We start from the raw sequence: 115,343 nt of genomic DNA, 5'->3' as shown, positions 1-115,343 counted from the left end.
TGCCATACCTGCACCACCACCTACGAATACCATTTCAGCGTCGGTGTCTTTAGCGAAGAACTCACCAAATGGACCAGAAATAGTTACCTTGTCGCCTGCTTTAAGTGACCAAATGTACGATGACATTTTACCACATGGTAGGCTTAGGTTTCTTGGCGGCGGCGTAGCAATACGCACGTTAAGCATGATAATGCCTTCTTCTTCTGGGTAGTTAGCCATTGAGTATGCACGAATTGTTTCGTCGTCTACTTTTGACTCCAGGTCGAAGAAACCAAAGTGATTCCAGTCGCCACGATACTCTTCAGGAATATCGAAATCTGCGTATTTAACATGGTGAGCAGGCGCTTCGATTTGGATGTAACCACCCGCACGGAAAGGCACTGATTCGCCATCTGGAATTTGTAGCTTAAGCTCTTTAATGAACGTTGCTTTGTTATCGTTAGAGATAACTTCACAATCCCATTTTTTAACACCGAAAATTGACTCTTCAAGTTCAATTTCCATGTCGTTTTTAACATTTACCTGACACGCTAAACGACAGCCTTCACGGGCTTCACCTTTAGAAATGTGATCAAGTTCTGTTGGTAAGATATCGCCACCACCTTCTTTAATGTGTACACGACACTGACCACAAGAGCCACCGCCACCACATGCAGATGATACGAAAATACCTGATTCAGATAGCGCGCCTAAAAGCTTGCTACCTGCTGATGTTTTAATGGCTTTGTCTGGATCGCCATTAATACCGATGATGATGTCACCGCTTGCAACTAACTTAGATTTAGCACCAATGATAACTAAAACTAGTAGTACAACGATAGCGATGAAAACACCAACGCCTAAGAAAATCTCATAACTCATGATTTATCCTCGCTACCTTTACAGTGAAATACCAGAGAATGACATAAAGCCAAGACCCATTAAGCCAACAGTGATGAAGGTAATACCTAAACCACGTAGGCCATCTGGCACGTCTGAATATTTCATTTTCTCACGGATACCTGCAAGTAATGTAATTGCAAGCGCCCAACCAACACCAGCGCCAACACCATAAACAACAGACTCGCCGAAGTTATAGTTACGCTCAACCATGAATGATACCGCACCAAAAATCGCACAGTTAACTGTGATTAGTGGTAAGAAGATACCTAATGCGTTGTAAAGTGCAGGGAAAAACTTATCTAATGCCATTTCCAAAATTTGCACAAGTGCTGCAATAACACCAATGAACGTTAAGAAACGTAAAAAGCTAAGGTCTGCTTCAGGGTAACCAAGCCACTCTAATGCACCCGGTGCAAGTACGGCATGGTAAACCAAGTTATTTACTGGTACAGAAATACCCAGTACCACAATAACGGCTACACCTAGGCCAATTGATGTAGTTACTTTTTTAGATACTGCTAAGAAAGTACACATACCTAGGAAGAAAGCTAAAGCTAAGTTTTCAATAAAAACCGCTTTTACAAATAAACTAATATAATGTTCCACTGCTTGCCCCTTACGCTTTAGCTTCTACTTGGTCTTTCTTATAAGTACGAAGTACCCATATGAATAAACCAATGATGAAGAATGCACTCGGTGGTAAAATCAATAGACCCATAGGTTGATACCAACCACCATCTTGTACTAATGGGATAATATCAACACCGAATAGTGTTCCCTTACCAAATAGCTCACGAATGAAACCAACAGTAAGTAATACCACTGAGTAGCCTAAGCCATTACCAATACCATCTAAAAATGACATAAGTGGCGGCGACTTCATTGCGTACGCTTCAGCACGACCCATTACAATACAGTTAGTAATGATTAGGCCAACGAATACAGAAAGCTCTTTCGCCGTAGCGTAAGAGAATGCTTGTAATACTTGATCTACAACAATTACTAGTGAAGCAATGATCGTCATCTGTACGATAATACGTACTGATGAAGGTATGTGGTTACGAATGCTTGAAATGAACAAGCTAGAAAACGCCGTTACTAATGTCAAAGCAATTGACATGATTAAGGCATTTTTTAAGCTAGACGTTACCGCCAGAGCAGAACAAATACCAAGTACTTGTAATGCGATTGGGTTGTTAGCTAAAACCGGACCAAATAGGACCGACTTCATTTCTTTAGTATCAGCCATTATTTCAACGCTCCTTCACGTACCTTCGCAAGGAAAGGACCAAAGCCGTTTTCACCAGTCCAAAAGTCAACTGTGTGATCAACACCATTAGAAGTTAGTGTAGCACCTGATAAACCATCAATTTGATGTTCGTTGCTAGCACCGCTTTTCATAATGTTAATAGGTAACTCTTTACCTTGCCATTTAGCTGTCCATTGTGGGTTTTGAATTTCGCCACCCAGGCCTGGTGTTTCGCTATGCTTGTAAAAGTTGATGTTTTTAACTGTTTCGCCATCGCTTTCAAGCGCTAAGAAACCATACATTACACCCCAAAGGCCGTACCCTTGGATAGGTAAAATGATTGCATCTGTAGAGCCATCTTCTTTTTTAGAGATGTAAACAGGTGAGTTTTTAGTCATACGCTGAATACCAGCGATGTCCTTAATCCCTTCTGCTTTAAGTGCAAAACTTCTTTGTTGGTCGAATTTCGATTTTTCGAAATCAAATGAGTTTGGATCAGCATCTTCAACAAATTCGCCAGTGTCCATATCAACAACACGTGCTTCGATTTTGCCATCGAATGTGTCAGATACAGAGTTTGCGATTTCAATATCAGCTGCTGCTAAGATATTACGTTGAATATCTTGAGTTTTATTAGCTTGCTGTAAAGGACGAAGCTGTACAGAAGCAAACGATACAATAATTGCACACACTAAACATAGTGCTACAACAACCGTTAACGTTTTGCCGATTGATTCGTTATTACTAGACATTACGTGCCAACCTCCGCTTGATATTAGCTTGCACTACAAAGTGATCGAACAGTGGAGCAAATAAGTTAGCAAATAAGATTGCTAGCATCATGCCTTCTGGGAAAGCAGGGTTTACTACACGGATCATAACTACCATAAAGCCAATAAGCGCGCCGTATGCGAACTTACCTTTATCGGTAAATGCAGCTGATACAGGGTCAGTAGCCATAAAGAACATACCAAACGCAAAACCACCCAGTACTAAATGCCAATGCCAAGGCATTGCAAATACAGGATTGCTCTCAGAGCCAACCGCATTTAATAAGAATGCAGTTGCCACCATACCTAGGAATACACCTAGTACAATGCGCCAAGAAGCGATGCGAACGTAAATTAAGAATAAGCCACCAATAAGCACAGCAAGCGTAGATGTCTCACCTACAGAACCTTGAATGAAACCGTAAAACGCATTCCACCATAGCTCCATGTTGCTGTAATCAAGAGTGCCTACAAACGCTTGACCTAGCATAGTTGCACCAGAGAACGAGTCTACTGCAGTCCATACTGTGTCACCTGAAATTTGTGCCGGGTATGCGAAGAATAAAAACGCACGGCCCGCTAATGCAGGGTTTAAGAAGTTACGGCCTGTACCACCAAAGATTTCTTTAGCAATAACAACACCAAACGTAATACCTAACGCCACTTGCCATAAAGGAATAGTCGCAGGCAAAATAAGTGCAAATAATACAGAGGTTACGAAGAAACCTTCGTTAACTTCATGCTTACGCACAGAAGCAAATAGTACTTCCCAAAAACCACCTACTGCAAAAGTAACGGCGTATATTGGTAAGAAGAAGCATGCCCCGTAGAACATTTTAGCGCCCCAGCCCGACTCAGCGGTTAATTCACCACCAAATAACTGGAACAAGCCAACCTGCCAAGAGTTTGCTAGTTCAAAACCTTGTGCTAAAGCACCTGCGGCCTGATGACCGATGTTGAACATACCAAAAAACATAGCTGGGAACGTCGCCATCCACACTAAAATCATCATGCGTTTTAGGTCGATATTATCGCGAACGTGAGTTGCGCCTTTATTTACATAACCTGGCGTGTAAAAAATAGTCGCGGCTGCTTCATACAGGGCGTACCATTTTTCGTGTTTACCACCTGGTTCAAAATGCGGCTCAATGTCTTCTAAAAATTTCTTTAAACCCATCTCTTAGCCTTCCTTCTCGATCGTTGTTAAGCAATCGCGTAGGATAGAACCATACTCGTATTTGCCCGGACAAACGAAGGTACATAACGCTAAATCTTCTTCATCAAGTTCAAGCGCGCCTAATGAAATTGCACTGTCTAAATCACGTGAAATTAAGTCACGTAATAATAGAGTTGGCAAAATATCTAACGGCATTACGCGCTCGTAGCTACCAATTGGTACCATGGCACGTTTTGAACCACCTGTAGACGTTGTCATTTTAAATAAACGACTCGGTGCAAGGTGAGAAAGGAATGTACGCGTTACAGAGAATTTATCACTACCAGGTGCAATCCAACCAAACAGCTCTTTTTCGCGACCTTCAAGTAAAACAGATACTTGAACGTGGTAGCGACCTAAGAATGCATGAGGACCTGAAGAAATAGCGCCAGATAAAACAGAACCAGAAATAACACGGTTATCACCGTCTTCTAATTCGCCTGCCACTAAATCATCTAATGAAGCACCTAGTTGTGTTTTCACTAAACGAGGGTTTTTAACGCGAGGACCTGCAAGCGAAATAACACGGTCTGTGTTGATTTCACCAGTAAGGAATAAGTGACCATACGCGATAACGTCTTGGTAACCAATATGCCAAACTTGTTTATTAACAGATACTGCATCAAGGTGATGAATATGAGTACCAACTAAGCCTGCTGGATGCACGCCACCGAACTCATGTACTTCTACTTGAGCGATAGACGAGCTAGGAACTTGACTGCCAGCTTGCTTACATACAAATACTTTGCCATCGGTCAAACGCGAAACAACAGCAAGACCCGCTTCAAATGCAGCTGCATTTTCGGCAATAATTACTGCAGGATCTGCAGCAAGAGGGTTTGTGTCGATAGCGGTTACAAATATAGAGCTAGGATTTGCATCCAACGCAGCTATTTTGCTAAATGGGCGAGCACGAAGTGCTGTCCATTGACCTGACTGAACAAGTACTTCTTTGGCTTTTTCACGCGATAAGCTTGCAAGCTCATCTGCATTGAAAGAGTCAAAGGTGATTTGCTCACTGCCGTTTACTTCAATAACAACAGATTGCAGCACACGTTTAGCACCACGATTAATTTCTTTTACTGTACCAGAAGCTGGTGCAGTAAATAGGACGCCTGGGTTCTTTTTGTCTTCAAAAAGTACCTGGCCTTTTTTGACTTGGTCATCCACACGAACATGCATGGTTGGACGCATACCGATAAACTCTTCACCTAGCACAGCTACACGTTTGATGGCAGAACCATCATGAATAACTTGCTGAGGCGCGCCCTCTATGGGTAAATCCAGACCTTTTTTTATGTTGATCATACGCACTTGCATTAATTAACGGAAAGAAACTGAAAAATCGTATCAACCACGTCGCCACTTGAGTTATCCAAGATATATCAAGGTACAAAAGAACAACTTGCTAGGAATATCAAACAAGCAACGCAGTAAAACTCCTCACATATTGCTTCGATTTTAACATCATTATGTACGACTATGCGAGTGTATTTATGAAAATTATACGACAGAAACGCTTATTTAGTTTTGTTAAGTGTTTTAAATAAAAATCAAGGTAGACCAAAGTGGTAGCCTAAGCACCTAACTGCCACAAAATATCTAAAACACTAAAAGCAAAAAAGCCGCAATAAGCGACTTTTTATAATTACAAAGTATGATTAGTCAATCATGTTTGCAATTGGCTTAACTGCATCTACATCTTGCTCATAGTCAACAGCGTCAATGCCAAAACCAAATAAACGTAAAAATTCGTTATGGTAGCCTACATAATCGGTTAGCTCATCAATTGAGCTCGTATCTACTTTATCCCAAACAGCTTGCACACGTGCTTGTACATCATCTTCTAGCTCTTTGTAGTTTTGGAATAAGTGGCCGCCCTCGTCAAATCGTGGGCTTTCACCGTATAGGTTTTCACTAAATAAAGCATGAATTTGCTCAATAGTGCCTTCATAAGTGCCATCGGCTTTCATTACTTTAAATAAAGCAGAGATATATAGCGGCATAATAGGAATAGCAGAGCTTGCCTGAGTAACAACAGCATTTAACGACGACACATAGGCTTGACCATTTAAATCTTTTGTCGATTCTTTAATTGCAGCAGTTGCTCGGTCTAAATCTTCTTTTGCTTTACCTATAGTTGCGTGCCCGTAGATTGGCCACGTTAACTCTTTACCTATATAAGTATAAGCCGTGGTTTTAAAGTTATCGGCTAGTACGTCTGCTTCTTTTAATGCATCAATCCACATTTCCCAATCTTCACCGCCCATCACTTTAATGGTGTTGTCGATGTCATCTTGGCTTGCGGCTTCTACTGTTACTTCGTCAATTTCGCGCTTTGACGTATTTAAGTTTTTTGTAGTTACAGCACTGCCAATAGGTTTAAGTGTAGATGAATACACCTCACCTGTATTTGGATCGGTACGACGAGGCGATGCTAAGCTGTAAATAATACAGTCTACTTTGCCTAAATCTGCTTTGATTGTCTCGATTGCTTTTTGCTTAATTTCGTTAGAAAACGCATCGCCATTAATATTTTTTGACCAAAGCCCAGCTTCATCTGCAGCGTCTTGAAATGCTGCTGTATTGTACCAACCAGCAGAACCTGTTTTACGCTCTGTACCTTCTTTTTCAAAGAAAATACCCAGTGTTTTAGCCCCACCGCCAAATGCCGCCGTAATACGAGACGCTAAGCCGTAGCCAGTAGATGCACCAATTACGAGTACATTTTTAGGCGCATCTTTTAATTCGCCTTGTTGTTTTACATAGTTAATTTGCTCTTGAACATGCTCTGCACAACCTACAGGGTGTGCGTTAGTACAAATAAATCCACGAATTTTAGGCTTAATGACCATTGATCATCCTATATCTTTTACAATAAAAATTAGCGCTAGTTTAAAGGCTAATACTAAAAACACTGATCTGATCAGTTAAACCTGATCAAATACCCCTATTTATATTGGCTAACCTACATTGTGGTTAATTTAGCTTTGAGCCGCCCATACAATTTGGAGAGTCAGGTGCTTCGCCACCCTGCTCTGAAAATTCATCTGGCGTGTACGTATGAATTGCTAAGGCATGAATATGATTTGCTAGCTCATCTTTTAGTACTTCGTTAATTTGGCGGTGGCGCTGTAGTAATCGTTTACCCGCAAACTCTTCACTTACCACAATTACTTTAAAATGCGACTCAGTACCGGCGCTGTGCATATGGCTTTCGTTAATTACGTTTAAATGCTTACAGGCAATCGCGCTACTAAGCTTGTCTTGAATTTGTTGTTGCATTGACATTAAAACACCATATTTAGTCACTGATTTGTGCAGCTACTATAACAAGTTAATTTAACTAACTAAATTGCTTTTGTTTAATGTGCTCAATAAAGCGGTACGTTAAGCTGATCCGTGGGTGAGCAAGCGTTGTTTGTTTGGGGATTGCGTGCTGGTAGTCGCGCTGACTATGCCCACTCATCACTAAACAACTACCGCTTTGTAATTTTAAGTCGGTGACTTTATTGGTGGCTTTTTGTTTTAATTTGAGTACGCGCTCAGCACCAAGCGATATACATACAATGGTAGGCTCAGGGCCTAGCTCTATTTCATCATCACTGTGCCAGCCCATGGTGTCGTTACCATCACGGTAATAATTGACTAATAACGAATTAAACGGCTTATTTAAATGTCGCTCTAAACGTTTTCGCATTGCTAAAAGCACCTCATCCCACGGCTCTACTATTTGTTTACTGTGTGAGTAACCATATTCAATATTTAAGTCGCTCATAAAACATTGCAAACGTGGAATGGGCCCTGTTCTGCCATACACAGTAACATTAGGCTGCTGCCAATTAAGATTTTTTTGTAAATAATAAAATAAATCGAGGCTTTTTTGCGCACTAAGCGCCTTACTTTGATAAGAAAAGCCGTTTGGTAACTGTTGGGGGTTGGCGTTTTGCCGTTGCATGTTAGAATTTACCTACATTAGATTACTGATCAACAAACCATTATGACGACGCAAGCCCAGCTAGGCGATAAAACATTTACTCTTGAACGTTTCCCTTTGGATCAAAAAAACCGCAGTTTACAAGCGTGGGATTCGGCCGACGAGTACCTTATCAATTATGTTAACGAACATCACCCTGATTGTCGCTCATTACTAATTTTAAACGACGCGTTTGGCGCCCTTGCCTGTTATTTTAGTGAATTAACGGTTTGTTCAGTTAACGATTCTTATATTAGCCACCAAGCTGCAGCCTATAATTTAAAAGAAAATAAACTATCAACAGCCCAATTTACACAGTTAGATAGCTTATCTGCGCTGCCTGAAGAGGTTGATTTAGTACTTATAAAAATACCGCGTAACGTCGGGTTTTTACAGTTTCAATTAAGCGAGTTGAGTGAAGTACTTGCCCCTGGCACACCGGTTATTGCCGCGGGTAAAACAAAGGAGATTCATAACTCAACTATAAAAGCGTTTGAGCAATTTATTGGCGAAACCAAAACAAGCTTGGCCGTTAAAAAGTCGCGTTTAATATTAAGTACAGCTAAAGGCGGTTATATAGAAGCTAACTTCCCAGTAAGTTGGCAGCTTGAAGGCACTGATTTTAATATAACGAACCATGCCAATGTGTTTTCGCGCGATTCGTTAGATATAGGTGCACGATTCTTTTTTAATTACTTGCCGCAAACCTCAAAAGCAAAAAGTATTATCGACTTAGGCTGTGGAAATGGCGTAGTGGGCTTAATGACGTTATCACGCTGTCCAAATGCGTCGGTAACCTTTGTTGATGAGTCGTACATGGCGGTCGAATCTGCACGTTTAAATGTAGAACTTAACCAAGCAAATAAATTTGATGATTGCCAATTTATAGAAAACGATTGTTTAACCGGCTTTGCAAGAGAAAGTGTGGATATGGTGTTGTGTAACCCTCCATTTCACCAAGCCCAAGCGGTTACAGACCACATTGCGTGGCAAATGTTTAAACAAGCAAAAGATACATTAAAAGAAGGTGGCGAGCTGCGTATTATTGGTAATCGTCATTTAGATTATCACGATAAATTAAATCGTATGTTTGGTAACTGTAAGCTATTAGGTTCAAACAAAAAGTTTGTAGTGCTCAGCGCAACTAAAAATAGTGGGATGCTATAAAATGAAATTAACTAAATTTATTTTAGCCTGTTGCTCCATGCTGGTGTTTAGCGCATGCAGTAACCAGCCAAACCAAGTGATACTAAACCCGGTTTATAAAAGTGGCCAAATTAGCGTTATTTCAGCCAGTTTAAGTACCAGCGTTATTGATTTACGTGGTGATAGCGCCACCCTTAAGCTTGTTGAGTCGGACAAAACCAAAACCTTTGCCAGCCAAGATATTGTAACCTCTGTTAAAAGCGTATTAGATAGCGCGCTAAATCGTAACGGGGCAAGTATTTCAAACCTAGCAACAACCCGCTTTGAACTAGACATTCATGCCTTACAAGCAAAGGTGACTGAAAAGCTCATGAGCCATACCAGCGAAGCGCACATTGAGCTAGGCGTAAGGGTCATTCGCTCTACCAGCAATTTTAGTAAAGTGTATCGTGGCAGTGCTAATTTAGAAGGGCCGCTGAGCCACGATCGCGCCAAAATTGAAGGTCAACTCAATAAGTTGACGGAACAAATTATAACCCGCATTGTATCGGACCCAGAATTAATTGAATTTTTAGAAGGTTAACAATGAAACGATTTTTAATCTGCTTAAGCCTACTATTTAGTGTAAGCACCTTTGCCGCGCAAGAAGGCCGTTTTGTTCAAAAAGACAATATTTTCCCGCGTGTAGAAATAGTCACGTCATTGGGTAGCATTGTGGTTGAGCTAGACCGCTCAAAAGCCCCTATTACGGTAAATAACTTTTTAACCTACGTAATGGATAAAAGTTACCAAGGCAGTATATTCCACCGTGTAGAACGTGATGTTGAAAACGACCGTGACTTTGTAATACAAGGTGGTGGCTACGATAAAGACCTTGATGGCTTACACGAAAACGACCCTATATTTAACGAAAGTGGCAATGGTTTAAAAAATGATATGTACAGCATCGCTATGGCGTATCAAGACCGTGAACCGCATTCAGGAACTCGCCAGTTCTTTTTTAATATGGATGATAACGATCATTTAAACCCAGGTAGAGATTGGGGCTTTGCCGTGTTTGGCAATGTAATGGATGGTTACGACACGCTAGATAAAATTATGGCTGTTGAAACCGGCTTTAATGAAAAAATTGGCTACGACTTTGTACCAAAAACGCCCGTTGTTATTTTAAATATTAAAGTACTTGAGCAAACCCCATTATAAATCACTGAGGTGCAACTAAGTTGCACCCAACGCCAATGAAGGCCCTATGAGCAAAACCCTCTCAGTAAGCGAATATTTCTCGTATTTTAAAGATAAACGTTTAATCAATATTTTTATATTTGGTATGAGCAGTGGTTTTCCATGGGTACTGATTGGCTCTGTGATGTCGGCTTGGCTAAAAGACGAAGGCCTAAGCCGCAGTATGATTGGCTTATTTGGTATTGTATTTGGCGCATACAGCATTAATTTTATGTGGTCGCCGCTTATTGATAGAACCAAACTGCCGTTATTGTACAAGTGGTTTGGGCAACGTCGCAGCTGGATTTTATTTTGCCAAAGCTTTATGTTTATTGGCACCCTGCTTTTAGCGGGGCTTGATTTAAAAGCAAACTTAGCGATTGCCGCCGGCTTGTGTTTACTCATCGCAGTCGCCTCTGCCACACAAGACATAGCAATTGATGCTTTTAGAATAGACACGTTAAGCGAAAACGAATCTCATAAAGCCACTGCAGCTGCTGCTATGGCCACATCGGGTTGGTGGACAGGTTATGCATTACTAGGGGCTATACCTTTTTACATGGCCGATATCCCCTCTTTAGATTGGCCACAAGTGTATTACTTTTTAGCCGCTGTTATGTTGATACTAATGAGCGGCGTGTTATTTGCCAAAGAGCCTAAATCAAACCGAGAAGCTGTTCACGCAGAGCTTGAGCGCGTATACCTTGAAAAACTAGCCAGCATTAAGCAAACGCCCTTTACTAAAGTGATTGCTTGGCTTGGCGTTACAGTGGTTGATCCCTTTAAAACCTTTTTTGCTAAAAATGGGGTTAAAACAGCCCTTGCCTTATTAGCATTTATTTTCTTATTTAAAATAGGCGAAGCTTTTTTAGGGCGTATGTCGATTGTTTTTTATAAAGAAATAGGCTTTAGCAACAGCGATATAGCCACTTTTTCAAAAGTAGGCACTGCAGTACTCACCATTGCTTTTACCTTTGTGGGCAGCTTGTTTAATCAAAAGTACGGCATTGTAAAAGGGCTATTTATAAGTGGTGTAGCTATGGCGGGGTCTAATTTAGCATTTTCGGCTATTGCGCTGGTTGGCCCTAATTTAGGCTTATACGCTTTTGCTATTGTAATTGACGGCTTTACTCAGGCTTGGTCGTTAGTCGCTATGGTGGCATTTATATCGATGTTATGTGACCGGGCATTTAGTGCAACACATTATGCTTTACTGGCTTCGCTTGGGAATTTAGGGCGTACATTGCTTTCAAGTTACAGTGGTGTGGTTATTGATGATTGGCTAATGGGAAATTGGGCATTATTTTTTGTGTTAACGGCATTAATGGTAATACCTTCGCTGGTGTTTTTATATTTGATTAGGCATAAGCTCTATCAGTTAGAGCAAAATTACCATAAAAATATGTAATGCATCCTTGCATTAACGTGATTTGCTTAGGCCGTTCAAGTGCCCCTTATAACACCCTAAGCAAAACAATATTAATCCGCTTTAATTAAGCCTAGCGCTTCATGCGGATCAACTTCAAGTGCATTACAGTAACGTACAAACTCAATAACATCTAAGCGGCGTTCTTGATTTTCAATCTTACCGATAAATGAGTGAGGTGTTCCTAGCACTTGTGCCAGGCTACGCATTGTATGACCCTTTTCATGGCGTTTTGTTTTAAGCCATTTAGTTAGCTTTTCGTTTTCTTCAGAAGAAACAGTCTTGCCCATCATTTTACATCTCCTACTAGATGATATGACATACCCGTCAAAGCAGTAGTCACACAATGATTGGAGGCATATAAGCAGAAACCCACTACATTATTCAATAGCAAGCTATTGCTTAAATAAGCAAAGGTATTGCTACTTATTCAACCTACCAATCTATTCAGTGCTAACCCGCAAAAATAGGATATAGGTTTATTTTTATTAAGAGTGAAATTTTGCCCGTCTCACTCTTGGATACATTATATACTATTAACAGTTCGGTTAAATAATTAATTACATAGTTTGCATAAATTTACCCAACCACTAACCTTTACTTATGCTGAATATTTAAGTTAACGTACCAAAAATATTAAGTTTTTTCCTAAAAAATTAATTGTAAGATAAAAGCACTTTGTTACAAATTAACGTGCGAATAACCTTGCTGTATTGATGTTTAAACAACAGTAAGGGTAAAAAAGTTCCCATAAATAACGTTTTTCCCTAAGTAAGGGACTAAAGAGGAAGTATGTTTAGAGTCTTATTTTTGTTGCCTATTTTACTATGCTTTTTATGGTTTTTGTTTTTACGTCACTACGGAGTACCCATTAAACAAGGTAAAAAAGGCTTTTTATACATACTTGCCTTTTCTGCTTTTGTATTAGGCTTTTTTGTATTAATAATGCAGTTTACCCATTACAGCCCAATTGAATTTTAGGCATTAAAAAAGCCGCTAACGCGGCTTTAATAGCTAAGCGTAAATTGCTTAAACGCTAAAACTTGCACCACACCCACAGGTAGTCGTTGCATTAGGATTAGATACAAAAAAGCGTGCACCTTCTAACCCTTCGGTGTAATCCACTTCGCCATCAACTAAGTACTGAATACTCATTGGGTCAATAACCAGGGTTACACCATTTTTAACTATTTCTAAATCGCCAGGATTTGCTTTTTCATCAAAAGTAAAACCATATTGAAAACCAGAACAACCACCACCTGTTACGTAAACACGCAGTTTTAAATCTGGATTTTCTTCTTCGTCGATTAACTGTTTAACACGAACAGCAGCTGCATCGCTGAACTTTATTGGTAATTCTTCAGACATTTTAAAACCCTCAATATCGCAATGGCGTGATTATCTAATACCCGAGTGTTTTAATCAAGTATAGTCAAACATCTCTTGCGCTATCTTAGCCTTTAAACTATTGCTTTAGCCGATACGATAGCAAAATGTGTTTTCAGTGATTGCTGTAATATTTGTTAATATAAGTGTTTAAAATTGCAAAATCACAAGGACTTACCTGCACACTTTTGTTAAACTGCTCGCTGAAAAAATGTGGCGGAGAATACAGCATGTGGCTTGAGCAACTCAGGCGTCGATTAGCAAAACCAAAAACCTCTGTGCAATTATGCTTATTAGGCGTAAGTGCTGGTTTAATTGCTGCATTTTTTATTATTTTATTTCGCTTAACGATTCTGTTTTTTCAAAGCTTATTTTTAGACACTCCCGATAATTTTACTACCATCCCCACTATTGAACGGGTTTTAATGCCGTTAATTGCTGCGCTACTGATTGCTACATTTGCTGCATTTACTGGCTTTAAGCACTACCGATTAGGCATTCCTTTTGTTATTCATCGCATTAAACGCCACTACGGGCAAATGCCGCTTTACAACACCGTAAACCAATTTGTTGGTGGTGCACTGGCACTTATTAGTGGTTTTTCGGTGGGCCGCGAAGGGCCATCTGTTCATATGGGCGCCACTGGCGCAAGTATATTAGCCGATAAACTTCATTTACCGCATAACGCCATGCGTACATTAAGTGGCTGTGGTGTCGCCGCTGGTATTGCGGCCTCGTTTAATACCCCACTGGCTGCGGTTATTTTTGTAATGGAAGTGGTGCTACGTGAGTACAAAGTTCATATTTTTGTACCAATTATGCTTGCCGCACTAACTGGTGCATTAGCAACCCAATTTGTGTTTGGTGAAGGCTCAGAGCTTGCACTTATTAGCATTACGCCATTGAGTGGTTGGCATTACCCATATTTAATTTTATGTGGCATGGCCTTAGGGGCAATTGCCTATAGCTTTAATCAAAATTTAATGCTGATCATAAAAACATTTAAACCTTTAAGCATGTTTCCTCGTTTACTCATTGCAGGTTGTATTGCGAGTATTATTGCCTATGCAGTGCCCCAAGCAATGGGTTCGGGTATGAGTGCGATTACTATTGCGGTTGAATCGCCTGAAAACGCGCAGCTACTTACCACTATTTTAATAGCTAAACTGCTGGCGACCCTGTTTGCCATTGGCCTAGGAATACCGGGCGGCTTAATAGGTCCCGTTATTGGGCTAGGTGTATTAACAGGTACTTTAATGGCCTTTTTTGCCCAATTTATAAGCCCAGGTGCTGACATTGCAGGCACATACGGCGTATTAGGAATGGCCGGTTTACTCGCAGCTACATTACATGCGCCGTTAGCAGCATTAACAACTGTGATGGAGCTTACGTCCTCGCCAGAGATTATTGTACCGGCCATGTTAGTGATAACAACCGCCTATGTAACGGCGCTGCAAGTATTTGGCAATCGGTCTATATTTTTGCAACAGCTCGATTTTCAGGGGCTACCCTATCATGTATCGCCCGCAACGGAGGCGCTACAAAAAGTGGGCATAATGGATGATATGGATGAGGACTTTAAACTGCTTTATTCAGACGATAAAGAGCAAATTAAAAACACCTTAGACGCCATGGACAGCCAAACCCCTTTAATAGTTTACGATGAAGAAAACGGCTATCGCCTAGCAGAGTACGACCTTACCCTGATGTCGGGCGAAAACATAAATATAAACTACATTAGCTTACAAGGCATTAGCAGCCAGTCGACCTTAGCTGATGCCTTTGATATTTTAAAAGATAAACGCAGCGGCGCCCTGTATGTATACAACTTGCTAGATGATCAACAAATAATGGGGCTATTACGCTGGGATCAAATAAATAATATTTTAACTATTCGTAACAGCCTACTTTAGGATTCTTATGAGCGCTTTACTAATTTATAAAACACTGCACATTTTTTTTATGATTGCTTGGTTTGCCGGTATTTTTTATTTACCTCGGTTATTTGTATACCACGCAATGAGCGAAGAAAAAGCCTGTAACTCTATGCTTAAAGTAATGGAGCGTCGGCTACTCTTTTTTGTTACCCCGTTTGCTATTTTAACGGCCGTTTTTGGTGTACTCACTATTGTAGAATATGGCCGTGAGTGGTTTAGGTATAGCATGTGGCTGCACTACAAACTGGTACTGGTCATTATTTTATATCTATACCACGGCTACTGCTTTAAATTACTGAGCGACTTTAAACACGACAGAAATACCAAAACGGACCGTTTTTATCGTATTTTTAATGAGCTCCCAGTTATTGCGCTGCTAATTATTGTTGCGCTTGCGGTAATAAAACCTAATTTATAAGCTGTGTAGCGCATGTTAAACTGCGCTGCAATTTACAATACTTGCTATAACACGCGCGATTGCGTGCCCCATTTTTATGGATTATCGCGCCCCTTTGATTGATTAGGAATAACCCCATGTTAAGTTTCCAAGGTGAACATATACTGTCGGTAAATCAACTCGACAGAGACTGCATTGAGCGTATTTTTGCAGTAGCGAAAAAAATGGAGCCTTATGCTAAAAAACAAAAGCAAACAACAGTGCTAGAAGGCGCTATTTTAGCTAATTTGTTTTTTGAACCAAGCACGCGTACGCGTGTAAGCTTTGGTACTGCCTTTAATTTACTAGGCGGTGGCGTGCGCGAAACAACCGGCATGCAAAGCTCTGCCCTTGCTAAAGGCGAATCGCTTTACGACACTGCGCGCGTTATTTCGGCTTACGCTGATGCCGTCGCTATGCGCCACCCTGATGCAGGCTCGGTAAGCGAATTTGCAGACGGTTGTACCGTACCGGTAATTAATGGTGGCGATGGGCCAAACGAGCACCCTACTCAAGCATTACTTGACTTGCTAACTATTGAGCGTGAACTAAACCGATTTGATCAAAACATTGATGGCATGCATATCGCCTTAGTTGGCGATTTAAAATATGGCCGCACAGTACATTCATTATCTAAATTATTGTGCCATTACAAAAACGTAAAATTTTCGATGGTGGCACCCGATGGCCTGCAAATGCCAACGAGTATTTTAGATGCGGTAGAAAATGCAGGCCATAAAATACAATTAGTCAACAAAATGGAAGGGAACTTAGCAGCCGATATTGTGTACCAAACACGTATTCAAGAAGAGCGCTTCCCTTCACAAGAAGAAGCTAATAAATACCGTGGCGGCTTTAGAATTAGCCAATCAATTTATAACGCGCACTGTAAGCCAAACTCCGTGCTTATGCACCCGCTCCCACGCGATAGCCGTTTAGAAGCTAATGAGCTTGATAACGACTTAAACAGTAACGACAATTTAGCTATATTCCGCCAAGTACAAAATGGCGTGTTAATTCGTATGGCACTGTTTGCTTTAACCCTCGGCGTAGAAAACAAAGTCGAGCAATATGAAGTAGACGTACCTTGGTTTAGCCGCAAACGCGACAGCTAAACACTTTTACCAAGCGACAACTAATAGGATTTTTCATGACAATTAGCCAAGATTTATTTAATCGTGCACAAACTTCAATTCCTGGTGGCGTAAATTCACCTGTACGTGCATTTAACGGTGTAGGTGGCACGCCACTATTTATTACCAAAGCCGAGGGTGCCTTTACCTTTGATGCCGATGGCAACCGTTATATTGATTACGTAGGTTCGTGGGGTCCGATGATCATGGGCCATAACCACCCAGCTATAAAGCAAGCTGTTCACGAAGCGGTAGAAAACGGTTTAAGTTATGGGGCGCCCACTGAAGCCGAAATTTTAATGGCCGAAAAAGTAAAAGCGCTTGTACCCTCAATCGAAAAAGTACGTATGGTAAGCTCGGGTACCGAAGCAACAATGAGCGCCATTCGCTTAGCACGTGGCTATACAGGCCGTGATAAAATCCTTAAGTTTGAAGGTTGTTACCACGGCCATGCCGACTCATTATTAGTAAAAGCAGGCTCTGGCGCATTAACCATGGGTGTGCCAAATTCACCTGGTATCCCTGAGGATTTTGCAAAGCATACGCTTACCGTATCGTTTAATAACCTTGATGAAGTAAAAGCTGTATTTGAAAAATACGCAGACGACATTGCCTGTATTATCGTTGAGCCAGTAGCGGGTAACATGAACTGTATTCCTCCTGTAGAAGGCTTTTTAGACGGCTTGCGTGCAGTATGTGATGAGCACAAATCAGTGCTTATTTTTGACGAAGTAATGACCGGCTTTCGTGTTGCTTTAGGTGGCGCTCAGGCGTATTACAACATCAAACCTGACTTAACATGTTTAGGTAAAGTCATTGGCGGCGGCATGCCTGTTGGTGCCTTTGGCGGCAAAACCGAAATTATGGATTACATTGCGCCAGTAGGTCCGGTTTACCAAGCCGGTACACTTTCTGGTAACCCTATTGCAATGGCTGCGGGTTTAAAATCGCTTGAGCTATTAAGTGAACCAGGTTTGCACGATAAGTTAGAAGCTATTTCTAAAGCTATTTGTGAAGGTTTTGAAGCAGGCGCTAAAAAAGCAGGCATTCCTTTAACCACTAACTACGCTGGCGGTATGTATGGCTTTTTCTTCACTGAAGCAGAAAAAGTAACCACTTATAAACAAGCTACAGAATGTGATTTAGAACGCTTTAAACGCTTTTTCCACTTAATGCTTGAAGAAGGTGTATACCTAGCACCTTCTGCATTTGAAGCAGGCTTTGTGTGTGCTGCGCACACAGAGCAAGAAGTACAAGCGACTATAGAAGCTGCAGAGCGCGCCTTAGCTAAGCTATAAGCATCCAACACATGTGTTAATAATGTGCGTTATTAACTCTGTAGTTAAAAAAAGCCCTTACGGGCTTTTTTTATTTGTGCGTATTGATAATTGAATGGTTTTTAGCCTTTATACGGTCTCACTTTTTAGACTCACTTTTACCCCACAAGAGAAACGTATGACGAGCTTAAGGCACTTAGCAGCACCTGCTATATCATTAATGGGCAACTTAAAATATAAAACTAAAATTGGTTTAGTTTTTGGTATTTTATTATTACCCCTTGCGCTTAGTTTGTTTTTTTTAGTCTCTTTATTAAGCGAGAGTATAAGCGTCTCTCAAATGCAAAAACAAGGATTACTGAGCTACAGAGACATTCTTGCAAATCAAATGCAGGGTGAAACCTATAAAAATGTAAAAGTAGCTAAAGCACGTGGTTTTAATGTAAAAGATGAGCAAATAAATGACGTACTTGAGCTGGTTTCAATACAGTCTAATTTAGCCTTAGATAACCAACTTGCGAGTGCTTATGTTAATCGCGCATTAGTTACGCCTATACCTGCGCTTATCATGCAGATAAATGCGACAGCGCAAAGCGCTAATACTGTTCTTACTAACCAGCGTTTTACACCAGAGACTTTTATTGCGCTTTCAAACTTAAGTAAGTCGCTCCCTTTGTACCAGCAGCAACTCGATAAAATACTTACAATTGCCACCACGGCCGATGCATCTGTAAATAAAGCACTCACGCCCTCTCTCACTAATTTACATAACGCCATAGCCGCTTTTAAAACAGCCATTGATAAAAAGCTGCTTGAACCAGATGATATACAGCTTACACAAAACGAATTTGCAGGGCTTACCAGCCAAGTGCTAAGTCGTATTAGCCAACTAATTGATAAAAGCATCCCTACCCTTGAAACCCTTATTGAAAATAAACTTCAAACACAGCAGTGGATCAGAAACACAGTATTAGCAGCATCTGTAATAAGTTTACTCTTTGCGTTTTACTTGATGATAGGTTTTTACTTTGCTGTGGTCGATACCATTAATCGCTTTGCCGAAGCTGCGCAAAGAGCAGCAAGTGGCGACTTAAATGCGGTTATCAACTCAAGTACTAATGATGAAATGGATATTATTGCAGCGCGATATAACGCACTTCTTAATGCCTTTTCAAAACTTTTAGAGAATGTAAAAGCAAGTACTGTGGAGCTATGCGGCGCCACTAAATCGCTTTCACAGGCAAGCAGCCAAACGAGTAACGATGTTGAAAAACAGCAAATGCGGGTAAACGCTATTCATGATGCACTAAGTAATATGGAGCAAAGTGCGCTAAGTGTTGAAGACTCTGCTAATCAAGCGGTGTTAACAGCACAGGATGCCGCGCAGCATGTAAAGCAAGGCTCTAACAACACCATGGAACTAGCCAAATACATGCAAGACCTTCAAGTTGAATTTACCGAAAGCCAACAAGCCTTAGATAGACTAGCTCAAGATAGCCAAGAAATTAGTAAAGTAAGTAAAGGTATTAGCGAAATAGCCGATCAAACTAACTTACTTGCACTTAATGCTGCTATAGAAGCAGCACGAGCCGGTGAGCATGGCCGTGGTTTTGCCGTGGTAGCTGATGAAGTAAGAACCCTTGCGCAGCGTACACAAACTCAAACGCAAGAAATTCACTAAATAATTAGCTCACTCCAACAAGCCTCTGACGATACACAACAAAAAATGCGCTCAAGTGTCCAGAAGATGGAACAATCGGTAAAAGCCGCCACCGAAACAAACGATATTTTACAAAGTGCAGAGCAAAGCATGGGCGATATAAAACACCAAGGCGAAGAGATAGCACTGCGGGTTAAAGAGCAATCTAACGCAACCACCCAAGCATTAAGTGATGCACAAGAAGTCAGTAACTTAGCAGATCAAACTCTTCTCTCTGCACAATCTACACTGCAAGACGCACAGCAACTTAGTCAGCTCTCTGATGACTTAACTAAATCAATGCAGTTTTTTAAATCTTGATAGGTAAGCTAAATATAATAAAACCGCTGAGTTAGCGGTTTTATTATTAAGGTTTTATTTTATTAGCGTATACACTGCGGCCTAGGTTCAAACTCACTGGCTCTTAGTGGTAACTGAATGACTTTTCCGCATCCGGGCGGTGCTTGTAAACCCGTTCTTTCATTGACGAAAGCCCATCTAATTGATGGCGGGCGTGTATCTGCTATTGCTTCAGGGTTGAGCGGTTTTAAGTAACGAATATAAGCTTCTAACGCGCCTACACTCCCTGTTAAACCGGTGCTTCTATTATCGTCTCTACCAAGCCATGCAACGGTCACTGTGTTTTGATCAAACCCTGCAAACCAGCTATCACGTAAATCATTACTAGTGCCTGTTTTACCGGCAAGCTGAATTGATGGAAAGTGTAAATTTAAACGCTTAGCGGTGCCGTCCTTTGTTACTCGCTTCATGGCATATTTAGTCATATATACAGCGTCTTTTGCAAAGCGCGGCTCAGACTTAACTTTATGCTTATACAAAACGTTACCTACCGAGTCTGTTAGGGCAGATACAGAGGTAAGCTCTCTATACTCGCCATCTGCTGCGATAGTGGTATAAAGCTGAGCAACCTCAAAGCTCGACATTTCTACAGCACCAAGTAGCAGCGAGGGGTATTCATCTATATTACCTTTTGCGCCTAATCCTTTGAGCGTATTTGCTACTTTATCAACACCTACATCTAGGCCTAAATTTACCGCAGGAATATTAATACTGTTACTAAAGGCTTTATAAAGTGGTAATGCACCTCGGTATTGGTGATCAAAGTTCTCAGGTTGCCACACTTTACCCTGCTCATTTGTTACCTGCACAGGGGAGTCATCAAGTAATGTGGCTAAGTTATAATGTGGTAACTGCAGGGCTGTTAAGTACACCGCGGGTTTAACTAAAGAGCCAATATTTCGTTTAGTATCGAGCACTCGGTTAAAACCTGAGTAGCGAACATCGCGCCCCGACACTAAAGCCGACACACCGCCTTTTTCTACATTAACTGAGATCATGGCTGCTTCGAGTTTATCGGTGTTAGGGCGTTTTTCTAAATACGGTAAACTTTTTTGAATGGACTCTTCCATTGCCGTTTGTTTTTGCAAATCAAAGTAAGTAAATACACGCACACCGGCATCTAGGGTTTTTTGATCAGGTAATAACTGCTTAAGCTCACGGTTTACAAGTTCTAAAAAGCCAGGGTATGACTTTTGTAAACTTGCTTTCATGGGCGCTATATCAATTGGGCGTTTAAGTGATGCACGGTACTCTTTTGTAGTTAGTAGCTTGTTTTCAACCATTAAGCGCAGTACTAGGTCGCGACGCTCCATAGTGCGTTCTTTATAGCGTCGAGGATTGTAATACGAAGGCCCTTTGACCATCGCCACCAGCAGCGCTATTTGGTCATATTCCAGCTCATCAACAGGCTTTGAAAAATAAAACTCAGAGGCCAAGCCCATGCCATGCACGCCTTGGTTATAAGACTGACCTAGGTAAACTTCATTTAAATAAGCTTCTAAAATCTGATCTTTTGAATAACGGTAATCTAGAATAAGCGCAATAAATGCCTCATTTATTTTTCGCACTAAAGAGCGCTCACGCGTTAGGTATATATTTTTTGCAAGCTGCTGCGTTAAGGTGCTACCACCTTGCACGGTACGCCCTGCTTTAATATTTGAATAAAGCGCGCGCAAAATAGAAAATACCGACACACCATGGTGCTGATAAAAATCCCGATCTTCTACCACTAATAACGTGTCTTTCAACATAGGCGGAAACTTATCAAGCGGTACAAACTCTCTATCTTGCTTTGAATCATTTCCAATACGGGCTATTTGCACAGGCTCTAGGCGAGCACTGTTTAGCCGCCTGCCAAATTTATCTTTAATGGTTGCTACCTTTTGCCCCGCAAAACGCAGCTCAATAATGTGCGATTCTTCAAGGCCATCATAAAACTCAAAGTCGCGTCGGTAAATTTTTATGCTATCGGCTGTTTTTACAAACTGCCCCGTGCGGCTTAGCCTATTAACTGATGAATAATTGAGGCGCTCAAGCTCCCACACAACCTCTTGGCTAGATAAAAACTGCCCTGGGTAAAACTCCATTGAGCGTGCGTATACTTGGGCAGGTAACTGCCATTTATTACCTTCAAATATACGTGTTGTTTTTGAATCTAAATAAATAAGATACATGGCCATAGCAATAAAAACAGCTAAGCTCAATTTCCAAAAAACAGACCATGTTTTTCGCATAAATGAGCGTTTAGCAACAGTATTTGACGTTTTTTTAGTCGTTTTTGATTTAGCTTTACGTGGCGAGCTGGTTGCTTTAGGTGCACGCTTAGGAGTGGTTTTACTACTGGGTGTTTTTTTGTTGTCAGCCATTTAAGTGTAATTTATTCCAAGGTTTATTCACGAGTGTGAGCTTAGCATATTGGGTATAGCCTAACACCTGAAAAGTTAACCTTCCCTGAAACGAAAAAAGCCCTACCAAGGTAGGGCTTTGTGAACACAATGATTAATCTATTTAATATTAGTTACTGCGAACAGATACAAACTCAGGGTAAGCATCAACACCACAATCGTGTTGGTCCATACCGCTTAACTCTTCTTCTTCGGTTACGCGAATACCCATAGTTTGCTTTAAAATAGCCCACACAATAAATGAAGCTACAAAAACAAAGGCTAAAATAGTCACTAAGCCAATAAGCTGTGTTACAAAGTTTGCATCGCCGTTAGATACAGGCACTAACATAATACCTAGCGCGCCACATACACCGTGAACAGAGATAGCACCTACTGGGTCATCAATCTTCGCTTTATCTAGAGCTACAATGCTAAATACAACCAGTGAGCCACCTAAAATACCTAGTAAACACGCCATTAATGGAGATGGTGAAAGTGGGTCTGCTGTAATAACAACTAAGCCTGCTAATGCGCCGTTTAGTACCATAGTTAAATCTGCCTTACCCCATAACACTTTACATACAAACAGTGCAGCAATTGCACCCATTGCAGCAGCAGCGTTAGTATTAAGTAAAATTTGACCTACAGCCGTTGCATTTTCTTTATCTGAAAGAAGTAATTGCGAACCACCGTTAAAACCAAACCAACCCATCCATAAAATAAACGTACCTAATGTAGCAAGTGGTAGGTTAGAGCCTGGAATTGGGTAAATTTCACCGTTTTTACCGTATTTACCTTTACGAGCGCCAAGTAAAATTACACCTGCTAAAGCAGCTGCAGCACCAGCACCGTGAACGATGGCAGAGCCTGCAAAATCTACAAAGCCCATTTCTGATAAGAAACCGCCGCCCCATGTCCAGTAACCTTCCATTGGGTAAATAAAGCCAGTTAAAACAACTGCAAATGCTAAGAAAGCAAATAACTTCATACGTTCAGCCACGGCACCCGATACAATCGACATAGCCGTTGCAACAAATACTACTTGGAAGAAAAAGTCAGATTCTAAAGAGTGGTCAGCATCGGCCGCTTGCGTGCCAATTAATGCGCCAATTGAAGGGATAATACCGCCTTCAGCGTTGTCTACATACATAATGTTGTAGCCAACTAATAAAAACATGGTACATGCGATAGAATACAGCGCCACGTTTTTAGTTAAAATTTCAGTGGTGTTTTTAGAGCGAACTAAACCCGCTTCTAACATGGCAAAACCTGCTGCCATCCACATTACTAATATACCCGACACCAGAAAATAAAAGGTGTCGAGTGAAAATTTGAGTTCTACAATTGTGTTTTCCATTAATCAGCCCCCTTAAATTGCTTCTTCATCAAGTTCGCCCGTACGAATACGCACAATTTGATCTAAGTCGTACACGAAAATTTTACCGTCACCAATTTTGCCTGTTGATGCAATTTTGGTAATTGCTTCAACTACGCGTTGGCAATTTTCAGTACGAGTAGCAATTTCAAGTTTGATCTTTGGAATAAAATCTACCTGATACTCTGCTCCACGATACAGCTCTGTATGGCCTCGTTGACGTCCAAAACCTTTAACATCAACTACGGTCATCCCTTCAATACCTAAATCAGCGAGCGCTTCACGCACATCATCTAATTTAAATGGTTTTATGATTGCACTAATCATTTTCATAGTGGCCCCCTCGGACGCTTTATTGTTATCCTGTTGACTTACATAATCCAACCTTTGTGCCACTATTAAAAAACACTTAATATCAATAAGATAAACGTAAATAGTAAATTTAAAACAAAAAAAACGCACCATCAAGGTGCGCTTTTTTAACAACTTAGCTACATTGGTGCATCACCAAAAGTGATGCCCTACTAGCTTGTAATTAGTGTTATTTTTTATATTTACACAACACAGTTTCGGCCATTGTTTTTGGCTTCGTAAAGGGCCGCATCTGCGATGCGCATGGCCTGAGTTAAATCAGTGTTTTGAAAATCAGCAACACCAATACTAATGGTGATAGAAAACGGTTTTTCATCGATTAAAAATTCATGTTTAGCGAGTTTTTTTCTAAAGCCTTCTAAGTACTCTCGCCCACGCGCCGTGTCTATATCATCTAATATAATGGCAAACTCTTCGCCGCCCACCCGCGCAACGGTAAACTTAGAAAACGTAGTTTTAATTAACGTGGCTACCTGCTTTAGTGCCTGATCGCCCGCTTCGTGGCCTAAGGTGTCATTAATATTTTTAAAAAAATCTATATCGAGTAATGCAAGCGTATTTTGCTGTTGTTTTTTTAATAGTTGCTCTGCATATTGGTAAAAATAACGGCGGTTATACATACCCGTTAAATAGTCTCTGTAAGCACTTTCTTTAATATCCGCAATCAGTGACAACTGCTCCATTGTTTGCATAACACGACAATGAAACTCTTCATTCATAAATGGCTTTGTTAAAAAGTCGTTGGCACCGTATTTAATAAACCGAGCCGATAACCCATGTTTACCTGCCCCCGAAAGCCCGATAATGGCCAAATCATCGCGCCCTCTAAAATTACGCACCGCTTTAACCAGTTCAAAGCCATCCATTAATGGCATCGCATAATCGGTCATGAGCAATTTTATATTAGGGTTACTTTTTATTATTTCGAGTGCTTGCTGACCATCTTGCGCATCGGTTACATCAAATAATTGCTTTTCTAGCATTTGCTTCATTAAGGAGCGGCTTAACACCGAATCATCAGCAACCAACGCCTTACAGCCTTGATTTCTCAGAAGCTGAGCCACTAACTTAATAGCGTAATGGTATGAATCGCGATTGTCTTTAATTACGTAATCAATAACACCAAGCTCTAGCATTTGTTGGCGCTTATATTCATCAATTTTTGAGGTAAGTACCACAGTAGGAATGGCGTGTGAAAGTGTAAATTTAGCGACCTCGCCATTAGGTGCATCAGGCAAAGTTAAATCAACTAAAGCCAGCGAGTATTTATGTTTCTCAATATAGTCTTGGCATTCATTTAATGACCATGCGAAATCGACAGCGACATCTAAATATTGAGCCGTTAAGTGGCGTAGCACCTGCTGCACTACTTTACTGTCTTCAACCACTAATACTCTTTGCATAAACTTCTCTTTAATCTTGTTATTTTACGTACTTAAACTTGCACTGAAGCGACAAGCTATGAAAAACATCCAGTAAAGTTCTGTTTATGTAGCCAGTAAGTAGGCTAGGTCCATTAATGTAAGCGCAAGGCTTGTATTTAATTCAAATACAAAGTCGACCAAATATACTTGATTTTTTAGCTAAGCTAAACACGCTAGGATAAATTAACCCTAAATAAACAAACACGCCGTGTATAAGTTTAGACTTAACCAGTATTATCGACCATTAATCTCAATACTTTTGTTATTTGTGTGTTTTTTATTTTAAATAGCATCTAAACAAAAATAAGGAACGACAATGAAGCTTGTCCAATTAACTCGTTACACCTTAGCGCTTGCCATCGTATTGCTTAGCAGTACTGCAACAGCAGAAAACCAACGAAAAATAGACATTGATAGCCACGTAGTCACTAAGCATAAAGCAAAAATTAATGGTGAACGCTTTAGCTACACCGTTAAAACAGGCACTCAGCCGGTGTGGAATGATAATGGCGATACCATTGCCACATTACAATATACCTATTACACACGAGATAAAGTCGATAACACCGCAGCTCGCCCATTACTGATATCGTTTAATGGCGGTCCTGGCTCTGCATCTGTATGGATGCACTTAGCCTATACTGGCCCACGCGTATTAAAAATTGATGACGAAGGCTACCCCATTCAGCCTTATGGCGTAAAAGATAACCCCTACTCAGTATTAGATGTAGCAGATATTGTTTATGTAAATCCGGTAAATACAGGTTATTCACGCGTAGTAGAAAACGCTAAAGGTGAAATGCTTTCGAAAGAGCAACAAAAAGAGCACTTTTTTGGTGTCAATGCCGACATAAAATACTTAGCTGAATGGCTAAATACCTTTGTTAACCGAAACGAGCGCTGGCGCTCACCTAAGTTTTTAATTGGAGAAAGCTACGGCACTACTCGTGTATCAGGCCTTGCCCATGAACTACAAAACAGTCAATGGATGTACATTAATGGGGTGGTATTAGTATCGCCGACCGATATTGGTATAAAACGCGACGGCCCTATAAAAGCGGCTAATCGCTTACCTTATTTTGCTGCAACTGCGTGGTATCACAAAGCACTGAATAAAAACTTGCAAGAAAAAGATCTCAATGAACTTTTACCCGAAGTAGAACAGTTCACTATTAATGAGCTTATTCCTGCCCTCGCGAAAGGTGGCTTTATCGATGCCGATAAAAAACGCCAAATAATAAAGAGGATGGCCGAATATGCAGGCCTTTCAGAGCAGTTTGTAGCGCAAAACAACTTAGATATTCCCACTCGATTTTTTTGGAAAGAACTTTTACGTGAGCGCGGACAAACTGTCGGGCGTCTAGATTCGCGCTATTTAGGTATTGATAAACGCGATGCTGGCGAATCACCTGATTACTGGGCTGAGCTTACCTCTTGGCTGCACTCATTTACGCCTGCAATTAACTATTACCTGCGTGAAGAGCTCAACTATAAAACGGATGTAAAATACAACTTATTTGGCAATGTTCACCCATGGGATCGCAGTAAAAATAATACCGGCGAAAACTTACGTTTAGCGATGGCGCAAAACCCGTATTTAAACGTCATGATTCAAGCGGGTTACTACGATGGCGCAACAAATTACTTTGATGCTAAATACACGTTATGGCAGCTTGACCCAAGTGGAAAAATGAAAGACAGGTTAAGCTTTAAAGGGTACCGCAGCGGCCATATGATGTACCTACGACATGAAGATCTTAAGCTTTCTAATAACGACTTACGCGACTTCATTTTAAGCTCCCTACCCGCTAAAGGGCAGGCCGCTAAATATTAATTAAAAGGGCCATTACATGAGGCATTACGAAGATGCCTCATGTTTATTACAGTACACTTTTAACTGTGTAACCACTTCATTAAATCCTGTTTGTAGTGCAAATAATAACGCTTCATCGACCTTATTTTGCGCGGCTAAGCTTTCTATCTGCTGGCAGGTATCACTTAACTTTAACGCTGCAACCGATTTAGCAGATGACTTTAAACCATGCGCCTGAAAAGATAAATCGGCATAATTTAAACTATGTGTATATGCTTCAATTAATTTAACTTGCTCATAAGCGGTCTGTAAAAACGCCTGAAAGACTAAACAATGTACATGCGTATCTTTTCCTAACATCGAAAACAATAAAGGCATATCTAATTGACTGTACATAGAGCTTGCTTGCGCTGTGATTTGCAGCGGCTGTGTATGCGAAGGAACAATGCCTTGCGAGTGTTTCATCAACAGTGCTTTTAGGCTTTCAAGCTCTATCGGTTTAGTTAAAAAACCGTTCATCCCAGCGCTGTAACAATCTTGTATATTTTTTTCCATTATGTTGGCCGTAACAGCAATAATTATTAGCTCATTGAACTGTGTGTTTTTTCGGATTTTTTTAGCCAACTCAAGGCCATTTAACAACGGCATTTGAATATCGGTAAGTAGCATATCAAAACAATTATCTTGGAGCATTTGCCAGGCCTGTTCACCATTATTTGCAAACGTTGAGTTAACACCAAGCATGGTCAGTTGCTGCTTTAAAACCTGCTGATTAGTCAGTTGATCTTCTGCCACCAGCACATTTAATACTGGGAGTTTACCTGTGGCGGAGTCTGCGGGCTCACTGCTGGGGTGATTTATCGGTTCATCAGCTTGTATAGTGGTTAAAGCGCTTTCTTTAAAACTATTAAAGCTAATGGTAAAGCACGCGCCTTTATTTATTTGGCTATTTACTTGTAGCTGCCCTTGCATACGCTCTACAAGCTCTTTAGTAATAACTAAACCTATGCCCGTACCATGTGTTTTACTGGTCTCTGCCCCTAGTCTATCAAAGGGTTTAAAAAGCCTTAAAATATCATCTTCTGAAAAACCGCACCCTGTATCTTCAATATCAATATTACAGCGGCTTGAATCAGCAATCTCGCAACGTATATCTATTTTACCTCGCACTTTGTTATATTTTATTGCGTTGGAAAGTAAATTAAGCAGTACCTGTTTAAAACGGCGCTTATCTACATATAAGTAAATACCTTCTAGGGAGTCAATATTGTGAGTATCTATAGTAACAAGCTCAACTCTGGCAAGTTCGCTCACCATTTCAATACTATGCTGTAGCATGTCTTTCACGGAGGCATATTCAAAATTAAACTGCATATTCCCCGACTCAATAGAAGTTAAATCTAGCACGTCGTTTATTAGTAAAAGTAAATGCTCCCCAGCTTGGTAAATACTTTGCGCATTGTCTTTGTGTACCTCGGTTGCTTTACTGTCATATTGATAAAGCTGCGCTAACCCTAAAATCGCATTTAACGGCGTTCTAAGCTCATGGCTCATACTCGCCATAAAGTCAGACTTAGCCTTACTGGCCGACTCGGCTTGAATTCTCAGCGCGTTTACTTTTTGATGATTAGTAGCAACCTCACCGGCCATTTTATTAAATGCATTTATGACGCTGCCAATCTCATTTTTTTGCTGAACGCTAACGTGGCAATCAAAGTTCCCTTTAGCCAGTTTAGAAAAGGCGACTTCGAGCGCCCGTAAAGGGCTGGTAATTCTATAATCGACCAACCAAGCTAAGCCAATAAAAAACACCACAAGTATAAAAAACTGAATATAAATTAACGTGTAATGTAGCTTGGCCGCTTCGTTTATTTTGTCTTCAAAATTAACGACTAACGTTATTTCAGCCAAAGGTTTATCTAAAAAAGTAATGTGCTCATTTAACGTAACATTGCCCTGCTGCGCTAACAGCTGCCACTCATCTAAAGGATATAACTGATTACCTGTAGAAGGCTCTACTACTCTAATTGCTTTCCAATTAGGGTTTGTATTAAGTTGCGCGTCTATTTGCTCATAAAGCTGTGCGTATTGGCGAGTTAATAAAGGGGTTTTTATTGATGTAGATAGTTGCTGTAAAGAGCGCTGCGCTGCGCTAGAAAGGCCATCGTTTACCCACCTAGCTTGCTCTGGCAAAGCGTAAAAAATAAATAAGCATATTAATAAAAAGCCAAATGCCATTACCGCAATAAAGCTTTGAACCCTTAGGCTGCGCCACCAGTTAATTTTCAACATAAAACGAGCGTAAACCCCATTGCGTTAATTGTTTATAATCGTCAATGCTTGCTTTACTTGGGTTAATTATAGGAATACCCGCTAATAAGTGTTTTTGTTTAGGGTCGCTCCCTATTTCTATAATTGCTTGTTGAACTTGCGCTTGTACCTGATTATTTACTCTAGGGTGAACCACAATGGGGTGGCGGCTAACCTTACGCGTTTTGTAAATAACTTTTAGCTTTTGCTGCAAATTTTGAGGCTGTTGCTTTAATGTGCCCATCACCCCGCCGCCGGCAGGCGTTGCGTTAAGTGCCACATTTAAATAAACAGATGAGTGCGTTTGTACATACACAGGCTTTATTGTTAAGCCATACAATAGGGCAAGCTCCGCCCGCATTAATAAAGAAGCGCCTAACGCATTAGGCGCAGGAAAAGCAATTTCGGCGCCTTCAAGCTGCTTAACGGATTCAATATTACTGTTTTTATTGACCACTAATACGCCTTGCAAATGGCGCGCAGCATCTTTCACTATAGGTAAATAGCCTTGCTTGTCGAAAGCAATCACACTATGCCATGGGTTCATATAAGCAAAATCGTAATCGCCATCTGCAAAACCTTGCTCAAAAACCGGGATTGATTCCACGGTAACAAGCTTTAGTTGCACGCCTGTTTTTTCGGTTACTTTATTAAGAAAGGGCTGCCATATTGCAGTGAGTTTTTGAGGCTCATATTGCGGAACTACACCAAAAGTAAAGGTTTGAGCATAGACACCCATACTATTGAATAAAAAAAGCAAAACAACACTACACTTCATATTAGTCTTACCGTTGTAGGTTTATGACTATAAGCATAGTTAACGAGTGACTAACGCACCATTTTTATTACGTAGAAATTAAGAGGTTATTTAATTAAGGAGGTTTAAGAAAGTTTCAACAAAAAGATTAAAGCAGGTGCCCATACACACACCTGCTTAAATATATTACTGCCAGTACGGCTCTATATCAAAAGACGCTAAACGGCTTTGCTCCATTGCACTAACTAAGTAATCTGACTTTTGATCTAGCCACTGTTGAATTTTAGCCAACTGCTCGTCTTCTTGCCCGCCGCAAAGCTGCTTTAAATATTCCAGCGTGCTGAGCTCGTACATACCATGAGAAATATCCAGCCACGGTAGTCTAAATTCTAAGCGCTCTTCTTTGTCAAACAATGACCCTAAGCAATTACCACTTAATAAGCTGTTTTCTAATTGGGTGCGTAAGCTTAAATAATCTTGTGCTGTAAGCGTTTGCTCTTTAGGAAGTAGCTTATCTAAATTTTGCCAATCTTTATTAAATAAACGTTTTGCAATTTTAGCTACTGGCTGCTCTGCCGCCTGTAGTTGAGTTTGCCCCCAAAACTTACGCCATTGTTTATCTACCAACCAGGTAGTTAACGACAGCAATAAACGGTTGTATCGCGCGCTTTGAAACAAAGCATTAATATCATCAATGCTTGGCTGTAGCTCTTTTAAATCGTTAATAACTTGCGCTAATGCAGGCGCTGCATTTATTTTTTTATAAAATGCATGGCGTTTAGATGTATAAGTTTTTAGCTGAATTGCATTTTCAACCCAGGCTAATTCACTTAACAGCCACTTTAACTCTGTTCTTAATTGCTCAGTACTGTCTTTACTTACAATATCGTCAAACAACCAAAAATTATGCCTAATTAAGCTAATGCCATCAGTCACACGTTTGAGCGTTTTTAAACTTGGTTTGTCAAAGTAACACTGCTCATGCTTTTGCACAAAACGAATACCAAAGTTCATGGCCTCTATTAGTGCTTGCTCTTGAGTTGCTTGTTTTTTTAATTTTACAAACCCAATAGACTTACTTGGTTTAAGCGGTGTTTCATCGGCTAGTCGGTAGCCTCTAGCTGCTTTTGAATAAAGCCCTAAACGAATACAGTTTTGGCTAACAAGTTTATCTGCCAAAGCAAATAGCTCGTCTCTGTTGCCCTCAACAAGCTCTATTTCTAGCTCGCTAATAATATCAACCTTACCCGATGCTGCTATTTCGCCCTTATCTAGCACGACTTCAATTTTTGCGCCATTGGGGGTTTCTATTAACCAAGTACGACGAATAAAGTTAGTGCTAAAAATAGGATATAAATTATTGCTAATAGCATTTACTTGCATACCATGAGGCCAAATAGCATTATTAAATGCTAATAAATCAGGACGGCTTGATTCAATGGGTAAGTTGTATTCAGGACGTTGGTGTAGCCCACCCACAACTTCGCCAGCAAGCTTTATTGTTTGTTCGCATTTACTGTCGGCACAGCGGGTTCTAAAACCTATATCAAGGGCTCTAAGCTCTCTACTTGGGGTATCGTAATAGGCATTTTGCAAACTACGTGAAGGTTTATTAATAACCGTTTTAGCAAATTGTGTGATTAGCGAGGGGATCAGTGGAACAACGGCATCTGATACCAAAAACTTCAGTTCTATCTCAGTATCCATTAGGGTTGAGGATTACCTTTAAAATAAATAAGTGCTCAAAATAAACAAAGCCACCTCATTTTGCAAATTTTTTAACCTTTTTGGCTGAGCAACGCCCGCACTGGGTTACAATATCAACCTTGCTATTAACGCGTTTAATCCATACTATCTCACTACTTATGTGAAAATCTCAATCACAACCACAACGGACACGGATAGACTAACAAGGTAGATAAATGCTAAAACACTGTTTACTAGGGCTACTTTTAACAGCCACCTCGTTTATAAGCCAAGCACAAGAAGCTCAAACAGCCAATTCATCAGATGCAAATTCAGCTTATATAATCGATAATCTATATACCTTTATGCGCTCTGGCGCAGGTAAAAACTACCGCTTACTTGGCTCTGTAGATGCGGGTACTAAATTAACCGTGCTATCAAAAGAAGAAAACGGCTTTATAAAAATAAAAGACGATAAAGACCGTGAAGGTTGGGTTGAGTCTAAATTTATATCGCAAACGCCAGGGCTTCATCAGCAGTATCAAACACTCAGTAGCGAAATGAGCACAGTGCAAAACAAACTACGCCAAGCACAAGTTGAACTACCCCAGTTACAAGAACATAATCAAAGCTTAACTAATCAAAACAAATTGCTTAATCAACAAATTACTGAGCTGCAAACAACGCTTGAGCAAGAACGCGCTCAAAAACAAGCAGCCACTGCAAAAGAAAAACGCCAACTACTTACTTATGGTGGCGCTATTGCTTTTATAGGTTTGTTTTTAGGTATTATACTTACCGTTGTACTTTCGCGCCGTAAGCGCTACGAAGGGTGGGCTTAATTAACCAAAACCTTGGTTAACTAAGTTTAATAGCCGCTGGCTAATCATTAAAAAAGCACCCTTAGGTGCTTTTTTAATGTGTGTGTAATGTATTGCAATAAGCATTTGGTTTTTAAATATCCAAACGTAAACCAGGATCCTGCTTAATTTTTTCTATTACCATGTAAGTATGGTGAGTACCTACTCCCGGAATATCGACTAAGTCTCCTAGCACCTGTCGATACTCATCCATATCCGAGACCCTAATTTTTAGCAGGTAGTCGTACCCTCCCGCTACCATATCGCACTCTACAACTTGCTCAATTTTAAGTATATGCTCTTTAAATACTTTAAAAACAGCCGTGTTAGATGTCACCAGCGATACTTGCACATGTGCTACTAAGCTCTGATTCAGCTTTTGTTCGCTAAGCTTTGCGAAGTACCCTTCTATATAGCCTTCTTGCTCTAAACGTTTTACACGGTCAAGGCATGGACTAGGACTTAAATTAACCTGTTTTGCTAGGTTAACATTAGAAATTCTGCCGTTCTTTTGAAGAACGTCTAATATTGCTAAATCGATACGATCAAGCAGGCGTAATCTATTTGGACTTGTCATACAGAATTTTATACGGATAAGTTGAAAATATGCCCTGTAAATTATCGTAAATCGTGAAATTTAACCAGCATATTCTGCTGAAATTTAATTAGAATGCACGCATTACATCACTGGTAATTTATTGGTAGCAAAGTTGCTTTAGCTCAACAGCCCAAGCACATAAATTTTGTTCTACTATTTACATATTAACATTCCTAAGGGTTGCTTATGTTATTCAATGGCGATTTGACAACAACCTGTCCTACAAGACAGAAAATTCGTGATTTTTACCGCATTGATGAAAATGCTGTTATTGATCATATTTTACCACTTGCAGAAGTGGGTGTTAAAGCACGAAGCCGTGCATGGGAAAGAGCTCGCCAGATTGTTTTAAACATTCGAAAAGATCAAGACGGTCAAAGCGGTGTAGACGCACTTTTAAATGAATTCTCACTCTCTAGTGAGGAAGGTGTAGTGTTAATGTGTTTGGCCGAAGCCCTACTTCGCGTACCAGACAAAGCCACGCAAGATACGTTAATTCGTGACAAGCTTGCTAAAGGTGATTGGAGTTCTCATTTAGGAAGCAGCGATTCTTTATTTGTTAATGCTTCTTCGTGGGGATTATTAGTAACCGGTAAAATGGTTAACTACACAGATAAAACCAAAGAACAGCAATTTGGCATGCTTAAAAAGACCATAGGTCGTTTAGGCGAGCCTGTGATTCGCAAGTCTGTAAACTTTGCCATGAAAATTATGGGTAAGCAGTTCGTTATGGGTCGCACCATTGACGAAGCCATTGAACGCGCTGCTGAAAAAGAGCAAAAAGGCTACGTTTACTCATACGACATGCTAGGCGAAGGCGCGCGCACAATGAAAGATGCCAAGCGTTACTTCGACAGCTACATGAACGCAATCCATGCAATTGGTAAAGCGGCAAATGGCCGTGGCCCAGTTAAAAGCCCAGGTATTTCAGTTAAACTTTCTGCTATTCATCCACGTTATGAATTCACGCATAAAGACCGCGTAATGGCCGAAATTGTACCTAAACTAAAAGAACTCGCGCTTGCTGCTAAAAAATACGACATTGGCTTTACGGTTGATGCAGAAGAAGCTGACCGCTTAGATATTTCTCTAGATGTTATAGAAGCGGTATTTAGCGATGAAGATTTAGGTAACTGGCAAGGTTTTGGTTTAGCCGTACAAGCATACCAAAAGCGCGCTATTTTTGTTATTGAATGGGTAACTGAACTTGCTACTCGTGTAGGCCGTAAAATGATGGTTCGCCTTGTAAAAGGTGCCTACTGGGATACAGAAATTAAAACCACGCAACAAGATGGTTTAGAGCACTACCCAGTATTTACGCGTAAAGCAACTACCGATGTATCTTACAAAGCTTGTGCTATTAGAATGCTAGAAGCACGCGATGTACTGTACCCGCAATTTGCAACACACAACGCTTACACTGCTGCCACTATTTTAGAAGTTGCTAAAGGCGATAACACCGGATTTGAATTCCAGCGTTTACACGGTATGGGAGAATCTTTATTTGACCAAATCGTAAATGAAGAAAAAATTCAATGCCGTGTTTATGCACCCGTTGGCCAGCACGAAGACCTACTTGCCTACTTAGTACGTCGTTTACTAGAAAATGGCGCTAACTCATCATTTGTAAACGCCATTGTAGATACCACTAAACCAGTTGAGTCGCTATTACCTGATCCAGTAGAAACACTGCAAGGTTTACGTAATAAGTACAATACGCAAATTAAAATGCCAATCGACTTATACGGCAACGAACGTGCTAACTCTAAAGGCATGGACTTAACCGATATTAATGTAATTACGCCATTCAAAGAAAACCTTGAAAGCTGGTTTAACGAGCATTTAATTGATCAAAGCCAAGTACCTGAAGGCGCATTAGCGGTTAAAAACCCAGCTAATCACAACGAAATCATCGGCCACGTTAAACTGCAATCTGGCGATGAGATGAAAGACATTTTGGCCAATGCAGAAGCGGCGTTTGAGTCATGGTCGCAAACATCTGTAAAAGAGCGTGCTAATTTATTACGCCGCGTGGCAGATATTCTAGAGCGTCACCACGATGAGCTCGTCGCTATATGTATTAAAGAAGCCGGTAAAATTACGCAAGATGGTATTGACGAAGTACGTGAAGCCGTTGATTTTTGTCGTTATTACGCGGCACGTGCAGAAGAACTTGCAAGCGATGAGCGCTTTGAAGCACGCGGTGTAATTTTATGTATTAGCCCGTGGAACTTCCCGCTTGCTATTTTCTTAGGTCAGGTGGCCGCTGCGATAGTGACTGGTAATACTGTTATTGCAAAACCTGCAGAGCAAACAAGCTTAATCGCACTTCGCGCTATTGAGTTAATGCTTTCGGTTGGCTTACCAGAGCATGTAGTACAGCCGGTAATTGCCCGTGGTTCTGAGGTAGGTAAAACAATTGTACCTGATGAGCGCATTCAGGCAGTTATGTTTACCGGTTCTACAGAAACAGGCACACTGATTTCACAAACACTGGCTGCGCGTAACGATATTCAAGTACCGTTAATTGCAGAAACCGGTGGCCAAAACTGTATGATTGTGGATTCAACAGCGCTGCCAGAGCAAGTTGTTGATGATGTAATAAGCTCAGGTTTCCAAAGTGCAGGCCAGCGTTGTTCAGCACTGCGTGTATTATTTATACAAGAAGATGTAGCCGATGGCATTATTGAAATGCTTAAAGGCGCACTCGCCGAGCTGCATATTGGCGACCCGTCATTACTTTCTACCGATGTAGGCCCAGTAATTGATGAAAAAGCCCTTAAAACGCTAAATGATCATGTTGAATACTTAAAAGGTAATGCAACACTTCATTACGAGTGTAAGATCCCTGATAACACCGAAAATGGCGCCTACTTTTTTGCCCCTCGTTTATACGAAATCGAAGATTTATCAGTACTTAAACGTGAAGTATTTGGTCCATGTGTGCACATTGTTCGCTTTAAAGCGAATGATATCGACAACGTGATTGACCAAATTAACAACACAGGTTACGGCTTAACAATGGGTGTTCACTCACGTATTGAAGAGCGTTGTGAGTACCTAGCTAAAATGTCGCGTGCGGGTAACGTATATGTAAACCGCAACATGATTGGTGCCATTGTAGGTGTGCAACCATTTGGTGGCCGTGGTTTATCTGGTACTGGCCCTAAAGCCGGTGGCCCTAACTACCTGCAGCGTTTAGTAAAAGAGAAAGCATCACCTGATAACGTGCAAATGACTAACCTAACGCCAGATGAGCTTGATTTACACCATTACAGCGGTGCAAACGAGCAAGTTGAAAAGCTGATGGCTAACTCAATGCGCGATGAGAAAATTTGGCGTGCAACACCGTTAAATGACCGTGTATCGGCTGTTCGTCAGTTGCTTGCTAAAGTAGCAACGGTCGAAATTATTGATGACCTAGCGGACGATTTGGCATTAACGCTTTCAGAAGCGCGTGCACAACTTAACCGTTTAGAAAAACATATGCGTAAGTTTACTACTTTGCCTGGGCCTACTGGTGAATCAAACACCTTGCACCTTGAAGCACGTGGTTGTGTAGTATGTTATGCAGATAAAAGCACGTCATTTAACTTTTGGGCGCTTTCAATCATTACAGCACTTGCTGCAGGTAATACAGTAATTACGGTAGCATCAGAGCTATTTTACGACGAAGCGGTAGCCTTTAAAGATAAGTTTATTGCCACAGGCGTTGCTGAGGGCGTGTTCCAGGTTGCAAAACCTAATCAGCTACAAGCTATTTTGGCTCACCCTCACTTAGCGGGTGCGGTGGTTGCTGCACGTTCGTCTCGTTTAGGTTACTTCAGCCAACAACTTGCACAGCGTAAAGGCGCTATTTTACCAGTAATTACTTCAGAGTATTACGATACGTTAATTAAGCGCTTAATTACTGAAAAAACGATCAGTATAGATACTACCGCATCTGGTGGTAATACTTCACTGATGACCCTAGTAGAAGATGACGAATAGCCCATCCAATACTAATTAACTAAAAATGTAAAAAAAGGCACTTAAAAAGTGCCTTTTTTTTTATATTGAAACGTATAATGATGCTAATTTAAACAAAGACCCATTACAGAAGCAAAAAAATTGAAAGTCATCTCTATTTCGCAATTACAGCCTGGCATGTTTGTTCAAAGTGTTACAAAACAAACTGGGCGCATTAAAATTAAAAACCAAGGCTGGGTTAAAACTCAGACGAGTATCGATAAGCTCAAAAAAGCGGGCATTTTAGAAATAGAGATAGATCCAGATAAAACATTAACTACACCCGAGCCCGACACCCAAGCCCCAGCGCCTAAGGCTGAGATTAAAAAACGCGACCCTTGGCTTAAAGTTCATAGTAGCGAACAAGAAATGGGCAAAGCAAAAAAGCTCTACGACGAAGCTAAAACACTTCAACAAAAGGCCTTTGGCGATATAAAAGCGGGTAGAGATATAGACATAGCGCCTTTTAAAGAGCTTGCCAGTGGCTTTATGGACTCTATTTTTAGAAACCAAGATGCCCTAGCCTGCTTAACCCAAATGCGTCAAAAAGATGCTTACTTATTAGAGCACTCTATCAACGTTTCTATTTTAATGGGTATTTTTGCAAAGCACTTAGGCATAGAACGCGACATTATTGTAGAGCTCACTACAGGTGCTTTGTTGCATGACATAGGAAAAATTAAAATTCCTGACAAAGTGCTCAATAAACCGGGCCGCTTTAGTGATGACGAATTTAAAATTATGCAAAACCATGCTCTGTATTCTAAGCAAATTTTGGAAGAAGCAGGATTAACGGGGATTGCTGTAGATATTGCCGGCCTACACCATGAGCGGTTAGACGGAAAAGGCTATCCGTTTGCCAAAAAAGGCGATGAGATAAGCCAATACGTACGTATGGCGTCAATTGTAGATGTATATGATGCACTTACGGCAGAGCGGGTATATAAAGCAGGTATGGAGCCTATAAAAGCGTTTAAAATTTTAAAAGATGGTTGCCCTGATAGCTTTGATGGTGAGCTACTTACTAAGTTTATCCAATGTATTGGCATTCACCCAGTAGGCACCTTGGTGCGCTTATCTAGCCAAAAAGTAGGCTTGGTTACACAGAGTAACCCTGAAACACCTTTAAAGCCGGTGGTTAAAACATTTTATAGTGCTAAACACGGTCGCTACACGGAAATGCAAGATATAAACTTGGCAAATAAAAAAACAGCTGACAAGCTCGAATCAACTGTTAAGCCGACCGACTACAACATTGATTTAGAGCGCTTTTACAAAAACGCTATTTTACCCTGAGTTAAAAAGTAAAGCCGCAGTTTTGCGGCCTTACTTTATTAGCTGCGCTTTATTGCGGCCAATCCTGCAAAGCTTTAATACTGAATTCATAACCATCAAAATCAAGTACACTTTGCTCTGGGGTAATTTCGCGCACTGTTAGTGCCCCAATGCTCTCCCCTTCGTGTAGCTCTCTCCCATTAAGCTTTATCCAGCGTTTATCTGCACTTGAAGAGTATATATGTGCTTGGTATTTAATGCTTGGCAGCATGGCTTGTAAGCCATCTGGTAATAGCTCAACCGGTTTAACTCGAGATGAACTGCGAGAGGCCTGCGTTACTTCATAATCTTGTTCTTGCTGCGAGTCTTTTATCGCTTGTGCAAAGGCATCTTTTAATTTACTCGGTACAGCATCAAGCTCCGGACTACTTTGCGGCGCTTGCGTGTGTGGCGTATTTTCACCATTCAGTGGTTTTCCAAGCACTTTGTACTTGCTCATATCTAAACCTGCTGAGCTTGTATTTTGTGCTTGCGGCTGCATAAATTGCGTGTTTTGGCCGTGTGCATTATAAGCAAGTGGATTATAGCTTTGCGTATTAGGTAGCTGTGCATTGTAAGTTTGCTGATTAAACGCATTTTGATTATACCCGTTAGCATTTATAGGGGTTTGCACATTGTAACCTGGTTGCTGCTGCGCCGGATTATCATTAATAGGGATATACTGCCCTTGTGGGGTAAGCAACATTTTTTGTACCCCGGTAGGTGTTTGTACATACACCAACTGCCCTTCAATCGTTGCTTTATTACTATTTTTTTCAGCCTCTGAAGACGGTGATGTTACAGGCTTTTCGGCTTTATTTTGCGCTGTAGTTGGCTCATCTGTTACTGCTTGTTTTTGTTTTTTGCTATCAGTGCTAACAACGTCAACCGGCTGGCTTGTTTTTAATAGTGCGCTGCTTTGAAACCACTTACCCGCTGTAAAGCCACCCGCTATTGCAATAAATGCTGCAATTGCGCCGCCAAGTAGCCACACCATTTTTTTATAGCGCGTAAGTGCTTGCTGCTGCTTTAACTGCGCTGACTGCAAATCATATTGCTCGGCGCTCATATCTGCTTGTTGAGATTGCTTTAATGCATCTAATAAATAAGACATAAATTACCTAACTATATAATAAACGACATGCCAACACCTACTGCAAACAGAGCAGCAAATGCTAAGTAATAATAAACACGGCCAGTGGATTTAGGCGCATTATTCTGCGCAGCCACAAAGTCCATAGGCAGTGATTCTTGGGCTGATTGTTTTATAATATCACTATCAACAATAAGCTGCTGCTTAGAAAAAGCCCCGACTAACGCGCGCTCACAGACTAAATTCATTAAGCGTGGAATACCGCCAGTTAACTGATGTACAGCTTGCATCGCATCGAGCGAAAACACGCCTTTATCACACCCGGCAATATGTAAACGATGCTTTATATACGCAACTGTTTGCCCTTGGGTGAGCGGTAATAAGTGATACCGTGCTGTAATTCGCTGCGCTAACTGCCTAAGCTCAGTACGTTTTAATAATGCCTGAAGCTCTGGTTGACCCACTAAGACTATTTGTAGCAGTTTTTTATGATCAGTTTCTATGTTAGTTAATAGTCGTAATTGCTCAAGCACATCGGGGGCAAGGAGCTGCGCTTCATCAATAATTAAAATTGTGTGCCCGCCCGCTTTGTTATTAGCCTCTAGGTGCTGCTTAATAATGTCGGTTAAACTTTTAAGGGTGGCATTTTGGGCATCGTAAGTAATGTTTAGCTCATCACAAATACTGGCCAAAAGCTCAAGCTCCGACAGCGCCGGATTATGGATCATTGCAACTTGAGTGTTCTCTGGCAGTTGCTCTAACATACTGCGGGTAATGGTGGTTTTGCCTGTTCCCACTTCGCCGGTTAGTAATACAAACCCGCCATCTTCGCCTAAACCATAGGTTAAATGGGCAAGTGCCTCTTTGTGGCGTTCGCTTAAAAATAAATAATGGGGGTTGGGCGAGATCGAAAATGGCTTTTCGCTCAAGCCAAAGTAGCTTAAATACACCGCAATGTTCCTTCGTCATTAAAACTCGGCCTATAATGGCAAAAAAAACGACAAAGTAACAACGTTGTATGCGCTTTATTATTGAAATAACGTAAATTTATGTAAAACAAAAAAGCGCCGCTAAATTTAGCGGCGCTTTTGTATTAAAGCTAAGTGCTTAGCTATTTTATTTTACTTAGTTTTCGTAACGCACCAAACGTAAATACACGTCACTGGTTTTAGCATGTAAGCTATTAAGCCCGCTATCAAACTGGTAAACCCATGCTGAGCTCATCGTGCTTACCCCTGAGGTATTACTCCAGTAGTTTTGCAATTTAGTGCCTAAAAACACCTCTTCGTTAATACTTGGCTCGGTGCAGCTGTGCTCTAAAATACTGGCAAGCTCTTTAATATTAGGAACCTGCCAATCGTCGTAATCGGCAGTGGTGTCGTTTTCTGCACCTCTGAGTGCTTCTTGCCAATTAAGTGACGGAGAAGAGCCTGTACATGTTTCAGTGTCGCTATCGTAAACTTGTCCGTAGCTACAACGTTGCCACATTAGGCCTGTTTCTGTATCTAACACTGTGCCATCGTCATTAAGAGTGAAGCGAGTGGTTGGTGTTGTTGTATCCGCCCCGTCGTAACACGTTTGCGCTGCGGCTAGTTGAAAGCTTGCGCTAAATACAGCCATTGAAAATAGTAAGCATGTTTTCATGATTTTCTCCTATCGGCTTCTGACTAAACGTACATACGCGTATTTTTCTTTCGGGTAGGCTAAGTCATTCCCGTTGCTCATATCGATAATGTACGCTTGCGATAAGCTGGTACCATCGGCTGCAGTTTGTGATGTCCAGTACGGTAAATTCACATCATCTATAGCGCCTGCTTCTGGCATATTTGGAAAAAACGCTTCATCAATTAATACGTTTTCGCCCTGCTTGCCATAATCTATTAAGCTCAACAGCTCAGTGTAAGTTGGTAAGCGCCAATTGGTACCGCCGCAAAAATCTAAGTCGTTCACTTCATTTATATAGGTTTGCACACCACAGCTTGTATCATCTGGACAGGTAGTATTAGCGGTACTGGTATCGGTAAAGGTTGTCGTGCCTAAATCCCAAAAGTAATGATTTTGGCCATCGCGTAAGGTGGTATTAGGTAATGTACCTGACTCTACACTTTTCACTTCCCATACAAGCCCCGTTACGTTGTCGCGTATACAAGTAAAGTCGTCACTATCATCCGCTACTTCATCAGCAAACTGATTTAGCTTAGTGTAGTCAAACGCAAGGTTACCTTGGCCTGCTTTATCGAGTTGGTTGGCAAAGCTGTCTCGGCCAAGCTCTGCATCTTGACCCGGAAAGTCACTACTTTGGCAATTGATACGCTGGGTATTGTTATAACACTCGCCTAGGCCACTGTCGTTAATAAGCCCTAGTGCTTTTGGTGATACGTCAATAAATACGGTATCGGTGTCAGTGCGCCCTTTAGAATCAGTAACAGTGACTTCAAAGCTCAACGTGGTATCTAAATCAACGTCGGAGGCAAAAAATGTCGTGGTACATTGGCTAGTATTTGCCAGCGTTTCGGCATTGCCTGTTAATTGTTGCCAGCTACATGAAAACGTATCTGTTAGGGTGTCACTTTCACTTGCATCTAAGGTCACTTCCTCAAATTCTTCAACGTTTTGGTCATCTCCGGCATTGGCCACAACCAGCTCGTCTGTTTTATTTAATGTCATACTGTATTCAGTACTTGCCTCGCCGCCCTCGTCGTCGGTAACGCTTAATTGCCATATTAAATTAGTATTTGATTCAAGCAGCGGATGGCTAAAACTTACCGTAGAGTTGTCAAAGTCGGTTACATCTAAATCAGGGCCTGAAATTAATTGCCACTGATAGCTATTAATTTGGCCATTTTCATCAGGGTCGCTCGACTCTTCAGCGCTTAACGTTACGGTGTCGTTATAGGTTGAAGGCAGTGTTTCTGGGGCTGTTTGACTAACAACAGCAAGCGGTAATTGATTACTTGAGGTAATAAATATGCTCACATTGTCACTAACTAAGCTGCCGTTATCTGTTTGATAGCTTACAGATAGTACAAGTTCACTGTCGGTTTTAACATCGGGCGCAGTAATTGTTTGCTCTGCACCTTCAAGCGGGAAGCCGTCCACAGATGGGCCGCTAACGCGCTGCCAAGTAAAGGTACCGTCATCTGGTGAGCCTTGTGCGGTGATTGTAAACTCTGTTTTTTCTACAACTTGAAGATCGGTTCCGGCATTAACCGAGGTTTCAACAGCAGAGTCATCACTACCGCCGCCTCCACCGCCACAGGCAGCCAATAAAAAACAAGATATAAGGGGAGTAAAAGCAAACGCTTTCATAAAACGCACCTATAATGTCAAATAATTACTATAGTGTAATCACTAGCAATAAAGATGCCATTTAGAGTTATACCAATTCGCTTAATTAAGTGATCTATTTTGAGGCTGGAAAACGTGTTGCCAGCTAGGCAAAAAATTCGCTATTCAGTTGTTCTAAATGAAAATTTTTTAACACGTTTAGCCTCTCAAATGATTAAGCATTATTGTGGATTGGTATTACATATACGTATCTTGATGAATACGCACAAACAGCTTAGTGCCTATTTTTGAGTAATCTACTTTGTATTCACGCCCATCAAGCGCCTGAATAAACAACAGCTGTTTTTCTTCACCAAAAATATCAGCGCTACTTACATTAACAATTTCAAGGTAACGCTCTTTGGCATCGCGCCGGTTTTTAGGTAGATCCTCTTTAAATGGCTCCAAACCATTTTGAGTTACCTTTATACGTGGGCGCTGCTCTGCATTTACAATGACTAGATCAAGCTTTTTATCTTTATGGATGATGGTATTGCGACCACTCTTTATAAAAGATCTTTCTTGGCTCATTATTTTTCCTACTATCGCATTTAGTGTCCAACTTGCGATGCTATAAACCGTTCAGGTGCGCGTTTCCATTTATTTAAATCGGCACTGAACGACCAAATGTCTGTCTCTAATACACTTGCGGGTAACAGTAAATTATATCCCGTTAACAACTCAAGGTGCTTGGCTCTGTTAGCAAACATAGCTATAAGTCCAGTATAGCTAAATCCTTTAGGTGAGGTGTATTGTGTCTCTTCTATTAACCATTCTGATGGGCAATTGCCATTTTTGCAATGTTTTTGAACAGCTTGCATAAATAAATTACGCTGCTCTATCAGTAGTTTTCCGGCAATGCGTGGGTGTATAGCGCTTAAAAATTCGTCCATATCATTAAGTTTTAAACCTACTGCGTTTAATTCAAGGTATTCAAGGCCATCAGCCACCTTAGGAATACCGCTGTGGTGTAAGTTACTAACATGTAACTGCCACTGGCCATACTTATGCTGATACACAAGTAAGGACTCACTAAGCACTAAACTGTAATAAGGTTCCTGTGTTTTTAAAAAACCAATAAAAATAGCAGCTATGCACATGCTTACTAAAAAAATTTCTATTAAGCTAATTTCACCCGGGCGCAGTAAATTAAACAGCATAATAAATACCAAACCTACGCTGCCTACAGTAAGTACTTCAATGCCATTGCGCGCCCCTTGCGCCCTGTATTTTATTATTGAACTTGGCTTACCCATATTGGTAAAAAGCCATATAAAATAAAAACATAACAATACCCCAAAGTATTATTTTTCTCATTGTTAAACAGGTTTTACACTGCGGTGGTTGCTTCATCGTTTTATCATAATTTTAGTGTTAAATGGGAACAAGTAATTAGTCTCATAAATTTTTACGCCTAACGCACAAATTTATGAGACACATAACCGCCTTTTCACGGTCTTATTTCGTACAATACTTACAATTTATTTTCAGGTATGAAAACGATGTATTCAAAACAGTCAGGTAAAGCTCTTTTTCCATTTTTAATTACGCTTCTTGTTATTTTAAGTGTGTACTTATATTTGCCATCTAGCCATGGCGAACAATCTAATTCAAGTGATACACCCACACAGGTAATGGCTCATACGGTATCGTCTCAGGAAAACACCGTTATGATTGAAGCCATAGGCAGTGCACGCGCAAACCAAGCAATTTATATAAAAAGCGCACAAAGCGATTATGTTACACACATATATTTTGAAGATGGCGACTTAGTAAGTAAAGGCCAACGCCTTGTGCAGCTGCAAAATCAGCAAGAACAATACGCTGTAAAAGAGCTAGGCATTAACTTAAAAGAAGAAAAACGTCAGTTAAGCCGCCTTACTGAGCTTTCTCGTACGCAATCTACCGCTAAATCATTATTAGAAGAGCAGCTTTCTCGCGTAGATGCCACGCAAGCCCAACTAGAAAGCGCTAAAACCAAACTTGATGAAATGCTAATTACCGCGCCGTTTTCTGGCTTATTAGGCAAACGAGAAGTGTCGGTTGGTGCTTATGTAAGTAGCGATACAATTATTACAACACTTGATGATATTAGTATTATAAAAGTTGACTTTAAAGTCCCTGAAAAATATTTATCTCAACTTAACCTAGGCATGAAAGTACATACTCAAAACGATGCCTACCCAGGGCGCACCTTTACCGGCAAAGTGACCCATATTAGTTCTCGTATCGACTCGATTACTCGCAGTGTAGAAGTAACCGCAAGCTTTGCTAATAAATCCGGGCTATTACGCCCTGGTATGCTTTTAAACACCGCTCTGGAGCTTAGTAGTAATCAGGCGCTTATGGTGCCAGAAAAAGCCGTGATCCCACTGCAAGATAAACATTTTGTATACCAAGTAAAAGAGGGTATTGCCAACAAGGTAGAAGTGCATGTTGCAGGCAGAAATAACGGCTGGGTAGCGATTGATGAAGGCCTTAGCGATGGCGAGCAAGTGATTACCGAAGGCATTATTAAAATTCGCCCTGGTAGCAAAGTAAGTGTTGAGGGTTAATCGGTGAAAATTACAGATACGAGTGTTAAACGCCCTGTTTTTGCCATAGTAATTAACTTACTACTGCTAACATTTGGCTTGGTGGCTTTTTCGATGCTACCACTTAGGGAATACCCAGATATTGAAACCCCTATTGTCAGTATTAGTACTGACTACACTGGTGCTTCGGCAGAAATAGTCGAGACAAAAATAACGCAAATATTAGAAAACCGGATATCGGGTATTGAAGGCATTAAAAGTATTAATTCTTCAAGCAGAAATGGGCGCTCTAATATCGTTATTGAGTTTGATATAAGCCGTGATATTGACGCAGCCTCAAACGATGTACGAGAGAGAGTAGCCCGCGCACTAGATAACCTACCAGAGCAAGTGCGCCCCCCAGAGGTGTCTAAGTCAAACAGTGACGAGAGCCCTATTGCTTGGTTTGTACTTAACAGTGAAACCATGAACTCGCTGCAATTGAGCGATTATGCACAGCGCTTTATTGTCGACCGATTAGCCGTTGTAGATGGCGTTTCAAATGTACGTATTGGTGGTGAGCGCCAATACGCCATGAAAATTTGGCTAAACCGCCAAGCCATGGCCGCTCGTGGGATCACTTCGAGTGATATCGAAAACACCCTACGCAGCGAAAACGTAGAGCTACCAGCAGGTGAAATTGAGTCTATCGACCGCGACTTTACCGTACGTACAGCGCGTAGCTATAAAGACCAACGTGATTTTCAAAACTTAGTTATTAAACGCGGTGAAGACGGCTACCTTGTGCGTTTAGGTGAAGTTGCCGATGTACATTTAGAAGCCGCCGACGATGAAAGCCTGTTCCGTGGTAACGGCCGTAACATGATTGGCCTTGGCATAGTAAAGCAAGCTAAAGCAAACACCTTAACAGTGGTAGACAACGCCCGCAGTGAACTTGAAAAAATAAAACGTAATTTGCCAGAGGGCACCACTATTCAAGACAGCTACGACTCGTCTATTTTTATTAAAGAGTCAATCAACGAAGTATATAGCACGCTTGCCATTTCTATGGGGTTAGTGGTGTTAATAATATTTATCTTTTTAGGTAATATTCGCGCTACGCTTATCCCCGCCGTTACGGTGCCTGTAGCACTTGTTGGCAGCTTTATGTTTTTACTTGCCATGGGTTATTCAATCAACTTATTAACCTTACTTGCGCTGGTATTAGCAATTGGCCTAGTCGTAGATGACGCCATTGTAATGCTTGAAAATATTCACCGTCGGATTGAGCTTGGCGAGCCTCCCTTATTAGCAGCCTTTAGAGGTGCCCGCGAAGTAGGCTTTGCAATTATTGCGACAACGCTTGTGCTTATTTCGGTGTTTGTACCTTTAGTATTTATGGATGGGCGAATTGGCGCCTTGTTTACAGAGTTTGCAATGGCTGTAAGTGCCGCGGTGTTTTTCTCTAGTATTACTGCCCTTACGCTCTCGCCAGCGCTGTGCTCTAAAGTTTTAAAAGCGTCAGAAAAAGAAAGTAAATTTAGCCAATGGATGGACCGTGTTTTTAGCAAAGTTGAAAACAGTTACCGCCAATCGCTTACCTCAAATATGACCAAAAAATGGGGCTTAATGGTAAGCCTAGTACTTGCTGGTTTTGTTAGCTACTCGTTGTTTTTGCAAGTGCCCTCTGAGCTTACGCCAAAAGAAGACCGCGGTACCTTTTTTATTATGATGAGCGGCCCTGAAGGCGCAAGTTATGAAAATAACGCAGCCAACATGGCCAAAATAGAAGAGCGCCTGCTTCCTTACTCAGAAGCTGGCGAATTAAGCCGTGTTTTAGTACGCGTACCGGGCTGGGGCGGCAGTGGCGGTGTTGCTATCGTTGGTATGGCCGATTGGGATAAGCGCAAGCGCTCTACCTGGGAAGTTATGGACGAAATAAGCGCCAAAATGACCGAAGTAACAGATGTACGTGCCTTTGCTATTATGCGCCGTGGTATTGGCGGTGGCGGCTCCTCTCGCCCCATAGAGTTTGTACTACAAGGTAACGATTACGAACAACTTGCTGATTGGCGCGACCGCATTATAGAGCGCGCAGAAAAAAATCCAGGCTTGGTAAGAATCGATCACGACTATAAAGAAACCTTTCCACAATTTTTAGTCAGCATAGATAAAAACAAAGCCGCCGATTTAGGTGTGTCAGTATCAGATGTAGGCACCACGCTAGAAACCATGTTAGGGCAGCGCCGTGTTACCACCTTTATTGACCGAGGTGAAGAATACGATGTAATTTTAAAAGGCACTAAACAAGACTTTACAAACCCTACTGACATTTCAAATATTTACCTTAAATCACGCAGTGGTGAGCTGGTCCCACTAGATAGCCTTATAAGCTTAAAAGAAGAGGCCACAGCATCGCGCTTAAACCGTTATAACCGAATGCGCGCCATTACACTAAGCGCTAATCTTGCGGACGGTTATACACTTGAACAAGCACTTAACTTTTTAAACAAAGTAGCCGCAGAAGAAAACGACATTGACGGCGCTGTAGATTATAAAGGTGAATCACAATTATATTACGAAGGCGCATCGGCCATGACCTATGTATTTGTGCTTGCCCTAACTGTAACCTTTTTAGTTTTAGCTGCGCAATTTGAAAGCTTTATGCACCCGTTTGTCATTATGCTAACAGTACCACTTGGCCTAATGGGCGCTATGTTTGGCCTATGGGCAACGGGCTTAACGCTTAATATTTATAGCCAAATTGGTATTGTAATGCTGATAGGTTTAAGCGCTAAAAATGGTATTTTAATAGTCGAATTTACCAACCAACTGCGTGATAAAGGCGTAGAATTTAGCGAGGCTACTTTGCAAGCGGCCACTCAGCGCCTGCGCCCAATAATAATGACCTCTCTGACTACGGTAATGAGCGCAGTGCCTTTAGTATTGGCATCAGGCCCAGGCGCAGAGAGCCGCATGGTAATTGGTGTGGTGGTATTTACAGGGGTTATTGTATCAACATTGCTAACGCTTTATGTTGTGCCTGCGGCGTATTATGCCCTAGCCCGCAACACACAGTCGCCAGAGTTTTTACAGCAAAAATTAAATAAGCAAGCCGACTCTCACCCGCTAAAAGACAGCGAAGAAATTTAACTGAGCTTACACTGCGCCGTAACTTGCTGTTACGGCGTATTCAATTTATGCTCGCCTTAATACTGTAACAGACATAATTAGGACAACTTATGAGCACATCAACACAACTAGCAACATTTGGTGGAGGCTGTTTTTGGTGTATAGACGCTGCATTCAGACGAGTAAAAGGTGTACTAAACGTAAGCTCAGGTTACACCGGCGGCCATACCGACAACCCCACGTATAAATCGGTCTGCTCTGGTACAACAGGCCATGCTGAGGTTGTGCAACTGGAATTTGACAGCGCTGTAGTGAGTTTTGAAACACTGCTTAGCATGTTTTTTACGTTACACGATGCCACGCAATTAAATCGCCAAGGTAACGATATTGGCACACAGTATAGAAGTGTTGTTTATTACCACAACGATGCGCAATTAAATAAAACCAATGAGATGATAGCCCAGTTACAAAACCATATTAGCGAGCCAATAGTGACAGAGGTTAGCCCTGCTACCACATATTACCCAGCGGAGCATTATCATCAAGATTACTACAACGAAAACCCACAGCAGGGTTACTGTAGTATTTTAATAGCACCTAAATTACACAAGTTTGAAACTGTATTTAAAGAGTTTTTAGCTGACTAGCTAATTTGCGTTGTTAAAATAATTCTAATACCAATCCGCATAATTAAGTGATCTATTTTGAGGATGGATAAACGTGTTGATAGCAAGGCAAAAAATTCGCTATTTAGTTGTTCTAAATGAGAATTTTTTAAAGCAGATAGCGACACATTTAGCCCCTGAAAATGATTAAGTATTAATGCGAATTGGTATAAATACACATTAAAAAGCCCGATATAAATCGGGCTTTTGTATATTAAAAAACGCTATTAAAACTGATAGCTTGCACCTGCAAAAAAGCGGCGCTCTGGGGTGTTGTAGTAATATACGTCACCGCTTGTAAAGTCAGCTCTTGAGTCAACCACATTGTAATCTCTGTCAAATAGGTTCTCTACACGAAGCGACAGCTCAATATTATCGTTCACATGATAGTTACCCGCTAGGTTCCAAAGTGTATACGATCCTAGGCGCGTTACTGCCCCCTCGCGATCACTGCGGTATTGCATATCAATGCGAGCATCAAAATCACCAAATTGCTTTGCGAGCTCCCAATTAACAGTGCGCTTGGCAACATTGCGTAGCTCATCGCCGGTTTCTTTGTTTTCGGCACTTAAATATGCAAAATTAAAGTGGCTATCAAAACCTAAAATTTGCTGTGTAAGGCTAAACTCAACCCCTTCATAGCGAGCTTCGTTTATATTAGCTAACGCAAAGTTTTCATCGTAATCAATTTTATCTTCGATATCGTTTCTAAAAATTGCAAAATCGACTTGTGCACTGTCAAAATTAACATTTACACCAAGCTCGCGGTTTATTGACTTTTCAGGTTGGAGATCTGGATTACCAAAATTTGGGTAGTATAAATCGTTAAATGTTGGCGCTTTAAAACCTGTGCTTTGACTAATTCTAAATGTTGAATTTTCAGATAAATGATAACCAGCCGCCGCAGTATAGGTTGTTTCATCACCAAACTGTTCATCGTCGTCTTGGCGAAGAGTTAAATTGGCAAGCACAGTGTCGGTGTCGTAATAAGCCCCAACAAACACTGCTAATACATCGCGGCTATCCTCATCAAATGCTAGCGAGCTTTGCGATACATCATCGTTATACCAATTAACGCCGCCGCTAATATTAAGCTCATTTGTTAAGCGGTATTGGCCGCTGTAATCTACTTGCGAGCGCTTAGTAATAAATGTACTGGTTAATGGCCCGCCGGTAAAAGAGTCCACATATGTGCTGTCAGAATCATCGGTTGCAAAAGCAACATCTATAGCATGAGATTGGTTAGTGTAGTTTTTGCTCCACTGCGCCGACAGTTGATAGTTTTTAAAGTCCCCTCTTTCAACCGTGCTCGTAGCCGGGCTAAAGCTGCTATCGTAATCCGCGTAACCTTCGCTGTACTGGCCTAGTAGCTTAAAGTTACCGTAGTGCTCATCACTGTAATTTACTTTAAAGCCTACGTTTTTATTTTCATAGCTGTCGTCATCGGGCGCTATACCTTGTAATGCATCAAAACCATCGGTTTTTTCAAAGCCTGCATTAAATGCGCTAACCACTTCATCTGATTTTACTGAACCTGCAAGTTGATAGTTTTGATAAGCGTTAGAGCCAAATGTGGCATCAAGTGATACATTGCTCGCTTCACGCGTTATTATATTAATAACCCCAGCTAATGCATCTGAGCCATACACAGCTGCACGCGAGCCTTTTATGATCTCGATTCGCTCAATACTATTTAGCGGCACGTTACTTAATGCTTTTTGTCCTAGCGTGGCTGAGCCCGTGCGTACACCATCAATTAAAATTAGCGTATCGCCAGAACCTGTACCACGCAAAGATACGCCCGACGTTTGGCCAAAGCCACCATTAGGATTAATTTGAAAACCCACTTGTGTGCTTAGTAAGGTTGGTAAATCGCGTACATTGCTTGCATCTATTTCGGCGCGTTCAATTACATTAACGCTCGCTAAAACATTACTTATTGATTGTTCAAATTTATTAGCGGTAACAGTGATTTTTTCAATTGGGCTTTGTGCAGCAGATACAGAAAAAGACAGCGCAGCCGAGATAGCAACGCCAAGAGTTGTTTTATTTAGCATGATGTTCCCTATCTTTGCCCACCGCAAAGATTTAAGTAAGTAAGATTACTTCAAGGCCGGTCTCCGGACTCAGTAAACACATAAATGCGTTAATACTTTACCGTTGCGGGGGCAGTGTTGGGATTGCTTTTGTCATAAAGGCGCACCAACTTCCCGATTATCTCGCTGTTAGTTTTAATACTTTAAACCCTGTATTTAGCAACCAGCGAGCACCTTGAAAATAGGCGGTTATTGTGAGCAGTTTGTTTACAAATGTCAACGGACGTCTATATAGCTAAAGGTTAAATTATTTATTTTCAGTAAAGCTGGATGTTACGCCGTATGAACTTAAAAGCGCTGTGATTTTAGGTTTTATTGCAGACGAGTTTAAAAGCTTATCCATTTGTTTTACCGTAATTTTACTGCGCGCAGGGTTAACTAAAAAATGAGTATCGTATATAGCATCTGGGGTATTACTCTTATAAAGCAGGTTCATATTAAAAATGTTATTCTTTTTAAAGTATTGATAAGCTATGTTATTTAACACCCCTACATCGGCACGCTTTAATAGCAGCATTTTAACAACGTTAAACTCATCGATTGTTAAACTAACTTGGTGTTCTTCACTTAAATACTGTGCATCGGTTTTAAAATCAGCAAAACGATAGGAATACCCCAATACTCCCGCTTTTGTTAAAGCATGTAAGTCATCGAAATAGCTTTGCTGTTGGGCGTTTTGTGCCAGCGTATACAACTCATTTTTAGCAATAACATAAAAGCTCGTTTCCTGTAAGGCACTTCTTGCTACTTCAGGCACCCATTGCATAGCCATTAAAAACAACATGTCGAACTCCCCCCATTCGACCCACTTTTTGAGCCTTTTTACAGGCAAAGAGTTAAGAGTAAATTTATATTCGCTTTGAGAGTCATTGAGTATTTTTACAAACTCAGGCGCTAACCCTTGCTCTTTTTCGGCATTAATAATAATTGGAAAGTAACCGTCCTCTACCAACACATCTACATTTATTGGCTTGGCAAAGCTAAACTTACTGCTCGCAATAATAAGTATAAAAACAAAAAACTTAAGCATTTAAAGCCTTTAACAGTCGCTATTAAGTAATATTGATATTAAGAATAGCCTAATATACGCAACTGCGTGATAAGCAAGTTTAATAATGCATTTAAATAACGTTAAAAGAGTATGGAATAACAGTGGACTAATTTTACACAGGTAAAAGGGGTTTAGGCTTGCGGGTAAGTAAAGGCTGTAATTAAGACGGGGGAAAATGTGTGGCTAATATATTTAATAACCACACATTTAAATTTTCACTTTAAAATACTAAAGGCACTTAGCTAATTAATCGCGAAAGTTTTTAAACTGAAAAGGCTGGCCTAAATCTGCAGTGCGAACGACTTGCATAGCGGCTTGTAAATCGTCACGCTTTTTACCCGTTACACGTACTTCTTCACCTTGAATAGCAGCTTGTACTTTTACTTTTGAGTCTTTAATGGCTTTAACTACTTTTTTAGCCATGTCTTTCTCAATGCCTTGCTTAAGTGCAACATTACGAAACACGTTTTTACCAGCACGAGTGATGTCTTGCAGCTCCAAGCTTGCTACGTCCATACCACGCTTAGAAATTTTACCTGCTAAAATATCAAACAATTGCATAACTTGTGAGTCAGCTTCTGCTTTTAGTTTAATTGTTTTGTCGTTTAGCTCAATTGATGCGTCAACACCTCTAAAGTCAAAGCGCGTTTCTAGCTCACGGTTGGCGTTATCTACTGCATTTTTAGCTTCGTTCATTTCTACTTCTGATACGATATCAAATGAAGGCATTGGGTTCTCCTAACTATTAAATCTAAATTTATGCGCCGATTATAACGCTAAAATTATAAATCTTTACATTTTTCTGCCAGTTGTTCAGGTGCGATACTAATTTAGTTTGATATACTGCAGCCTCTTTTTTAAGCGGTTTTAGGATTTATCGTGACAAGGCGTGTTTACCAAGCAGTTTTTTTGATTAGTATTGTGGTGTTTACCCTCTTATTTGCCAAAGAAATAAAAGGCGGCGTTACGAACTTATTTCCACATGTTGATAAAGTTGCCCACTTTGGGATTTTTTTTATACTTGCCATCATTATGGATAAAGCCTTTAAATTACCGCTGTACACGCAAGTACTTTTGCTTGCGGGCTACGGTGCAGCAATAGAAATAATGCAAGATGCGCTTCCCTACAGGCAGGCCTCTTTAGGTGATTTTATTGCTGATTTTGCCGGCGCGGCCACGTACTTTTTACTAAGAACCATTTTTACTCCTCGAAAAAAGAACCCTTATGGCTAATATTCTTATTATTGGCGACGGCGCTATTGGTTTATTGCTAAGCCATTTTTTATCTAAAGCTCACACTGTTCATGTGTTAACACGCAAAGCCACTGCAAATACACGCTTTTATTGCAAAGCAAAACAGCCTTCGCAAAAAATTAATGCGCGGTTTATTACGCTTAAGCAAATTAATGAACAGCCCGGGTTTGATATTGTTATTTTTGCTGTAAAGGCTTTTCAGGTTCAATCGGCCTTTACGCAAGTTAAACCCTTTTTATCGCCAAGTAGTGTACTTGTTGTATCGCACAACGGAATGGGTAATGTTGAAACGCTCAATGAGCAACTCGATAAGCGACAAGCGTTGTACTTTTTAACCACCAGCATGGCTGGCTTTAAAACAAACGACTTTATAGTACAGCACACCGGTGAAGGTAAAAGCGTATTAGGTGCCTGCAACCCTTGCGCGCACAGTTATCACCAAGCAATGTGTGAGCAATTGCAAAACGTGCCGCAGCTAAGCTACTGTACTAATATTGAGCAGCTACGGTTTGAAAAACTATTAGTAAATATTGCCATTAACCCATTAAGCGCACTGTATGATATTAAAAATGGTCAGTTACGTGCCCCTTATTTTAATAGCATTATTTTTAACTTATTAACTGAGGCATGCCAAATAGCCCATGCTTTAAAGCTTGATATTAAACTTGCCGATGCGCTTAACAACGCTTACAACGTAATGATGCTAACCGCTGAAAACTACTCTTCAATGCATCAAGACGTAGCGCATAACCGACAAACCGAAATAGACGCCATTTGTGGCTATATTAGCCAACAAGGTAAGCGATTAAATATCAGCACCCCGCAAAACGATGCTCTACTTGCTAAAATTAAGGCAAAAAAAAGCGTGGTATAAACCACGCTCTAAATTACGGTTAACCTTTACGGGCGGTAAACTTTTACACCCGTAAAGCCTGCTTCATGAAGAATAAGCGCCTGTAACTGGCTCATAACCCCTCTTTCACAATACAGGTAGTAATCCTTATCTTTTGGCAGATCACCAAATTTAGTCGCTAAGCGGAAAAACGGTAAATGCACTACATCTATACCGTCAATCTCAAGCGGCGCTGCATCCTCTTCCTCTGGTGAGCGAATATCAACAACCACTGCACCCGCTGGTAAATCAACTACCGACTCAGCTTCTTTAAGTTCTTGCTTAGCTTCTACGTCTATATCACGCACATCCATAATGCGAGCATTTTCTACAACAGTATTAAGCACATCAAAGTCGAACTTTTCTTCTTCGGCTTTAATAACGTCAAGTTTAGCTTTAACTGTTGGCTTTTTAGAAATTACACCACAGTACTCAGGCATGGTTTCGGCCATTTCTGCCGTGCCAATTTTACGGGCAATATTAATAATTTCTTGTTTGTCGTGCTGAATAAGTGGGCGCAAAATCAGGGTCTCTGTTACGCGGTCAATCACACTTAAATTAGCTAAGGTTTGGCTAGAAACCTGACCTATACTCTCACCAGTTACCAAGGCTTGAATATTTAATTTTTCGGCTACTTGGCTGCCAGCACGCATCATCATGCGTTTTAGCACAACACCCATTTGGCTGTTTTCAACGTTCTCTAAAATTTCGGCTACAACCGGTTCAAAATCAACCGTGATAAATTTAACTTTATGAGTAGAGCTAAATTTTTTCCATAAATAGTAGCTGGCTTGTTTAACACCAATTTCGTGTGCTGCGCCACCTAAATTAAAGAATAAAAAGTGCGTGCGAGCGCCCTTACGGATCATCTGATAACTTGCTACACCAGAGTCAAAGCCGCCTGACATTAACGAAAGCACATCTTCTTGTGTTGGCAGTGGAAAGCCTGCCATACCTAGGTGAGTTTGCGTAACTATGTAGGCTTTATCGTCTTTTACTTCTAAGCGAATAGTTACTTCTGGGCGGCTTAACTTAACGCGAGCGCCTTCAACGTGCTGGTTTAAACCACCACCCACGTAACGCTCTAAGTCCGTAGAAGTAAAGTCGTGTTGACCAATACGCTTTGCGCGTACACAAAACGTTTTACCAACGATGGTATGCCCTACTAGGTCTATGGTTTTTTTATAGATATCGTCAAGCGTTGTGAAGTCAGTTTCGGTCACTTCAATAAATTGCACAATACCAGGAATGCGCTGCAAGCTATCGATAAAGTCTAGGCGTGTTTGTGCATCATCAAGCTTAGTTACAACAGAAATATTATCCCAGTTGTTTCTTACTTGTACTTTTTCGTCAACACGGCGCAATACAATTTTAATGTTATTTTCTAACACTTTAGTAAAGCGTTTACGTACCGAACGGCTTTTAATGGCAATTTCAGGATGTAGTTTGACGATAAATTTAAGCATAGTTCACTCTTAGACTGCGGGAATTCGCGCTCCCAGGCATTGGGCGCGCGATTATAGCAAAAATTTTTGCGTCTAGGAACTAACCAACTAACAGCAGTTAGGCAAGCGCTGGCGCTTGCTCTGCAAGTTGGGTGTATTTTTCACGTAACTGATTCATTTTAAGTATGCTTTTTTCGGTGCTGTAAGCCCTAAATAATGCTAATACTTTTAAAATGCCATGATAAATATCTTGCTCGGCTAAATTACCACTGAGCCTACGCGCTTTAATATACGGAGTCCAAAAACTAACGGTTAGTTTAAGCGTATGGGCAAGTTCGAGCGCATCTTGCTCTTCTATGGCAATCATTTCGTTATCGCGCAGGCCTAAAATAACTTGGCGAACCTGCTCTAATAAAGTTGACTGAAAACCAATGTAGGCTTGTTTTAAACTTTCATCCCTTGAGAGGATGTCGCCTAAGTTGTCGTAAAAAAAATGATAGCGCCACATTAGCTCAAATAATGAATCTAAATAAGCAGTTAAATGATCAAACGCATCATCGTTTGCTTCAATAGGTTTAAAATGAGTATGTAAATGCTCGCTGTAAAGCGCAAAAATATGTCGGATAATGTCTTCTTTATTTTTAAAATGATAGTAAAGATTACCCGGGCTCATCCCTAAATGTGATGCAATATGATTGGTTGATATTGCACGCTCACCATGTTCATTAAATAACGAAATACTGGTGTGTATTATTTTATCCTTAGTATTCATATGCGACGACTCAAATTAACTTATAAACTACATTACAATAAATATCAGCCTTGCAGTATAAACAAATCAGGCTGGTTTAAATACCATCATAATTTACTATTTTAAAAACGAGGTCTGATTATGCTCCACGCAGGCATTTGTATTAATGTGGTGCTGTTAACTAAAGTAAAGCCTAAGCAGCGTAATTACACTTTAAAAAATAGTAACGCATTTAAAGCACTTTCACTGATTAAATATCAAACATAAAAGATCAACCTGATCTCCTAGGCTGATTTGTAGAACAAACACTGATAGACTACTTAAAAAATAATAGTTAGTGAAATCTATGAACGTTACGGCAATCTATCCTGGTACCTTCGACCCGTTAACCAACGGCCACACCGACCTAATTCAGCGCGCAGCTAAAATGTTTAGCACGGTTATTGTTGCTATTGCTCATAACCCTTCTAAAAAGCCGTGCTTTAGTCTTGATGAGCGAGTTGATTTAGCCAACACTATTTTAGGGCATTTGAGTAATGTAAAAGTGATTGGCTTTTCAGGCTTACTAGCCGATTTAGCTTTTGATCATAAAGCTGATGTGCTTATTCGCGGTATTAGAGCGGTGTCTGATTTTGATTACGAATTTCAGCTCGCAAATATGAACCGCCGCCTAAATCCAGATTTAGAAAGCGTGTTTTTAACACCTTCTGAGCGCAACTCGTTTATATCATCAACCTTGGTAAAAGAAGTTGCCCGCCATAATGGCGATGTGAGCGAATTTGTAAGCCCACTTGTAGTGGATGCTTTAAAACAAAGGTTAGGCTGCGACGCAAGCTAAACAAACACAATTAGCGCACTTTAGGTGCGCTAATATACCTAACTACTTTTTAGCCATAGCTTGTAATTCATTGCGGTTAAATAAAGCACGTTTAAGCTTTACCAAGCCTAAAATATCTTTGTTTATAATTAATACTATTGCCATTATTAAGTCACTCGAAAACTGGCCAACCCCATAGACCCCCCATAACCACCAATAGTCATAACTAACCAACACCACATAATCGTAATGCATAGCCATGTGTAATGTTGCATTAAACGTTAAACCACAAAGAAGATAATAATAGGCTGTGGCGTTAGCATGTTTATAATTATAGGAGAGGCAAGCAAGCGTGAAAATGGTAAGTAAATCTGCAATTACTAAATCTAAATATATTGAGCCTGTAAGGATAAATGATGCTTTGAACATAAATAGGCTGAGCGTATAAGAGAGCATCATCACGAAAGAAATGTACATAATATGCTTATTGCGGCAGTTTATTGTACAAGCAAAATTATAAAGAAATGGAACTACAAAAGCCCATGTAATAAAAATACTTAGGTAGTCATTTACTGTGCTCAATGCCATAAATACATGTTGGAGCATTAATAAGCACCCATTTTTTTAACGAGATATTTTTTGACTTTTATTAACCCTAAAATATCTTTATTTACAAATAAAACCAATGCCATTACTAAGTCACTTGTAAGCTGCCCAATACCATAAAGCCCCCAAAACCACCAATACTCTATATTCCCAACAACGATACTATCGTAATGCATACCGTAAAATACAAACGCATTAAAACTTAGCCCCACGATTAAATAATAAAAGGCGATCGGTTTAGCTTTCGATAAAAAAATCATCCATATCATCAAAGCGATTATGGTAACTGCATCAAATAAGAACAGGTTTAAGTGAGGTGTGGCTGTTTGCGGGTCCATAACCATACTTGATGTATATGAAGCCATCATAATAAATGATATTTGGGCTAAGCTTTTATCTGACTTATTTATGCTTATAGATAAGCAATATAAAAATGCAAAAACAAACAGCCATGTAATTAAAATGGTTATGTAATCATAAAGGTCAGCCATCGCCCATAACAGGTTATGCATATCGGAAACGCTTCAACTTTGTAGTTAAATAATTACTTAGCCTCACTAAACCTAAAATATCTTTATTAAAAAGGCTTACTGTAATCATTAGTAAATCGCTAAAATTAACACCTACAAAGTAAATATCCCAAAACCACCAGTACTCATAGTGATGCATAATATCGTTGTCTATGTACATCGCAAAAAATAAAGAAGTATTAATACTTAACCCAATAAGTAAATAAATGTACAAGGTGCAACTTTTTATAAAAAAACCACATAAAGCAATTGAGGCTAGTGTTGCAGCATCAAATATGAAAAAATCAAAGTAGGTTATGGAGTCCATATCAATAAATAAGCTAGATGAATATGAAAGTGCCATGATTGATGTTAACCAAACTTTGCTCTTATCAGCGTTATTTATTGAGCTGACCAGTGAGTACAAAAAAGCCATTAAAAAGCCCCACTGTACAAATGCACCTATATAGAAGGTTATATTGGTATTTAATATTAAATCAATCATGAAACCTTAACGCCTGAAAAGTAAAAATTGTACCGCTATCTACACTTTTGAGGCGTAGCAAATACCATAAAACAATAATTAAATTAACTCACTCCCTCAGCCTTTCTATAAATAATCTCAAATATCTCCTAAGCCGAAGTAAACCTAAAATATCTCTGTTTATAATTAGTACAATTGCCATTGTGAAATCGCTAAAATACATCCCAAAAATATATACCGCCCAAAACCACCAATAGTAAAGTGTACCTTGTATAACAATGTCGTAATGCATACCTAAAAATAAACAGGCATTAAAGCTCAGCCCTACAATTAAATAATAAAAGGGCGTAGGTATAGTTTGTTTGGTGAAATTACGCCACAGAAGTAAAACCAAGATAGTTACAGCATCATAATAAAAATAATTTAAGTGCGGTGTTTCTATAATTGGATCCATAAACAAACTAGCTATGTAGGATACCATCATAATAAATGAAAGTTGTGCCCTGCTCTTATCTGGCTTATTAATACTTGCCGATAAGTTATACAAAAAGGCAATAAGAAAAAACCACGTAAACAAAATACCTACGTTGTATCCTAAATCGACCAGTCCCCAAAGAACATCAGCCACTTTGCTTCAATCTCATAACACCGTTCACCAACTTATCAGTAGCATGCACTAACATTAAAAAATCCTTTTTAACGAAAAAAATACTAACCATGATGATATCCATCATATTAATAACAACTGTATAAACAGACCAAAACCACCACGGTTCGTAATTACCACGTACAAACACATCTATGTGCATAGCTATAAATAATAACGAATTGATGCTCAAGCCAAATAATAAGTAAGTAGATATGCGCTTTTCAGGTAGGAAATACCGCAGAAATAAAATAAAAAATAAAGTGCCTACATCATAGCAAAACAGTTCTATGTAACTAATGTTGTAAATATCTATAACTGTACTTAAGCAGTAAGAAACTACCATAACTAAAGATAGCCATAATGCCTGTTTTGATGGATTGTTAATGCTAGTTGTTAGTGAATATAAAAAGGCCATTAAAAACCCCCATTGCACTAACGCACCGATATAAACTGACACTTCAGGAGGGATTAGAACATTATTCACTATTGCGGTTTCTTAGCAAAGAACGAGTAAATAAGGTTTTTTAAATAAATAATTTTTAAAAAATCTCTATTGATAAACAGCACTAAAATCATACTCAGATCAGAAATCGCCACCACTGATGAATACAACCCCCAAAACCACCAATAGGTGTAATTATGTAAAATATAAGAGTCTAAATACATACCTAGAGCAAAGCACATGTTGATACTCAGCCCAAGCATAAGATACATAAATGCAACCGTTTTCTCTTTAATATAAAAGTATTGAGCAATAATTAAAACCACAATGGTGATAGCATCTAAAATAGCGAGATCAAGGTAAGTAATGGTTTGGTAATTGAACAAAACACCTGGAAAATACGAAATAGCCATAATCGATGAAAGTATAACTAACGCTTTAAAGCGTGAATTGATAGATGAGACTAAAGAATATAAAAATGCCATGAGGAACCCCCATTGCAATACCACACCGATTATATGGGCAATTCTCACATCTAATAAAAAAGAGATGATATCCATCTTAAAAGTAAACGCTAATAATAAGCACCTCAAAAATAATAAACAACACCATTAACTGAGCACCTAGCTTAGTATTTTACTTATCCAAACTATAACTTTCATCGCCATAAACGTATCGATACTTCGTCTTTAAAATGCTAGCTGCAAAAGCCACCTTTTAAGCTTAATTAAGCCTAAAAAGTCTCTATTGATAATTAGTACGGCGATCATACACAAATCAGAAAGCATAACAGCCGATGAATAAAAGCGCCAAAACCACCAGTAGGTGTAATTATATAGAATATTGGTATCTAGATACATGCATAGGGCTAAAAAGGTGTTAACGCTAAGGCCGATGATTAAGTAGACATAAGCTGTCGTTTTCTCTTTAATAAAATAACGCTGAGTTACATACACAGCAACTAAAATAGCGATATCTAAAAGGGCAAAATCTAAATAAGTAACCGTTTGAAAGTTTGTGAATATCCAAGGCAAATAACCTATCGCCATAATACTCGAAAGTACAACAAAGCCTTTAAAGGGGTTATTTATTGAAGATACTAATGAGTATAAAAAGGCCATGAGAAACCCCCACTGCACAATAGCGCTTAATATATAAGCGAAATCGAAATTAGAGATTAAAGCAAAGATACTCAAAGGTAGGATATACAGTATTAAAGCAACTTACTCTTTAATACTTTGTGCTTACTTATAAGAAAGTTGCTGATTAGAGCCTTCAATTTATGAAGTCCGAGAAAGTCTCTATCTACTATTAATGCAACAATCATAGTTAAATCAATAATATTGACTGTAAAAGTATAAATATTCCAGAAAACCCATGATTCCCTATTCCCTAATATATATATATCCAAGTGCATTAATAAACTGAAAACTGAATTAATTATCAAACCAGATATGAGATATAAAAAAGATGTAGTCGTCTTTTTTATGAAGAAGTAAACTAACCCCAAAGTTGCTACTGTAGCATAATCATATAAAGCCCAATCTACGTAAACTGAGCTTTGAAAAGAAAACCAAGTGAAATAATAATACGAGATGGAATAAGAAGCCATCATTACAAATGAACTGATAAATAGAGTAGTATCTCTTTTTAATTGTAATGAAAAAATAAATACATTAAAAAGAAACGCCATCAAAAACCCCCAAGTTGAGAAGGCTGAAAGCGAAAACATACCAAAAAAGTCAGTCAAAAACATTGAACACCATTTGTATTACTTAGGTTTTACAGGTGGGAGGTAAACAACTCCACCACGCTGGAGTTCCGCACTCGCAGCACTCATCGCCTCTTGAGAGAAACTTACTGTATCAGATTGTAGGGTTTTAGGGCTAGCAGTTTGTTCCGTTGCAGGCTGTAATTGTTGTGTTTTATTGTATGCTTGCATTTGTAATTGGCTATTAGCTGAAACTTGCATGTGATTGATCCTTGTATAAGTTTTAATATTATTTGGCGCAACTTTTAATCACACCATCATGTAGGTAATTGCATTACCTGTTTTAAGCAGTGATAGCTATTTTGCTATCTGACTTATACAAAGCAACCAATGTGCCAACATTTTTTGACATATTAAAAATACATGCTACCTACAACTATTTATTAAAACTAAATCTAAAACCCTAGCTAACACCGAGCTCATCTGACCAGTTCATTATACACATAAAAAAACGCACAGGGGTAACCGTACGTTTTTTATATCCAGGGAATTTAAGCCACGTATTTACACGGGATCTCCGCACGTGTACTTGGCTTTAAAATATATTCCATTGCTACTTCGTCACAGTTTTCTTTACGAAGGCAAAGTTCGCAATCTTTCATTACCTTCTCTGGTAACGATTCTTTACTACAAAAAGTAAAACGTTGCTGTTCAAAAAAATCCGGCACGCGGGTTAGTACAATAACGCGATTAAGCGCCAATTTTTTGGCTTTTGCTAATAAGTGCTCTACAAGCTGCCTCCCCTGCCCAGTTACAGCGCTTTGTGGATCAATGCCTAAAGAGCGTATTTCAGCAAGCCCCGTATCGTAAATGTATAACGATGCACATCCCGACACTTTGCCGTCTATTTCTGTTACTGCAAATTCGTTAATTGAATGCACCATGTCGCTTTTAGCACGCGGCAAGTTTTCACCTACAGTTGCCCAGTGCTGTATCAGCCTAGCAATATCTTCAACATCATCTAAATTTGCATCACGAACCGTTATTTGCTGTTTTTTTTTGGCTTCTTTAACCGCTTTAGTAACTTGTTCAATAGATGTACCGCCAAGCGCTTGACGTGCTTTAATACAGGCATCTATTTCAAGTACTGGATAAACGTCATCTTCAAATACGTCATTAACTGACTTGTACTGCTCAAGCGAAAGCTCCTCTAGGGTTTTACCTTCGCTTATAGCAAGCTGCACAAGTACACCCACAATGTGATGGCCTTCTCTAAATGGCACACCTTTAGCTACTAAGTAGTCTGCAAGCTCTGTTGCATTAGCATGGCCGCCTTTTGCTGCTGCAAGCGTTTTATCGCCGTTTACTTTTACGCCTTTGATACACGCTTGCGCCATGTGAATACAGGCAAGCCAAGTTGGCATAGCGTCAAAAAGACCTTCTTTGTCTTCTTGCATATCTTTATTGTACGCAAGAGGGAGTGCTTTTAAGGTCATCATCATGGCACTAAACGCCCCAAATACACGGCCAGTTTTACCACGAATAAGCTCTAGTGCATCAGGGTTCTTTTTCTGCGGCATTAACGATGAGCCAGAGGTAACATTATCAGCAAGCTCTATAAACCCGGCTTCACCAGAATTATAAAATATTAAATCTTCAGCCATACGCGATAAGTGAATCATCGAAATAGAGGCACAGCTTAAAAGCTCTACTACAAAATCACGGTCAGATACGCCATCAAGGCTGTTTTTAGTTGCGCCAGTAAAGCCTAGGCCTTGCGCCAAAGCTTGGCGATCAATTGGGTAGGCAGTACCTGCTAGTGCGCCACTCCCTAGAGGGCAAAAATTAAAACGCGCTTTGGCATCTTGCAAGCGGCTTTCATCACGCTCTAGCATTTCTACATAAGCCATACACCAATGGCTAAACAATACAGGTTGAGCACGTTGTAAATGCGTATAGCCTGGCAATATAGTCCCCAGCTCGCGCTCAGCTAACGCCACAAACTCAGCTTTTAGTGCAGCAATTGCACCGAGCAAATGATCGGCAGTATCGCGGCACCATAATCTAAAGTCAGTGGCTACTTGGTCATTACGGCTTCGGCCTGTGTGTAGCTTTTTAGCTAAATCACCTACTTTTTCGATTAGTGCAGCTTCTACGTGCGAGTGAATGTCTTCTGCACCTGAGGTTGCCACTGCTTGTGGATCTGCTTTTACTTCTTCAAGCAGTTCATTTAGTGCTGCAACCAACTTGGTGTGCTCATCGCTTGTAAGTACATTTACTTGCTCAAGCGCACCTGCCCATGCCACAGAGCCAATAATATCTTGCTCTGCTAACTGATAATCGAACGGAAGTGAGTCGTTAAATTGTTTAAACGCCTCATCTGGACCCGTAGAAAAACGTCCGCCCCATAATGCCATGAAATCTCTCCAAACCCTGTAACGCCCCTTATACAAGGGGCTATAAATAATTTACTTTTTAGCCATTGCTGAAATTCTGCTCGAAAGCGAGAATAAACGAATAAAGCCTTCAGCGTGCGATTGGTCATACACATCGTCTTCACCAAATGTAGCAAAGTCTTCGCTGTATAAGCTATTAGGTGATTTTTTCTGAACGGCTGTCACTTGGCCTTTGTAAAGCTTAAGTACAACTTCACCTGTAGCTAGTGTAGAAAGCGCTTCTGCACCGGCTAAAATAGAGTCTTTTAGTGGTGTAAACCAACGACCGTCATAGACTAAATGCGAAAATTCACCGCCCAGTACTTCTTTCCACTTACGGCTTGATTTATCAAGCACTAGCTCGTCAATGGCTTGCAGTGCCGCCATAATAACGGTACCGCCTGGTGTTTCGTAACAGCCGCGCGATTTCATGCCTACTAAACGGTTTTCTACAATATCTACACGGCCAACACCATGTGGCGCAGCAATGTCGTTTAATTTAACTAAACAGTCGTAAGGTTTAAGCTGCTCGCCATTTACGGCAACCACTTCACCCTCAATAACCGTAAGCGTTACATGCTCAGCTTTATCGGGTGCTTGCTCTGGTGAATTAGTCCAGGTCCAAACTTGGTCACTAGGCTCACACCATGGATCTTCAAGCTCGCCGCCTTCGTGCGAAATATGCCATGCGTTAGCATCACGGCTGTAAATTTTTGTTGCTGAAGCAGAACACGGAATATCACGCTCAGCCAAGTAATCTAATAATGATTCACGGCTTGATAAATCCCACTCACGCCATGGTGCAATTACTTTTAAATCGGGTGCAAGCGCTGCAAAACATGATTCAAAACGTACTTGGTCATTACCTTTACCAGTACAACCATGCGAAAGTGCATCGGCACCTACTTTACGTGCAATTTCAACTTGCGCTTTAGCAATAATAGGACGCGCCATAGACGTACCTAATAAATAAGTACCTTCGTAAATAGAACCCGTTTTAAGCGTTGGGTAAATGTACTCACTTACCATTTCATCTTTTAAGTCAACTACGTAACACTCAGATGCGCCTGATGCGATGGCTTTTTCTTCAACGCCTTCAAGTTCTTCAGCGCCTTGGCCTACATCGGCAACAAAGGCAATTACTTCACAACCGTAGTTTTCTTTTAACCATGGCACGATAGCTGAAGTATCAAGACCACCTGAATAGGCTAAAACGACTTTTTTAATTGAACTCATAGGTGTTCCTTAACAAAATTTGGATTTAGTAATGTAACTAGCAGAGCATTTTGCGCATGCATGCGATTTTCTGCTTGTTGAATAATTTTTGATGCTGGGCCATCCATTACCTCAGAGGTAATTTCAAACTCACGGTGAGCCGGTTGGCAATGTAATACCGTAGTCGCACCTGTTTGTTCTAGCAATGCTTGGTTTAGCTGATAAGGCATGTATTTTTCTTTAACTTGCTCAAGAGGCGTATCATCGCCCATAGACACCCACGTATCTGCATATACAACATTAGCGCCTACAGCGGCTTCTACACGGTCGCTTACCATTACTGATGCGCCGTTCATTGCAGCAATTTGCTCAGCCTTTTTAAGAATTTGCGAATCAGGCGAGCTGCCTTTTGGTGTAACAGCAACAAAATCTGTACCTAGCGTTGCCGCTAATAACATAAGTGAATGAGTAACGTTGTTACCTTCACCTAAGTAAGCCACTTTTAGCTCGCTCACATCGCCGTGTACTTCTTGTAGCGTTAAAAAATCAGCCAATGCTTGGCACGGGTGATATAAATCACACAAGCTATTAACGACAGGTACACTAGAGTATTCACCTAAGGTGGTTAACGTGCTGTGCTGGTTTACACGCGCTACAATTCCATCAGCCCACGTAGAAATATTAAGTGCAAAATCTTTTACAGATTCACGTGCACCCATAGCGCCGTTTTGCTGATCTAAATACACAGCGTGGCCGCCTAAACGGTTAATACCAATATCAAACGATAAACGCGTACGTAAACTTTGCTTTTCAAATAGGGTAACAATTGACTTACCCGCTAATACTTGGCTGTATTTTTCTGGCTTTGCTTTTAAATCACGCGCTAGTTTTAGTAAATTTAGTGCGCCTTGTTGGTCTAATTCTAGACCCGTTAAAAAATTCTCTAACATGATAACCCTATGGTGTAATTTTTGTTCCGACATGCTCGCCCTGTAGCAAAGCAGTTAAATTGTCTGGCTTTTGCCAGCTGGAAATATACACACCGCGTCGTAAATGTTGGGCAGCGTGCAGGCTGGTCTTAACTTTGACCTCCATTCCGCCCAAAATTACCCCTTCATCAATTAAAGTATCAATGTGTTTTGTGTCAAGTTGATGTAACGGCTGCTTGTTTGCATCAAGTACCGCTTCTACATCTGTCATAAAAATAAGTTCTGCATTTAAGTTGCTAGCAATCGCTGCGGCAGCTTCATCAGCGTTAACATTGTACCATTTACCTTGCTCATCAAACCCAATGGAGCTCACGATAGGTAACCGACCAAGCTTAAGTAAATCGTTAACAATTGAATCATCATTACTTTCGCACTTACCTACTTGCCCAAGCGCTTTTAGCTTTTGAGACGCCATAACTCCGGCTTCATACAAACAAAGGCCAACAGGTTTATGGCCTGCATTAATAGCTTGGCTTACCAGCTGCTTATTTGCACAGCCAGCCAGCGCCCCCACTATGTAAGGCATTTGCTCACTTGGGCTAATACGCAGTCCTTGGTGCTTTGCACTAGCAAAGCCTGCTTGTTTTAGCCAAGTGTCAACTAACGAGCCACCACCATGAACAATAACAAACTGATTATTTTGATCAGCGTTTAATACATTAAACAAAGCTTTTGCCGCGTTTTCAGTATTAAGTACAGCACCACCTAATTTAATTACCCACGTTTTAGTGCTCATTAAAAGGCTCCTTTTAAGCCAGTGGTGTGATCTAAATTCATTGATAAGTTAATACATTGCAAGGCTTGGCCCGCAGCGCCTTTTAATAGATTATCTATCGCTGCCATAACAATCAGTTGAGAGCCTTGCTGCTGCCAACCAATATCAACATAGGGTTGTTTTACCACGCTTTTAATAGATGGCACTTTATCAGCTAACAAACGAATCAACGGCTCGTTATTAAGTACTTGATAAGCATCAGATACGTTTTCCTTGGAAACGCCTGGCTTAAGCTGTACATAAATAGTTTCTAAAATTCCACGCGGAAAGTTACCTAAGTGCGGTGTAAATAACACCTTGTGGCCAAGGTGTTGTTCAATTTCAGGCCCATGACGATGGTTAAATAAACCATACGGGGCAAGCGATACTTCACAAAAGTGAGTACCTACGCTGGCTTTACGCCCTGCGCCAGTAACACCTGAAACAGCATTAATAATCACTTTTTCATCACTCAACAAGCCTGCCTGTTGCAACGGCTTTAACGCATTAAGCGCAGCGGTTGGGTAACAGCCGGCTACTGCCACAAGATTTGCATTGGCAATTGCACTGCTATTCCACTCTGCTAACCCGTAGGCTGCTTCGTTTAATAACTCAGGATGTTGGTGCTTAAAACCATAGTAAGTAACATAGTCGTCGTTGCTAGTAAGGCGGTAACCACCTGATAGGTCGAATACTTTTTTACCCATAGCTAAAAACTGCGGGGCTAAATCAACACTTACTTTGTGATCAGTACATAAGCAGATGTAATCGGCACTCGAATTTATGTCATCAAACGCTGATTCGCTCAGTGGTAGTAGAGGAATATCAAGAAGGTTTCTATGTTCTGGGTATAAATCACTTAATAATTTATGTTTATCTAAACTTCCCTCAGAGACATAACAGCCCGATAACGTTAAATTAGGGTGCTTAGCAACTAAGCTTGCTAATTCTGCGCCGCTATAACCGCTTGCGCCAATAATCGCTACATTCATTTTTTACTCGTTTATAAATTTACTACTAAATAGGTGTGGTGTTCGCTTACACTAGCTTAGATGCTAGCTAATACTTTTCTCAATGAATTGTTGATTATCGTCGCATTATCTTCATGGCTATACTTAATATATTTATGCTTAAAAAGTGAATTGATATTCATCATAAATACTTTTATATTGTTATGCAATTAAATTGAATAATTATTTTGGATTTTTTTATGTCTTTGCCGTCATTTCTCTCTATGTACCAACAACTCATTGCAGCCCCCTCTATTAGTGCAATAGAAGATGAACTTTGTATGAGTAATAAAGGGGTAATAGAGTTGCTAGCACGTTGGTGCGAAAGTTTAGGTTTTACTTGCGAAATTATAGAGTTAGAAGGTGGGAAAGGCCGATACAACCTACTTGCAAAGCGGGGAGTAGGCGATGGCGGCTTAATGCTTGCCGGCCATACAGACACCGTACCGTTTGACGATAGCCGCTGGAACCACGACCCATTTAAACTCACTGAACATAATAATAACTTATATGGGTTAGGTAGTATTGATATGAAAGGCTTTTTTGCTTTTGTATTACAAGCTATTAGTGAGCTTGATATAAAACAGCAAACACAACCTATTTTAATACTCGCCACTGCCGATGAAGAAACCACCATGGCGGGAGCGCAGCAGATTTGTAAGCACCCTAATTTAAAACCTGCGCGTTGTATTATTGGTGAACCTACTGATATGACTCCTGTATTTACTCACAAAGGACATATGAGCACGGCTATAAGAGTGATTGGCCGTTCAGGTCATAGTTCCGATCCCGAACGTGGTCTTAACGCCATCGAAGTCATGCATAAAGTGATTACAAAGTTGCTGATCTTAAAAGAGCAGTTAAAGAATAAATATTCAGTTGAACATTTTGAAATACCTTACCCTACCTTAAATTTAGGTAATATTCATGGTGGCGACAACGCAAATCGAATTTGTGGCTGCTGCGAAATGCACATAGACATGCGCCCGCTCCCAGGGTTAAGCATTAAAGACTTACAAGCTTTACTTATTGATGCCACCAGCGATATAAACGCGCAATACCCAAACGCAGTGAGCGTAATTGATTTACACGAGCCCATTCCAGCTTTTAGTGGCAGCACTGATAGCGCACTCGTTAAAATGGCAGAAAAAATTGCAGGAGAAAAAGCCGTTGCAGTAAATTATTGCACAGAAGCTCCGTTTATTCAGCAACTTGGCTGTGAAACAATAGTCATGGGGCCAGGCTCAATTAATCAAGCCCACCAACCTGATGAATTTTTAGCAATGGAGAAAATAAACCCATCGCAAAAAATTATAACTGACATTATTAGGGCAAACTGCTTTAACGCTTAAAAAGAAGACTGTATTAAAACTCACAGCAAAAATAACAAAGGCGCCCATTGGCGCCTTTGTTTTAGTTTATACCTAGGCGTTACTGCATATACTTACTTAAGTACTTTTTAAATACAGGGTCTGTTTTAGCAAGCTCTTTTTGCTCAGCTAAAATCTCTTTTAATATAACACCCGATGTGAGCGGATTAGCCAATACCACTCTAAATACCACCGTCGGCTGATTATCGTACTTTGAAGGGGTTAAGCGAGTACGCGATACAAACGAGCGCCCTGATTCACGTTGGCGTTTTTGCATACTGGCAGTAAAGCGATTGAGCGACGCGAAAATTTCTAACCGTGTTGCGGCATCTGCTTGGGCTATGGCTTGTTTAATTTGTTTAGGCACATAGCGGTATGTAAGCAAACACAGCTCAGGCTCTGAAATCAGCTCAAAGTCTTCATCCGCTTTAATTAAATCAGCAAAGTAATGTGCTTTTTTGATACTACGATCAATAAGCATTTCGTAGCCTTTGCGGCCAATAACGCGTAAGCAAGCATGTACTAACATAGCCATACCCGGGCGGCTGCCTTCGAGTGTATGGCTTCCTAAATCTTTTGAACCTTTACGTAATATGTACTCTGCATGGTGCTCTATTGCATCCGTAGCAGTTGGGTCTTTAAATAACACCAAGCCTGCGCCCATTGGCACATACATTTGTTTGTGTGCATCAATGGTAATTGAATCTGCGCGCTCAATTCCTTTTAATAATGGGCGATGCGTTTGCGATAAAAGCGTTGCCCCACCCCACGCTGCATCAACGTGAAAATGGCAGTTTATTTGCTGTGCTAAATCGGCCATATCATCAAGAGGGTCGATATTACCGGTCTCGGTTGTGCCAGCAACCCCAACAATTGCCATAACTTTTATGCCTTGCGATTCAAGCTCTAAGGCTTTTTCGCGCATGGCATTCACATCAACCTTGTTATTTTCGCAGGTTTTTACACCAATTAAATTTTCACGGCCGATGCCTAGTAAATCAATTGATTTACCTAAAGAATAATGCCCTCGCTCCGACACTAAAACGGCCAGCCCTTTGTAGCCATAATGCAGCATACCGGCAACGAGCCCTTGAGCGGCAATGCCTTTAAAGCTGCCGTCGGGTTTTAATAAGCGGTTACGCGCAATCCACAGTGCCGTTATGTTTGCAACTGTACCACCAGAGCAAAAAGCACCGAGTGATGTTTTAGCACTGTGCATCCATTTAGAATAAAACGACTCATCTTGCGAGTAAGCTAAATGATGCATCATGCCAAGCACTTGGCGCTCTAGGGGCGTAAATGCTTTTGAGGTTTCTATTTTTACTAGGTTTTGATTAAGCCCCACCATCAATTTTGAAAGCGGTAGTAAAAAATGCGGAAGAGCCGATGTCATATGCCCAATAAAGCTAGGCGCAGCCGTGTGTACTGAATGGGCAACTAGCTGCTCCATAATATCTTGGGCGTAAGCAGATACAAACGTTGGGTTTTCTGGGATCACCGCAGCCTGAAAATCTTTTTCAATTTCGTGTAATGGTTTTTCAATTGCCGCTATATTTTCGTTTAAAAACCCTGCTAAATTACTCGAAATTTCAAGCTCAATTTTGCTTAAAGTTGAGTCTGGCGCTTCAGGTACAGTAAATATACGCTTAAGGCTTTCTTTAGAGGCGACGGCACAACGCTTTTGATCCATCTTTATACCTAGTGTGTGTGTAGCTAAAACACGCGTTTAACAGTTAAAAATGCCAAACTATGGCGCTATTATAAGCAGCGTGCTTCTTTTAAAAATTGCGCTAACTTTACTGCAATATAAGTAAAATGTCTCCCTTTAAGCCATAAAAGCGACTAAACGGATGACAAATATTGTAAAAAAATTTCAATAATAGGATTTTATTAAAAAGTCACATTTTAGTTTTGGGCAAATTGCATTTATGCGTATACTTAATATGTGTAACAATAAGGGACAAGTATGCTCACAGGGAAATTAAAAGGGAAGTGGTTTATAGCTGGCTTTACATTGTTTTTGGTCAGTTTATTAGTCTATGTTTATTACACCTATAGCTCAGCGCGTAGCGAAATAATGCACGCTGTCGATGAGCGCCTTCTAAATGCCGCCACCAGCGTAAAACATATTTTGGGGCAAAGTTACCACGATAGAATTAGCCAAGGCTACGATATTGGTTTTTCGGTTTACCAAACTAAAAGCAAACAACTCTCAGAGCTTGCACAAGCGCTTGATATAGCTTACGTCTATTCGATGATCATGCGCGATAACAAAGTTTACTTTACCTCTTCCAGCTACACCAAAGACGATCAAGAAAACGCACGTGTTACGCAATTTCTTGATTTATACCCAGAGGCCACAGACATTAACAGGGGCGCGTTTTATTCTACCGAGCCTGTTTTTGAGCAATCTAGCGACCAATGGGGTGATTTTAAAACTGTTTTTATTCCCTTTGTAGATAAATATGGTACCACCTACATTACGGGTGCCGACATAACCTTAGATGATTTAAATAAAAAGCTTCAATACAGTGTCACTAAAGCCATAATAACGGCGTGTTTTTTCTTTTTTATTGCGGTACTGGTTGCAGCTATTTATATATATTTGTTAAAGCGTACCCTAGCAACAGATGCCAGTACGGGCTTTGCCAATCATATTGCGCTTGAGTACTTTATCAAAAAGAGTAATTCACACCACATGCAACTTGCCATTATTTGGGTGAACGAAATTGAAGATATTAATAGCTTTTATGGCACTCAAGTTGGCGACAACGTAATGAAAAGCTTGCTCAGTCATTATCAAAGTCGCAGCCCGCAAAGCTGTAAGGTGTATCGCCTTGCTACTAATAAAATTGCCGTTCTTACCCCTAAAAGCTTTAAAAGCAGCGAACTGAGCGATTTAGTTGAGTCGTATAATGCAAACAGCCCGGTATTAACAAACCCATTTATTTATATAACTTACTGCGCAGGTATCGCCAGTGGTAATAAATCACTACTGATTGAAAACGCGCACATTGCAACGCTTCAGGCTAAACACGGCCGCGGTAAGGTTGTTAGCTACTCAAAAGTAATGAGCGATGTAAAAAACCAGTATCAATACAATGTAAGCCTTGCCAAAGAGGTTCAAGAAGCATTTGATAACAACCGCATAGTGCCTTATTTTCAAGCTATGTTTAACACCACCAATAATGAAGTTGTACATTACGAATGCTTAGCCAGAATGGTGACTAAAAATGGCGAAATTTTAAAACCCGACTCATTTTTAAATGTAGTGAGCCGCTCAAGAATGGGCGGACTACTAACGCGCACGCTATTTAGCCAATGTATAGAGCGGTTTAGAAAAACAGATATATGCTGGAGCTTAAATATCAGCGATAAAGATATACTCGACCCTAGTTTGAGTGAATACATTGCTAGCGAGCTTAAGCGCTACCCGCACCCAGAAAACATAACGCTTGGCCTTTTAGAGTCACACGCTATTACTAATTTTTTAGAGGTTAAAACGTTTATTTCTATGGTAAAAACCAAAGGGGTGAATGTCATTATTACTGGTTTTGGTAGTGGTTATTCAAATATTTCGAATGCGCTAAAGCTTGAAGTAAACGGTATAAAACTCGACGGCGCATTAGTAAAACAAGCAGTAAGTGATGAAAATATAGCCTTATTTATTGAGCATACAGTTCATGCTGCAAAGCAACTTAGTTTAACGCTCATGGCAGAGTCGGTAGAAAATATAAGTATTGAAAATGCGCTTAAAAATGTAGATGTGGCGCTGATGCAAGGCAATTACTTTGCTTACCCAGCGCCACATGTTAACTCATCAAGCCAAGAGGAAGTGGCCGTTTAAAGATCTATCACTAAACGATGGCTTTGTTGGCCGCTGGCCCAGTATTTACGCTCAAACGGAGTAATTGCTTCGTTTGATTCATACAGCGTCACCTCACAAGGGTGTCCCGATAGCTCAAGCGCTCTGGCAAACTCTTTTACATAAATATCCCAGTTGCTGCGCACCTCTAAGCGACCGCCTAGCTTAACAATAAACGGAAAAATAGCCGCGCCGTGCCACCTACGCTGGATATGCTTAGATTTAGGCCATGGGTTAGGATAAAGCAAATAATGATGAGTAGGCTGCCAATTAGCAGCCACAGCTAAACGCCAAAAGTCGTTTAAGTCAGCTTGTACCAAAATGTACTGGCCGCTGTCTGTTTGTTTATATTCAACATCGTGCTTATCTAAGCGGTGTGACGATTTATCAATACCAATAATTAATGCATCTGGGTGGCGCTTAGCTAAATTAGCCGAGCTCTCCCCTACTCCACAACATGAGTCTATAATAAGCGGTCCATTAAAAGCTTGAACCTGCTCATTGACTTCATCGAACGCTTGTTGAGTGTGTTCAGCAATAGGCTTTTTAAACTCTGCGTTTAAATGCTTGTTAACGATTTCATCAAGCTTTTCGTGTATACCCGCCTGATTAGATACAATACTGCGTGAATTTGCATCGCTCATTAATGTCTAAGCCCCACACCTTTTTTAATTAACGTTAGCGCTAAAGTAAATAGCACCGTAATAAATACTAATATAACGCCAAGCGCGACACTTAAATCAACATCCGACACGCCTAAAAAGCCATAACGAAACGCATTAACCATATAAATAATTGGGTTTATCTGCGATACATTTTGCCAAAACTCTGGCAGTAGCGTAATTGAATAAAATACGCCACCTAAGTATGTTAGTGGCGTTAAAATAAAGGTTGGGATAATACTAATATCGTCAAAACTATTGGCGTAAATAGCGTTAATTAAACCACCTAGTGCAAACACCGCTGAGGTTAAAATTACCGTCGCCATAATTACAAATATATTGTGTATTTGAATATCCACAAACAATAGCGATACACAGGTAACAATAAAGCCCACCATCATGCCGCGGGTCATACCGCCGCCCATATAACCAAGTACAATTATGTAATTAGGCACAGGCGCAACCAATAGCTCTTCAATACTTTTTTGAAACTTGGTTGAATAAAAACTAGAAGCAACATTAGAATATGAGTTGGTAATAACCGACATCATTATTAGCCCCGGAACAATAAATTCCATGTAGCTAAAACCACCCATTTCACCAATACGTGAGCCAATTAAATTACCAAAAATAACAAAGTATAAACTCATCGTAATCGCCGGCGGCACTAAGGTTTGCACCCAAATACGTAAAAAACGAATACACTCTTTAATCCATAAACTCTTTAAGGCTACGCCATATTTAAACATTTATTCGCCCCGCCCTTGCTCTAGTAATCCTACAAATAACTCTTCTAATCTGTTTGCTTTATTACGCATACTCAAAACAGTGTTGCCTTGCTCGGTTAGCGCACTGAAAACTGCATTTAAGCCTTGAGATTTAGCCACTTCAACTTCTATGGTGTGCTCATCAGGCATGCTAAACGAGTACCCCTCAAGGGTAACTGGCTGTGCTGGCTGTTTTAAATCGAGCACAAAGGTTTCTTTATCAAGCTTAGCTAGTAACGCTTTTATAGTGGTGTTTTCAACAATACGGCCAGTATCAATAATGGCGATGTTTTTACATAACAGCTCGGCTTCTTCAAGGTAATGCGTGGTTAAAATTATCGTTACGCCTTGCTCATTAATTTGGCGTAAAAAGTCCCACATTGAGCGGCGCAGCTCTATATCAACCCCTGCAGTGGGTTCATCTAATATTAGTAGCTTTGGCTCATGCATTAATGCGCGGGCAATCATTAAACGGCGTTTCATACCCCCAGAAAGCGTACGTGCTTGCTTGTCTTTTTTTTCTAATAAGCCAAGCTGAGTTAAATATTTATCGGCACGCTTATGCGCTTCTGCGCGGGTAACACCGTAGTAGCCTGCTTGATTTACCAATATTTGGCCAAGCGTTTCAAACTGACTAAAGTTAAACTCTTGTGGCACAAGGCCTAAATGCGCTTTAGCAGCTTCAAGGTCGGTATCGATGTTGTGACCAAACACTTCCACCTTACCTTGTGATTTATTTACCAAGGACGAAATAACACCAATAGTGGTCGACTTACCGGCACCATTTGGGCCAAGTAAGGCAAAAAAGTCGCCTTCAAAAACTTGTAAATCAACACCTTTCACGGCCTCTACACCGTTTTTATAAACCTTGGTCAGGCCTTTTATATTTAAAGCAACATTTTGCTTATTCATTATTTACCCTCACCATAACCCCAACGTTTAGTTAGGTTATGTTCAATGTTTAAATGATCTAAAATTCGCGCCACCATAAAATCAACTAAGTCTTCAATACGTTGTGGCTTGTGATAAAAACCAGGCGCAGCGGGCATAATAGTGACCCCTAAACGCGCAAGCTTTAACATGTTCTCAAGATGAATTTCGCTAAAGGGAGTTTCGCGTGGCACTAAAATTAATTGCCCTCGCTCTTTAATAACCACATCGGCTGCACGCTCGAGTAGGTTATCTGATGCACCGAGTGCAATAGCAGACACAGACCCTGCACTGCACGGGCATACTACCATTTTTTTAGGCGCCGCAGAGCCTGAAGCTACAGGGCTAAACCAGTTATCTTTACCAAATACTTTTAACTGCTCTGGCTTGGCATTAAATAAAGCACTTAACTGCTCGGTTGCTTTATCTTCATTAGCTGAGAGTTTAATGTTTGACTCTGTATCAAGCACCACGCGCGCAGCACTTGATATAAGTACATACACTTGAAATTGCTGCGCGAGTAATACTTCAAGCAATCTTAAACCGTAAGGCGCGCCTGAAGCACCACTAAACGCCAATGTAATTTTATCTTTAAACTGCACATTATTCTCCGCTGTATTTTTTAGCTAAACCATCAACTAAGTGTTGATGTAAGCCATTAAAACCGCCATTGCTCATAATTAATATGTGCTGATTTGGCATGATATTTTCAAGCACAGTGTCAATAATCATTTGCGTACTATTAAAACACCGCATACCGGCATTATCGGCTTGCGCTTTAAGAGACCAATTTAGGTTGTCGGGCTCAAATAACAGCACGTCATCGGCATCACTTAACGAAGCAAGTAGCGTATGTTGGTGTACACCCATCTTCATGGTGTTTGAGCGAGGCTCTAAAATAGCAATAATTTTTTCATCACCCACTTTTGCACGTAACCCCGCAAGCGTGGTTTTAATGGCTGTTGGGTGGTGCGCAAAATCGTCGTACACTTTAATGTTATTTATGTCGGCTTTAAGCTCCATACGCCGTTTAGGGCTAATAAACTCTTCAAGCGCTGCAATGCTATGCTCAACGGCTATACCTACATGGCGCGCTGCCGCGATAGCCATAATGGCATTTTTAACATTATGCTCGCCTATTGCCTGCCAATTAACTGTGCCTTGAAGTTCATTGTTTAAAAGCACATTAAATTGGCTACCATCAGCGCTTAGCAAGTCATAATGCCAATCACCATTTAGGGTTTCACTTTCGCTCCAGAGCCCTTGCTTAATAACATCATCAAGTGCGACATCGTCTTTTGGCCAAATTACCTTGCCAGTATGAGGTAATGTACGCATTAAGTGATGAAATTGTTTTTTTATTGCGTTTAAATCGTCAAAAATATCGGCGTGGTCAAACTCAAGGTTATTTAAAATGAGCGTACGTGGTAAGTAATGCACAAACTTGCTGCGCTTATCAAAAAAAGCGGTATCGTATTCATCTGCTTCTATTACAAAAAACGGGGTTTCGCCCACTTTGGCTGACACACCAAAGTTTTGAACTATACCACCAATTAAAAACCCAGGTTTTAAACCTGCATACTCTAAAATCCACGCCAGCATGCTTGCTGTGGTAGTTTTGCCATGTGTGCCTGCCACCGCAAGCACCCAAGCATTTTGCAATAGGTTATGTTTAAGCCACTCTGGCCCTGATGTATACGGCAAGCCTTTATCTAACACATATTCTACACAGGGGTTACCTCGGCTCATGGCATTACCAATAACCACCATATCTGGCTTTGGCTCTAACTGTTTTACGTCGTAACCTTGGGTTAGCTCAATGCCCAGCTGCTCAAGTTGAGTGCTCATCGGCGGGTAAACATTTTGATCAGAGCCAGTCACTTTATGGCCAAGCGATTGAGCAATAGCCGCTATACCGCCCATAAAGGTGCCGCAAATGCCTAATATATGAATATGCATAACTTTTTAAATCCTTTCGTACTTCGCACGTCTGTGAAGTTTAATGGCGCTATAATGCCAAATTTTAGGCTTCGTGACTATGCGCGTCTCGTCAATTCACTGATGCTAAAACAGCGTTAATAAAATAAAAAAGCCCTCTTACCTAAGTAAGAGGGCTTGCTGGTAATAAGCTAAATTACAGCGTTAAAAATACAATTAAGCCTACACCAAGTAAAAGTCTGTAAATTACAAACGGCAGCATGCCCATTCGTTCTATCACTTTTAAAAACATGAAAATACAGGCGTACGCCGATAAAAACGAAAGGACTACACCTAAAATTAATGTGCTCCAATCAACCACATGATCGCCTAAAGCCAGCTCTATCGTGTAGTAAAGACCCATCATAGAAATAATAGGTATAGCGAGTAAAAACGAAAAACGCGCTGCGCTTTGTTTGTTCATGCCCAGCAATAAACCCGCTGTCATGGTAATGCCAGAGCGAGAGGTACCTGGGATCATAGCCACCGCTTGAGCAAAGCCAATAAGCAGCGCTGTTTTCCAGTTAAGCTGATAAATTGTTTTCATTTGCTTACCTTTGGCATCGGCGTACCAAAGTAATAAACCAAAAATAATAGTCGTAGCTGCTATAACCCACGCACTGCGCAGGTACAGCTCAACAACGTCTTTTAGCAATAAGCCTAATAACGCAGCAGGTACAGTGCCCAATATAATCCACCAGCCAAGTTTACTGTCGTCGGTGGTGCCTTGGGCGCCAAACGATTTAAACCAGGCGCTAAGAATATCAGCCACTTCTTTACGAAAATAAATAACAACCGCTATTAACGTACCAACATGCACAGCCACATCAAAAGCAAGGCCTTGGTCTTCCCACCCCAAAATTTGCGAAGGTAAAATTAAGTGAGCTGAGCTCGAAATAGGTAAAAACTCAGTAAATCCTTGTATCAGGGCTAAAATAATTATTTCTAAAATACTCATGGGTTAGAAAACTCCACCTTCCATAGTTTTTGTTGAGGGTTGTTATACGCACTCCATAGCGCAGCAATAGTTTGCTTAGCAACGGGGTGATAAAAATTGGGGGCGACTTCACAAAGAGGCTGAAGTACAAAAGCGTTTTTGGTAATTTCATCGCGAGGTAATTGTGCAGGCGAGTCGCAAATAACGTCATCGTAAAAGAGCAGATCTAAATCTAATGTACGGGGGCTAAATTTTTTATCATCCGCTTTACGCCCGTTATCTCGCTCTATTTGTTTTAATAACTTACAAACACGCTCAAGCGGCATTGATGTGGTAGCAGCCACCACCGAGTTATAAAAGTTATTACCTTTAAACCCTACTGCTTCGCTTTCAAAAACAGATGAATGCACAATATCTGTAAAGTGTTGCTCAAGTGCATCAAGCGCACAGCGAATATAATGCGCTTTATTTATATTTGAGCCTAAGCTGATATAAATTTGCGCCATTTAGCTCATAGCCTTTGTGCGTGTTATTTCTACACCTACGGTGTTTGCTTGCGCTACAGCGGCCGGTTTGCTCACTCTAATTGTTACTTGTGGTGTATTAAATTCGGTTAATATAATAGTTGCTAGTTGCTCTACTAAGGTTTCAAGTAACTCAACCGGCTTAGCCGTAGTGTGCTCAATCACTCGCTCGCTTACTTTTGCATAATCCAGTGCTAAATTAATGTCATCATTTGCTGCTGCAGGCTTTATATCGCTGAGCATTTCAATATCAAAATAAAGGCTTTGTTTACTTTCTTTTTCAAAGTCGTACACTCCAATAATTGTGTCGACGTGTAGTTGAGATATAAAAACCTTATCCATTGATACTCCAAATAACTATAAACACTCTCTAAGCATACAATGCATTGATAAAATTAATACTGTATATGCTTTAAGCAGTGTTTAAATATGTAAAAATTACTTCTACAATAGCCAAATAGCTAGATTAACTGCAAAATACAGCAGTTAATAATTTTCACGATAAATTGTGCCGCCAATAATAGCGTAAAAGTGCTATCGATGGGTATAGCAATTAAAAAATAAGGGACTTTGTGTTAGCCATTTTACTGTTTGTTTTAGCCTACTTATTAGGGTCGATTTCATCGGCTATATTAGTGTCTCGGCTATTCAAACTGCCAGACCCTCGCAGCAGCGGTTCAAATAACCCAGGTGCCACAAATGTGTATCGTTTAGGTGGAGCCTTTCCTGCGTGCTTAGTATTAGTGTTTGATATTTTAAAAGGCACCATCCCCGTATGGGGGGCGTATTTTTTAGACCTAACGCCTTTAGCACTTGGTTTGGTCGCCGTTGCCGCGTGCTTAGGGCATATGTACCCACTATTTTTTAGCTTTAAAGGCGGAAAGGCGGTAGCCACTGCGTTTGGCTCTTTATTGCCGATTGGTTTATCGTTGGCGGGGCTGTTAATAAGTACCTGGATTATTGTGGTTGCTATTACGCGCTTTTCTTCATTAGGCGCTTTGGTCACGGTTTCGCTTGCTCCACTGTATACGTGGTTGATTAAACCGCTTTACACCCTACCGGTAACCTTTATTACCGTGCTAATTATATTTCGTCATCGCACCAATATTATTCGCCTTTTTAAAGGTGAAGAACCAAAAGTGGGCGCTAAAAAAGCACCCACTAATGAAAAAAATCAATAATTATTGATGCTAAATCGCTTCTAAGCTGTCTATTGGCCAACGCGGTTTGGTTTTCATGTCGAGTGTGGCAAACTGGCCTGCTTTTAAGCGCTGCATACCAGCATAGGCAATCATTGCGCCATTATCAGTACAAAACTCAGTACGTGGGTAGTAAACCTGTCCTTTCATACCTTGCATAACACGCTCAAGCTGTAAGCGCAGCTGTGTATTTGCACTTACTCCGCCGGCAATCACTAAACGTTTTATTCCAGTTTGTTTTAGAGCACGCTTACACTTAATAACCAATGTATCAATCACTGCTGTTTGAAACGCATGGGCGATATCTGCTTTGGTTTGTGCGTCATCATCATTTTCGCGAATCGCTATAGAAGCTGCTGTTTTTAAGCCACTAAAGCTAAAATCAAGGCCTGGCTTATCCGTCATAGGGCGTGGAAAAACAAACCGTTTTGCAACACCTTGCTCAGCCATTTTAGCTAGTCGAGGGCCGCCTGGGTAATCAAGCCCTAGCAGTTTAGCTGTTTTATCAAATGCTTCACCTGCGGCATCATCAACAGATTCACCCAATACTTCGTACTGGCCTATACCGGCTACTTTTACCATCATGGTATGGCCGCCCGACACGAGCAAAGCAATAAAGGGAAACTCAGGCACGTTTTCTTCAAGCATAGGTGCAAGTAAATGCCCTTCCATATGATGCACGGCAACAGCTGGAATATCCCAACCATAGGCTAAAGAGCGGCCAATAGAGGTACCTACCAATAACGCCCCTACTAAACCAGGGCCTGCGGTGTATGCAATGCCATCTAAATCTTCAGGGCCACAACCGGCTTGAGCAAACGCAGCGTCAATAAGTGGCAGGGTTTTACGAACATGATCGCGCGATGCAAGCTCAGGTACAACACCGCCATAATCTGCATGTACTTTTACTTGGCTGTATAACTGGTGAGCCAATAAGCCTTTTTCATCATCGTAAATTGCAATACCGGTTTCATCACACGATGACTCAATGCCTAAAATTCGCACTTTACTTCTCCTGCCTTTATTTACTGCTTAACCTGCACTGTGGTTAAGAGATTTACACACATATTTAAAACTATTTAATTTTATCATTCTCTAGCTAAGGTTTTTACTAAGTTCAACGTAATAAACGCTAAAAATTGCTAGAGAGCAATTAACCACAGTTAATTAATTACAACTATAACGCCAAACCAATATTGGTTTGTCCATCTGCAACGGCCTGCTTTTTAAGTGCCTTAACGTTTTCAGAAGTCACGCGGCCCATATTTTCTACAAAGTCGATTAGCTCACTCAAAACTTCAATTTCGTATTGCATTAATGGGTGTTCTCGTACGGCTTTATTGTCAGCCACTTCACCTTCAACCGTCATTTGGTATTCAATAAAACGCGCCACCGTTGCTTGCGATATTTTACTAACACTTATAAATTCTTGCTCGTCTTGCCCCATCAAGCCGTGCATTAGGCTCAAAAGCGAGGTTGCAGCGTCTATTGCGGGGTAAGTGCCAAACATATCAAAGTCGGCAAGTTCAGGTACATTTGGCTCAATTTTTTCTACTTGTTTTTCGAGATCTATTTTACTTTTTGGTAGTAATATTTTTTCCCAGCAAACATTTAACGCACTGCGTAATAAGGCTTCATCACCAAAACCGGTGGCTTCACTAAATAAACCATAATTAGGTAACATACGCTCAATTAAAGCACTTGCTAACACCGCTTTTTGTAAGTAGTTTAGCTCTCTAATACGCTGAAAGTTATTCGCTTTTGTCATTTCTTAACGTCTCACATGACCAACAAAAATCAAATGTTGATCCATTATGCTCATTACAGTTAGGGCATACCCAATCTGGAGCGGATTGTTTTACTTGTTGGTAGTTTACCAATATTTCGCGCGCGTGGCGCTCTTTTATCGAATAAACCTGCACACTTACTTGGGTTTGTTCAAAGGGGATTTCGCCTAAGGCGCCTTGAAGCATTTCACCTTGAATTTGGCACTCAATTCCCGCGCTTAATAACAGCCCTTTGATTATATTTGCCTCTAATGTGTTATCTGCTTTGTAGAGCGTTACCCACTGAAAAGCTTGCTGAGTACTATGAGTATTAATATTTTGCAATTATCACCTCAATTATTTTGTGTTTACAATATCCTACGATACTCTACTAAAGTGTATAGCAGGTAACTTTTTAGGATAAAACAATGACACTTACTACCCCAGGTTTACTTTTTCCAGCAATCTCACTGTTGCTGCTTGCTTACACAAACCGCTTTTTAGTACTAGCGCAATTAATCCGAGAATTAAATTCACGAGAAGGTGAATCTATTCGCCCCGTTGTTGTGGCTCAAATAACAAACTTAAGAAAGCGCATTAAGCTAATACGTACCATGCAAGTGTATGGTGTGGCGTCTTTTTTATTGTGTACGCTATCAATGTTTGCCTTATTTATAGAATTTAATACCACAGGCATTATTTTGTTTGGGGTGAGCTTAGCGTGCTTAAGCCTTTCGTTATTAACATCGTTATTTGAAATTCATATTTCGTGCGACGCCATAGAAATAGAGCTACAAAGTATTGAAGACAAACCCCTAAGTAACCGCATTACTAAAAACTTTACTAACAAAAGTAATAAGCCTTAGCGGCTTATTTTTCTAAAATCTTAAACAATAATAAAGCGATGGCATAATCTAAAACTATAAGCGTTTATGCCTCACTTCATTACAAATCACTACGTAGGATTTTCCTATAGCCTTTTTTCTGGCATACTTTTTTATTAATTAATGCTAAATTATGTCTAAAGTATTACTTTTAAAAGCATCAAAGCACCTAAGTCATTGTATTTAGTCTTACTTGCTAACATAGCTTAGTTTTAAATAGAGTAATAAATCACTATAAATAAGCCTAATTGGTAATACTTTTAAATGCGTCTTCTCTTTAAATAATACTAAAAGAGGGATATGCTGAGGCAAATATGTCATAAATTTGCAAACACAGTTACATATTAGGCTTCGCTTTTTGAAAGCTCGAATCTAATATTATTGATGTTCGCGGCACACGCGACTTACTTATAAAAAGGGACTATAAAGTGAGATTTGAACAGTTAGAACAATTTGTAGCGCTTGGTGTGTTACGCCACTTCAGACAAGCAGCCGAACAAACTCAAATTAGTACATCAGCGCTAACGCGCAGCATTCAAACCCTAGAAGACGAAATGGGGTACGAACTGGTGAAACGCTCAACACGTTCAGTAAAGTTAACACCCGAAGGCGAGCTATTTCTTGATTACGCCAAAAACACCCTTGCCGAACTTGAGCATACAAAAAAACGAATTTCTCAATCGGTTAACGGCAATACTGACGAAAAGTTAGTCATTGGCTATACCAACAAAGCCAGCAGTGTAGTACCTATCTCATGCGGGCAATTTTTAGCACAATACCCCCATGTTAAAATAGAAATGCAATTGCAAGAGCAGCACGAACTTGCACGCAAACTGCAAGAGGGCGAGATTGATATCAGTGTTTATTCGCAGGCAATTAACAGCATCGGCAGCGACATACACCTGCCAGACCAACTGGTATTGTTTGTTTCTAAACATCATCCGTTAGCAAATAAAAGCGATATCAGCAAACACGATTTAGATAGCTACCCTATGTACGGCTGTTTTTCTCAGTCTAAACAAGTACAAAGCATGCTTAACGAAGCCATCGACATGCTCAACAAATCGGCTAGCATTAAGGTAGGCAGCATTGAGCAAGTAATGTCAGGGTTGGTTAAATCAGATCACTTTGCTATTGCAAGTATTGAACACGCGAGCACTCTTGCAGAGCACACAGAGCTTGTACAGCTAAAAACAAATAAAGACTTAAGTCACGAACAACTTGTTATACAAACAAGCCAACAAGCAGCAGTTAGCGAACACATTGACCATTTATTATCTCTTATCAAAAAAGCATCTACGACTATTACTTAAGCCAAGATAAAAATAGCATACCGTATTGCCCTTAAACCTTTTAAGGGCAACCAATTTAGATAGCCCTTACTGATTTACTCTTCTTGTTACCAAAACCTGCAGCACAGCAGCTTAACCTAAAAAGCCCTTTTAGTTTTTATGCTTACGCGTTAGGTTTTTATTTGCTTAAATAGCAGAGCACAAACCACTAGCTATTAAATTTTTTTAGGCTACACTGTCGCACCTTTTTTAATCAACAGACATAAATGAACACACTTTTTAGTTCTGATGTTTATTTAGATGCAATAGAAACCCATGGTTATGTTGTTATACCTAACGCACTTATTAGCGAGCTAGTAGAGAGTTTAATCACCGATTGCCACCGTATTAACCCGCATTTTAGCGCTGCAGGTATTGGCCGTTTAAATGACTTACAAATAGATAAAACCATTCGTAAAGATAAAACCTATTGGTTTGATGGCAGCTCACAAGCACAGCTAACTTATCAAGCAATAATGGAAAGTATAAAAACCACACTTAATCGACAGTTTTTTATGGGCTTATTTGATTATGAGTGCCACTACGCTAAATACACCCAAGGCGACTTTTATAAAAAGCATTTTGATGCATTTAAAGGGCGATCTAACCGCGTATTTACAACAATCCTTTATTTAAATACGCCCGAGCAAGGCGGCGAGCTTGTTATTTACAAGCCAAAAAGTAAGCAAGTAGAGATAATAATCAAACCCACCGCGGGGACACTCGTTATGTTTGAAAGCGAGCGTTTTGCGCACGAAGTATTACCTGCCATTAATGAGCGCTACTCTATTGCTGGGTGGTTTAGAAAAAACGCCTCAATAAGTGGAGTAATTGACCCACCACGATAAAACCAACATAGCCACAACAACTAGTGGCTATGCTGAGGTTAAATTAATAGCGTTGAGATGAAATTAACGCGCAAATACAAATGACAAGAACAAGCCAACAAAAATAGCTAATCCAACATAGTGATTATTTAAAAACGCTTTAAAACATGCATCACGCGCACGTTTATGAATAAGCACTTGCTGATAAATAAGTAACCCAGCGGCAGTACATAAACCTGCAACAAACGCCAAGCCTAGCTGGTTAATTAAGCCAATAAGCGCCAACAACGCTATAAAATTAGCGTTTAATAAAAATATAATATGGCGGTCGTATTTACCAAATAAAATAGCAGTAGATTTAACCCCTATTTTTAAATCGTCATCTCTGTCGACCATGGCATACATAGTGTCGTACGCTACCGTCCAACAAATATTTGCAACAAATAACAGCCACGCCTGCAGCGGTAATGAGTCTATTGATGCCATATATGCCATAGGTATCGCCCAACCAAATGCAGCGCCTAAGACTACCTGCGGAAGATGTGTATAGCGTTTCATAAACGGGTAGCAAAATGCCAGTGCCAACGCCCCAAATGACAATAAAATAGTGTTGATGCTAAGTAGTAACACCAATACAAAAGCAATGGCTATCAGTAATATAAATAAACTCAGTGCTTCACCTGCACTTACTTGTCCGGTGGCCAAAGGCCGCCCTGCTGTACGCTTAACTGAGCCGTCTATTTTTCTATCTGCAAAATCGTTAATAACGCAGCCAGCACTGCGCATAACAATTACGCCTAAGGTAAATACAATAAAGTTAACTAGGCTTGGCATACCAGCGTTTGCAAGCCATAGAGCCCAATAAGTAGGCCACAGTAATAGTAATGTACCGATAGGTTTGTCAATGCGCATGAGCTGAATATAAAAAGGGCTATGCTGTAATTGCAAAGGGGCTAATTTCATGAGTACAAATAGGCTCCGGGTAAAAATACTTCGCACACTAAAAAGTGATAATCATTAATAGAAAACACACTACGACGACCTAATAAAGGGTGCGTAGTTAAATTCAACTCTTTAACAAGTGACTGCAGCGCATGCTCTGAGTCAAAGCGCCCTATCTCAATATTACTTCGGGTAAGTTCAGGGTGCTGAAAAATAACATCACCTAAAGGGCGTGCGCCCATATTATGTAGTGTTGTTTGCGTTTGTGTACTGGGCAGCCAACTTTGGGCATACACCATGGGTGTATTGTCACACAATAAAAGCACCTCGCGATTAAGTGCTTTATTTGTATTTGAGCCAAGTAGTTGTTGCTGTGCATCGCTTAGGGTAAAAGTTTGCTCATTAAGCACTTTTACACTAAAACTTTGTGCATTACTTTTTAATTTAGCGGTTAATGAATGTAGCTCAAATAGCCACTCTTGCTCTAACGCAGATAAGTTATTTACCAAAGAAGCACATTGCCAATTGGCAGATATAGAAAGCGGAAATGTAATCACAATAGCTCAATAAAATAAAAACCGAGACGATGATAACATTGCCAAAGCATTTGAAAAAGTGATGTTTTACTGCCGATAAATAATTGCAGGAGCTGTTTATTAGGCGCTATTAAGTATAAACTATTTGTATTAAGAAAATGGAAACACACTAAAGATGAAAAAAATAGTATACGCAGGTTTTTTAGCACTGATCCTAAACTGTTTTAGCTTTTCGGCAAAAGCGGAATCGACAGTGGGCTATTTTGGTTTTGAGCCAGACATAATTACCAATTACATAGGCGCTTCAAGTAAAAAAATGGGCTATGTACGCGTGACTATAGATTTAATGCTTAGCAATAATGCAGATATTGCTATTGTAGAGCACCATACCCCGCTTTTACGCGATGCGTTAGTAGAAATACTATCTAAAGAACCTGAAGAAAAAATAAAGTCGCTTACTGGGCGTGAAGAAATTAGAGCAAAGTGTGCCGAAAAATTAAAAAGCCTGCTAAAAGAAGAAACAGGCCAAGAGATTATTCGTGAAGTATTATTTACTAAGTATTTATACCACTAAGCTTACGCTTTTTTAGCATTAAATAAATTAGCGGTTACGGCATAAGCCATGCCGCTTAAAAGCCCACCTAAATGCGCCCAATTAGCCATACCAACAAACAACACATCAGCAAAACCAAGTACCAGCCAAATTAACATAAAGCCAATAATGGCAGTGCTAACTAGCGCAGGTTGCTTAGGGTTTAAATAGCTGTGAATCCAACAAAAACCCAATAAACCATACACAACGCCACTTAAGCCGCCAAAGTTAGGCCCCACAATTAAAAACTGAGCCCAGTTACTAATAAGTGCAGTAACCACAAATAGCCCAACTAAACTCAGCTTGCCGCATTGCTTTTCAATATTATCACCTAACGACATCCACCAAATTAGGTTAAATACAATGTGCATTGCGCTAAAATGAACAAGTGCCGGCGTTAACCAGTTCAGTGGTTGGCTCGGGCTAAACTGCAAAGCAGTATAAATTTGCTCAAAGCCACCCAATAAAAATGCAAAGTAAATAGCAACGCTTACAATACTTACGGTTTTATTTAGCCAGCTTAGTGCTTTAAAGCGCGCCACTAAATTAAGCGACTGTCCCTGATACGTTAAGCCAGATTGCGTACTGCCCACATCCCAAGAGGCTTGTTGATAACGCTCATGATTGGGGTTTTGTACAAATTCAGCCCACAAAGGTTGCACTTGATGAAAGTGCTCGCCCGCAACACAAATAATAACATTACTGCCATCAGCACTGCGCAGTTGCCCTTCAAAGCCTTGGCTTTTTAAATAATCTATAAAGCCCTGTGCGGCACGAGGATTATTTAAACTACCTAGCTCAATCATCGTTCCACTTTCTCGCTGTAAGCCGCTTCCCAAGCCGTAAAGCCACCATCCATGCTATATACATCTTCAAAGCCCTGCTCTACTAAATAACTAGCCGCACCTTGTGAGCTCATGCCGTGGTAGCAAACAATAATAATGGGCTGATCGAACTCTTTTTCCATCATAAACTGAGCTATATTGGCATTTGAAAGCGCTTCGGAGCCAGGAATATGCCCTGCTTGGTACGAGTTAGGATCGCGTATATCTGCGATCACTACATCTTCTTTATCAAGCAATTCGTGCGTTTGTGCTATAGATATATGTTTAAATGCCATTGAAATCTCTTTTAAAAATATAATAAAAAGGCGGCTTAAGCCGCCTCTGTATGCAAACTTTAAACTATTCCCAGTTTAAAATTACTTTACCAGATTGACCTGAAATCATCATATCAAAGCCAGCTTGGAAGTCATCTACCGAATATTGATGCGTAATAATAGGGTCTAAATTAAGGCCTGATTGAATCAAGCTTGCCATTTTGTACCACGTTTCGAACATCTCGCGACCATATATACCTTTGATCACTAAGCCTTTAAATATAACTTTATTCCAATCTACGGCCATATCTGATGGTGGAATACCCAACATGGCAATTTTGCCACCATGGTTCATGTTATTTAACATAGAATTAAAGGCGCTTGGCACACCTGACATTTCAAGGCCAATATCAAAGCCTTCAGTCATACCTAGCTCATTCATTACATCTTCAAGCTTATCATTCGCAACGTTTACGGCTCGTGTAGCGCCCATTTTACGCGCAAGCTCTAAACGGTATTCGTTAACATCGGTAATCACAACATGGCGAGCACCCACATGCTTAGCAACGGCCGCCGCCATAATACCAATTGGTCCTGCCCCTGTAATAAGCACATCTTCACCCACTAAATCAAACGATAAAGCGGTGTGCACAGCATTACCAAACGGGTCAAAAATAGACGCAAGCTCGTCAGAAATATTGTCAGGAATTTTAAACGCATTAAAGGCCGGAATAACTAAATATTCTGCAAATGCGCCTTCGCGGTTAACGCCTACACCGGTTGTATTTCGGCACAAATGCACACGACCAGCACGACAGTTACGACAATGCCCACACGTAATATGCCCCTCGCCAGATACGCGGTCACCTACTGCAAAGCCACGTACTTCTTGGCCCATATCAACCACTTCACCCACGTACTCATGGCCTACGACCATAGGGGTCGGAATGGTTTTTTGTGACCACTCATCCCATTTATAAATATGAACGTCGGTGCCACAAATCGCAGTTTTACGAATCTTAATGAGTAGATCATTATGCCCTACTTCAGGCTTGGGTACGTCGGTCATCCAGATGCCGGTTTCGGCTTTTAATTTTGATAAAGCTTTCATAGTTAACACTCAACTAAAAAACCGAAGCAATACTTCGGTTTATAAAAAATTAAATAACGCCCATTTCTTTACCAATACGGGTAAAGGCAGCAATTGCGGTGTCTAGTTGTTCAATACTGTGCGCAGCAGAAATTTGTGTACGAATACGCGCTTGGCCTTTTGGCACAACAGGGAACGAAAAGCCGGTTACATAAATGCCTTCAGCGAGTAGTTTATCCGCCATTAATGAAGCAACTTTAGCATCGCCAAGCATTACAGGAATAATGGCATGATCTTTACCCGCACACGTAAAGCCAGCGGCTTCCATTTGCTCACGGAAATATTTAGCATTTGACCAAAGTTTAGCGCGTAACTCGCCACCATTTTCAAGCATTTCGAGTACTTTAATTGACGCAGTTACAATTGAAGGCGCTAATGAATTTGAGAATAAGTAAGGGCGTGAACGCTGACGTAGCCATTCAACAATTTCTTTTTTACCTGATGTATAACCGCCTGATGCACCGCCCAGCGCTTTACCTAGCGTGCCGGTAATAATATCTACACGGTCAAGCACATTACAGTACTCAGGCGTGCCTTTACCGTTTTCGCCAACAAAACCTACCGCATGTGAGTCATCAACCATCACTAATGCATCATACTTATCAGCAAGGTCACACACAGCTTCAAGGTTACAAATTACGCCATCCATCGAAAACACGCCATCGGTGGCAATTAATTTTGTTTTAGCGCCCGCTTCATCAGCTGCAATAAGTTGCTTTTCAAGATCCTCCATATCGTTATTAGCATAACGAAAACGCTTAGCTTTACATAAGCGTACGCCATCAATAATTGATGCGTGATTTAGAGAGTCAGAAATAATAGCATCTTCAGCGCCTAAAATAGTTTCAAATAGGCCCGTGTTAGCATCAAAACAAGACGAGTATAAAATTGTATCTTCGGTTTCTAAAAACGCACTAATTTTTTGCTCAAGTGTTTTATGAATATCTTGCGTGCCACAAATAAAACGTACTGAAGCAACACCAAAGCCATGGTCATCTAAACCACCTTGCGCTGCTTCAATTAGCTCAGGGCTATTTGCTAAGCCTAAGTAATTGTTAGCACAAAAATTAATAACTTTATCGCCAGATGCAACTTCTATTTGAGCTTGTTGCTGCGAGGTAATAATACGCTCACTTTTATACAAACCTTGCGCTTTAACGTCTTCAATTTGCTCTTGTAGTTGGCTAAAAAAAGCAGATGCTCTCATCTGTAGTCTCCAATTAAATGAACGGGTAAACAACAACATTAAAGCCACTGTTTATGTTGAGGTGTATTGTAAAAGTTTAACAAGTAAAATGCACTGTTTGCAGCTCGTCGCTAATACAGGTAATGGCAGCAATACTTAACACTTCAGTTGCGAAAATATAAACGCACTTTATACCAAGTAGTGTGCTGGTAAATCGTTAATAGAGTCAATCACTAAATCGGCGTATTGTTTTGCGGTTTCGTCAAATTGTTGGCCAGAGCGAACTAGCACTCGCGTGCTAATAGCCGCTTTTTGTGCCGCTTGCATATCGCTAAGTTTATCACCCACCATAACACTGCTCGAAGGGTCAATATTATGCTCTTGCATAGCTTGTAACAGCATACCTGGAGCTGGCTTTCTACACTGGCACTGTTTTAAATATTGCGCTATCGCTTTTTTGGGATGGTGCGGGCAAAAATACACATCTGTAATTTTAATATTGTGCTTACTAAATTGTGTTTTCATCCACTGAGTTAAAGCTAAAAAGTCATCTTCAGTGTAGTAACCTCGCCCTATTCCTGATTGATTAGTCACTATGATAATTTTATAACCTGCATCATAAAATGCTTTACAGGTACTAAACACACCGTCTATAAATTCAAATTTTTCACTTTGATACACATAGCCATGATCAATATTTACCACGCCATCTCGGTCTAAAAAAAGTGCTTTGTTTTTTTCTGTTACACTCATTTTATAGACTCTTTTTGTACCACATGATCAAACATAGTTTTAACACTTTCTACGCTTATTTGGCTCATAAGGTCATCTCCCTTAACGCGAGTACCCCAAGGCAATTGTTGAGCTGTTTTACCCGTTTGCTTTAGCAGGTTTTGATGATACACCTCAACTACGTAGTCTTGATATAAATAAGGGCCTGTACGTGCAGGATTAGAATGCGCATATAAACCAATAACCGGCGTACCTACCGTTACCGCCATATGCGCTGGGCCGGTATCGGGGGCTAAAACTAAATCAGCGCGCTTAAGCACACATAACAGCTCTTTAAGTTTTGTTTTACCGACTAAGTTTAAAATAGTGCAGTGACTGTGTTTTATAATTTGATTAGCTAAATTAACCTCAAGCTCAGTTGGGCCGCCCGTTAGTACCACGTTAAAGCCTTGCTCATGCGCGTAATCAGCAAGGGCAGCGTAGCGCTCAGGCAACCAGTTTCGCTGTGCTTTACTGGCCGCAGGAGATATTACCAATAACTTATTTGCCAAATATGCAGGCCCTAATAATGCATCTGCTTTGTTCTCATCCGCTAAGGTATAAGGCATATCCCAGGTAGGTGAATAGTCTTTAACTCCAATGGCGCCCGCAAAGCCTTTAAATCCCTCTAGCACATGCGCTTCTTTTTGTGGGGCTATTCGTTTATTTATAAACAAGCTATGTAATTCTTTTGAACGTGCCCAATCAAAGCCTATTTTTACTTTAGCCGGAATACAGCGCGCAACAAAGCCAGCTCTTAATGCGACTTGCATATTAAGCAGCACATCAAACTGCTGCCCTTTAAAAGAATGTGCTAACTTTTTAAGTGCATCCTTACCTTGTTTTTTATCAAAAACCACCAGCTCAACCCCAGGTAAATCGGCAAGTAACATGGCTTCTATTTTACCCATTACCCACGTTATTTTTGCATTGGGGTGTGCTTTTTGAATGGCTTGTACAGCACTAACGGCATGACACACATCACCAATGGCAGAGAGTCTTAAAATACAAATTGAGGAGTAATTAGGCACTTGAGTCACGCGTTCCACTTTGGCTTTAAATAATAGACTGCGATCTTAAATTATACTCGCACTAATGCAAGCACTTATGCTGCGCTATAAAACACGTTAATATACACGCATTATTGAATTATTTTAACGAGCTATGTTTAAAACACTAACGCAAGGTAAGCACACTATTTTAAGCCACCCAGATTATTTTAACGAGGTTGATTTAAACTGGTTCAATGCAGATTATTGGCAACAGCAAAATAAAATAGTCGGTGCTAAAAAAGGCCGCGCCACAGCCTGGTTTTTTAAACACGATGATTTAACCGCTGTACTTAGGCACTATTGGCGCGGCGGTTTAGTTGGCAAGTTGTTAAGCGATCAGTACCTCTACCCAGGGCTTAAAAACACCCGTGTGTATAAAGAGTTCAGCTTAATGATAAGGCTTATTGAGCTTGGCTTAAATGTACCAAAACCCATTGCCGCCAAGGTAACAACCGCAGGCTTAATTTATCGTGGCGATATAATTACAGAGGCTGTAAAAGGGGCTAAAAGCCTGCTCGATATTTTAATTGAACGCCCACTAACAGAAGATGAGCTCAAGCGCATTGCCAATACTGTTGCGCTATTTCACTCAAAAGGTGTGTACCACGCTGATTTGAATATAAATAATATTTTATTTAATGAAACGGGCGAGGTTTATATTATCGACTTTGATCGCGGCGAAATAAAACCACCTAACAAGCAATGGCAACAAAGTAATATGGCACGTTTAGAGCGCTCATTTTTAAAAGAGCAAGGACGTAACAACGCTTTTTATTGGCAAAGTAATGACTGGCAAACTTTATTTGCTATTTATAAAGAGCAATTAACCACACAAAGCTAGGTATTGCTTAGCAACCTGTTCGGCCGTTACCTTTTGTAAAATGTCGGCATTATCTACATTAGGCTTAGTGTTTAAAACCAGCTCAATTTTAGCCGCTAGCTCATCGCTATGCCCTACAGGCGCTAAATATTTAGCCAAGTCGTTTGTTAAAATTTCGCGCGGCCCAAACGTACAGTTAGTACTTACTACAGGCGTGCCAACAGCTAATGCTTCAATTAACACTGTAGGGAGCCCTTCAAAATCAGAGCTTAATACTAATGCCTCAGCCTGCTTAATCCAGTTATACGGATTTTGCTCAAATCCTGGCACTATAAGTTGTCCCTCAATGCCATACGTTTTTGCAAGCTTAAATGCTTTGCTAGGCTTATTGCATAAAAGGACTAATTTGTATTTTTTATCAAGCTTTGCAAATGCCGCAAATAAAATATCGTGGCGCTTTTGTTTAGCTAACCGCCCTACATGAATAACATACGGTGATTGTGGAATTTGCGTATTAACCTCATCTGAGAGGCGCTTTATATCCACTAAATTAAAGGGATTATAAATAGTTGTGATGGCGCTTGGGCTAATTAAACGCCCTTGGGTAATTTCTTGCTCTACCCCTTTAGACACGCACACCAAGGATTTACCGTTTAAGCTTTGCTTTGACTTTTTAAGATAGTAATAAGAAAACGGGCCTAACTTTTTTTGCCTCGCCAGCTCTGCATTAACAGAGTTATGCATAACAAAGTGAACATTTTTAATTTGGCTTTTAGCCAATAAGTTATTGCTTCTATCTAAATTGCTAAGCACTAAATCTATGGGGCCAATTTGTTTTTGTTTGTTATTAAACCACGCCTCTAGTTTTGCTACACTTTTGTTTATTTTCCAAAAGCGATCCACTTTAGTGGCTTTATCACTGAATAAACTTTCAACCTTTATATTCGCAGGGATCGTGTACTCATATTTATTAGCCAACGATAAAATAGTAACGCTATGCGTTTTTACTAGCTGCTGAGCAAGGGTTAGCATCACTTTTTCGGCGCCGCCACCCGCTAACGAATCTATTACAATCACTATATTCATCTATCGGCAACCATCATCATGCTTTTAACCCCTTGCGTTATTTCTTCATAGCTATGGGCGCTTTCAAGCAAAGAATATTTTTCTAGTAGCTGGTTAAAATGCGGCTCTATTAGTAAAGCGCTGGCTTTATTTACTATGTCTTCAATCTCAAAGTTTGCTTTAATTACCACGCCAGTTGTGGCGCAACTTGCTAGGCGCTGTGTTTGATCTTTTGATATAGCGCATGCCACAGCAGGCGTTTTAACAGCAATCGCCTGCAATAGCGTGTCGCCAGCACTTAACAACGCAAATTTAGCTTGCTCCATAAGCGACAAAAACTCACTATTTTCTAACGTATCCAAATTTATAACCGTATTTGATGCTGGCAACGCTTTATCATAATTAGGGCCAAATACCACCACCGCCTTTAACCCTGTTTGCAATGAAATTTGCTCTGCGGCGGCAAAAAATACATCTGCACAGTTTTGATTATCTAGTACATGACCGCCAGAGCCTGCACTCACAATAAAGTAGCCTTGTTCATCAAGCTGATATTTTTTCAACACCTGTTTGGTATCGTTCGCTGATGAAAATGCTATGTAAGGGCCCACGTTTTTAGGCATAGCCAAAGAAAACATATCTATTTTAGCTTTTTCAGCCCAGCTCAGCGGTTCAATGCAGTAATCAGGCTGTACCACCCAATGGCTATCAATTAAGTTGATACGGTTAAGTTTTAAGCCCTTCGCTCGCTTTTTCGCATGCTGAGAAATAAACACCACTTTGGCACCCACTTTTTTTGCAGCTTTCATGTGAGCAGCGCGCCCTGCACAATCAAATATTACAATGTCAGGTTTAAAATCGGCTATAACTTCACACACTTTATCGCGCTCTTTAGTCGCAGAGCGCTCAAGCAAGGTGGTATCATATGGGCAGCTTTTAGCGTAGTTCGTGTGTTTATTTAAAACAAAGTGGATGGTAAGTGAACCTAGACATTCACTTTCAAGGCTTTGGGCTAGCAACAACGAGCGCATGTATTCACCTATTCCTTGTGGCGATGATACGGGTATAAATAAAAGTCGTTTGTTGCTCATTGCATTCTCTATTTCCTATTTGCGCAGCAGTATATCAACCCCATTGTTTTTACGATAGCTAGGTTACATTTTTATACACAAATTTAACGCCATAAAATAGATTATTTACTGCAATAGCCATGTTAGATTGGTAAACTTAGCCGCAATCTTAATCACAAGGATCTGAACTTTGCGAAACAGAATCTTTCTACTTTCTTCTCTTTTTTGCGCTATGAGCGCATCAGTAACAGCAGAGCCCTGGGTAAAGCCAGACGATTACGGTCTACGTGCCGACATTCAACAACTGGCCGATGCCGGTGTTATTTTAGCGCCTGTAACCACCTATCCGCTAATGTGGAAAAGCTTTATTGGCGAGCTAGAATCGAGCAAGCTTGAACTTTTATCTCCCAGCCTGCAAGATGCACTGCTTCGTGTAAAACATCGCTATAAGTCAGAAAACAGTAGCTCGCACAGTGTACAACTCTCAGCGTTTGCCGCGTCAGACCCAATTATAGCCACCAGCTTTGGGACAACCAACACACAAGAATCTGAGCTTTCTGCGGCCTACGCCTACCTTGGCGATAACTTTGCGGCGAAGGTAGCCATTAATTACCGTAACGATGGTAAACAATGCTTAGTTGATGGCAAAACAACCGATGATATAGCCACTAACGAACAAGCACTTGAAGATTGTAACGATACCTCATTTGACGATAGCTACTTAGCCTACCGCTTGGGCAATTGGATTTTTAGAGCCGGTGCCGTGGAGCAGTTTTGGGGCCCAGGTGTTGATAACAGTTTAATTATGTCGGGTAATGCAAAGCCACTGCCGGCACTAAGTGTAACCCGTGAACAAAGCACAGCGTTTGAAACGCCTTGGTTAAGTTGGCTTGGGCAATGGAGCTTTACCGCGCAAATGGCAAAGTTAGAATCGACCCGTGTTATTCCTGATGCGCTGCTTTGGAGTAGCCGTGTTAACTTTCGCCCGATGCAACAGCTTGAAATTGCTTTAAGTTGGTCTGCGCAGTGGGCCGGTGAAGGCCAACCAAGCTCAGCAGGTGATTTTATTGATGTTATTACTGGGCAAACTAATTGTATTGATGGCAATGAAAGTTGTGATAGCTCACTGGAGTCTAAAATTGGTAATCAGCTTGCTGGCATAGATGTGCGTTGGTCTGACACTTTATTTAGTCACCCCTATGCAATCTACGCAAGTACAATTGGCGAAGATGCCAGCTCGCAATTCAAACCAGCCGACAGAGCGTACTTATTTGGCGTACAAACTACGCAGCGCATTTACAATCAAAATGTGCTCGTTAACGTTGAATACATAGACACAGGTGTATCGTGCTCGGCCGAATCAACCAATGAAAACTGCTACTACGAACACTCCGATTATAAATCGGGCTATCGTTACCACGGCCGCACTATTGGCTCAACCTTTGATAACGATGCGCAGTCAGTGGTATTAACACTTTTAGGTCAGCTTTCAAATGGCGATGACTGGCAAGTAAAACTAAGTAGTGTGGATTACAACAGCGATAATCGCGACCGTTACCCTAGTAACCCCGATTTAGGTAATACAATTACCAAAACCGGTTATAACTCAAAACAAGTTGAGCTGCGCTACAGGCAGCTGGCTATGGGTGGGCGCTTAACGCTCGGCGCTTTTGCATCAAACAACGATGGCGCAGAAAACGACACATCAGCGTTTGCTAAGTACGAATATAATTTTTAAACCGTATATTTAAAAATAGCATTTTAAAGCCAGCTATTTATAACAAAAAAAGGGTTGAAAACTGCGTTTTCAACCCTTTTTATTTAATCAGCAAATATTACTGCTTTATTTTGCTAATCACCTTAGAGGTTGAACAACCATCTAAAAATGTCAGCACTTCTACTTTGCCACCATGGCGTAGCACATGATCGGCGCCAGCTATTTGCTCTACGGTGTAATCACCACCTTTAACTAAAATATCGGGGCTTATTTGCTCGATTAATTTAGCGGGAGTGTCGTTTTCGTCCGCGCTGCCAAAGGGAATTACCCAATCTACAGAGGCGAGTGCACTTAATACCATTGCGCGCTCATCAAGTGGATTTATAGGGCGCTCAGGGCCTTTTAAACGCGTAATTGAATCATCATTATTTAAACCAACAACGAGTCTATCTCCACGCGCTTTGGCTTGGGCTAAATAGCGTACGTGGCCTGCGTGTAAAATATCAAAACAGCCATTGGTAAACACTATCGTTTCGCCATTTTGCTTAGCAAACTCAATGTGTTGCAGCACATCGTCAAACGGAGTTTGGTAGTGCTCGCCATTGGTGTGTAAGTATTGGCCAAGCTTTTGGCTAAGCTCTTCTGGTGAAACCGTTGCCGCCCCCAACTTACTTACTACAATGCCTGCGGCTAAATTAGCAATTTCTACCGCATCTTTAGGCTCCATACCTGCCCCGAGCATCACCGCAAGCGTAGCTATAACAGTATCGCCTGCGCCAGTTACATCACTTACTTCTAGCTGCTGCGCTGCAAAGTCGTGTTTTTCATCGGCATTAATTAATGACATACCTTGCTCAGAGCGTGTAAGTAGCATGGCTTTAATACCATTTTTACTAATTAGCTCACGCGCGCTTTGTGCTAATATTTCTTCAGAGCCTGTTTTACCCCCAGCCAAATTAAATTCATGTAAATTAGGGGTAATATAGTCTGCGCCTTCGTATAAGTGTAAATCGGGCGATTTAGGATCTATAAGCACTGTTTTACCCGCCGCTTTAGCAACGCTAACCATTTCTTTAATTAAGCTCAGCGAGCCTTTGCTGTAATCAGAAAATACCACAAAGTCGTAATCATCAAGCACCAGCTCTAAACGGTTTAATAACAACTGGCTATGCTGCTCGCTAAAGGTCTCTTCTAAATCTAGGCGCACAAGTTGTTGATGGCGGCTAATTACACGCATTTTAGAAATAGTGGGTAAATCGCATACACTAACAAGCTGTGAATGTATTTTTTCACCCTTTAAAATAGTTTCTAAGATTTGCCCGCTTTCATCTTCACCAATTAAACCAAGTAAGCCCACTTTGGCATCAAGTCGCGCAATGTTTTTTGCAACATTTGCAGCGCCACCCGCTTTATCTTCAAACTTGCTTACTTTAACAACGGGTACTGGAGCCTCTGGCGAAATACGCCCTGTATCGCCATACCAGTATCGGTCTAGCATGACATCGCCCACAACTAAAATACGCGCTTTAGATAAGTTTTTTAATAGCGATAAATCCATTACTGCTGCTCCGCAACAACCATATCGATAGCTTCACATAACCAGTGGCCAATAAACATATGTGCCTCTTGGATACGAGCTGTTTCATCATTTTTTATAATAATGGGCAATTTAGCAATGTCTTTTACTTTACCGCCCTCGCGTCCAGTTAAGGCAACCGTAAACGCGCCAATTTTGTTAGCCGCTTCCAGTGCTAAATTAATATTGGCGCTGGTACCTGAGGTTGTTAAACCAATCACTAAATCTTCTGGTTTACATAAAGCCTGAACTTGGCGTTCAAAAACCGTATCAAAGTGGTAGTCGTTACTGTGCGCAGTTAATATTGAGGTATCTGTGGTCAGCGCCATTGAGGCAAGTGGGCCACGCTCTAACTTATAACGCACAACAAATTCGGCAGCTAAATGCTGTGCATCGGCAGCACTGCCGCCGTTACCAAACCAAATAACCTTACCACCAGCTTGCAATGCACTGTGGCACGCTTCTAATAATTGCATAGACTCTTGATGATAAGCCTCCATCGTTTCAAATAAGGCTTGATGACGGTTTAAACTTTCAACGTAGCTTGTTGCCACAGAATCGATAATTGACATGAAAAATTCCTCTAGGAACTGAAATGGCAGGAAAAAATTAAATCCATTATTCCATAGTTTTATTTAGTTGTGTGTATTTTATGGGAATATAGCTGAACTGAATTATAATTTAGTGCTTCACATGTTCAGAAATTATCACTTTCGCGTTAAACTAGCGCCACTTACCTTAATAAAAGTTCAGTATGGCACGCATTTTTTACTCACTCGCTTTAATTTTAATTAGCCCACTGATTGTATTTTACTTGTATGTACTAAGAGGTAAAAAAAATATAGGCTACCGCGCGCACTTTAAAGAGCGCTTTGGTTTTATTAGCAAACACTTATTTAATAATAGCGCTAAACCGGTTGTGTTCCACTGCGCTTCTGTAGGTGAGGTCCTTGCTGCAACGCCACTGATTAAAGTACTGCAAAAACAAAATCCGCAGTTTAATATACTTATTACCTGCAATACTCCTACCGGGCGTGCGCAAATAAGTGAACAATTTAAAAATACCGTGGCGTGTTGTTATTTACCTATAGACTTTGCAGGTTCGAGCGCTCGATTTTTAAAGCGCGTAAATCCACAAGCACTGTGTATTTTAGAAACTGAGCTGTGGCCTAATTTAATGGCAATAAGCCATAAAAAGAATATTCCGGTATTGGTGCTTAATGCTCGCCTAAGCGAAAAATCGCAACAGGGGTATCAAAAGGTGGCAGGGTTAACGCATATAATTATGCGTTCAATTTCAGTGCTTGCAAGTCATAATAAAAATGATGCTAAGCGCTTTATTGAACTTGGTTTACCCCCTTCAAAAAGCCATGTTACAGGCTCAATAAAGTTCGACATTACGCCAAGCAATGAGCAACTAACTAAAGTAGCAAATCTTAAAGCCGAATATAAAACCAAAGAACGTTTTGTATGGGGGGCAGGCTCTACTCACCCGCTTGAACACGAAATGATATTAAACGCCCATCAGCAGCTATTAAAAAAATACCCTAATGCACTTTTAGTTATAGCACCGCGCCACCCTGAGCAATTTGATAAAGTAGCCGATACGCTAACTCAAAGCCCACTTAGCTTTAGTCGTCGCAGCAACAATAACTATCAAAACGAGCAAGTACTATTAGCTGATACACTGGGCGAACTACAGTGTTTATATGGCGCAGCGAATGTAAGTTACATAGGCGGCAGTTTAATTCGCCGAGGTGGGCACAACCCACTAGAAGCTGCTGCTTTTTCGGTTGGTGTTATTACAGGCCCACATACGTATAATTTTGATCATATCTACCCTGAGCTAATTAAACTTAAAGGGGCTGTCGTTGTTGAAAATACCGATGAGCTTGCTAAACAATTAATTAATTTAAGCCAAAACACCAAAGCGTGCCAAAGCTTGGGTATTAAAGCGCAGCAATGTGTAGTAAAAAACCAAGGCGCCATTGAAAAAACATTAACCATTATAAATCAGTATTTAGAGCCAAAAGCATGACTCATCAAGCAATCGCCCAAACCCGCGAGTGGGTATCATCCGTTATTGTAAAATATAACTTTTGCCCATTTGCCCGTAAAGAAGTAGAAAACAACTGTATTCATTATGTGCTTAGCCCTGCAACAAAAATTGATGACGCTGTAATGGACATGCTAGAGCAGTGTGTGCAGCTTGATCAAAATCCAGAGCGCGAAACCACATTAATACTGTTTGATAACGGCTTTAGCGATTTTGAAGACTTTTTAGATTTAGTCGATTTAGCCAATGCCTTACTGGTAGCGCAAGGGTTTGAAGGTAAATACCAAATTGCTAATTTTCATCCCGATTACGTGTTTGCCGACAGCGATGAAGATGATGCAGCAAATTACACTAACCGAGCCCCCTACCCTACATTACATTTAATTCGCGAACTGAGTATGAGCGAAGCGCTTGATCACTATAACGAGCCTGAATCTATACCAGAGCACAATATAAAGCTTGCAAGGCGCAAAGGATTTGACTTTTGGCAGCAACTTTTAGCAAATATAAAAAAACCGAGCGCCTAAATGCTCGGTTTTTAAGTAATATGTTTAGCTGCTTATTACTTTTTAACCCAGTTACCATTCACTTCAATATAGTGGCCACTTTTGGTCTTTTCGATTGTTTTAGCTGCTGCAAGTGCTTCTACTTGTGCCAGCGATAAATCGTTCTTTTTAGCCAACTTTAAATACTGTGCTTTACGTTTAGCGTTAATTTCCTCAACCACGGCTTTTGCCTCGCTGTTTTGTACAACAAGCCCTAAGTAACCTGAGCTATCTTCACCCACTAAGCCTTGGTTTTTAGCATCATCTAAACTAATAGCCCACGCCGAAAACGACAAACATACCGCACTTACTAGAGTAGCAATACTTAATTTATTTTTTATAGTCATCATTTAGCTCCTAAAATAATTCACTGTCGTCACTGAATAAGTTATCGAGTTCTTTATCTACTTTTACTCGAATTTCGTGATCTACTTTTACATTTAGATTGATCGTTATCGGCTCTTTCGCTGCCACCTCTACTCTGTGGGTACATGCGCTTAAAGCGCTAATAGCAGCAAGTGCAATAACGGCCTTAATGCTCAACAAATTTTTCATCATTAGTTTCCTTTTTTAGAGTATTGCTGCTCAACTTTTTGCGTTATTTCGTCGCTCAGTCTAAGCGCTCTTAGCAACGTAAACACGTTTTCTTCGTGATTATAATTAAAGTTAACTTGTTGCTGCTCTGGCTCATTAAAGCCTTGTAAGTTAACACCTAAGTTTAACCAGCCATCACTTTTAAGCGCTACTGTACTATTAAGTTTTTGTATATCAAGGTTTTTGAGCAACCCAAGCACAGGTTGTAACTCTTGTTGCTGACGCATAACAGCGTCAAACGCTTCGTTATTACTAATAATAAGCTTACCTTGGCCTTGATTGGCTAGGCTGCCACTTTTTACCTCAACCCCTGTGTCATCAAAATAAAATGGTAACGACCCTTTTAGCCTACCTGTTAGGGTAATACCCGACTTATCGTCAAGCGTTATTAATTTACTCGCATCAACATTTTCAAACGTAACATTAGCTGTTTGCTGTTGCTTTAAAAGCGTGTATTTATCTAAAGAAAATTTACCACCAAAAATATCGCCTTCAACATCAAAGGTCTGCGCGCTATTATTAACCACTTTAATATTACCCGTGATACTTTTAACTACAGCGCCTGCACGTAATTCATTAAGATTAAAGGTAGTAGGGGCAACATTAAGCTGCCCTGAATCGTACTGCCCACCTAGCTGCATACTAAATTGATTAGCTAAGTAGTCGTTATACAGTGCACTGGTATCAGTCATCGTTAAAGTAAAATTTGCTTTTTGTAAATTCACATCACCACTTATACGCCCACCCAATTTTCCTTGGGTTAGCTGAGCTAACGGTTCAAATTGTCTAACGATTGAATTTAACGAAAGCACACTTTGCTCTGGTATAATCACTTCAAACGGATGCGCTACCTTTGAAACATGGTGATTGGCCACCAGCTCAATACCATTTACAAATACATGATGAGACGCTTTAAGCGCGCGACTTTGCAGCCCTGTTGACGTTACGTTTATAGTATTTAAATCGACATTTGGACTTGAGAGTTTACTTATTTGGGTGCTTGCATTTAAGTGAGCAAATAACTCTCCCACACCTAAGCTTGCCCTTGCACTAAGGGTGTTATTAATACCAGTAAGTTTATATTCGTTGTATTGCACGCTTTTAAGCTTACTTTTAAACGTTACTTTTGCATCGAGCTTTTCATTCAAACTTGCTTCAAGGTTACCTGTGAAGCCGTTAAGAGCGCTGCCATAAGCAGCTGCGCTATCAACGCTTAACTCAATACGTGCGTTACCTTCGGGCTTAAAGTCAATAAGTTGAGTAACTGCAAAGTCCCCTTTAGCTTTAATATTGTTAGCCTCAGCCGGTAAAAATTCAGGCAAAGCGGTAAGCGCAATATCATAATTACCGCTTAATTGAGCGTTTTTAAGCTGCGTACTTAGCGTTATAGCCTCTATTTCATCTGTATGTAGTTGTGCTTTTAGCTGTGTGCGGGCGCTTTGTAACGGTGCTGCAGTATTTATAAACGTATCTGTAAGCGTTATATCTATATTTTGCTTGGCTTGCTCTGCACTTTTGAGCGTTATTAACGGTAAGGTTAGGTTGTTATGTGCAAAGTTAATTGGTTTAGCTAAAGCCCATTGCCAATTAAGTGGAAGCTGCTTTACAGCAAATGACTTGTAGGCACTTTCAGGAATAAGAGATTGGCAGTTATTACTAAGTTTTACATTGTTTTTAAGCTTGCTTGGGTCAAGCTCAAGGTTTTGGCTATTTAAATTATAGGTAGCACTTAGCACACCTTTGGAGCTGTTTGTTATATCGCAGCTTTGTATTTTATAGTCATACTGGGCTTGTAAATCACCACTAAGGCTTGCCTCTACCCCGTTAAAGCTAAATGCCTGCGCAGCATTAAAGCTAAGTCCACTTAATAACTCATTATCTGTTTTAAGTAGTTGCTTCACTAATCCATCATTTATTTTAAGCTGCCCTTGTACCTTATTATTGTAAAGCGTTGCGCTTGCGTTTAAATCACCATTGACTACAAACTGGTTAAGCATTGGCTCGGTGATATTTAGCATTAGCGGGCGCTTTAAAAGCGCACTGTGTATAGTTAAATGCTCAACTGTAATTGTTGGCCTTTTTTTAGGAAGCGCTAAATCTAAAATTGTGGCAGCAGTGCTTGTTTTACTACTTTGAGGAAATGGATTTACATTAAGTACTGCGTGTTTAACTTTAACATGCTTAGTATTAGCAGTAATACCTGTAAGAGCAAGCTCTTGATTTTGGTAACTTAAACAGGCTTTTTGTACGTGCACATTTAACTTACTCGTAAGCGAAAAATCTAAGCAGCTTAAGGTAACACCTGCTTTTTCAAGTTCAGGCGCTACAGCCCATTGTAATAGTGGCAAACGAAATACATAGCCAAGCAAAACTATACTTAGCAACACAGCACCCATAATTAAACCAACGCGCTTTAACATACTGTCCTTATAAGCTTTTATTTATACTTTACAAACTATCGTAATTTTAAATCTACGCAATCAAAAAAGGCTGCACAGTGCAGCCTTTTTTATTTTACAGCTAGATTATGAATCTAACTTGTATATGTCGTTTTTAACCTACATTTTTACGTGCGTTGCGGAACATACGCATCCATGGGCTATCCTCTTTCCACTCATCTGGGTGCCACGAGTTAGCAACAGCGCGGAATACACGCTCAGGGTGCGGCATCATTACAGTGGCACGGCCATCAGTAGAGGTAATACCGGTAATACCCTCTGGTGAACCATTCGGGTTAGCCGGATATTGCGTTGTCGGGTTACCATAGTTATCTACAAATTTAACCGCAACAGTGCCGCTTTCAAGCGCAGCTTTAGTGGCAGCATCGTTTGCAAATTCTGCATGGCCTTCACCATGAGATACAGCAATTGGCATACGCGACCCAGCCATTCCATTAAAGAACACAGACGGGTTTTCTTGTATTTCAACTAAGCTAAAGCGTGCTTCAAAACGCTCTGACTTATTTGTTACAAAACGTGGCCAATGCTCAGTACCCGGAATTAACTCTTTCAATGTTGATAACATTTGACAACCATTACACACACCTAAGCTAAAGGTGTCTTCACGGTGGAAGAAGTTTTGGAACTGATCGCGTGCCATATCGTTAAACAATATAGACTTAGCCCAGCCTTCACCGGCGCCTAATACGTCACCGTAAGAGAAACCACCACATGCCACTAAGCCTTTAAATTGCTCAAGGGTTAAACGCCCTTCGAGGATATCGCTCATGTGTACATCAACAGCGGCAAAACCAGCACGGTTAAACGCAGCAGCCATTTCTAAATGCGAGTTAACGCCTTGCTCACGTAAAATAGCCATTTGCGGCTTAGCGCCCGTTGCAATGTACGGTGCGGCTATATCTTCGTTTAAGTCAAAGTTAAGTTTTACGTTTAAGCCTGGATCTTTTGCATCAAACTTGGCATCAAACTCTTGCTTAGCACAATCAGGGTTATCACGACGTGCTTGCATTTGGTACGTTGTTTCGGCCCAAATAGTACGTAATTCAGTACGAGTATGATTAAGTACTGTTTGCTCACCGCGGTTAAATACAATGCTATCGTCGCTATTAAGCGAGCCAATCACGTGGCTAATTGCAGCAACACCGTGTTGTTCAAATACAGCATTTACGGCATCTAAATCGCTGTTAGCAACTTGAATAACCGCGCCTAGCTCTTCGTTATAAAGTGCTTCTAGGTCTGTCCCGGTTAACCCAGCTAAATCAACAGTCACACCGGTGTGCCCAGCAAATGCCATTTCAGTTACCGTAGTAAATAAACCACCGTCTGAGCGGTCATGATAGGCAAGTAGCTTGCTATCAGCGACAAGTGCTTGCATGGCATTGTAAAAGCCTTTAAGTAGCTCAGGGCTGTCCACATCTGGAGTAACATCACCAAGCTGCTTGTAAACCTGTGCAAGGCTTGATGCGCCCAGTCGGTTTTTACCCGCGCCTAAGTCAACTAAAATAAGTGATGTATCGCCTTTATCAGTACGTAACTGCGGAGTCACTGTTTTACGCACGTCGTCAACACGACCAAAGGCAGTAATAATAAGTGATAACGGAGAAGTAACTGATTGCTCAGCACTATCATCCTCGTTTTTCCATGTCGTTTTCATCGACATAGAATCCTTACCTACAGGTATAGTTAAACCAAGCGCAGGACAAAGCTCTTCGCCCACCGCTTTTACAGCTTCGTAAAGGCCGGCGTCTTCACCAGGGTGACCTGCTGCAGCCATCCAGTTAGCTGATAGCTTAATGTTCTCTAGGCTGCCAATGTTGGCACAGGCAATATTAGTTAACGACTCTGCCACGGCTAAACGCGCCGATGCACCATAATTTAATAATGCTGCCGGCGTGCGCTCACCCAGTGACATAGCTTCACCGTGGTATGTGTCGTACGTTGCTGCGGTAACTGCACAGTTAGCCACAGGTACTTGCCAAGGACCCACCATTTGATCCCGTGCTACTAAACCGGTAACCGAGCGATCGCCAATAGTAATTAAGAATGTTTTTTCTGCAATAGTAGGTAAGCGCAATAAACGCTGAGCAGCCTCAGCTATATCAATCGTCTCTGCATCAATTGCCTTACCGGTAACTTGCTTTGAAGTTACATCGCGATGCATTTTAGGTGCTTTACCTAATAATACATCAAGCGGCAAATCAACAGGGCTGTTATCAAAGTGGCTGTCGGCAACAGTTAAGTGGCGCTCTTCTGTGGCTTCACCTATTACTGCGTACTGCGCACGTTCGCGCTTACAAATTGCTTCAAAGCGATCAAAGTCTTCAACAGCAACAGCCAGTACATAACGTTCTTGCGATTCGTTACACCAAATTTCGTGTGGGGCCATGCCCGGCTCATCGTTAGGAATATCACGTAGTTGGAATTTACCACCACGGCCACCATCATCTACAAGCTCAGGAAACGCATTAGATAAACCACCGGCGCCTACATCGTGTATAAACGCAATTGGGTTTTCATCCCCTAGTTGCCAACACTTATCGATCACTTCTTGGCAACGGCGTTCCATTTCTGGGTTTTCACGCTGTACAGAAGCAAAATCTAAATCTTCGTTTGATTGGCCCGATGCCATGCTTGACGCTGCACCGCCGCCTAAACCAATGTTCATTGCAGGGCCACCTAGTGCAATAAGTTTTGCACCGACTGGAATATCCCCTTTTTGAACATGATCAGCACGAATATTACCTAAACCACCTGCAAGCATAATAGGCTTGTGGTAACCACGCACCTCTTCACCATTGTGACTTGTTACTTTTTCTTCGTAGGTACGAAAGTAACCTAATAAGTTAGGGCGTCCAAACTCATTATTAAATGCCGCGCCACCTAAAGGGCCGTCCATCATAATATCAAGCGCATTTACGATACGATTAGGTTTACCAAAGTCGCTTTCCCACGGTTGCTCGTAACCCGGAATACGTAAGTTAGAAACCGTAAAACCAACTAAACCCGCTTTTGGCTTAGAGCCGCGGCCTGTTGCGCCTTCATCGCGAATTTCACCACCTGAGCCTGTAGCCGCACCTGAAAATGGTGCTATAGCTGTTGGGTGGTTATGAGTTTCTACCTTCATTAAAATTTCTATGTCTTCTTGATGATACGCATATTCACCTTGCGCATTCGGGAAGAAACGACCCGCTTTTGAGCCCTTCATTACTGCTGCGTTATCTTTGTACGCCGACAGCACATTTTCAGGATTGTGCTCAAATGTATTTTTGATCATTTTAAACAGCGATTTAGGCTGCTCAATACCATCAATTGTCCAATCAGCATTAAATATTTTATGACGGCAATGCTCAGAGTTTGCTTGCGCAAACATAAATAACTCTATGTCGTTAGGGTTACGGCCTAACTTTTTAAAGTTTTCTACTAAGTAGTCTATCTCGTCATCAGCAAGCGCAAAACCTTGTTCAACGTTTGCCGCAGCCAATGCTTCGCGCCCGCCACCTAAAATGTCAACTGATGACATTTCGCGAGGTGAGTCATTGCGGAATAACTGCGCTGCAGAAGCAAGTTCGCTATGCGTTGCCTCGGTCATACGGTCGTGTAATAACGCCGTTACTTGAGCAAGCTGCTCTGCACTTAGTTCACCTTCTACGTAATAAGCAATACCACGCTCAACACGGTGAACCTGTTTAAGGCCACAGTTATGCGCTATGTCAGTTGCTTTAGATGCCCATGGTGAAATGGTGCCAGGGCGAGGGGTAACTAAAATAAGTGTGCCAGCTGGGGTATGCTCGGCAATAGTTGGACCGTAAGTAAGTAGTTTTTCAAGCTTAGTTTGCTCATCAACACTCAAAGGCGAGGTTAAATCGGCAAAATGTGCATACTCGGCATATACATTGGTGACTGGAAGTTGCGATAGTTTGCAACGCGCTAAAATTTTATTAACTCTGAACTCTGAAAGTGCTGGTGCACCACGAAGGATCAACATAGATAATTTCATCCGGGGTTAGGGATTGAACGATATTTTAGGCGGGCATTATAGTCTATGTAGCACCGAGTTTTAACTCCAAATTGCGCTTTTCAGAAAATTAACTTTTTATTTATATAAACAGCAGCAAAATTACCAATAAAAGCTAAACGCTAAGTGACGCCATAGTGAAGTTTTGGTATAACGGGGTATGAGCTTTATGGGGCGGTTAATGTTGAAAGAAAAGCTAATAATTATCATCACTTTAGTTATGTTGTTGTGTGCGTGTAATATGCAGGAGCAACAAACTCAACTTGCCCAAATTAAAGCACAAAATAAAATACGTGTAGGTACCCTTGCCAGTGCCAGCAATTACTACCAAGCCGTCCAAGGCGAGCAAGGTTTTGAATACGAGCTATCTCAAGCTTTTGCCGACTACCTAGGTGTTGAACTAGAAATAGTGCCGTTTTTTAATTTATCCGATATGTTTGAGCGCCTTGAAAGCGGCGATTTAGACTTAATAGCCTCAGGACTTACCTACAACAAAGTACGTGCACAGCAATATCGCTATGGCCCCACTTACAGAACAATTAGCCAAAAGTTGGTTTATAAACAAGGTCGAGTTCGCCCACGTGAATTTGACGACCTTGATGGAAACTTTACAGTTATAGCCAAAAGTAGCCACTCTTTAACCTTACAAAAAATAAAAAAGAGTAACCCAGATTTAACTTGGCAAGAAACTGAAGAACTCGATGAAGAGGAGCTTTTACAAGCCGTTATCGATGGCGAAATAGATTACACCCTCGCCGACTCACACACGCTTTCGCTGTTTAGACGTTACCACCCAAATTTAAGTATTGGCTTTTCAGTTACCCGAAATGACCCCATAGCTTGGATCCTTAATAAATCAAAAGATGATTCGCTTTATGCACTGCTAGTGCCCTTTTTTGGTGACGTAAAACAAAGTAACCAGCTGTATGTGCTCGAAGAAAAGTACTTTGGGCACGTACGCCAGTTTAACTACGTTAATACGCTTGCATACATTGAAGCTATAAAAGAAACGCTACCCACTTACAGGCCTTGGTTTGAGCAATATGCAGGTAGCCTTGACTGGCGCTTACTTGCTGCGCTTAGCTACCAAGAATCTATGTGGAACCCTCGCGCTAAATCGCCTACAGGTGTGAGAGGCATTATGATGCTGACACGCAGTACCGCTAAACAGGTGGGCGTAACAAATAGGTTAGAGCCAGAGCAAAACATCCGTGGCGGAGCTAAATACTTAGCTAAGCTCGTTAAACGCATCCCCGATAGAATCCCGCAGCCCGATAGAACTTGGCTTGCACTGGCAGCCTATAATGTAGGTTGGGGGCACGTTAACGACGCGCGCATTATTACCGAACAACAAGGGGCGAGCCCTGATAAATGGGCCGATGTTAAAAAGCGCTTACCACTTTTAATCAAAAAACGTTATTACCGTAAAACCCGTTACGGCTATGCACGTGGCGATGTTGCGGTAAAATATGTTGATAACATTCGCAGGTATTACGATGCACTTGTATGGCTTGATGAAAATAATGCCCTAGCGCCAGAGCCAGAACCTGAATCAGAACCTGAAGCACCTAAAGTTGAAAAAGCAGCTCAACCAAGCAAAAAGCCTGTAAACAACGATAAAACCGAACCTACCCCTTCACTTTCACCTGAAGAAAAAAGTAAGCAAGGTGAAAATAACACGCAGCAGTCTCAGTAAAGCGTTTATATTTACGTTTTAAATGGGCTGCTCAGGCCTGTGAAACATTAAAATGTGGGCATTAAATGCTTATTTTGTCATCTTAGCAGGCGCTAATTTCCCCTTCAGGCCTAACCACTCTAGTAACTAAATTAAAAATCTGTTTACTTGTCATGAAATGATCACTAATGTGTGTTTATAGTATATTTACCTGATTTTTAATATATATCTTGTGCCTTTCTCACTCTCACGCATTAGGAGAACACATGCTAAAACGTAGACGCACGCAAAAACTAAAACGCAATATTATTCATTCAACAGCCACCAGACGTCGTATTATGCTACGTAACTTACATAAAAAAATTATTTGGCGTCGTCGTATGTTTGCTATGCAGCAAATGATAGAAGTAGATTCAAATAAGGTTAACTAGTCACTAATTTGGCGAGCTGCTTTTTTAGCCGCTTTAATTTGTTCTCGGCGTTGTTTAAAAAACGCCGAAATAGTACTACCACAGGTTTGACCAAGCACCCCACCTAATACCTCTACCTGATGGTTCAGCCTCGGCTCTTGCAATAAGTTCATAATAGACCCAGCCGAGCCTGTTTTAGCATCTGGCGCACCGTAGACGAGGCGCTTTATTCTGCTATGCACTAACAGCCCGGCACACATAGAGCATGGCTCTAACGTAACGTACAAAGTGCAATCAATTAAACGGTAATTATTTAAAGCTCTCCCTCCTTCACGCACTGCAATCATTTCGGCGTGCGCAGAGGGGTCGTTATCAGTAATTGAACGATTATAACCCGCTGCAATAAGCGTGTTATCTTTCACAAGGACAGCTCCTACCGGAATTTCGCCCAATTGCTGCGCCTTATTGGCATAAACTAATGCCTGCTCCATCCAATACTCATCGCTTTTAAGATCGTTCATAGTGCTTACTTTAAATAAATTTTCTTTCGGTATTATATCAACTTGCCTGTTTAAAATGCGTAATTGATTAAATTATTGCAAAAATAAAACAAAATAATGTGGTTTATCGTGGCTCATAGAGTGTGATTTACGCTATAATCTCACGCTTTTTTTATTTAGCTCACAACACAGGTAGCAAATGAAATTTCCTGGACGCCGCAGACATAAACATTATTTTCCAGTGGAGGCTAAAGATCCACTTACTAATCAGCTAAACGCAACTGAGCGATTACAACGTAGCTACATTACGGGTATCGATCAGATCGTTGTTGATATTGAAGCCAAAGTCGATCAGGCTTTTTTAGACGAGTTTCAACTTCGCCGAGGAATGTCGCAAGTTATTGATAGCGATATTACTAACGCACTTTACGACCGTTTAAAACTAAACGACATGGTTGATTACGAATTTGCCGGTGGCACCATTGGTAACACAATGCATAACTACTCTGTACTAGCAGATGACCGTTCAGTATTGCTCGGTGTTATGAGTGAAAACATAAAAATTGGCAGCTATGCCTATCGCTTTTTATGTAACACATCAAGCCGCGTTGATTTAGACTATTTACAACCAGTAGATGGCCCTATTGGCCGTTGTTTTACCTTAATTGATGAAACAGGCGAGCGTACATTCGCAATTAGCGCCGGTTTAATGAATCACTTAAAGCCTGAGTCTATCGATAAACACTTAATTGAGCAGTCATCAGCACTTGTGATCAGCGCCTACCTAATGCGTACACAGGGTGATGAAACAATGACTGAAGCGACCATGCAAGCAGTTAAATACGCTAACGATGCAGGTGTACCGGTAGTTTTAACACTCGGCACTAAGTTTTTAATTGAGCAAGATCCAACCTGGTGGGCTAACTTTGTAAACGAGCATGTCGATATACTTGCCATGAACGAAGAAGAAGGGCTAGCAATTACTGGCTTTGAAGACCCGTTATTAGCCGCAGACAAAGCACTTGACTGGGTAGACTTAGTTATTTGTACCGCTGGCGAAAAAGGCTTATTTATGGCAGGTTACGTTGATGAAAGCTTTAAACGTGCAACCGAGTACCCACTATTACCAGGTGCCATTGCCGATTTTAATCGCTATGAATTTTCTCGTGCAATGAAAAAATCCGATTGCGAAAACCCGATAAAAGCGTATAGCCATACGGCGCCATTCATGGGTGGGCCTGATTCAATCAAAAACACCAATGGTGCTGGCGATTGTGCGTTGGCTGCCGTGTTACACGATTTATCAGCAAACGTTTATCATAAGTTAAATGTCGCTAACTCAGCAAAACACGAACAAAAGGCCATTACCTACTCTTCTCTTGCACAAATTAGTAAGTACGCTAACCGCGCAAGTTACGAGGTATTAGTACAGCACTCTCCACGTTTATCACGTGGGTTACCAGAGCGCGAAGACTGCCTAGAGCAAGTGTACTGGGATCAATAAATAGGGAACTGTGCGTGCTCCCTATTGCGGTATTTTAGAAAATCGAAATATCGAGCTTTTTAGATAGCAGCTCTAATGCTGCTATCCCCGCCACCGAGTTACCAAATTCATTAAGCCCTGGTGAATATACTGCCACTGTAAACTTACCCGGTAATACCGCTAATATAGTGCCTGACACACCCGACTTACCCGGCATACCCACTCTGTAGCCAAAGTCACCTGCCGCATCATATAAGCCGCTGGTGAATAAAATCGAATTTAATTGTTTATTCTGGCGACTACTCAAAACGCGCTTACCCGAGCTGTAATCAACCCCTTTATTCGCTAAAAAGTTATACGCTCTAGCTAACTCAATACAGTTAAGCTCAATCGCACAAAAATTGAAGTAAGACCAAAGTACATCATCGACGTCATTCTCAAAATTACCAAACGACTTCATTAAATGCGCCATTGCCGCATTTCTATGCCTAAATTCGTACTCAGAATTGGCCACTTTTTTATCAATCACTATTGCACTATTACCTGCAAGTAACCTAAACGTTTCAAGCATTGAGTGGCGAGGTGCGGATAATCGACTGTACAAAGCATCGCACGTCACAATCGCGCCAGCATTAATGAAAGGATTACGTGGTACGCCTTTTTCGAACTCTAACTGCGTAAGAGAATTAAACGCGGTTCCTGAGGGCTCTTTACCTACCCGATGCCATAGCTCGTCGCCATAGCGCTGTAGCGCCATTGTAAGCGTCATTACTTTAGAAACTGACTGAATAGTAAAACGTTTTGAGCAATCACCCGCACAAATGGTTTCGCCATCAGTGGTATAAATAGCAATAGAAAACTGCTCGCTAGAAACCTCAGCAAGTGCAGGTATATAATCCGCAACTTTACCTTGTGATAACAAAGGGCGCACTTCGTGTGCTATTTCATCTAGTACAGTTTGGTAGTCAGCAGTGGGCAATTGACACCTCTATTTTGGCATTTATAAAAATTTGATTTTAACACGCACAACTTCTGCACGCCTAGCTATGTTACATGAATAAAATAGCAGATAAGCATGAACTTAATGTTTATTTTCAAAGTGATATTTTCTATATCAAAGCAATACTAATCCGCAATAAGCCTTAATCATTTTGCCGGGCTATAAAAACTGATTACACTGAGCACGATGTGCGCCTTGACTTTGCCTATAATGGCTTAGCTTTCTATAAGGATATGAATGTTATGGCTCAAAGAATTTACAAGCGCGGGCATTACAAAGACTGAGTTAGCATGAGATCTTGGCTTTTTATTAAACTCCAGACAGCAAAAAACCCGTTACATCGCTGTAACGGGTTTCTTTAATTTGAATCCTGGTAATGTCGTAGTACCCACAGCGGTGGAGAGTCAAATAGCAAATGGAATATTATCATTGCGTCGGGAGTCGCTACGCTCGCCCGACCTACATTCTAGAAGTAGATTAGTGTGTATTAATTGTACGTATTTAACTTTTCTTCAGACGTAAAAAAGCCCGGCTCTTTCGAGCCGGGCTTTCTCGTATTTGAATCCTGGCAATGTCCTACTTTCACATAGCAAATGCTACACTATCATCGGCGCTGTTTCGTTTCACTACTGAGTTCGGCATGGGGTCAGGTGGGTCCAAAACGCTATGGTTACCAAGAAAATTCTGTTCAATTTTCTTATTTTATTTATTAAGCTTTAAGTCCTTCGACTGAATTTGGAGCCTGGCAATGTCCTACTTTCACATAGCAAATGCTACACTATCATCGGCGCTGTTTCGTTTCACTACTGAGTTCGGCATGGGGTCAGGTGGGTCCAAAACGCTATGGTTACCAAGCAAATTAGGTGCAAAGGATTAAGGACAAGCACGTAGTGCTACTTTTTCCTTTGCGCAAGGTACCTCAATATTAACGCTACGCGCTAAGAGTCACCTCATAAATCTGGAAAATATCTGATAATATTTTTTAAGTCTAAGTATTTATCTACTTTAGCTATTAACTTCTGTCGCTTGTTTCTGTCACAAAACGCGTTTGGCGTTGTATGGTTAAGCCTCACGGGTAATTAGTACAAGTTAGCTTAATGGCTCACACCACTTCCACATCTTGCCTATCAACG

106 protein-coding genes, 2 rRNA genes, 1 pseudogene and 1 riboswitch (1 of these 110 running past the window's edge) are annotated in these 115,343 nt (G+C 40.7%); of the genes and pseudogenes, 34 read left to right on the top strand and 75 right to left on the bottom strand.

All coding sequences use genetic code 11. The features are described 5' to 3' along the window. The 9 genes from nqrF to PSH48_RS00510 all read right to left on the bottom strand — a co-directional run. Nucleotides 1–861, bottom strand: partial view of an NADH:ubiquinone reductase (Na(+)-transporting) subunit F gene (gene nqrF, locus PSH48_RS00550; RefSeq protein ID WP_004587138.1) — the 5' portion only. It extends 369 nt beyond the left edge of the window; only the first 861 of its 1,230 coding nucleotides appear in the window; its start codon is at nt 859–861; the stop codon falls past the left edge of the window. An 18-nt stretch (nt 862–879) separates the two neighbouring features. Continuing rightward, a complete protein-coding gene (gene nqrE / locus PSH48_RS00545; protein WP_004587139.1) occupies nt 880–1,488 on the bottom strand; it encodes an NADH:ubiquinone reductase (Na(+)-transporting) subunit E in 609 nt (202 codons plus the stop codon). A gap of 10 nt (nt 1,489–1,498) precedes the next feature. Then, nucleotides 1,499–2,131, bottom strand: a complete 633-nt coding sequence (locus PSH48_RS00540) for an NADH:ubiquinone reductase (Na(+)-transporting) subunit D (protein WP_004587140.1) — start codon at nt 2,129–2,131, stop codon at nt 1,499–1,501. Further along, on the bottom strand, nt 2,131–2,883 hold the full coding sequence (locus PSH48_RS00535; protein ID WP_004587141.1) for a Na(+)-translocating NADH-quinone reductase subunit C: 753 nt from the start codon (nt 2,881–2,883) through the stop codon (nt 2,131–2,133). Before PSH48_RS00535 ends, PSH48_RS00540 begins: the two co-directional genes overlap by 1 nt. Beyond that, nucleotides 2,876–4,078, bottom strand: a complete 1,203-nt coding sequence (locus tag PSH48_RS00530) for an NADH:ubiquinone reductase (Na(+)-transporting) subunit B (RefSeq protein WP_004587142.1) — start codon at nt 4,076–4,078, stop codon at nt 2,876–2,878. Before PSH48_RS00530 ends, PSH48_RS00535 begins: the two co-directional genes overlap by 8 nt. A 3-nt stretch (nt 4,079–4,081) precedes the next feature. Further along, nucleotides 4,082–5,425 carry a Na(+)-translocating NADH-quinone reductase subunit A gene (locus PSH48_RS00525; RefSeq protein WP_004587143.1) on the bottom strand — a complete coding sequence of 448 codons (1,344 nt, stop codon included), beginning with the start codon at nt 5,423–5,425 and terminating at the stop codon, nt 4,082–4,084. 353 nt (nt 5,426–5,778) lie between these two features. Continuing rightward, the gene (gene fabV / locus PSH48_RS00520; RefSeq protein WP_273610698.1) at nt 5,779–6,972 is read right to left on the bottom strand and encodes an enoyl-ACP reductase FabV; all 1,194 of its coding nucleotides are present in this window, start codon (nt 6,970–6,972) and stop codon (nt 5,779–5,781) included. A 124-nt stretch (nt 6,973–7,096) separates the two neighbouring features. Then, a complete protein-coding gene (locus PSH48_RS00515) occupies nt 7,097–7,408 on the bottom strand; it encodes a BolA family protein (protein ID WP_004587145.1) in 312 nt (103 codons plus the stop codon). Between the two features lie 55 nt (nt 7,409–7,463). After that, nucleotides 7,464–8,075, bottom strand: a complete 612-nt coding sequence (locus PSH48_RS00510; RefSeq protein WP_273610697.1) for an alpha-ketoglutarate-dependent dioxygenase AlkB family protein — start codon at nt 8,073–8,075, stop codon at nt 7,464–7,466. A 42-nt stretch (nt 8,076–8,117) separates the two neighbouring features. Between PSH48_RS00510 and PSH48_RS00505 the strand changes: the two genes are divergently transcribed. The 4 genes from PSH48_RS00505 to PSH48_RS00490 are packed head-to-tail and all read left to right on the top strand — an operon-like array spanning nt 8,118 to nt 11,868. After that, nucleotides 8,118–9,260, top strand: a complete 1,143-nt coding sequence (locus PSH48_RS00505; RefSeq protein ID WP_273610696.1) for a methyltransferase — start codon at nt 8,118–8,120, stop codon at nt 9,258–9,260. Nucleotide 9,261: 1 nt separating this feature from the next. Then, complete coding sequence (locus tag PSH48_RS00500) at nt 9,262–9,822, top strand: YajG family lipoprotein (RefSeq protein WP_004587148.1); 561 nt, start codon at nt 9,262–9,264, stop codon at nt 9,820–9,822. Nucleotides 9,823–9,824: 2 nt separating this feature from the next. Beyond that, nucleotides 9,825–10,442, top strand: coding sequence for a peptidylprolyl isomerase (locus PSH48_RS00495; RefSeq protein WP_004587149.1), 618 nt, complete (start codon nt 9,825–9,827; stop codon nt 10,440–10,442). A 46-nt stretch (nt 10,443–10,488) separates the two neighbouring features. Then, nucleotides 10,489–11,868 (top strand): AmpG family muropeptide MFS transporter, encoded by a 1,380-nt coding sequence (locus tag PSH48_RS00490; RefSeq protein WP_004587150.1) that lies wholly within the window; start codon nt 10,489–10,491, stop codon nt 11,866–11,868. Nucleotides 11,869–11,939: 71 nt separating this feature from the next. Here the strand turns inward: PSH48_RS00490 and PSH48_RS00485 are convergent, their stop codons facing one another. Then, nucleotides 11,940–12,179 carry a helix-turn-helix domain-containing protein gene (locus PSH48_RS00485; RefSeq protein ID WP_004587151.1) on the bottom strand — a complete coding sequence of 80 codons (240 nt, stop codon included), beginning with the start codon at nt 12,177–12,179 and terminating at the stop codon, nt 11,940–11,942. A gap of 499 nt (nt 12,180–12,678) precedes the next feature. On the opposite strand from PSH48_RS00485, the gene PSH48_RS00480 reads away from it, so the two are divergent. After that, nucleotides 12,679–12,867, top strand: coding sequence for a hypothetical protein (locus PSH48_RS00480; RefSeq protein ID WP_004587152.1), 189 nt, complete (start codon nt 12,679–12,681; stop codon nt 12,865–12,867). Between the two features lie 48 nt (nt 12,868–12,915). Here PSH48_RS00480 and erpA read toward each other — a convergent pair whose 3' ends face one another. Continuing rightward, nucleotides 12,916–13,254, bottom strand: coding sequence for an iron-sulfur cluster insertion protein ErpA (gene erpA / locus PSH48_RS00475; protein WP_002958911.1), 339 nt, complete (start codon nt 13,252–13,254; stop codon nt 12,916–12,918). Between the two features lie 248 nt (nt 13,255–13,502). On the opposite strand from erpA, the gene PSH48_RS00470 reads away from it, so the two are divergent. The 5 genes and pseudogenes from PSH48_RS00470 (at nt 13,503) to PSH48_RS00450 (ending at nt 20,075) form a co-directional block, all read left to right on the top strand. Beyond that, complete coding sequence (locus tag PSH48_RS00470; RefSeq protein ID WP_024034303.1) at nt 13,503–15,185, top strand: chloride channel protein; 1,683 nt, start codon at nt 13,503–13,505, stop codon at nt 15,183–15,185. 7 nt (nt 15,186–15,192) lie between these two features. Next, nucleotides 15,193–15,627, top strand: coding sequence for a CopD family protein (locus PSH48_RS00465; protein WP_024034304.1), 435 nt, complete (start codon nt 15,193–15,195; stop codon nt 15,625–15,627). Nucleotides 15,628–15,743: 116 nt separating this feature from the next. Continuing rightward, nucleotides 15,744–16,760, top strand: coding sequence for an aspartate carbamoyltransferase (locus PSH48_RS00460; protein ID WP_004587156.1), 1,017 nt, complete (start codon nt 15,744–15,746; stop codon nt 16,758–16,760). A gap of 35 nt (nt 16,761–16,795) precedes the next feature. After that, complete coding sequence (gene hemL / locus PSH48_RS00455) at nt 16,796–18,076, top strand: glutamate-1-semialdehyde 2,1-aminomutase (RefSeq protein ID WP_273610695.1); 1,281 nt, start codon at nt 16,796–16,798, stop codon at nt 18,074–18,076. A gap of 157 nt (nt 18,077–18,233) precedes the next feature. Further along, nucleotides 18,234–20,075: pseudogene (locus PSH48_RS00450) on the top strand (methyl-accepting chemotaxis protein). Between the two features lie 62 nt (nt 20,076–20,137). On the opposite strand, the gene mrcB reads toward PSH48_RS00450, so the two are convergent. The 4 genes from mrcB to PSH48_RS00430 all read right to left on the bottom strand — a co-directional run bounded on the left by mrcB (nt 20,138) and on the right by PSH48_RS00430 (nt 25,651). After that, the gene (mrcB, locus tag PSH48_RS00445; RefSeq protein ID WP_273610694.1) at nt 20,138–22,480 is read right to left on the bottom strand and encodes a penicillin-binding protein 1B; all 2,343 of its coding nucleotides are present in this window, start codon (nt 22,478–22,480) and stop codon (nt 20,138–20,140) included. A gap of 148 nt (nt 22,481–22,628) precedes the next feature. Next, nucleotides 22,629–23,858, bottom strand: a complete 1,230-nt coding sequence (locus tag PSH48_RS00440) for an ammonium transporter (RefSeq protein ID WP_004587161.1) — start codon at nt 23,856–23,858, stop codon at nt 22,629–22,631. Between the two features lie 12 nt (nt 23,859–23,870). After that, nucleotides 23,871–24,209 (bottom strand): P-II family nitrogen regulator, encoded by a 339-nt coding sequence (locus PSH48_RS00435; RefSeq protein WP_004587162.1) that lies wholly within the window; start codon nt 24,207–24,209, stop codon nt 23,871–23,873. Nucleotides 24,210–24,430: 221 nt separating this feature from the next. Continuing rightward, entirely contained in the window at nt 24,431–25,651 is a 1,221-nt protein-coding gene (locus PSH48_RS00430; RefSeq protein ID WP_029773860.1) for a GGDEF domain-containing response regulator, read from the bottom strand. Between the two features lie 337 nt (nt 25,652–25,988). On the opposite strand from PSH48_RS00430, the gene PSH48_RS00425 reads away from it, so the two are divergent. Further along, nucleotides 25,989–27,506: a S10 family peptidase gene (locus tag PSH48_RS00425; protein WP_273607313.1), complete on the top strand. Its 1,518-nt coding sequence runs from the start codon at nt 25,989–25,991 to the stop codon at nt 27,504–27,506. Between the two features lie 24 nt (nt 27,507–27,530). Here PSH48_RS00425 and PSH48_RS00420 read toward each other — a convergent pair whose 3' ends face one another. The 3 genes from PSH48_RS00420 to PSH48_RS00410 all read right to left on the bottom strand — a co-directional run bounded on the left by PSH48_RS00420 (nt 27,531) and on the right by PSH48_RS00410 (nt 32,259). Further along, nucleotides 27,531–29,777: an ATP-binding protein gene (locus PSH48_RS00420; protein ID WP_273610693.1), complete on the bottom strand. Its 2,247-nt coding sequence runs from the start codon at nt 29,775–29,777 to the stop codon at nt 27,531–27,533. Next, nucleotides 29,764–30,573 (bottom strand): phosphate/phosphite/phosphonate ABC transporter substrate-binding protein, encoded by an 810-nt coding sequence (locus tag PSH48_RS00415; protein ID WP_273610692.1) that lies wholly within the window; start codon nt 30,571–30,573, stop codon nt 29,764–29,766. The genes PSH48_RS00420 and PSH48_RS00415 overlap by 14 nt, the downstream gene beginning before the upstream one ends. A gap of 165 nt (nt 30,574–30,738) precedes the next feature. After that, the gene (locus PSH48_RS00410; protein ID WP_004587167.1) at nt 30,739–32,259 is read right to left on the bottom strand and encodes a CYTH and CHAD domain-containing protein; all 1,521 of its coding nucleotides are present in this window, start codon (nt 32,257–32,259) and stop codon (nt 30,739–30,741) included. A 215-nt stretch (nt 32,260–32,474) separates the two neighbouring features. Here PSH48_RS00410 and PSH48_RS00405 point away from each other — a divergent pair, with 215 nt between their 5' ends. Next, nucleotides 32,475–33,080: a TIGR04211 family SH3 domain-containing protein gene (locus tag PSH48_RS00405; RefSeq protein WP_024034313.1), complete on the top strand. Its 606-nt coding sequence runs from the start codon at nt 32,475–32,477 to the stop codon at nt 33,078–33,080. A gap of 112 nt (nt 33,081–33,192) precedes the next feature. On the opposite strand, the gene PSH48_RS00400 is transcribed toward PSH48_RS00405, so the two are convergent. Beyond that, nucleotides 33,193–33,675, bottom strand: a complete 483-nt coding sequence (locus PSH48_RS00400; RefSeq protein ID WP_055252943.1) for a winged helix-turn-helix transcriptional regulator — start codon at nt 33,673–33,675, stop codon at nt 33,193–33,195. A gap of 207 nt (nt 33,676–33,882) precedes the next feature. On the opposite strand from PSH48_RS00400, the gene putA reads away from it, so the two are divergent. Both putA and PSH48_RS00390 read left to right on the top strand, forming a co-directional pair. Further along, entirely contained in the window at nt 33,883–37,686 is a 3,804-nt protein-coding gene (gene putA / locus PSH48_RS00395) for a bifunctional proline dehydrogenase/L-glutamate gamma-semialdehyde dehydrogenase PutA (protein WP_054983195.1), read from the top strand. Nucleotides 37,687–37,806: 120 nt separating this feature from the next. After that, a complete protein-coding gene (locus PSH48_RS00390; protein WP_054983194.1) occupies nt 37,807–39,000 on the top strand; it encodes an HD-GYP domain-containing protein in 1,194 nt (397 codons plus the stop codon). A gap of 49 nt (nt 39,001–39,049) precedes the next feature. Here PSH48_RS00390 and PSH48_RS00385 read toward each other — a convergent pair whose 3' ends face one another. From PSH48_RS00385 to PSH48_RS00360, 6 genes are all read right to left on the bottom strand, one after another. Next, nucleotides 39,050–40,132, bottom strand: a complete 1,083-nt coding sequence (locus PSH48_RS00385; protein WP_273610691.1) for a general secretion pathway protein GspB — start codon at nt 40,130–40,132, stop codon at nt 39,050–39,052. 11 nt (nt 40,133–40,143) lie between these two features. Next, nucleotides 40,144–41,061, bottom strand: a complete 918-nt coding sequence (locus tag PSH48_RS00380) for an ExeA family protein (RefSeq protein WP_024034318.1) — start codon at nt 41,059–41,061, stop codon at nt 40,144–40,146. Between the two features lie 175 nt (nt 41,062–41,236). Further along, the gene (locus PSH48_RS00375; RefSeq protein WP_054983192.1) at nt 41,237–41,755 is read right to left on the bottom strand and encodes an Lcl C-terminal domain-containing protein; all 519 of its coding nucleotides are present in this window, start codon (nt 41,753–41,755) and stop codon (nt 41,237–41,239) included. A 9-nt stretch (nt 41,756–41,764) separates the two neighbouring features. Then, entirely contained in the window at nt 41,765–43,420 is a 1,656-nt protein-coding gene (locus tag PSH48_RS00370) for an Lcl C-terminal domain-containing protein (protein ID WP_273610690.1), read from the bottom strand. A gap of 216 nt (nt 43,421–43,636) precedes the next feature. Continuing rightward, nucleotides 43,637–43,969: a hypothetical protein gene (locus PSH48_RS00365; protein ID WP_273610689.1), complete on the bottom strand. Its 333-nt coding sequence runs from the start codon at nt 43,967–43,969 to the stop codon at nt 43,637–43,639. Between the two features lie 20 nt (nt 43,970–43,989). Continuing rightward, a complete protein-coding gene (locus PSH48_RS00360) occupies nt 43,990–44,694 on the bottom strand; it encodes a DUF2982 domain-containing protein (RefSeq protein WP_029773870.1) in 705 nt (234 codons plus the stop codon). A 246-nt stretch (nt 44,695–44,940) separates the two neighbouring features. Here PSH48_RS00360 and PSH48_RS00355 point away from each other — a divergent pair, with 246 nt between their 5' ends. From PSH48_RS00355 to msrA, 3 genes are all read left to right on the top strand, one after another. Further along, a complete protein-coding gene (locus PSH48_RS00355; protein ID WP_054983189.1) occupies nt 44,941–45,993 on the top strand; it encodes an efflux RND transporter periplasmic adaptor subunit in 1,053 nt (350 codons plus the stop codon). Nucleotides 45,994–45,996: 3 nt separating this feature from the next. Continuing rightward, a complete protein-coding gene (locus tag PSH48_RS00350; RefSeq protein ID WP_273610688.1) occupies nt 45,997–49,104 on the top strand; it encodes an efflux RND transporter permease subunit in 3,108 nt (1,035 codons plus the stop codon). 89 nt (nt 49,105–49,193) lie between these two features. Further along, nucleotides 49,194–49,730, top strand: a complete 537-nt coding sequence (gene msrA, locus PSH48_RS00345; RefSeq protein ID WP_029773872.1) for a peptide-methionine (S)-S-oxide reductase MsrA — start codon at nt 49,194–49,196, stop codon at nt 49,728–49,730. 245 nt (nt 49,731–49,975) lie between these two features. Here the strand turns inward: msrA and PSH48_RS00340 are convergent, their stop codons facing one another. The 3 genes from PSH48_RS00340 to PSH48_RS00330 form a co-directional block, all read right to left on the bottom strand. After that, the gene (locus tag PSH48_RS00340) at nt 49,976–51,805 is read right to left on the bottom strand and encodes a TonB-dependent receptor domain-containing protein (RefSeq protein ID WP_273610687.1); all 1,830 of its coding nucleotides are present in this window, start codon (nt 51,803–51,805) and stop codon (nt 49,976–49,978) included. 49 nt (nt 51,806–51,854) lie between these two features. Continuing rightward, nucleotides 51,855–52,024, bottom strand: a riboswitch (cobalamin riboswitch). Between the two features lie 67 nt (nt 52,025–52,091). Beyond that, the gene (locus tag PSH48_RS00335) at nt 52,092–52,874 is read right to left on the bottom strand and encodes an ABC transporter substrate-binding protein (protein WP_273610686.1); all 783 of its coding nucleotides are present in this window, start codon (nt 52,872–52,874) and stop codon (nt 52,092–52,094) included. A 267-nt stretch (nt 52,875–53,141) separates the two neighbouring features. Beyond that, the gene (locus tag PSH48_RS00330) at nt 53,142–53,624 is read right to left on the bottom strand and encodes a YajQ family cyclic di-GMP-binding protein (RefSeq protein ID WP_004588518.1); all 483 of its coding nucleotides are present in this window, start codon (nt 53,622–53,624) and stop codon (nt 53,142–53,144) included. A 150-nt stretch (nt 53,625–53,774) separates the two neighbouring features. Between PSH48_RS00330 and PSH48_RS00325 the strand changes: the two genes are divergently transcribed. Both PSH48_RS00325 and PSH48_RS00320 read left to right on the top strand, forming a co-directional pair. After that, nucleotides 53,775–54,128, top strand: a complete 354-nt coding sequence (locus tag PSH48_RS00325; protein ID WP_064386896.1) for a VanZ family protein — start codon at nt 53,775–53,777, stop codon at nt 54,126–54,128. Then, nucleotides 54,121–55,023 carry a ketopantoate reductase family protein gene (locus PSH48_RS00320; protein WP_273610685.1) on the top strand — a complete coding sequence of 301 codons (903 nt, stop codon included), beginning with the start codon at nt 54,121–54,123 and terminating at the stop codon, nt 55,021–55,023. The genes PSH48_RS00325 and PSH48_RS00320 overlap by 8 nt, the downstream gene beginning before the upstream one ends. A 26-nt stretch (nt 55,024–55,049) precedes the next feature. On the opposite strand, the gene thiI is transcribed toward PSH48_RS00320, so the two are convergent. Both thiI and PSH48_RS00310 read right to left on the bottom strand, forming a co-directional pair. Continuing rightward, complete coding sequence (thiI, locus tag PSH48_RS00315; protein WP_004588521.1) at nt 55,050–56,507, bottom strand: tRNA uracil 4-sulfurtransferase ThiI; 1,458 nt, start codon at nt 56,505–56,507, stop codon at nt 55,050–55,052. Nucleotides 56,508–56,604: 97 nt separating this feature from the next. Beyond that, nucleotides 56,605–57,258: a TetR/AcrR family transcriptional regulator gene (locus PSH48_RS00310; RefSeq protein ID WP_004588522.1), complete on the bottom strand. Its 654-nt coding sequence runs from the start codon at nt 57,256–57,258 to the stop codon at nt 56,605–56,607. 325 nt (nt 57,259–57,583) lie between these two features. Here PSH48_RS00310 and coaD point away from each other — a divergent pair, with 325 nt between their 5' ends. Beyond that, the gene (coaD, locus tag PSH48_RS00305) at nt 57,584–58,075 is read left to right on the top strand and encodes a pantetheine-phosphate adenylyltransferase (RefSeq protein ID WP_054983183.1); all 492 of its coding nucleotides are present in this window, start codon (nt 57,584–57,586) and stop codon (nt 58,073–58,075) included. Nucleotides 58,076–58,117: 42 nt separating this feature from the next. Here coaD and PSH48_RS00300 read toward each other — a convergent pair whose 3' ends face one another. The 13 genes from PSH48_RS00300 to argC all read right to left on the bottom strand — a co-directional run bounded on the left by PSH48_RS00300 (nt 58,118) and on the right by argC (nt 68,840). Next, nucleotides 58,118–58,660: a hypothetical protein gene (locus PSH48_RS00300; RefSeq protein WP_273610684.1), complete on the bottom strand. Its 543-nt coding sequence runs from the start codon at nt 58,658–58,660 to the stop codon at nt 58,118–58,120. After that, nucleotides 58,660–59,172: a hypothetical protein gene (locus tag PSH48_RS00295; protein ID WP_273610683.1), complete on the bottom strand. Its 513-nt coding sequence runs from the start codon at nt 59,170–59,172 to the stop codon at nt 58,660–58,662. The genes PSH48_RS00300 and PSH48_RS00295 overlap by 1 nt, the downstream gene beginning before the upstream one ends. Beyond that, nucleotides 59,165–59,674 carry a hypothetical protein gene (locus tag PSH48_RS00290; RefSeq protein ID WP_273610682.1) on the bottom strand — a complete coding sequence of 170 codons (510 nt, stop codon included), beginning with the start codon at nt 59,672–59,674 and terminating at the stop codon, nt 59,165–59,167. The genes PSH48_RS00295 and PSH48_RS00290 overlap by 8 nt, the downstream gene beginning before the upstream one ends. Before the next feature lie 88 nt (nt 59,675–59,762). Next, nucleotides 59,763–60,281, bottom strand: coding sequence for a hypothetical protein (locus PSH48_RS00285; protein WP_096740026.1), 519 nt, complete (start codon nt 60,279–60,281; stop codon nt 59,763–59,765). After that, complete coding sequence (locus PSH48_RS00280) at nt 60,274–60,786, bottom strand: hypothetical protein (protein WP_273610681.1); 513 nt, start codon at nt 60,784–60,786, stop codon at nt 60,274–60,276. The genes PSH48_RS00285 and PSH48_RS00280 overlap by 8 nt, the downstream gene beginning before the upstream one ends. After that, nucleotides 60,786–61,229, bottom strand: coding sequence for a hypothetical protein (locus PSH48_RS00275; RefSeq protein ID WP_126006181.1), 444 nt, complete (start codon nt 61,227–61,229; stop codon nt 60,786–60,788). The genes PSH48_RS00280 and PSH48_RS00275 overlap by 1 nt, the downstream gene beginning before the upstream one ends. A 204-nt stretch (nt 61,230–61,433) precedes the next feature. After that, nucleotides 61,434–61,865, bottom strand: a complete 432-nt coding sequence (locus PSH48_RS00270; protein WP_096042579.1) for a hypothetical protein — start codon at nt 61,863–61,865, stop codon at nt 61,434–61,436. A gap of 650 nt (nt 61,866–62,515) precedes the next feature. Next, nucleotides 62,516–62,716 carry a hypothetical protein gene (locus PSH48_RS00260; protein WP_004588530.1) on the bottom strand — a complete coding sequence of 67 codons (201 nt, stop codon included), beginning with the start codon at nt 62,714–62,716 and terminating at the stop codon, nt 62,516–62,518. A 290-nt stretch (nt 62,717–63,006) separates the two neighbouring features. After that, nucleotides 63,007–64,872, bottom strand: a complete 1,866-nt coding sequence (gene argH, locus PSH48_RS00255; RefSeq protein WP_004588531.1) for an argininosuccinate lyase — start codon at nt 64,870–64,872, stop codon at nt 63,007–63,009. 51 nt (nt 64,873–64,923) lie between these two features. Next, nucleotides 64,924–66,126, bottom strand: coding sequence for an argininosuccinate synthase (locus tag PSH48_RS00250; RefSeq protein ID WP_004588532.1), 1,203 nt, complete (start codon nt 66,124–66,126; stop codon nt 64,924–64,926). Continuing rightward, nucleotides 66,123–67,055 (bottom strand): ornithine carbamoyltransferase, encoded by a 933-nt coding sequence (locus PSH48_RS00245; RefSeq protein ID WP_024034341.1) that lies wholly within the window; start codon nt 67,053–67,055, stop codon nt 66,123–66,125. The genes PSH48_RS00250 and PSH48_RS00245 overlap by 4 nt, the downstream gene beginning before the upstream one ends. Nucleotides 67,056–67,062: 7 nt before the next feature. Further along, nucleotides 67,063–67,830: an acetylglutamate kinase gene (gene argB, locus PSH48_RS00240; RefSeq protein ID WP_273610680.1), complete on the bottom strand. Its 768-nt coding sequence runs from the start codon at nt 67,828–67,830 to the stop codon at nt 67,063–67,065. Then, complete coding sequence (argC, locus tag PSH48_RS00235; RefSeq protein WP_273610679.1) at nt 67,830–68,840, bottom strand: N-acetyl-gamma-glutamyl-phosphate reductase; 1,011 nt, start codon at nt 68,838–68,840, stop codon at nt 67,830–67,832. Before argC ends, argB begins: the two co-directional genes overlap by 1 nt. A gap of 218 nt (nt 68,841–69,058) precedes the next feature. Here argC and argE point away from each other — a divergent pair, with 218 nt between their 5' ends. After that, on the top strand, nt 69,059–70,210 hold the full coding sequence (gene argE, locus PSH48_RS00230) for an acetylornithine deacetylase (protein WP_273610678.1): 1,152 nt from the start codon (nt 69,059–69,061) through the stop codon (nt 70,208–70,210). A 79-nt stretch (nt 70,211–70,289) separates the two neighbouring features. Here the strand turns inward: argE and panP are convergent, their stop codons facing one another. Next, entirely contained in the window at nt 70,290–71,918 is a 1,629-nt protein-coding gene (panP, locus tag PSH48_RS00225; protein WP_004588537.1) for a pyridoxal-dependent aspartate 1-decarboxylase PanP, read from the bottom strand. Between the two features lie 276 nt (nt 71,919–72,194). Here panP and PSH48_RS00220 point away from each other — a divergent pair, with 276 nt between their 5' ends. Beyond that, the gene (locus tag PSH48_RS00220; RefSeq protein WP_273610677.1) at nt 72,195–74,075 is read left to right on the top strand and encodes a bifunctional diguanylate cyclase/phosphodiesterase; all 1,881 of its coding nucleotides are present in this window, start codon (nt 72,195–72,197) and stop codon (nt 74,073–74,075) included. On the opposite strand, the gene trmB is transcribed toward PSH48_RS00220, so the two are convergent. From trmB to folB, 8 genes are all read right to left on the bottom strand, one after another. After that, nucleotides 74,072–74,737 (bottom strand): tRNA (guanine(46)-N(7))-methyltransferase TrmB, encoded by a 666-nt coding sequence (trmB, locus tag PSH48_RS00215; protein ID WP_055252926.1) that lies wholly within the window; start codon nt 74,735–74,737, stop codon nt 74,072–74,074. The genes PSH48_RS00220 and trmB overlap by 4 nt on opposite strands. Further along, complete coding sequence (locus PSH48_RS00210; protein WP_004588540.1) at nt 74,737–75,504, bottom strand: ABC transporter permease; 768 nt, start codon at nt 75,502–75,504, stop codon at nt 74,737–74,739. The genes trmB and PSH48_RS00210 overlap by 1 nt, the downstream gene beginning before the upstream one ends. Beyond that, nucleotides 75,505–76,434, bottom strand: coding sequence for an ABC transporter ATP-binding protein (locus tag PSH48_RS00205; RefSeq protein WP_273610676.1), 930 nt, complete (start codon nt 76,432–76,434; stop codon nt 75,505–75,507). Beyond that, nucleotides 76,434–77,054, bottom strand: coding sequence for a flavin prenyltransferase UbiX (locus PSH48_RS00200; protein ID WP_004588542.1), 621 nt, complete (start codon nt 77,052–77,054; stop codon nt 76,434–76,436). Before PSH48_RS00200 ends, PSH48_RS00205 begins: the two co-directional genes overlap by 1 nt. Before the next feature lies 1 nt (nt 77,055). After that, nucleotides 77,056–78,411, bottom strand: coding sequence for a UDP-N-acetylmuramate:L-alanyl-gamma-D-glutamyl-meso-diaminopimelate ligase (mpl, locus tag PSH48_RS00195; RefSeq protein ID WP_273610675.1), 1,356 nt, complete (start codon nt 78,409–78,411; stop codon nt 77,056–77,058). 175 nt (nt 78,412–78,586) lie between these two features. Beyond that, the gene (locus PSH48_RS00190; RefSeq protein ID WP_004588544.1) at nt 78,587–79,387 is read right to left on the bottom strand and encodes an undecaprenyl-diphosphate phosphatase; all 801 of its coding nucleotides are present in this window, start codon (nt 79,385–79,387) and stop codon (nt 78,587–78,589) included. After that, on the bottom strand, nt 79,384–79,872 hold the full coding sequence (gene folK / locus PSH48_RS00185) for a 2-amino-4-hydroxy-6-hydroxymethyldihydropteridine diphosphokinase (protein ID WP_055252923.1): 489 nt from the start codon (nt 79,870–79,872) through the stop codon (nt 79,384–79,386). The genes PSH48_RS00190 and folK overlap by 4 nt, the downstream gene beginning before the upstream one ends. After that, nucleotides 79,873–80,232, bottom strand: a complete 360-nt coding sequence (gene folB, locus PSH48_RS00180; protein WP_004588546.1) for a dihydroneopterin aldolase — start codon at nt 80,230–80,232, stop codon at nt 79,873–79,875. A 230-nt stretch (nt 80,233–80,462) separates the two neighbouring features. Here folB and plsY point away from each other — a divergent pair, with 230 nt between their 5' ends. Continuing rightward, the gene (gene plsY / locus PSH48_RS00175) at nt 80,463–81,071 is read left to right on the top strand and encodes a glycerol-3-phosphate 1-O-acyltransferase PlsY (protein WP_024034349.1); all 609 of its coding nucleotides are present in this window, start codon (nt 80,463–80,465) and stop codon (nt 81,069–81,071) included. A gap of 9 nt (nt 81,072–81,080) precedes the next feature. Here the strand turns inward: plsY and tsaD are convergent, their stop codons facing one another. The 3 genes from tsaD to PSH48_RS00160 all read right to left on the bottom strand — a co-directional run bounded on the left by tsaD (nt 81,081) and on the right by PSH48_RS00160 (nt 83,200). After that, a complete protein-coding gene (tsaD, locus tag PSH48_RS00170; RefSeq protein ID WP_054983164.1) occupies nt 81,081–82,094 on the bottom strand; it encodes a tRNA (adenosine(37)-N6)-threonylcarbamoyltransferase complex transferase subunit TsaD in 1,014 nt (337 codons plus the stop codon). 172 nt (nt 82,095–82,266) lie between these two features. Continuing rightward, nucleotides 82,267–82,857 carry a YjaG family protein gene (locus tag PSH48_RS00165; RefSeq protein WP_004588549.1) on the bottom strand — a complete coding sequence of 197 codons (591 nt, stop codon included), beginning with the start codon at nt 82,855–82,857 and terminating at the stop codon, nt 82,267–82,269. Beyond that, the gene (locus PSH48_RS00160; RefSeq protein ID WP_024034351.1) at nt 82,841–83,200 is read right to left on the bottom strand and encodes a putative signal transducing protein; all 360 of its coding nucleotides are present in this window, start codon (nt 83,198–83,200) and stop codon (nt 82,841–82,843) included. The genes PSH48_RS00165 and PSH48_RS00160 overlap by 17 nt, the downstream gene beginning before the upstream one ends. 83 nt (nt 83,201–83,283) lie before the next feature. Between PSH48_RS00160 and PSH48_RS00155 the strand changes: the two genes are divergently transcribed. From PSH48_RS00155 to PSH48_RS00145, 3 genes are all read left to right on the top strand, one after another. Continuing rightward, a complete protein-coding gene (locus PSH48_RS00155) occupies nt 83,284–83,721 on the top strand; it encodes a DUF2721 domain-containing protein (protein ID WP_096740037.1) in 438 nt (145 codons plus the stop codon). A 446-nt stretch (nt 83,722–84,167) separates the two neighbouring features. Beyond that, nucleotides 84,168–85,052 (top strand): LysR family transcriptional regulator, encoded by an 885-nt coding sequence (locus PSH48_RS00150; RefSeq protein WP_096042148.1) that lies wholly within the window; start codon nt 84,168–84,170, stop codon nt 85,050–85,052. Nucleotides 85,053–85,297: 245 nt separating this feature from the next. After that, a complete protein-coding gene (locus PSH48_RS00145) occupies nt 85,298–85,918 on the top strand; it encodes a 2OG-Fe(II) oxygenase (protein ID WP_096740038.1) in 621 nt (206 codons plus the stop codon). A gap of 63 nt (nt 85,919–85,981) precedes the next feature. Here the strand turns inward: PSH48_RS00145 and ubiA are convergent, their stop codons facing one another. Both ubiA and PSH48_RS00135 read right to left on the bottom strand, forming a co-directional pair. After that, the gene (gene ubiA / locus PSH48_RS00140) at nt 85,982–86,860 is read right to left on the bottom strand and encodes a 4-hydroxybenzoate octaprenyltransferase (RefSeq protein ID WP_096740039.1); all 879 of its coding nucleotides are present in this window, start codon (nt 86,858–86,860) and stop codon (nt 85,982–85,984) included. Continuing rightward, a complete protein-coding gene (locus PSH48_RS00135) occupies nt 86,857–87,396 on the bottom strand; it encodes a chorismate--pyruvate lyase family protein (protein WP_096740040.1) in 540 nt (179 codons plus the stop codon). The genes ubiA and PSH48_RS00135 overlap by 4 nt, the downstream gene beginning before the upstream one ends. A gap of 154 nt (nt 87,397–87,550) precedes the next feature. Here PSH48_RS00135 and PSH48_RS00130 point away from each other — a divergent pair, with 154 nt between their 5' ends. Beyond that, entirely contained in the window at nt 87,551–87,949 is a 399-nt protein-coding gene (locus PSH48_RS00130; RefSeq protein ID WP_024034357.1) for a flagellar basal body-associated protein FliL, read from the top strand. Nucleotides 87,950–87,951: 2 nt separating this feature from the next. Here the strand turns inward: PSH48_RS00130 and glpG are convergent, their stop codons facing one another. From glpG to PSH48_RS00100, 6 genes are all read right to left on the bottom strand, one after another. Next, a complete protein-coding gene (gene glpG, locus PSH48_RS00125; protein WP_096740041.1) occupies nt 87,952–88,773 on the bottom strand; it encodes a rhomboid family intramembrane serine protease GlpG in 822 nt (273 codons plus the stop codon). Beyond that, nucleotides 88,770–89,087 (bottom strand): thiosulfate sulfurtransferase GlpE, encoded by a 318-nt coding sequence (gene glpE / locus PSH48_RS00120; protein WP_004588558.1) that lies wholly within the window; start codon nt 89,085–89,087, stop codon nt 88,770–88,772. Before glpE ends, glpG begins: the two co-directional genes overlap by 4 nt. Nucleotides 89,088–89,151: 64 nt before the next feature. Further along, nucleotides 89,152–90,177, bottom strand: coding sequence for an L-threonine 3-dehydrogenase (tdh, locus tag PSH48_RS00115; protein ID WP_004588559.1), 1,026 nt, complete (start codon nt 90,175–90,177; stop codon nt 89,152–89,154). 49 nt (nt 90,178–90,226) lie between these two features. Then, nucleotides 90,227–91,423 carry a glycine C-acetyltransferase gene (locus tag PSH48_RS00110; RefSeq protein WP_273610674.1) on the bottom strand — a complete coding sequence of 399 codons (1,197 nt, stop codon included), beginning with the start codon at nt 91,421–91,423 and terminating at the stop codon, nt 90,227–90,229. A gap of 168 nt (nt 91,424–91,591) precedes the next feature. Continuing rightward, nucleotides 91,592–92,155 (bottom strand): D-glycero-beta-D-manno-heptose 1,7-bisphosphate 7-phosphatase, encoded by a 564-nt coding sequence (gmhB, locus tag PSH48_RS00105; protein WP_273610673.1) that lies wholly within the window; start codon nt 92,153–92,155, stop codon nt 91,592–91,594. Beyond that, complete coding sequence (locus PSH48_RS00100) at nt 92,152–93,213, bottom strand: glycosyltransferase family 9 protein (protein ID WP_273610672.1); 1,062 nt, start codon at nt 93,211–93,213, stop codon at nt 92,152–92,154. The genes gmhB and PSH48_RS00100 overlap by 4 nt, the downstream gene beginning before the upstream one ends. Before the next feature lie 124 nt (nt 93,214–93,337). Here PSH48_RS00100 and PSH48_RS00095 point away from each other — a divergent pair, with 124 nt between their 5' ends. Continuing rightward, nucleotides 93,338–94,066: a 3-deoxy-D-manno-octulosonic acid kinase gene (locus PSH48_RS00095; RefSeq protein ID WP_273610671.1), complete on the top strand. Its 729-nt coding sequence runs from the start codon at nt 93,338–93,340 to the stop codon at nt 94,064–94,066. On the opposite strand, the gene PSH48_RS00090 is transcribed toward PSH48_RS00095, so the two are convergent. Then, on the bottom strand, nt 94,049–95,131 hold the full coding sequence (locus PSH48_RS00090; RefSeq protein WP_273610670.1) for a glycosyltransferase: 1,083 nt from the start codon (nt 95,129–95,131) through the stop codon (nt 94,049–94,051). The genes PSH48_RS00095 and PSH48_RS00090 overlap by 18 nt on opposite strands. Then, nucleotides 95,128–96,201: a glycosyltransferase family 1 protein gene (locus PSH48_RS00085; protein WP_273610669.1), complete on the bottom strand. Its 1,074-nt coding sequence runs from the start codon at nt 96,199–96,201 to the stop codon at nt 95,128–95,130. Before PSH48_RS00085 ends, PSH48_RS00090 begins: the two co-directional genes overlap by 4 nt. A 211-nt stretch (nt 96,202–96,412) precedes the next feature. On the opposite strand from PSH48_RS00085, the gene PSH48_RS00080 reads away from it, so the two are divergent. After that, entirely contained in the window at nt 96,413–97,918 is a 1,506-nt protein-coding gene (locus PSH48_RS00080; RefSeq protein WP_273610668.1) for a capsule assembly Wzi family protein, read from the top strand. 97 nt (nt 97,919–98,015) lie between these two features. On the opposite strand, the gene hldE is transcribed toward PSH48_RS00080, so the two are convergent. Both hldE and PSH48_RS00070 read right to left on the bottom strand, forming a co-directional pair. Further along, nucleotides 98,016–99,455 carry a bifunctional D-glycero-beta-D-manno-heptose-7-phosphate kinase/D-glycero-beta-D-manno-heptose 1-phosphate adenylyltransferase HldE gene (hldE, locus tag PSH48_RS00075; RefSeq protein ID WP_029773562.1) on the bottom strand — a complete coding sequence of 480 codons (1,440 nt, stop codon included), beginning with the start codon at nt 99,453–99,455 and terminating at the stop codon, nt 98,016–98,018. Continuing rightward, nucleotides 99,455–100,045, bottom strand: coding sequence for a D-sedoheptulose-7-phosphate isomerase (locus PSH48_RS00070; RefSeq protein WP_004588568.1), 591 nt, complete (start codon nt 100,043–100,045; stop codon nt 99,455–99,457). The genes hldE and PSH48_RS00070 overlap by 1 nt, the downstream gene beginning before the upstream one ends. Before the next feature lie 182 nt (nt 100,046–100,227). Between PSH48_RS00070 and waaA the strand changes: the two genes are divergently transcribed. Further along, nucleotides 100,228–101,511, top strand: coding sequence for a lipid IV(A) 3-deoxy-D-manno-octulosonic acid transferase (gene waaA, locus PSH48_RS00065; RefSeq protein ID WP_273610667.1), 1,284 nt, complete (start codon nt 100,228–100,230; stop codon nt 101,509–101,511). Next, a complete protein-coding gene (locus tag PSH48_RS00060) occupies nt 101,508–102,056 on the top strand; it encodes a DUF1415 domain-containing protein (protein ID WP_004588570.1) in 549 nt (182 codons plus the stop codon). Before waaA ends, PSH48_RS00060 begins: the two co-directional genes overlap by 4 nt. Nucleotides 102,057–102,091: 35 nt before the next feature. Here PSH48_RS00060 and PSH48_RS00055 read toward each other — a convergent pair whose 3' ends face one another. The 4 genes from PSH48_RS00055 to purL all read right to left on the bottom strand — a co-directional run bounded on the left by PSH48_RS00055 (nt 102,092) and on the right by purL (nt 109,112). Next, nucleotides 102,092–102,421, bottom strand: a complete 330-nt coding sequence (locus PSH48_RS00055) for a YdbL family protein (protein WP_004588571.1) — start codon at nt 102,419–102,421, stop codon at nt 102,092–102,094. A 10-nt stretch (nt 102,422–102,431) separates the two neighbouring features. Beyond that, nucleotides 102,432–102,629, bottom strand: coding sequence for a YnbE family lipoprotein (locus tag PSH48_RS00050; protein WP_004588572.1), 198 nt, complete (start codon nt 102,627–102,629; stop codon nt 102,432–102,434). Between the two features lie 2 nt (nt 102,630–102,631). Continuing rightward, the gene (locus PSH48_RS00045) at nt 102,632–105,088 is read right to left on the bottom strand and encodes a YdbH domain-containing protein (protein ID WP_273610666.1); all 2,457 of its coding nucleotides are present in this window, start codon (nt 105,086–105,088) and stop codon (nt 102,632–102,634) included. A gap of 133 nt (nt 105,089–105,221) precedes the next feature. Further along, nucleotides 105,222–109,112 carry a phosphoribosylformylglycinamidine synthase gene (gene purL, locus PSH48_RS00040; protein WP_273610665.1) on the bottom strand — a complete coding sequence of 1,297 codons (3,891 nt, stop codon included), beginning with the start codon at nt 109,110–109,112 and terminating at the stop codon, nt 105,222–105,224. 211 nt (nt 109,113–109,323) lie between these two features. Between purL and mltF the strand changes: the two genes are divergently transcribed. Next, nucleotides 109,324–110,838, top strand: coding sequence for a membrane-bound lytic murein transglycosylase MltF (mltF, locus tag PSH48_RS00035; RefSeq protein WP_029773557.1), 1,515 nt, complete (start codon nt 109,324–109,326; stop codon nt 110,836–110,838). 245 nt (nt 110,839–111,083) lie between these two features. After that, on the top strand, nt 111,084–111,248 hold the full coding sequence (locus PSH48_RS00030) for a hypothetical protein (protein WP_164488074.1): 165 nt from the start codon (nt 111,084–111,086) through the stop codon (nt 111,246–111,248). On the opposite strand, the gene tadA is transcribed toward PSH48_RS00030, so the two are convergent. Beyond that, nucleotides 111,245–111,748, bottom strand: a complete 504-nt coding sequence (gene tadA, locus PSH48_RS00025) for a tRNA adenosine(34) deaminase TadA (protein ID WP_004588577.1) — start codon at nt 111,746–111,748, stop codon at nt 111,245–111,247. The genes PSH48_RS00030 and tadA overlap by 4 nt on opposite strands. Before the next feature lie 178 nt (nt 111,749–111,926). Here tadA and PSH48_RS00020 point away from each other — a divergent pair, with 178 nt between their 5' ends. Further along, on the top strand, nt 111,927–113,231 hold the full coding sequence (locus tag PSH48_RS00020) for an inosine/guanosine kinase (RefSeq protein WP_004588578.1): 1,305 nt from the start codon (nt 111,927–111,929) through the stop codon (nt 113,229–113,231). Nucleotides 113,232–113,265: 34 nt separating this feature from the next. On the opposite strand, the gene glsB is transcribed toward PSH48_RS00020, so the two are convergent. The 3 genes from glsB to rrf (PSH48_RS00005) all read right to left on the bottom strand — a co-directional run bounded on the left by glsB (nt 113,266) and on the right by rrf (PSH48_RS00005) (nt 115,065). Continuing rightward, complete coding sequence (gene glsB / locus PSH48_RS00015) at nt 113,266–114,189, bottom strand: glutaminase B (protein WP_004588579.1); 924 nt, start codon at nt 114,187–114,189, stop codon at nt 113,266–113,268. A gap of 584 nt (nt 114,190–114,773) precedes the next feature. Further along, nucleotides 114,774–114,888: ribosomal RNA gene (gene rrf / locus PSH48_RS00010) — 5S ribosomal RNA — on the bottom strand. Between the two features lie 62 nt (nt 114,889–114,950). After that, nucleotides 114,951–115,065, bottom strand: a 5S ribosomal RNA gene (rrf, locus tag PSH48_RS00005). Nucleotides 115,066–115,343 lie beyond the last annotated feature (278 nt).

Source organism: Pseudoalteromonas sp. Angola-4, from assembly GCF_028599265.1.
GTDB classification, from domain to species: domain Bacteria; phylum Pseudomonadota; class Gammaproteobacteria; order Enterobacterales; family Alteromonadaceae; genus Pseudoalteromonas; species Pseudoalteromonas atlantica.
Note: the sequence above shows the minus strand (reverse complement) of the source record. Positions and strands in the feature narration are given on the sequence as shown.

What these genes read in the sequence shown, in the direction of transcription:
- PSH48_RS00540 (WP_004587140.1), bottom strand. Translation starts at nt 2,131, where the DNA reads ATGGCTGATACTAAAGAAATGAAGTCGGTCCTATTTGGTCCGGTTTTA.
- PSH48_RS00535 (WP_004587141.1), bottom strand. Translation starts at nt 2,883, where the DNA reads ATGTCTAGTAATAACGAATCAATCGGCAAAACGTTAACGGTTGTTGTA.
- PSH48_RS00530 (WP_004587142.1), bottom strand. Translation starts at nt 4,078, where the DNA reads ATGGGTTTAAAGAAATTTTTAGAAGACATTGAGCCGCATTTTGAACCA.
- PSH48_RS00525 (WP_004587143.1), bottom strand. Translation starts at nt 5,425, where the DNA reads ATGATCAACATAAAAAAAGGTCTGGATTTACCCATAGAGGGCGCGCCT.
- fabV (WP_273610698.1), bottom strand. Translation starts at nt 6,972, where the DNA reads ATGGTCATTAAGCCTAAAATTCGTGGATTTATTTGTACTAACGCACAC.
- PSH48_RS00515 (WP_004587145.1), bottom strand. Translation starts at nt 7,408, where the DNA reads ATGTCAATGCAACAACAAATTCAAGACAAGCTTAGTAGCGCGATTGCC.
- PSH48_RS00510 (WP_273610697.1), bottom strand. Translation starts at nt 8,075, where the DNA reads ATGCAACGGCAAAACGCCAACCCCCAACAGTTACCAAACGGCTTTTCT.
- PSH48_RS00505 (WP_273610696.1), top strand. Translation starts at nt 8,118, where the DNA reads ATGACGACGCAAGCCCAGCTAGGCGATAAAACATTTACTCTTGAACGT.
- PSH48_RS00500 (WP_004587148.1), top strand. Translation starts at nt 9,262, where the DNA reads ATGAAATTAACTAAATTTATTTTAGCCTGTTGCTCCATGCTGGTGTTT.
- PSH48_RS00495 (WP_004587149.1), top strand. Translation starts at nt 9,825, where the DNA reads ATGAAACGATTTTTAATCTGCTTAAGCCTACTATTTAGTGTAAGCACC.
- PSH48_RS00490 (WP_004587150.1), top strand. Translation starts at nt 10,489, where the DNA reads ATGAGCAAAACCCTCTCAGTAAGCGAATATTTCTCGTATTTTAAAGAT.
- PSH48_RS00485 (WP_004587151.1), bottom strand. Translation starts at nt 12,179, where the DNA reads ATGATGGGCAAGACTGTTTCTTCTGAAGAAAACGAAAAGCTAACTAAA.
- PSH48_RS00480 (WP_004587152.1), top strand. Translation starts at nt 12,679, where the DNA reads ATGTTTAGAGTCTTATTTTTGTTGCCTATTTTACTATGCTTTTTATGG.
- erpA (WP_002958911.1), bottom strand. Translation starts at nt 13,254, where the DNA reads ATGTCTGAAGAATTACCAATAAAGTTCAGCGATGCAGCTGCTGTTCGT.
- PSH48_RS00470 (WP_024034303.1), top strand. Translation starts at nt 13,503, where the DNA reads ATGTGGCTTGAGCAACTCAGGCGTCGATTAGCAAAACCAAAAACCTCT.
- PSH48_RS00465 (WP_024034304.1), top strand. Translation starts at nt 15,193, where the DNA reads ATGAGCGCTTTACTAATTTATAAAACACTGCACATTTTTTTTATGATT.
- PSH48_RS00460 (WP_004587156.1), top strand. Translation starts at nt 15,744, where the DNA reads ATGTTAAGTTTCCAAGGTGAACATATACTGTCGGTAAATCAACTCGAC.
- hemL (WP_273610695.1), top strand. Translation starts at nt 16,796, where the DNA reads ATGACAATTAGCCAAGATTTATTTAATCGTGCACAAACTTCAATTCCT.
- mrcB (WP_273610694.1), bottom strand. Translation starts at nt 22,480, where the DNA reads ATGGCTGACAACAAAAAAACACCCAGTAGTAAAACCACTCCTAAGCGT.
- PSH48_RS00440 (WP_004587161.1), bottom strand. Translation starts at nt 23,858, where the DNA reads ATGGAAAACACAATTGTAGAACTCAAATTTTCACTCGACACCTTTTAT.
- PSH48_RS00435 (WP_004587162.1), bottom strand. Translation starts at nt 24,209, where the DNA reads ATGAAAATGATTAGTGCAATCATAAAACCATTTAAATTAGATGATGTG.
- PSH48_RS00430 (WP_029773860.1), bottom strand. Translation starts at nt 25,651, where the DNA reads ATGCAAAGAGTATTAGTGGTTGAAGACAGTAAAGTAGTGCAGCAGGTG.
- PSH48_RS00425 (WP_273607313.1), top strand. Translation starts at nt 25,989, where the DNA reads ATGAAGCTTGTCCAATTAACTCGTTACACCTTAGCGCTTGCCATCGTA.
- PSH48_RS00420 (WP_273610693.1), bottom strand. Translation starts at nt 29,777, where the DNA reads ATGTTGAAAATTAACTGGTGGCGCAGCCTAAGGGTTCAAAGCTTTATT.
- PSH48_RS00415 (WP_273610692.1), bottom strand. Translation starts at nt 30,573, where the DNA reads ATGAAGTGTAGTGTTGTTTTGCTTTTTTTATTCAATAGTATGGGTGTC.
- PSH48_RS00410 (WP_004587167.1), bottom strand. Translation starts at nt 32,259, where the DNA reads ATGGATACTGAGATAGAACTGAAGTTTTTGGTATCAGATGCCGTTGTT.
- PSH48_RS00405 (WP_024034313.1), top strand. Translation starts at nt 32,475, where the DNA reads ATGCTAAAACACTGTTTACTAGGGCTACTTTTAACAGCCACCTCGTTT.
- PSH48_RS00400 (WP_055252943.1), bottom strand. Translation starts at nt 33,675, where the DNA reads ATGACAAGTCCAAATAGATTACGCCTGCTTGATCGTATCGATTTAGCA.
- putA (WP_054983195.1), top strand. Translation starts at nt 33,883, where the DNA reads ATGTTATTCAATGGCGATTTGACAACAACCTGTCCTACAAGACAGAAA.
- PSH48_RS00385 (WP_273610691.1), bottom strand. Translation starts at nt 40,132, where the DNA reads ATGTCTTATTTATTAGATGCATTAAAGCAATCTCAACAAGCAGATATG.
- PSH48_RS00375 (WP_054983192.1), bottom strand. Translation starts at nt 41,755, where the DNA reads ATGAAAACATGCTTACTATTTTCAATGGCTGTATTTAGCGCAAGCTTT.
- PSH48_RS00370 (WP_273610690.1), bottom strand. Translation starts at nt 43,420, where the DNA reads ATGAAAGCGTTTGCTTTTACTCCCCTTATATCTTGTTTTTTATTGGCT.
- PSH48_RS00365 (WP_273610689.1), bottom strand. Translation starts at nt 43,969, where the DNA reads ATGAGCCAAGAAAGATCTTTTATAAAGAGTGGTCGCAATACCATCATC.
- PSH48_RS00360 (WP_029773870.1), bottom strand. Translation starts at nt 44,694, where the DNA reads ATGGGTAAGCCAAGTTCAATAATAAAATACAGGGCGCAAGGGGCGCGC.
- PSH48_RS00355 (WP_054983189.1), top strand. Translation starts at nt 44,941, where the DNA reads ATGTATTCAAAACAGTCAGGTAAAGCTCTTTTTCCATTTTTAATTACG.
- msrA (WP_029773872.1), top strand. Translation starts at nt 49,194, where the DNA reads ATGAGCACATCAACACAACTAGCAACATTTGGTGGAGGCTGTTTTTGG.
- PSH48_RS00340 (WP_273610687.1), bottom strand. Translation starts at nt 51,805, where the DNA reads ATGCTAAATAAAACAACTCTTGGCGTTGCTATCTCGGCTGCGCTGTCT.
- PSH48_RS00335 (WP_273610686.1), bottom strand. Translation starts at nt 52,874, where the DNA reads ATGCTTAAGTTTTTTGTTTTTATACTTATTATTGCGAGCAGTAAGTTT.
- PSH48_RS00330 (WP_004588518.1), bottom strand. Translation starts at nt 53,624, where the DNA reads ATGCCTTCATTTGATATCGTATCAGAAGTAGAAATGAACGAAGCTAAA.
- PSH48_RS00320 (WP_273610685.1), top strand. Translation starts at nt 54,121, where the DNA reads ATGGCTAATATTCTTATTATTGGCGACGGCGCTATTGGTTTATTGCTA.
- thiI (WP_004588521.1), bottom strand. Translation starts at nt 56,507, where the DNA reads ATGCTTAAATTTATCGTCAAACTACATCCTGAAATTGCCATTAAAAGC.
- PSH48_RS00310 (WP_004588522.1), bottom strand. Translation starts at nt 57,258, where the DNA reads ATGAATACTAAGGATAAAATAATACACACCAGTATTTCGTTATTTAAT.
- coaD (WP_054983183.1), top strand. Translation starts at nt 57,584, where the DNA reads ATGAACGTTACGGCAATCTATCCTGGTACCTTCGACCCGTTAACCAAC.
- PSH48_RS00300 (WP_273610684.1), bottom strand. Translation starts at nt 58,660, where the DNA reads ATGCTCCAACATGTATTTATGGCATTGAGCACAGTAAATGACTACCTA.
- PSH48_RS00295 (WP_273610683.1), bottom strand. Translation starts at nt 59,172, where the DNA reads ATGCATAACCTGTTATGGGCGATGGCTGACCTTTATGATTACATAACC.
- PSH48_RS00290 (WP_273610682.1), bottom strand. Translation starts at nt 59,674, where the DNA reads ATGATTGATTTAATATTAAATACCAATATAACCTTCTATATAGGTGCA.
- PSH48_RS00275 (WP_126006181.1), bottom strand. Translation starts at nt 61,229, where the DNA reads ATGGCATTTTTATATTCTTTAGTCTCATCTATCAATTCACGCTTTAAA.
- PSH48_RS00270 (WP_096042579.1), bottom strand. Translation starts at nt 61,865, where the DNA reads ATGGCCTTTTTATACTCATTAGTATCTTCAATAAATAACCCCTTTAAA.
- PSH48_RS00260 (WP_004588530.1), bottom strand. Translation starts at nt 62,716, where the DNA reads ATGCAAGTTTCAGCTAATAGCCAATTACAAATGCAAGCATACAATAAA.
- argH (WP_004588531.1), bottom strand. Translation starts at nt 64,872, where the DNA reads ATGGCATTATGGGGCGGACGTTTTTCTACGGGTCCAGATGAGGCGTTT.
- PSH48_RS00250 (WP_004588532.1), bottom strand. Translation starts at nt 66,126, where the DNA reads ATGAGTTCAATTAAAAAAGTCGTTTTAGCCTATTCAGGTGGTCTTGAT.
- PSH48_RS00245 (WP_024034341.1), bottom strand. Translation starts at nt 67,055, where the DNA reads ATGTTAGAGAATTTTTTAACGGGTCTAGAATTAGACCAACAAGGCGCA.
- argB (WP_273610680.1), bottom strand. Translation starts at nt 67,830, where the DNA reads ATGAGCACTAAAACGTGGGTAATTAAATTAGGTGGTGCTGTACTTAAT.
- argC (WP_273610679.1), bottom strand. Translation starts at nt 68,840, where the DNA reads ATGAATGTAGCGATTATTGGCGCAAGCGGTTATAGCGGCGCAGAATTA.
- argE (WP_273610678.1), top strand. Translation starts at nt 69,059, where the DNA reads ATGTCTTTGCCGTCATTTCTCTCTATGTACCAACAACTCATTGCAGCC.
- panP (WP_004588537.1), bottom strand. Translation starts at nt 71,918, where the DNA reads ATGGATCAAAAGCGTTGTGCCGTCGCCTCTAAAGAAAGCCTTAAGCGT.
- PSH48_RS00220 (WP_273610677.1), top strand. Translation starts at nt 72,195, where the DNA reads ATGCTCACAGGGAAATTAAAAGGGAAGTGGTTTATAGCTGGCTTTACA.
- trmB (WP_055252926.1), bottom strand. Translation starts at nt 74,737, where the DNA reads ATGAGCGATGCAAATTCACGCAGTATTGTATCTAATCAGGCGGGTATA.
- PSH48_RS00210 (WP_004588540.1), bottom strand. Translation starts at nt 75,504, where the DNA reads ATGTTTAAATATGGCGTAGCCTTAAAGAGTTTATGGATTAAAGAGTGT.
- PSH48_RS00205 (WP_273610676.1), bottom strand. Translation starts at nt 76,434, where the DNA reads ATGAATAAGCAAAATGTTGCTTTAAATATAAAAGGCCTGACCAAGGTT.
- mpl (WP_273610675.1), bottom strand. Translation starts at nt 78,411, where the DNA reads ATGCATATTCATATATTAGGCATTTGCGGCACCTTTATGGGCGGTATA.
- PSH48_RS00190 (WP_004588544.1), bottom strand. Translation starts at nt 79,387, where the DNA reads ATGAGTATTTTAGAAATAATTATTTTAGCCCTGATACAAGGATTTACT.
- folK (WP_055252923.1), bottom strand. Translation starts at nt 79,872, where the DNA reads ATGGCGCAAATTTATATCAGCTTAGGCTCAAATATAAATAAAGCGCAT.
- folB (WP_004588546.1), bottom strand. Translation starts at nt 80,232, where the DNA reads ATGGATAAGGTTTTTATATCTCAACTACACGTCGACACAATTATTGGA.
- PSH48_RS00165 (WP_004588549.1), bottom strand. Translation starts at nt 82,857, where the DNA reads ATGACAAAAGCGAATAACTTTCAGCGTATTAGAGAGCTAAACTACTTA.
- PSH48_RS00155 (WP_096740037.1), top strand. Translation starts at nt 83,284, where the DNA reads ATGACACTTACTACCCCAGGTTTACTTTTTCCAGCAATCTCACTGTTG.
- PSH48_RS00145 (WP_096740038.1), top strand. Translation starts at nt 85,298, where the DNA reads ATGAACACACTTTTTAGTTCTGATGTTTATTTAGATGCAATAGAAACC.
- ubiA (WP_096740039.1), bottom strand. Translation starts at nt 86,860, where the DNA reads ATGAAATTAGCCCCTTTGCAATTACAGCATAGCCCTTTTTATATTCAG.
- PSH48_RS00130 (WP_024034357.1), top strand. Translation starts at nt 87,551, where the DNA reads ATGAAAAAAATAGTATACGCAGGTTTTTTAGCACTGATCCTAAACTGT.
- glpG (WP_096740041.1), bottom strand. Translation starts at nt 88,773, where the DNA reads ATGATTGAGCTAGGTAGTTTAAATAATCCTCGTGCCGCACAGGGCTTT.
- glpE (WP_004588558.1), bottom strand. Translation starts at nt 89,087, where the DNA reads ATGGCATTTAAACATATATCTATAGCACAAACGCACGAATTGCTTGAT.
- tdh (WP_004588559.1), bottom strand. Translation starts at nt 90,177, where the DNA reads ATGAAAGCTTTATCAAAATTAAAAGCCGAAACCGGCATCTGGATGACC.
- PSH48_RS00110 (WP_273610674.1), bottom strand. Translation starts at nt 91,423, where the DNA reads ATGAGAGCATCTGCTTTTTTTAGCCAACTACAAGAGCAAATTGAAGAC.
- gmhB (WP_273610673.1), bottom strand. Translation starts at nt 92,155, where the DNA reads ATGAGTGTAACAGAAAAAAACAAAGCACTTTTTTTAGACCGAGATGGC.
- PSH48_RS00095 (WP_273610671.1), top strand. Translation starts at nt 93,338, where the DNA reads ATGTTTAAAACACTAACGCAAGGTAAGCACACTATTTTAAGCCACCCA.
- PSH48_RS00090 (WP_273610670.1), bottom strand. Translation starts at nt 95,131, where the DNA reads ATGAATATAGTGATTGTAATAGATTCGTTAGCGGGTGGCGGCGCCGAA.
- PSH48_RS00085 (WP_273610669.1), bottom strand. Translation starts at nt 96,201, where the DNA reads ATGAGCAACAAACGACTTTTATTTATACCCGTATCATCGCCACAAGGA.
- PSH48_RS00080 (WP_273610668.1), top strand. Translation starts at nt 96,413, where the DNA reads ATGAGCGCATCAGTAACAGCAGAGCCCTGGGTAAAGCCAGACGATTAC.
- hldE (WP_029773562.1), bottom strand. Translation starts at nt 99,455, where the DNA reads ATGGATTTATCGCTATTAAAAAACTTATCTAAAGCGCGTATTTTAGTT.
- PSH48_RS00070 (WP_004588568.1), bottom strand. Translation starts at nt 100,045, where the DNA reads ATGTCAATTATCGATTCTGTGGCAACAAGCTACGTTGAAAGTTTAAAC.
- waaA (WP_273610667.1), top strand. Translation starts at nt 100,228, where the DNA reads ATGGCACGCATTTTTTACTCACTCGCTTTAATTTTAATTAGCCCACTG.
- PSH48_RS00060 (WP_004588570.1), top strand. Translation starts at nt 101,508, where the DNA reads ATGACTCATCAAGCAATCGCCCAAACCCGCGAGTGGGTATCATCCGTT.
- PSH48_RS00055 (WP_004588571.1), bottom strand. Translation starts at nt 102,421, where the DNA reads ATGACTATAAAAAATAAATTAAGTATTGCTACTCTAGTAAGTGCGGTA.
- PSH48_RS00050 (WP_004588572.1), bottom strand. Translation starts at nt 102,629, where the DNA reads ATGAAAAATTTGTTGAGCATTAAGGCCGTTATTGCACTTGCTGCTATT.
- PSH48_RS00045 (WP_273610666.1), bottom strand. Translation starts at nt 105,088, where the DNA reads ATGTTAAAGCGCGTTGGTTTAATTATGGGTGCTGTGTTGCTAAGTATA.
- purL (WP_273610665.1), bottom strand. Translation starts at nt 109,112, where the DNA reads ATGTTGATCCTTCGTGGTGCACCAGCACTTTCAGAGTTCAGAGTTAAT.
- mltF (WP_029773557.1), top strand. Translation starts at nt 109,324, where the DNA reads ATGTTGAAAGAAAAGCTAATAATTATCATCACTTTAGTTATGTTGTTG.
- PSH48_RS00030 (WP_164488074.1), top strand. Translation starts at nt 111,084, where the DNA reads ATGCTAAAACGTAGACGCACGCAAAAACTAAAACGCAATATTATTCAT.
- tadA (WP_004588577.1), bottom strand. Translation starts at nt 111,748, where the DNA reads ATGAACGATCTTAAAAGCGATGAGTATTGGATGGAGCAGGCATTAGTT.
- PSH48_RS00020 (WP_004588578.1), top strand. Translation starts at nt 111,927, where the DNA reads ATGAAATTTCCTGGACGCCGCAGACATAAACATTATTTTCCAGTGGAG.